Genomic DNA, 93,495 nt, shown 5'->3' on the forward strand with positions numbered 1-93,495 from the left:
CCGATGACGGCTGCGATGTGCTCGGCCTGGTCTTGGAGGATGTGCACGAAGTTGACCGAGTTCGCGTTCTGCAGGGAGCCGAGGTGGAACAGGTTCGGGAACCCGTGCGTGTAGAAGCCGTGAAGCGTCTCCGGGCCCCGCCCCCACGTATCCAGCAGGGTCGCTCCCCCGCGACCGGTGACCGGCAGCGTCCCGCTCAGSACRCCGGAGACACCGACCTCGAATCCCGTGGCGAAGACGACGCAGTCGACCTCGTACTCCGTATCTCCGACGATGACTCCGGTCTCGGTCATGCGCGTGATGCCTCCGTGATCTGCGGTGTCGACCAGTGTCACGTTCGGGCGGTTGAACGTCTGCAGGTACTCGTCGCTGAACCCGGGGCGCTTGCACATGTAGCGGTACCAGGGCTTCAGCGCCTCCGCGGTGGCTGCATCGTCGACGAGCTCGTCGACCCGCGCGCGGATCGCTGTCATCTTCCGGGCGTCGAGCAGCTCATCGGCGAGCTCGCGCTCCTCCGGGCTCAGGTCGGGGTCGACGCGACCGGTGATCATGGCGCGCTGCAGCTGCGGGACGCTGGTCCAGCCGTCGCCGACGAGATCGACGTCATGATCCTCACCGGAGATCACCGCGAGGAAGTTGTCCTGCCGCTCCCGCTGCCACCCCGGGCGGAGCGACGCCGCCCACTCGGGATCCGTCGGCCGGTTGTCGCGGACGTCGACGGTCGAGGGCGTGCGCTGGAACACGACGAGGCTCTCGGCGTCCCGACCCAGGTGAGGGATGACCTGCAGACCCGTGGCGCCCGTGCCGACCACGGCGACCCGCTTGTCGGCGAGTCCCTCCAAGCCCCCTGCGGCGTCGCCGCCCGTGTAGGCGTAGTCCCAGCGACTGGTGTGGAAGGTGTGACCCCGGAACGTCTCGATGCCCGGGATGCCCGGCAGCTTCGGTGTCGTCAGCGTGCCCGAGGACGTCACGACGAATCGGGAGCGCATCCGGTCCCCCCGGTCGGTCTCGACGACCCACTCGGCCGCGTCCTCGTCCCAGGTCAGCCCGGTGACACGGGTCTGGAAGGCCGTGTCGCGGTAGAGATCGAACCGTTCGGCGATCGCCACGGCGTGCCTCCGGATCTCCTCTCCGGGGGCGTACCGCCATCCGGGGATGGTCCCGACCTCCTCGAGGAGGGGCATGTAGACGTACGACTCGATGTCGCAGCGCACACCCGGGTAGCGGTTCCAATACCAGGTGCCACCGAAGTCGCCTGCCTCGTCCATCATGCGGATCGACTCGACACCGGCCTGCCGGAGGCGCGCCCCGGTCACGAGGCCACCGAACCCTCCGCCGATCACCAGGACCTCCACCCGGTCGGTGAGCGGCTGACGCTCKACCCGGGGGGTGTAGGGGTCCTTGGCGTAGTAGCCGAACTCACCGGCGRCTCTGCGGTACTGACCCGATCCCTCGGGGCGGATCCGCCGCTCACGCTCGGCCGCGTACCTGTCGCGCAGCGCCTCGAGATCGATCTCGTCCGTTCCGATGGTGTGCATGTCGGGCTGCTTCGTGGTCATGGTCGTCCCTCATCTCGTCGAGCGGGTGGGCCGGCACGTCGTCGTCTGGCATCGACAAAGGTTAGCTTTGCACTAAGCACTTCGGCTGGGCGCTGACTGCGAGACGCCCTACTGTGGCCTGATGATGGAGGAGGGCGTTGGGCGGAGCGCGATCCTCCAGCGACTCCGCGAGGCCACCACGAGCATGGAGTCCGTAGTCCTGCCGTCGTCCCTGTGGCCTGATGATGGAGGAGGGCGTTGGGCGGAGCGCGATCCTCCAGCGACTCCGCGAGGCCACCACGAGCATGGAGTCCGTAGTCCTGCCGTCGTCGGTCACCCCCTTGCTCTCACTGGAACTCACCGCGCGACAACTCAAGGTCCTGACGGTGCTCGTCACCACCGACGGCGGCACGACCGCCAGCCGRCTGGCTCAGACCTTCGACGTGTCGCTGGCCACGATGTCGGGCGTGCTCGACCGACTGGTCGGGCAGGAAGTCGCCGCCCGGACGAACGACCCCGACGACNCTGGCTCAGACCTTCGACGTGTCGCTGGCCACGATGTCGGGCGTGCTCGACCGACTGGTCGGGCAGGAAGTCGCCGCCCGGACGAACGACCCCGACGACCACCGCGTCAGACAGGTCCGGGCGACGCCCCTCGGCCGCACCGTCGTGCGGGGGCTCGTGGCGCGACGCCCCGAGTTCGACGACGAGGTGCTCGCCGCACTCACCGACGACGAGCTGGCGGGGCTCGAGCGAGGCATGTCGGCCATCGCACGGCACCTGGGAGCCGCGGNACGGCGGCATCGCACCGCTCCGCGAGGCCCTCGTCGCCAAGCTCGCCGACGCCCCGAGTTCGACGACGAGGTGCTCGCCGCACTCACCGACGACGAGCTGGCGGGGCTCGAGCGAGGCATGTCGGCCATCGCACGGCACCTGGGAGCCGCGGGCACCTCAGCATGAGGCCGTCACCATCGATGTCGTCAGGATCGGATTCCGGCTTGGCGCATTGGTGTCTCGTGGCCGGGGCGAGACGCCCGCGCAATGAAGACACGTCAGTCTCGAAGTCGTCGTTGCGTGGCCGTGAGGATATGAGACGACCAAACTGTCCGGACGCCGATCGGCTATCGGGACGCTGTATCTATCTGCTCGTCGCCTCGTCCGTGGCGGCATGGGAGAGGGGATAGGCGCGGTCCAGGCGAGGGCTGAGGACGACGAGGAACAAGAACATCGACAGCAACCACCCGGCTACCCAGTAGGCGGGGATCGAGAAGATCGCGACGTTCGGCACGACGTCGATGGCGACTGCGACGACCACGGCGATCGTGAAGAGCACGCCCACCCCGTAGTACAAGGCTCGGAAGCCCTCCTCCACACGGCCCCGCCGTTCCTGCTGGCAAGTCGTTCGTTCGTCGAGGGCGGTGACCGAGCGGCCATAGTCGTCCTCGGCCATAGTGACGAAGAGATCCCGCACCGGGACACCGAATGCCTTCGCCACTCGGGACAGCGTGTCGAGGCTCCCGTCGTTGCCCGCCTCGAGCCTCTGGACGGTGCGCACGGTCACGCCGCTCTCGTCAGCGAGGCGTTCCTGGGTCCAACCCATCTGGGTCCGGAGATCGACGATCCGTGTTTCGTTCATGGACCTCACACTAGGAACGCCCAGCCCCGAGGTCCACGACACCGACCCGACAAGCACGCGACACCTTCGCGACAGAACACCTCGGAGTATTCCGTCCCGACCATCATCTCCACCGCAGCCGCAGTCACCGGTCTCAGATCGGGTCCGATTAGCGATCCCCTATCGGGCCCCGCCCTTCGGCCTCGACCACGCTGTCGAAGTTCGCTAACTTCAGACATCACTACTTCTCGGAGGCGCTGTGCTCTCGATCGTCATCGCCCCAGTGGCTCTCATCATCGTGCTGGCCCTGCTCGGGATGGCCATCCTCGGGACTGCCAGAACGAGTCCTACCCAGAAGCGCCAGGATGCTGAGGCGAGAGAGCGTCGGCAGGCCCGTGCAGATCGAGGGAGGACAGGTGATGCGACCGCGAACACCGCTACGACCTTGGGCTCTCCAGGCGACGAGGCGGTCCGCTAGCCGATCCCCTATCGGGCGCTCCAAGCACGCGCTTCTACAGGGCTGAACGTCGGCGCATGCTCGTGGTTGCATCAGGTTCGCGACCGCTTCGTGCAGCCGCATCAGTCGGCGGCCGCCGACTCCCTTTTCCGTTTCGACGAACGAGTGAGCAGGAGAAAGCATCATGAGCAACACCGTCATCCATGACTTGGTTTCCGAGATGCTGAGTCAGCTTCCGTCCGGTGGAGGCATCGTGGCTGTGGATGGCGATGCTGGCGAGCATCTCTCGGACATGGGCAGTCAGTTAGCTCGGGAGATCAGCGCGAGAGGCCTCACGTCGTCGGTCCGATCATTCACGGGCGCAGACTTCGAGTCTTCACCCGCCGGCACGGACGTGCTGTTGGTCGTCGGCGAAGGCGCGTTGCAGCCTGGCGTCCGGACGCGGTGGAACTGGACTCTGTGGGTCGAAGCCTCCGGGGTGCGTGATCCGGCGAGCAACGACCGCAGTGCGGTGGCGTTCGAGAGCTACCGGTCGCGTGACGAGCCCAAGGGCGCCGCCTCGGCCATCGTCGACGTCAGTGACCCCGAGGCCTATCGCCGTGACTGGAACGACGCCTGTTCGATCTGAGCCACTCCCCCACGCACCCTCGTCGTCCGCGGTCAGGGCAGGGGACGGGGAGGCGCGAGGAGCGTTCCGCGTATGACGCTGCCGTGGAAGGTGCGCACGGCGACCGTGACCCAGGCCCCGACGAGCCCGATGTAGAACACGACCGCCAGTACCTGCAGCGCGACGAGTCCCGTGTGCAGGGCCAGACCGTTCAGGCCTGTCACGCAGGTGCCGACGGGGAAGGTGAACGACCACCAGGTGAGTGAGAACGGGAGCCCCTGGCGGATGGTGCGGCGGGTGATGGCCGATGCCAGTGCCGCCCACATCAGGGCGAATCCCAGAGTGGGCACACCGTAGACGAGCCCGAAGACGAACAGGGCGTGCGAGGTTCCCTGGTCGACGGCGAGGTGGGCGTTGCCACCGAGCAGGTTGGCCGCGGTGATCGACTGCCCCAGGGGGCCGAGGACGATCCAGAGGGTCGGGACCATGCCGGCCGGGCCGATCTTGTGCTGGGCCAGGCGTGACCAGATCAGCGTGATGATCACGATCGACGCCAGCAACGACAACCCGAACATCGCGTAGCACCCCCAGAGCATGTTCTGCCTGGCCTGCCCCGCGGGCAGGAAGGGCAGCAGCAGCGCACCGGTCGAGGCAGACACCATTGGGGGAACCACGGGCATGAGCCAGCCGCCGAACGCACTGTCGGGGGCCGTGTCGTGCCGGGTGAACGTCAGGTACGGGACCGCGATCGCGCTGACGAGGCCGAGCACCGTGCCGATGGTCCACAACACCCAGTCGATGCCGACCGCCAGGGGCGTACCGAGGACGTCTTTGCCCAAGAGCAGGGTGCCCGCGCCGACGGTCAGCAGCGCCATGGGCGGTGCCCCGTAGAAGTGCGCCATCACCGGATTGAGTCGATGCCCCCGCGCGGTGGCTCGGTAACGCACCCAGTGCATGACGGTCGCCGTGCTGAGAGCGACCAACAACACGCTGGCCAGTGCCCAGACGATGGTCGCGGCGGGGCGCAGCCCCGGGAACTGCAACGGCAGGGTCGCCGCGGCGTTGGCGACGATGCCGGTCCCCATGATCGACGCGAACCAGTTCGGGGTCAGGTTCGACACGATCTGCCCGCGGTGCTCGAGCTGGCGGAACAGACCGTGCGTGCGGGGAGGGGCGACAGTCGGTGTGATCGCGGCAGGCATGCCTCGATCTTCGTACGTGCGTCCGGCTGCCGATACGGGCGGATGCTTGTGGTGTCACAATCGATCCTTGTGACCGGACTCCCTGTTGATCTCGAGACGCTCCGACTGCTGGAGGCGATCTCGAGATCGGGCAGTCTGGGCCGGGCCGCGACATCGGTGGGCATCAGCCAGCAGGCGGCGTCGTCTCGCATCACGGGCGCCGAGCGGCGGCTGGGTCGTACGTTGCTCGTCCGCTCTCGGGCGGGCTCGGCGCTGACCGAGCACGGACTCCTGGTGTGCGAGTGGGGCCGACCCCTGCTCGAGGCGGCGACCACCTTCGAACGATCGCTGGACACCCTGATGACCGGCGCCTCCGACGCTCTCCTCGTCGCGGCGAGTCAGACGGTGTCAGAGGCGCTGATGCCACGCTGGATGACAGCGGCAGCGGATCGTGTCCGGGTGCGCCTGGAATCGGGCAACAGCGACTGGGTCGTCGACGAGGTCCGTTCGGGGCGCGCGCACCTCGGGTTCACGGAGACCCCTGATGAGGCCGACGGGCTCGCCACGACCGTCCTGGGTGTCGACGAACTGCTCGTCGTCGTCTCGCCGAGGCACGCATGGGCATCGAAGTCCGAACCCGTGACGGCAGCGGATCTCGCATCCACACCGCTCGTGTCTCGGGAGTCGGGCTCGGGCACCCGCCGGACCCTCGAGCTCGCCCTGGGGATCGACCCTGCCCTGATGGCAGAACCCGCTGCGCAGTTGTCGTCGACGGGCGCCATCCGGGCGGCCATCGCCGGCGGTGTGGGTCCGGGAGTCATCAGCTCGTTGCTGGTCGAGGACGACCTCCGCGCCGGGCGCCTCGTCACCGTCCCGGCAGCCGTCGACCTGAGACGACCGTTTCGCGCTGTGTGGTCGGCCGGTCTGAGCGCCGGGGCGCAGGAGCTCCTGGCCGTGATCGCCGCGTTGCAGCACAGCCCCCACTCCTCGCGGAGATGATCAGAGGAGCGAAGCGTGCCGTAGGGCCGTGACGGCCCGCAGGTGCTTCTCGCCGGCGCGGGTGGCGTTCGCCGGCGACAGATGGGGTGCTGCGAGCACGGGCACGACCCTCGCACGCGGTTCCAGGGTGAAGTACCTCATCACGCCCGTCAGGGCCGGAGTTCCGAAGGTCACGATCGCCCGCAGCTGCGGCAGAGAAACGAGCAGCTGAGCCAGGGCAGGGCGTGCCTCGTCGAGATCGGTGACGGTCGGCGCCCGACCAAGGGCCCACGGGACGATGTTCCATCGCAGGTAGACGTGCCTGCCCAGCCCCGACTCGATCCGTGCTCGCCTGAACGCAGACGCCGTCGGCCCCGGGTTGTCCTCACTGCTGATCGCGTCCTCGCCCTGCCTGATCGTGGCAGGACCGGGTGATTCCATCAGCACGAGGACTTTCGCCGCTGCTCCTCCACCTGATGGGTCGAAGCCCGGCACGAAGCGCGCACGTCCTGGTCCGGAGCTCCGCCATTCCGACACGAGCTGATCGAGGCCCCTCGGCTGCTGCATCCCTAGACGCTACGACGTCGAGGACCATTTCCGCCCACGCTCACCGACGACGCGGAACGACCAAGACGGCGTCCGCTCCGAGTGCACTCGCCCCACAGCAAGTGATCCAGTGGGCGATCCTCTATCGGGCACCGTCCACGCGTGCGTTCAAGCGATCAACCAGTTGCGCCATTCGGGGCGGTCCGAGTCGAAGGACGAGCGACTCCGAGAACCAGCGCATCCACACCGCCTCGACATCAAGGATCGTGACGGCATCGGCCCTGAGGAGAATGCGAACCAGGTCGACCGCCTCCATCTCGCACTCATCTGACGGAGCACCGTCCGGCTGACCAGGCTCGAGACCATACGGATCGACATCGCTGAGAACAGCCAAGACACCAGCGAGGGTCTTCCCGTAAGTCACTGTCCCCGCTCTCATGCCCCTCATGATGCCTGGGGCTGCCTCAACCGGTGACCGATTGCTAGGCGGACGTTTTCAGCACGGGTCACATCCTCACCAGCAGGACTGCGGGAGCGACGTCGACCACGAGGCCGGCGACCGGTATCGCTGCCACCCCAGGTGGCGACCAAAATTCCGCTGCTTGTGGCTCCCCGAGCCATCCCGGGACTGCATTACCAAGACCGAGATTCTGGTGACCGTCTTGGGGCACGCTGGCCTGCGACGAGGACGGCTACTTGATTACCGCGAGGAGGTCTTCCATCGTGTCGATCTGGTCAGTCTGAGAGGAGACGATCGCTGTCGCCAGCTGGACCGCGTCAGGGTTCTGCCCACCCTCGATCTCGGTCTGCGCCATCTCGACAGCCCCCTCGTGGTGTGTCGTCATCTGTTCCAGGAACAGCCGCGCCGCGTCGGTTCCGTCAGCATTCTCGAGGGCGTCCATGTCGGAGTCGCTCATCATGCCGTCCATGGAGTGATCCATGGACGCCTCAGTGTCCTGCCCCCAAGCCTTGAGCCATGTCGTGAGCTGATCAATCTCCGGGGCCTGCTCGGCCTTGATCGTCTCGGCAAGGGTGATCACGTCCCCGTCGATACCGTCTTTCGCGAGGAGCATGTCGCTCATCTCGACGGCCTGGGTGTGGTGCGGGAGCATCATCTGGGCGAACATGACGTCTTGATCGTTGAAGGCAGCAGCCTGGGACGACGACGCGGACGACGTGTCGCCTGCGGACGACGACGCCTCGGCGCACCCCGCGAGGGCGAGGGCAGCAATGGTCGCAGTTGCGCTGATGAAGATGGTGGCGGTGCGGTTCATGGTCGTTCTTCCAGGATCAGAATCGAAAAAAAGATACCCCCCGGAGGTATCGTGCCGCGTACGGCTGATGAGAGCCTCTGAGCCGGCACCGGTGGTATCGGTGTAACGGTGAACGCGTCGAGGTTGCCGAGCGCAGCGCGCAGATGCGCCTCGGCCTGGTCGGCGGTCTGGGACGCCGTCAGGAGGTCTTCGGCGTCGACCTCGATGGTTGCGGAGCCGGTGAGACGGTGCCCGATCCACCGGAGATAAAGATCGTGGACGCCCCGCACGCCCAGGGCGTGTTCCAGGGCGTGTTCGGCTCGCTTGTGGAGGTCGGGGTCGATGCCGTCCATCAGCCGTCGGCCGATGGATTTCACCGTCCCCCAGGGCAGGACCATGATCGAGGCTGCGATGAGCAGGCCGATGATGGGGTCCGCGAGCGGGAACCCGGCGAGGACCCCGATGGCGCCCAGCACGACAGACAGGGACGTGAAGCCGTCCAGGCGGGCGTGGACCCCGTCAGCGACAAGGGCTGCCGATCCGATCCGTCGCCCGACGCGGATGCGGTAGATCGCGACGAGTTCGTTGTCTGCAAAGCCGATGAGCCCAGCGGCGACCAGCAGCCAGGGATTCGCGATCGGCCTGGGGTCGATGAGGCGGTTGATCGATTCCCAGCCCGCGACGGCTGCCGACGAGTGCAAGGCGCCTGGACCGGCCGGGGGCCGCCGGCATCCGTCTCGACGATCGCCCCGCGTCGAGAGGCGCACCCCGAGGAGTTGCATAGCACGCATGGACACCCTTCCCCTCTGGCTGTTAGCCGCCATCTTCGTCGCCGGCGCCGCCGTCATCTGGGTCGCCGGCATCCAGCTGTCGAAAACGACCGACGTCCTCGACTCCCGACTCCACCTCGGTAGCGCGCTCGGCGGACTCATCGTCCTCGCGGTGGCGACCAACCTGCCCGAGATCGCCATCACGGTCAGCGCCGCCCTCTCGGGCTCGCTCGAGGTGGCCGCGGGCAACATCCTCGGCGGCATCGCCCTTCAGACGGTCGTCCTCGTCGTCCTGGACGCCCTCGGGAAACGCGGCAAGGGTGTCCACCCCCTCACCTATCGCGCGGCCTCCCTAGGGCTGCTGCTCGAGGCACTGGTCGTGGTGGCGGTCCTCGCCGTCGTCATCGCTGGAACCCAGCTGCCGTCCTCGCTCACAGTGGCGCGCCTGACGCCGGACGTCGTCCTCATCGCCGTCATCTGGCTCGTGGGCCTGTTCCTCGTCCGGCGTGCCGGCAAGGGCCTGCCGTGGCACGAGGCCGGAGCGGCACCTGACACGTCGACGCCGCGACCGCGCGGACACCGGACGCGCTCGAACCCGTCGCCGACGACCATGAGCACGAAGAAGGCCGCGGTCGTCTTCGGCCTGTCGGCCCTCGCCACGCTCGTCGCCGGCGTCGTGCTCGAACGCGCGGGCGACGCGGCCGCGTCGCAGATCGGCTTGTCGGGTGTGCTGTTCGGCGCGACAGTCCTGGCCCTGGCGACGAGCCTGCCCGAGATCTCGACCGGGTTGCAGGCCGTCAAGCAGGGCGACGACAACCTGGCCATGAGCGATATCTTCGGCGGCAACGCCTTCCTGCCCGTGCTCTTCCTCGTCGCCACGGTCATCTCCGGGCAGGCGATCCTGCCCCAGTCGAACACCAGCGACGTCTACCTGACCGCCCTCGCCGCGCTCCTCACGCTCGTCTACGCCGTCGGCCTGCTCTTTCGGCCGCGACGACGCATCGCGGGCATGGGCGTGGACTCGTTCGTCGTGCTCGTGCTCTACGCGGTCGGCATCGGTGGCCTCGTCGCCATCACGCTCGGCTGACAGGACCAGCCCGGCGACACTGGCGACCGTCAAGCCCAATGAGCCGTGGAAGTTGACCAAGGCGCCCATGCTGCTGTAGCCGCGGGCGTCCTTGTACTCGACCTGGCCGACGTCTGAGATCGCCGTAATCCGGTCCCGGGGGATGTTTCGAGACCAGATCACGTCGTGAACATGGATAGTCACGTCGTCCAGCAGGGCGTGACGCCGCAGCTGCGAACAGTGGCCCAGAGTGATGATGTGTGACAGCGGTGCCCTCGGTGCAGGGTTGCCACTCGCGTTTGCCACCCGTTTCGCCGGGAGTGAGGACGGCTGCCTGCGACCGCCAATCTTTTTCGGCCACGGATGAACTTCTGGATGAGCTGCATCGTGTTCGTAGTAAGCGGGCTACCTGGGCCGGCGTACCAGCAGGAGGAATCATGCACAAGCGAATGACCATCACCCTCACGACGGCCGTTTTGGCGGCGGCCGCTCTCTCCGGGTGCACCACATCTGCCGAATCATCCACGACGACCGACTCCACCGAGCCGGCCCCCGCCGAGACCACCGCGGCAGCGGCAGTCCTCGGCACCGCAACGTCTCCCCTGGGCGAGATCATCACCGACGACGCCGGGTACACGATCTACACGTTCAAGATGGACGAGCAGGACTCGGGCACCAGCAACTGCTACGACGAATGCGCCACGACCTGGCCGGCAGTTGAAGCCTCCGACACGTCCTCCCCAGAAGGCATCACGGGCGAGATCGGTTCCCTCACCCGCACGGACGGGACAACCCAGCTGACCGTCGACGGCTGGCCGGTGTACCGGTTCGCGAAGGACACCGAACCTGGACAGGTCAACGGACAGGGCGTGAAGGATGCCTGGTACGTCCTCCAGCCGGACGGCACGATCAACATGGAAGCAGCCACTGAGGGCGCAGCGACCCCAGCCTCCTGATCGCGCGCGTGCCTGCCGGACAGAACTCTCCGGGTTGCAGGCCCTCGCAGCTCCACAACCCCACCCGAGCAAAGGAGCCACAAGGCAGTGCTCATCGACATCAAGGCAGAGACAGTGGGTGCGAATACGTCGACTGCTTCCGCTCAGACGGTGAACCCATGTCCTGGCCTGGTCGATGGCATGAGGTTCGATCACTGGTGCGCATCGGCGTTCCTCGGTGCGCTCGATACAGGCACGACAAGAGGCGGTCCTGGATCAGGCACTAGCCGGACTTCACTGGCGCGAGGCGGTGAAGGTCATGGCCCGAGCCAGTGACGAGCTTTTGTCGACATTGTTCGAGTGCCACGGCGGGGCGCTTCGCCGTTACACACACAGCCTCACTCGGAACGCGGCGCTGACCGAGGACATCGTTCAAGAGACGATGCTGAGAGCATGGCAGCGTCCTAAGGTGCTGGAGCTCGACAAGGATGCGGCTCAAGCGTGGCTGTTCACGGTCGCTCGGCGCCTCGTCATCGACGACGCACGATCTGCCCGGAGTCGACGAGAAGTGGCAGCCCTTGGCGAGGTAGAAGGCACTGCTCTCGATCGCACTGATGCCGTCCTGGACAGCATCATCGTTGCGGACGCGCTGGCGTCGCTCTCCGACCACCACCGTCAGATCGTCATCGATGCGTACTTCGCTGGTCAGAGCATTCCTGAAATTTCGAGACGGCTTGGCATCCCAGAAGGAACCGCGAAATCGCGGCTCCACTATGGGTTACGCGGGCTGAGGCTAGCCCTCCAAGAAAGGGGCGTCACACGATGACTGAGCATCCCGATCTTCAAGCTAACGAGGACCGTTACCAAGACTGGGACGCGTCCTACGTCCTCGGAGCGCTCCCCACCGATGAACGTCGCGAATACGAGCAGCACCTCAGTACCTGCGCCAACTGCCGTGAAGCGGTGACGGAACTTGCGGGTCTCCCAGGCATCCTGAGCCGAATCTCGCCGGAAGAGGCCCTTGCCATCCATTCACCTCTGGGTATGGATGAAACTCAGGCGCCATCAGAAACGTTGTCGCTGATGGCCCACCGCTTCCGCAAGAGTCAACGCCGCCGCCGAGGAGTCATGGCTCTCGCAGTTGCCGCTGCTGTTGCTGCCGCCGTCTTCGGGGGGCTCGCCGTGGGCGCAAGAAACGACGTCGGCCCAGCGACGGCCCAAATGACGTTCCAGCCCATGGACCCCGGAACTGACTCCACCACCCTTACTGCCGGTCTGCAGATCGAGGAGAAATCTTGGGGCACGAGGCTCGATTGGAACTGCGACTACGGCGCGGATGCGCCAGACAACTCCCGATACGAGCTCGTGGTCACACAAACGGACAACACCACGCTTACCGTCGCGACGTGGGACGCAGCTGGCTCGCGTGCCGCAGATCTGTCTGCGTCGACGGCTATTCCCAGCCTGAAGATCACGAGTGTAGAAATCCGCTTGCAGGGATCCACGGTCGCGTTGGCTCGGCTAGACACCTGAGCACCTCCGAACGAGACGCCCGTTAGACGGTCGGTCACCGGACGCTCGTTGGCTGCGACCACTCCCTCTTAGTTGCGGGGCCCAGATCGTCTCGATAAATCGGTCCGAAATCGCTCTCGGTGGCGGATCGGCTATCGAGACGCAAACGCGGTGACTCGTTTCTCGACGTCAGTATGGTTCGCCACATGACCACTCATCAGCCCACTGTCGTTTTCGTCTGTCAGAAGAACGCGGGCAAGTCGCAAATGGCCGCAGCTCTGATGCGCGACCTCGCTGGCGACGAGGTCACCGTGCGCTCTGCCGGCACCAAGCCCGGGGCTGCCCTCAACGCCCAATCAGTCCAGTCTCTTCAAGAGCTGGGCATCGACGTTGGCGACGAGCACCCGAAGGCCCTCACCGCAGACATGATCGCCACGGCTGACGTCCTCGTGACTCTCGGTACCGAGGCGAAAGTTGAAGGGATCCCGACAGTCCGGTTCGAGACGTGGATCACAGACGAACCTTCCGAGCGGGGCATCGAAGGCATGGAGCGGATGCGCCTTGTCCGAGACGACATTCGCTCTCGAGTCGCAGACCTACGCAACCGTCTCTGAATCGCTCCGCACGAGACGTGGGACGAGGCGGACGAAGATCACCATGCCAACGAGCTCGATGAGCGTCTGGGTGACGACGACGACCGGAGCAAGCGACAGCGACGCCGGGAGGGCGAGTGCGAGCGGCAAGACCACGAGCGAGTTCCTGGTCGCACCGCTGAACACCAGGGCCCGTGTTGCTGGCACGTCGAGCCGGAAGATGCGTCCGACGCCGATGCCGAGCGCTGCCATGACGACGAGGAACGCGGCATAGATCGGCACCAGCACGAGGAGCTGCCCCAGGGCGTCTCCGACGTCTCCGGCTTGTGAGGCCACGACGGTGAACAGGGTTGCCATCATCAGCGGCACCATCAGGCCCAGCATCGTCCGCTCGATCACGACACCGGACCGGTGTCGCCGGGCGAGGGCCTGCACGAGCGCGGCCGCGGTGAGCGGGACGACGATTAGGAGGAGGAACGCCCGTGCGAAGGGGCCGACCTCGACCACGGCGACGCCCTCGGGGCCGATGAACAGCAGCAGGTACAGCGGCAGGAGAAGGATCTGCGCCAGCATCAGAACCGGTGCCGCAGCGAGGAGCCGTTCTGACGCGCCGCCGGCAAGACCGGCGAACACGATCACGTAGTCGATGCACGGGGTCAACAGCACCAGCAGCACCCCGAACAGCAGCGCCGGCTCGTCCGCGACGAACCGGGACAGCCCGTACGCGACGAGGGGGACGACGACGAAGTTCAGCACCCCGACCGCGGCGAGGAACCGCCCGTCTCGGAGAGACCTCCTGATCGCGGCGAACGGCACCCCGAGAAACGTCGCGAACAGCAGCATCGCGAGCACGGGCTCGATCGCGGCCTCTAGGTGGTGTGCCCCCGGCACGGTGAGGCCGACCACGCCGGCAGCCAGGATAGCGACCAGGTAAAGACCGATCTGCCGGTGTTCGCGCCAGGAAACGACCGCGTTCACGGCAGGACAGGTGTGGGGGAAGAGGGCACGTCAGTGCCCGTAGAGGTTCGAGCCGCTCGAAGGTCAAGCGGCACCGGCGGCTCTAGGGTCGCGGTGTGCGAATCTCCGAAGTCAGTAAACGCAGCGGTGTCTCCGCCACGGCGCTCCGGTACTACGAGTCCATCGGGCTCTTGACCCCGGCCAGGGCCCACAACGGGTACCGCGACTACAGCCCGGACCTGCTCAGCCGCCTCGACCTGATTGAAGCCAGCAAAGAACTCGGATTGCCTCTTGATCAGATCGGCGCGCACCTCAGCACCATGGAGTCGACGTCCTGCACCGATGTCCGGGAGGCGCTGCGGCCGCTCTTGGCAGAGCAGGTGCGTCAGATCGAGAAGAAGCAGGCCCGGCTCGACCGGCTCCGGTCACGCCTCGCTCGTGCCGAACACGGCCTAGCCGCGTGCCCTGACCGGTCAGAGCGGTGCTCGACCGAGTGCGTGTTCCGAACGTTCCCCTGATCCGCCGAGCCTCGTCCACGAATCGATGGATCAGGGCGCCGCTCGCTGGATTGCGCGGTAGACCGTCGAACGCGCAACACCGAAGAGTTCGGCGATCTCGCTGGTTGTGTGGGCGCCGGTGCGGTGCAGCTGCACGAGGTGCTTCTCCTGTGAGGGGGTGAGCTTGGGCTTGCGACCGCGAAGCTTGCCAGCGGCCTTGGCGATCGCCATCCCCTCCCGCGTGCGGGCACGGATCAGGTCGGCCTCGAACTTAGCCACCATTCCGAGGACGTTGAATAGCAGGCGGCCCACTGGGTCGGTGGGGTCGTAGACCGCTCCCCCGAGGTTCAGGGCGACGCCCTTCTTCGTGAGCTCGTCGGAGATGTCGGTCGCGTCACGCAGCGAGCGGGCAAGACGGTCGAGCTTCGTCACCACCAGGACGTCGCCGGCACGGCACGCAGCGAGGGCCTCGCGCAGGCCCGGCCGGGCTCGAGTAGTGCCCGACAAGCCGTGGTCAACATGGACGTGTTGATCGTCAACACCAAGCGCTGCAAGACCGTCACGTTGTGCTGCGAGATCTTGTCCTGACGTCGAGACGCGGGCGTATCCGATGAGCATCCGACGACTGTAGCGTTCATCCCCCCGTCACCGGGCATTTTTGCGGGACAGGCATACGCGAATCCGCAGGCCAGGCGCCACTTGATGCCAGTCGGATAAAACGGGCCCAAGCAGGTGTCCCGATGAACGACCGACTAACGGACGCTCTCCTACTCGCTGCACCGCGCGACATTTCTCGCAACTTGGGCAGCTGCCCTGCGATGAGCCCGAGCGTCGTCGTGCTAACGTTTTCTTGTTAGCACCCATCGGGTGACCACAGACTTAGTAGGAGCAACCATGTCCGTCCAAAAGCCCACCTCGGCGCAGATCGCCGACCTCGCAGCCGAGATTGGTTACACCGATATCGCTGCCGCCCCCGAGGAGTACACCGCGATGATCTCCGGCATGGTCGGCGTCCTCGACGCCCTCAACGCCATCCCGGAGCCCGAAGTCCTCGTCAGCCGCGACACCGTCGACTACACCGTCCCCACCGCCGATGAGGACCCGCACCACGCATGGGAGGTGCGCACTTCGATCCCGGGCGCCGACTCAGGTCCCCTGGCCGGAGTTCGTCTAGGCGTTAAGGACAGCATCCTGGTCGCCGGTGTCCCCATGCGTAACGGTTCCAAGGAGCTCGAGTCGTTCGTGCCCAACGAGGATGCGACCATCGTGACGCGTGCTCTCGCGGCTGGCGCCGAGGTCATCGGCAAGACGACCAACGAGTACTTCTGCATGTCTGGTGCGAGCCACACCGCCGCGTCCGGTGTCGTGCACAACCCCCACCGCATGGGGTACTCCTCTGGTGGTTCCTCGAGCGGCAGCGCCGTCGCGCTCGTCACCGGCGATGCGGACATGACCTTCGGTGCCGACCAGGCTGGCTCGATCCGCATGCCCGCGTCCTGGTCCGGCGTGGTGGGTCTCAAGCCCACGTACGGCCTGGTACCCTACACCGGCATCGGCACCCTCGACGGTTACTTCGACCACGTCGGCCCGATGACTCGCACCGTCGCTGAGAACGCCCGACTCCTCACCGTCATCGCCGGCTCCGACGGCATCGACTTCCGCCAGAAGGACATCGTCGTCGGCGACTACCTGAGCCGGATCAACGATGGCGTCAAGGGCCTGAAGATCGGTGTCCTCACCGAAGGCTTCGGGACCGAGAATGCTGAAGCCGAGGTCGACAAGACGGTTCGCGACACTGTCGAGGCCCTCCGCCAGCAGGGCGCGATCGTCGAAGAGGTTTCCATCCCGCTGCACTCGCTCGGGGGCGCGCTGTGGACCGCGATTGCGATCGAGGGCATGGCCGAGACGGTCCTGCGCAACCAGGGCCTCGGCTTCGGGCGCCCCGACTACTACCCGGTCGACATGATGCAGCACCTGTTCGACCACAAGGGAGACGCCGACGCGCACCCCGCGAACGTCCGTCTGTTCACCCTCGTCGGGAAGTACGTCGACCAGCAGGCCGGTCGCCTGCACTACGCCAAAGCCGTCAACCGTGCTCGCACCCTCCGCGCCGCCTACGACGCCGAGCTCGCTCGCTTCGACGTGCTGGTCACCCCGACCACCCCGCAGACCGCACGCCCGCTTCCCGACCCGAACCACGGTGCCGGTGCCGCGATCGGCGCCTCGATCGAGATGTCGACGAACACGACCCCGTTCAACATCACCCACCACCCCGCGATCAGCGTCCCGTGCGGCACCGTCGACGGGCTCCCGGTGGGTATCCAGCTGATCGGTAAGCACTTCGACGAGGGGACCCTGTTCCAGGTCGGGCAGGCGATCGAGAACCTCTAACACTCCGGCGCAGGTGGGATCATGGTGTGCAGCCACGATCCCGCCGGCTCTGCCGTACCCCCGACACGAAAGGCACGCGTTGACTCGTTCTGAGGAGATGCGCATCCGCATCCTCGACACCGCGCACGACCTTCTGAACGCTGAGGGCCGTGACGCTGTCACCACGCGCGCGCTCACGTCGGCCCTGCACATCCAGGCACCCACGATCTATCGGATCTTCGGCGACAAGCAAGGACTCCTCGACCAGGTGGCCCTCCACGGCTTCTCCGCACACCTCGCGACCTGGACCGGGTGGACGCCCGGCGCTGACCCGATCGACTCTCTCCGTCAAGGGTGGGACATGCACATCGACTGGGGCCTGCTTCACCCGCAGGTGTACTCGATCGCGTACGGCGAGCCCCGTACAGGGACTTCGTCCCCGGCTGCGGATGCCATTGACGCGATCCTCACGACGCAGATCGAGGTCGCTGCGAAGGACGGCCTGCTGACCGTTCCTGTCCCCGACGCCGTCAACATGATCCGTGCGACCGGGGTTGGCGTGGTGTTCACGCTCCTCGCGATGCCCGATGACGCCCGCGACATGACCTTATCCACGCGAGCTCGCGAAGCGACGATGGCCGCGATCCTCGCCACGCCGGCGAAACATGAGCGTGACGAGCGCGATGGCGCCGCGATGCAGCTCAGGCACCAGCTCGAGGACACAACCGTTTTGACGGCGAACGAGCGCGCCCTCTTCGGCGACTGGCTCGACCGTCTCGCAAAATAGGCAGCAAGCGCACTAGCGCTTGCTGCCTATTGGACGTGCTCAGACCGTCCTTAGAGCGAGTTCGCTCCGCTGTCCACCCACTTTCGGATCCAGCGAATCAGTGGTTCCGTCTCGGCCCACGTTGCCCCGATCGCGTCTCGTGATGCACTCAGCGGCAGTCGTCGCAGAGCAGCGAAGGACTGCAGGCGCAGAAGCTCGATCCACGGGTGGTCCCTAGGGAACCCCTTGGGAGCTGTTCGCAGCGACGGACCCGTGATGGTGTACCCCTTGCCCTCGAGATCGTCGAAGATCTTCTCAAGAGCTGCCGCGGCATGTGGTCGCTGATCGACGACGGTGCGCGCAGCGCCCAGCTGCTCACGGGTGGGACGGTAGAGCCCCCCACCGAGCTCGAGGCCATCATCGGACACTCGGAGGTACATCAGGCCAGCGACCATGGCCGCCGAGGTTCGGTAGGGGCTCTTGTCACGAGCGAAGCGAACGTCGCGGTTCTGCCGGAGCACCTTGCCTAGCCCGTACTGCTCCTGAGCCTCTCCGAGGAGGCGTTCGATCGGGATCCGTACGACGCGTTCCCACTCGTCCCGATGCGCGTCGAACCACTCCTTGTTGTTGTGCCGTCGGAGCTCGTCGAAGAAGCCAGCGAGGTCGTCGTCGAAGTACGATCCGCTCACATCTGGACCTTCGAGCCGCGGCGCCAGACCGCGGCAATGTTCAACGTGTCCGAGATCGTCGACGTCGGGTCGCCGTCGACCAAGACCAGGTCCGCACGCAGACCCTCGGCGATCCGACCACGGTCCGTGAGGCCGAAGTGCTTCGCTGACACGGACGTCGCGGCGGCCAGCGCCTCGACGGGGCTGAGGCCGGCGCGTACGAGCATTTGCAGCTCATGGTGGACGCTGGCACCGTGCGCGAGGCCACCGAGCGAAGGGTCCGGTGCTGAGGCGTCGGTCCCGACGAGGATCGGGACACCGGCAGCGTGCAGAGCTCGAACGGTCGCCAGGACGTCGTCGACGCTGCCGGCCGGGTAGTGGTTGAAGGAGCTCTGCAGGGTCGCGAGCCAGTGGGGGGCGAGCTTGGAGCTGACGCGGGTGTCGGTGGCGAATTCGGCGCCGGTGAGGCCGATGATCGACGAGTTCAACACGATGCACGGGACGACGAAGACCCCGGCGGAGGCAATGAGATCGATGATCTCAGGCGTGGGGGCCTCGTCGACGAACAAGTGCGCGAGACCGTCGATCCCCGCCTCTATGGCCATCCGGGTCGCGCCAACGGTGAGCGTGTGGGCCACAGTCAGCATGCCGAGGCGCTGAGCTTCGGCGACACCGGCGTTCAATGTCGCCTGGTCGAGCATGGGCAGTCCGGGAGCGTTCGCGGCGGACCCGTCTTCGATCAGGAACTTGATGAAGTCAGATCCGGAGGCGATCAACTCCGGGATGAAGGCCACCGCTTCCTCTGGTGTGGTCGAGAGAGGCATCACGATCTCGCCGAAGCCAGGTTCGCCCTCACCTGGGAAGGCACCCTCCGGAATGATCTCGAACGGATGTCCACCTGGAGGGGTGAGTCCGAAGCCAGAAGACCGGACGTCGGCGATGTCGTCGTTGGTCTCGATGTCGGTGCGTTTGGGAGCGGTGAGGACCCCGCCCATCTCCAGCTCGGTCGTGACCCCGAACTGCAGTGCGAGGCGAAGCGCGTCGAGGGATGAGTGCGTGTGAGCGTCGATCAGTCCCGGCAACAGGGTCTTGCCGGTCCCGTCAATCGCCTCACCCGTCGCGGTGACCGCCCGGTCGTCCAAGTTAGAAGGGCCGACCGAGACAATGACCGTCCCCTCGATCGTCACCGTGCGGTTCTCGAGGGCGTGTTCGCCGTCAAAGACGCGAACGTTCGAGATGGTTGTGAAGGTCATGGCAGTCCAGTTCTCTGCGGAGCCGCGACCAGTTGTCGCTTGCTAACAAGAATATGTTAGCAGCATGAAACCGAGTAGGTGGCGTGGCCTTCTAATGACGACCACTTGGCCGACGGGCGCTCGAGAGTCGGGCCGCTCCCCCATGGCTGCTGGCCCCGGACCGTCTTAATGGGTCAGTCCGGAATCCAATCTCTCCGAGGAATTCCCCATCGGGCGGCCTGCCACTCGTGTCTCGCTTCCCTACGGTTGCGAGACGTCTCGCCGGTTCCGAGCAACGGGGAACCGGCGGCCCGCAATTTCGGGGCACGGCGAGTCTCGTAACCATGTATCGCAACCTTGGTCGAGAATTGGTGTCATGAAGGTTGGTTGCGAGACACACACGGTCCTGCGATGCGGCTGATCGGCTACGCGCGGGTCTCGACCCGTCAGCAGGACACCGATCGGCAAGAGCAGGATCTACTGACGGCCGGCGTCCGGCGAGATGACTTGTACGTCGACCAGGGCGTCTCTGGCGCGCGTGCATCACGACCCGCGTTCGACCGAGCTCTCAATGCTCTTCATGAGGGAGACACCCTCGTAGTGACAACCCTCGACCGCCTTGGGCGTTCCACCATCGACATGCTCGGGTTCGCAGCGCAGCTCCGAGACCGCGGCGCCGGCCTTCGCGTCTTGAATCTCGGCGGCGGCGACGTCGACACAACCACCCCTATGGGATCGATGGTGTTCTCCGTCATGGCAGCTCTCGCGCAGATGGAACTCGAGATCAAGCGTGAGCGCGTCCGTGACTCCGTCTCAAAGAGACGCCAGACGGGCAGCGACATCGGCGGACGACGTCCCATGTTCACCGACAGTCAGATCCGATCAGCAATCAGGCTTCTCGACGCCGGACATCCTCCATCGCAAGTTGCTCGCGACTTCGGCATGTCCCGTGCAACTCTTTACCGGCGCATCGCCACACTAGACGCACAAGCGAAGCACTCGTAAGCCTGCGGAAAGGTGATTGCTACCCACCGCCGCAGCACCGGAACAAAGGAACCTCATGGCGCGCAGGACAGTTATCCAGCTCACCGACGACATCGATGGCACGCCCATTGCTGATAGAGCCGGACGTACAGTCGCCTTTGCCCTCGATGGCATCGCCTACGAGATCGACCTCAGCGACGCACACCTCGCGGAACTCCACGAAACGCTCACGCCGTACACCACCGCCGGCCGCCGCACAGGACGCAAGAGCAACGCCGCTGCAGGAGCTACCAAGACGGACAAGGCCGAGCTCACGAAGATCCGCGAGTGGGCCCGCCAGAACGGCCACGAAGTTTCCGACCGCGGACGTGTCTCGAGCACCATCCGCGACGCGTTCGACGCTGCCAACTAGAACTGCACCTAGTCGCCGACGCCTCTCCCCGCAAACCGCAACTTAACCTCGCCGACGAGCGACCACAAGATCCGTTGCATTGCGTCAAGACCCGCGGTCAGATCTGTGGCGACTCCCCCATGGCAACCCAAACGCCACGCGTAGGAAGGCCACGTGACGTGCGGCGCTGAGGCATGCCCCAGATCGGCACGGCTCCGCGGCTGCTAGACGACCGCCTACCGGGCGCGATGCCTGTCAGCCTCCAGAAACCCGGATGGGTTCAAAAACCGTCTTCGAACCCGTCGCCGTTCTCGGCTAGCCGATCTGACCGTCCGGCAGTCCGGCCACTCCACCCGAAATTGATCCTGCCTAAGGGGATCGACCCGTTAGCACGGCGGGAGCCGCTCAGGATGCGTCTTGAGCGGCTCGCGTGTTCAGTAGTCCTGGCGCTAGAAACTGGGCCGCTTGTAGCCGTCGACGCACAGGTTCGCGCCCGAGACGATGGGGCGCTGCCAGTCAGCCCTGGCCTCCCTCAAGCTTCCGCCGTTCCCTCCGCAGGCGCTCAATCTGCGGCGCAGCCTTCACGGCGCCCCAAAGGAGCGCCCCGGCGCCGGCTAAGCCGCCGATCAGCAACACAACCTTCCGGCCGTCGACTTCGACTGGGTAGAGACTCTCGATGTACTCCTTCGGGTAATACTTGCCATACCAATAGATGTACCCCTTCGCTGCATAGTCCACAGCGTCGTCCCAGTCGTGGTCGTCTTCGTAGTCCCATGGTTTCGACACCCGGCAGATCCTTCCGCCGTGACCGTTGTGATCAGGCGAGTCTTATCTTCGCGGAGACCCCCGCGGAGCGCTAGGAATTACCACTAGGGCATCTTCCACTCCTGGCCGACGGTGGCACGGCGCCTACCTCCCGTGCCGGTAATGTCGATCCTCGATTGGACTTTTGCGTTGCCGCTGCGTGCGAGCGCGCGTGCACAGACAGGGGAAACAGTGTCGAGACTCACGGATCTGATTCACACCGTGAAGCAACTCGACCCCCAGCTCGGTACGGACCTCGAAGCTGAGATAGCGCCGCTGCAAGAACGGTTGCCGTTCGGTCTGAACTTCGAAAAGCACCAGCCCGAGGCGGTCGAGCTTCCCGGAGTTGCGCTGCGGGTCGGGAGTAAGGTGCGCGTGCTGCCGGCACGGGACGGCGTGGATACGGCAGATCGGCGACTGTGGGTCGTCGAGGATCTTCACCGAGACACCGTTGGAGCTCGAAGAGCTCGGATTTCCCTGGTCCGCAACCCAAAGGAGGCTGTCGACGACGTTCTGGTCGAAGATCTCGTGTTGGTCGCCGAGTTCCGAGACCCCATTTACCCCGGCCTGCGCTCCACAGGCACCGTGCTGCGGGGCGGAGATCGCCCCTTCCACTCCGTCATCAACGGAGAAAACTTCCACGTTCTAGAAGCTTTGACATTTACACACCGCGGCCGCGTCGACGCCATTTACATCGACCCTCCCTACAACACGGGTGCTCGCGACTGGAAGTACAACAACGACTACGTCGAGTCGGACGATCTCTATCGACACAGCAAATGGCTCGCCTTCATGGAGCGGCGGCTGCACGTCGCTCGAGCGTTACTAAACCCGCTCGACTCAGTCTTAATCGTGACTATCGACGAGAAAGAGTATCTCCGCCTTGGTCTCCTGCTCGAGCAGGTGTTCCCCGATGCCCGCATACAAATGATCAGCACGCAAATTAACCTTGCTAACGTTGCACGCAAGGGCGCCTTCGGTCGCAACGATGAGTATGTTTTCTTCGTCATGCTCGGCGACGCAGCTCCGCAGCGCGTCGAGCTCGGATCCGATTGGGTCTCGGCAAAGGGTCGAACGTTCACGGGGTCTGTTCGCTGGGATCTTCTCCGTCGCTCTGGAACCAACGCGAGCCGGACTGATCGACCCAACCTGTTCTACCCGATCTACATCAATCCAGAGAAGAACGCGGTCGTAAGCGCAGGAGCAGCACCAACGCCCGAGGAAGATCACACCCTAGTTGAGGTACCGGCTGGTCAAAAAGTCATCTGGCCGATCCGAAAAGACGGATCGCACGGCAATTGGCAACTAGGCCAGAACGCTCTTCTTCGACATGTAGAACAGGGCCGGGTCCGCCTGGGCGGCTCGGCGAACAAGGGCTATGTCGTCTACTACATCAAGGGTGGCGAATACGAAAAAATTGAGCGCGGCGACTACCCAATCGTTGGACGCAACCCTGATGGGTCTTTAAACCTTGGGTCGTCGGAGAATATCGTCAATCTGGCCGTTCCTGGGACTCAGTGGCGGGTCTCGGGGCATGATGCGACGCAGTACGGATCGCGCTTATTGAATTCATTTCTCCCGGGTCGAACCTTCCCCTTCCCAAAAGCTCTGTATGCGGTCGAGGATGCCCTCCGATTCTTTGTGTCCTCTAAGCCCGAAGCGGTCGTGCTCGACTTTTTTGCTGGTTCGGGCACCACCGCCCACGCAGTGATGCGACTTAACAAGCAAGATGGGGGCCGTCGACAGTCGATCTCCGTGACCAATAACGAGGTTGGCGTCGACGAGCAGCGCCGTCTACGCCTCCAGGGCCTACGAGCTGGCGACGCCGAATGGGAACGCAGGGGAATTTGCGACTACGTCACAAAGCCCCGGATCAAGGCAGCGATCACAGGTCTGACGGCCACTGGAGAGCCAATTTCCGGCACATATAAGTTCGTCGACGAATTCCCTATGAGCGACGGCTTCGAGGAAAATGCTGAATTCTTTACCTTGACGTACGAGTCGGTGTGGCGGGTAAGTCAAAATCGTGCCTTCGCCGCGATTGCTCCACTTCTCTGGTTGCGAGCTGGTGCCCGAGGTCGCCGCATCGACGACTTGAGTGCAGGCTGGGAAGTAGCAGAGGCGTACGGCATTCTCGACGACCTCGACAAAGCAGCCGAGTTCATCGAAGCCGTCGAAAAGCGCCCGGACTTGCATATCGTCTACATAATCACGGACGACGACCGCAGGTACCAAATGGTCTCTGATGGCCTGCGTCACCTTTCTACGGTGCGGTTGTACTCGTCGTATCTACAGGACTTCCAAATCAACAATGGGGTGACGATATGAGGTATACACTCAAGGATTACCAGTCTGATGCCGTCGGAGATGTCCTCACCAACCTCGCCTCAGCTCGCGAACTCTTCCACAGCGTCAACTCGCGCGTGACGAGCCTCGCGCTTGCCGCCACCACCGGCGCCGGCAAGACGGTCATGGCCGCAGCTGTCATCGAATCACTTTTCTTCGGCAGTGACGACGCCGATTTTCTCAGTGACCCATCTGCCGTTGTCCTCTGGTTCAGCGACGACCCTTCCCTGAACGCCCAAACCCGATTTCGCCTCGAAGAGGCATCTGACAAGCTCAGGAGTCGTCTCGTAACCATTGAGCACCCGTTCCGATACCGCGAGCTTCAACCGGGGTACGTTTACTTCTTGAACACGTCGAAGCTGGCCAAAAATAGTTTGCTGACCCGCACAAACAGCGAACAGAACCAGCTCGACGGAATTCGGAGTCACCCTGACGCCATTCCGTTCACAATTTGGGACACGATTCGGAACACGATCGACAACGGCTCCACGACGCTGTACATGGTCCTAGATGAAGCGCACCGAGGGATGGGACGTCGATCGTCCGCCGACAAGCCGAGCATCGTCAAGCAATTGATCAACGGGCGTGGCAGCGTGCCGCCCATGCCCGTTGTCTGGGGCATCTCGGCGACTGTGGATCGCTTCGAGCAGGCCATGGTTTCAGCCGAAGTCGCGTCGAACAGGATCCCGCTGGCCACGATCACCGTAGATCCGGTGCGAATCCAGGAGTCGGGGCTTCTTAAGGACGACATTGTCCTTGACTTCCCCGCCGAGACCGGCGACTTCAGCACGGTGCTGTTGCGTCGAGGCACGCGCAAAATAAAGGCATCTACCGCGGCTTGGGAAGAGTATTCACAGCAGCAAGGAGGCGACGATCGGGTCACCCCTTTGATGGTTCTTCAGGTACCGAACAAGCCTGACGCAACGCAAATGAAGCAGGCTCTAGACGTCATCTTCGATGAGTGGCCCGATCTAACAGGCGATGCGATTGCCAACGTCTTCGGTGACCATGCGAACGAACGCTACGGGCCCTACACCGTGCCCTACATCCCTCCGGAACGGGTGCAAGATGCCCGACACATCCGGGTCGTCCTGGCGAAGGACGCAATTTCTACAGGTTGGGACTGTCCCCGTGCGGAGGTTCTCGTCTCGTTCCGGCCGGCGAAGGATGCCACTCACATCACGCAGCTACTGGGGCGGATGGTCCGGACGCCACTGGCGCGTCGTGTCGAGGGCAATGACGTTTTGAACAGCGTGGAGTGCATCTTGCCCCGGTTTGACCGCAAGACTGCGACGCAGGTCCTCGAGCAGCTAATGGGAGGTAACGAGCTCATCAGCCAGGACGACACGCGCCGGATCCTTGTAGATCCGGCTCTAATGACGCCAAACCCTGACTTGTCAGCGAAGGTGTGGGAGCTTTTGGACGAGTTGCCCTCGCAAACTCTTCCCCGGAAGAACGCCAACCCAATGAAGCGACTCACGGCGCTCGCTCACGCCCTCTCCGCGGACAGGCTCCGGGCTGCGGCTGGCGACGAAGCTCACAGTGAGTTGCACGGTGTCCTCGACGGCCTCGCCGCGCGCTACGCACAGGACCTCCAGAAGGCGACGACTGAGATTCTGACGGTGCGGGGCGGCAGCGTCCGTGGTGCTGCGCAGTACGGCATGCGGATCGAGTCGACGTTCACGGAGGTTGCCGACGACCGAGCAATTCAAAATGCTTACGCTCAGGGCGCGCGTGTCCTCTCCCCGGACCTCGCCCGGACGTACGTGGACCGTCTGGCTCCTGAGAACGACGCCGACGACGACGAGATCCGTGAGGCATTTGTCCGCGTTGCAGCGCTCGGCACTCTCGCTCCCGTCCGCCAGGCCCTCGAAGATGAGGCTGACAAGCTCGTCAAGCAGTGGCTAACGGAGTATCGCGTGGCGATAAAATCGTTGCCTGAGGCTCGACAGACCGTGTATGCCGATATCACTTCAATGAGTTCGTCCCCACAGATCATCCCAATCGCTCGGCCCCTCAACCGACAGGAAGAAACCAAACGACGTACTCTAGATGGCGACGTTGTCCTCGAACGGCGGAGTCGGCATCTCCTTGCCGACGAAGAGCGTCTTTTCCCGATCGGGTCGCTGAACCCGATTGAGGTGGAAGTGCTCGACATTGAACTCGCTCGCACCGATACCATCGCCTGGTACCGAAACCCCAGCCGCGGTCGGGACTCCCTTGGGATTGCATACACGGATAAGTTCGGTGACTGGCGCACCCTCCGACCTGACTTTCTCTTCTTCACGGAGCAGCCCGGCGGCGTTCGGATAAATCTGGTTGATCCCCACGGGCATTGGCTCCCCGACGCGCTGCCGAAGCTGCGGGGCATGGCTCAATACGTCCACGAACACGGTGACAAGGTGCATCGAGCCGAGACGATTTCGCGCATAGAGGGCAAGCTTCGCGTGCTCGACCTCACGCTCGAAGCCGTACGGTCCGCGGCTCTGACGTCCACGGACGCGGACGAGCTGTATCGCGCCGCCGGCCACAACTACGAATAGGAACAAGCGCCCATGGGCTGAACCGGCGGTCCCGGCTTCCGATCAACGAACCTAGAGGCTTACGACAGCTTGTTTGAAATATGCCGATCGCGGCGGTAGTTATTAAGGCTGTCGCGGACAAACTAACAAGGGCTTGCTCAAGAAAATAATGCTTTGTCATTGAAGCAGTCAGTGTTGACTAAGTCAGATTCGACTTCAACTATAGGACAAGCGCGAAAGTAGTCTTTTCAGCACCCGTCTCAACTCGATAGCGGACGACCTGGTGAGAGCGGACTCGAATCAGGTGCGTATGCTTTTCCGGCATTATGTTGGGCCTCGCGTCTCTCCAGCTCAGCGACGATAGCCTTCTCGACAAAATCGGACCAGCTTCGGTCTCGAGCCGCATAGCTCGTGGCCCGGTAAGCGGCACGTGCGCGCGCGTAGTGACGTGATGCGATGTAGACGGTCATGCGCTTTGTTTCAGAATCGACAGCTGTCTCTTCAGCTGCGGGAGACGAGCTGGGCTCACGAGCTACTCCCAGCATCGGCTTCTTCGCCCCAGGGACAGTCGAGGGAATGTGTCCCTCTGTCGTATCGCCAGACACGTCATCGGCTGCAGCCGGTTCCTTCATCTCGCCCCCGCTGGCTTCCGGGCGGTTTCGACGGATTAGTCGGCTGAGGTCAGGTGCAGCAGCCCGTGGCTCGAGCCCTCCGATGCGACGCGATTTCTCATTGTCGGTCATGCGGTTGCTCCCTGCTCGGCGCGGACTATACGGGCAACTACTTCCTGTGCCACGGCTTGAAGGTCGTCTGCTACTGACGTTGCTGAACGAGGTGAGTGAGCTGGTGCTTGTGCGTCTCCTCGGCGAATTTCATACCACTTGGGGCCCTTACGAATGTCGTCGTCTAGTTCGTGGACAAGGAGCCCACGCTCGCGGGTGGCTTGCGCAGTTGCTTCGCTGTGGCGGACGGTCGCGGTTAGAACAACGTCGTGATCGGCGTTGAAGAGCTCTGCAACGTTCTGGCGGGCTTCCCGCTCTACAGCCTTGGCCGCCTTTCCAACGTCGACCAGAACTACTCCGAGCAGGTCCAGCGAAGGATTGACGCTGAGAACGGCATCTAGTCGAGCGGCCACGGCAGAGAGTCCTTTACGGCTGCTGCGGTCGCTCTTAACAGGAACGAGAGCCCAGCGTGCTGCTGCAACTGCGGCTGTCTGAAGGGTCTCATCGCCGGGAGGGCAATCAAGGAGAACCATGTCGTAACCGCCGGCAATTGGTGAGAGGAGGCTTGCCAATGCGAGTTTGGCGCCGTCGGGATCTTTGTTTCCGCGAGCGGCTAAGCCCGCTGTTGCCTGGTCGAGCGCTGATCCGCCGGCGAAGACGTCGAGGTTGGTTCGCACGTTCTTCAGGGGGGCGGCATCGCCTCCAAACATGAGGGCCTGCGCCAGTGATCTCCCCTGGTCGTCCTGGGCCGAGTCTGTGTACCCGAGGTCTTCGGCCAAATTGCCTTGAGGGTCTAGATCCACGAGGAGGACGCGGTAGCCGCTAGCTGCGAGCATGCCGCCCACGTTGGCTGTCAGGGTTGTCTTGAGGACTCCCCCTTTGCCGTTGATCACAGCAATAACTCTCTCAAGATTAGTTCTGTCGATGACTGTCATCAGCGGCCTTTCGTCTTGACAAGATTACCAGCTTCACCAGCAATGCCAGCTTCACCAGCAATGCCAGCTTCACCAGCAATGCCAGCTTCACCAGCAATGCCAGCTTCACCAGCAATGCCAGCTTCCCAGCTTCACCAGCAATGCCAGCTTCACCAGCAATGCCAGCTTCACCAGTAATGCTGCTATTTATTCCTACTACTGTCAAGCTGCGTCTCCGAGGTACTGGAACCTGCGCTGAGGATTCAGTGCGCCCTCGAGAACGAGCAGCCTCGCCGACTTGTGGTCGCCTCGACGGTCCGCTGAACGTGGGTACCGCGGCCAGGTCCGCTCACCAAATGACTGTTCGGTGAAGATCGGCCGGCTCGTGACGTGGGGTCGTCGGGGCCGTTGTTGCGGGGGAGTGGCCATGGTAATGACCTCGGCCTGCCACCAGGCCCACGTCTCGCGTTCAGCCGCATACCGACGCGCTCGCTCCGCAAGAACTCCCAATACGCCCGCAGCACGAGCGGCCGCGTCACGAAGGTCGCGACGGGACCGCATCCAACCCCCACCATCCTTGATGAGCAAACGATGCTTGCGCAATCGACTCATAACAGTGGCTGCGTGGGCCACGCTCACGCCCAGAAGTTCCACCACGTAGGCCAGAGTTACCTGCCTGCGACCTGCGATTTCCGCGTACAAACGACCTGCCAGGTGTCCCAGACCGCCGCGGGTAAACAGATCATGTCGCCCTTCGACAAGTGCCTGTTCCAAGCCAACCATGAGGAGAGCGCGCCGGTCGAAGAGGTCGTGCGCGGGGCGGGGGTTATTAAGTGGTTGTGACCGGACCATGTCTGACACTGTGGAAACTGAGCGGGTAAGCCGCCACTCGGCGGCGTTGCCGCCGTCGGCTGAGGCGTCGCGTTGGATGAGTCCGGCCTGGCTGAGCGCTTGGAGCGCGGTGGCTGCCGTCGTGCGGCCGAGGCCTGTCATGAGAGCAAGGTCGCGGATGGAGGCAGCGACGACGGATTTGCCTGTCTGCAGCGTTAGGTAGGCGAGCGCGCGGAGAATGCTGAGCTGCGACTGGCCCGCCTCCGTACGCCAGCGGCCTGGTGTGGCGCTGATGCGCCTGAGGGCGACGTCGAGGTCCTCGACGAGGATCTGGAGCTCTGTCAGGTCGCGAGGCTCGGTCTCGCGGGGTAGCGGGCGGTACAGGGCCGCGTACGCCTGAGCCCGTGACCACTGGCGCTCGAGGCGGTTGCGGGTGTCTTCGGGGGAGCGGGGTCGCCTGGTGCCGCGTCCGGTGTTCTTCGACCGGTAGTGCTCCATGCCCGGCGCGGTGCGCGCTGCACGCTCGACATCGGCGAAGTCCCAGCCGGCGACTGCAGCTGAGAGGAGGCACATGAATCCTGTCCAGCTGGGGTTTCCGCCTCCGTCGATGGTCGCCATGTGGGCTTCGCCGGCCTTGCTCAAGCGGCGATGTGCACGGTGTCGTATGTCGACGGGGCCGGATGGCTCGCTGTTCTGTGCCTGCATGGCGGGTCTGAGCCCGTCAAGGGTCCTGATGACGGCTGCGAGAGCCTCAGCGGTCGTCTGCGGCGCGATGAGTTCCTGGAGTGAGCCACGGATTACGACCGAGCGGGACCCGTTGTGGTGGGGGGACAGCGGTGGACGGGCGGATCCTTCGCTGGGGTTGCAGAGCATCCCGTAGTCGAGGGTCCGGAGTACTTGGTGGGCCACACGGCCAAGAGCGGCAATGACGGATGCGGCTGCTCCTCCTCGGATAGCGACCCAGAGGTGGCGGCCGCCACTCGATGACGACTGGCACACAACGTGGGGGATCCCGTGGTCGTGGAGGATGCGTGACAGCTGGTCGCAGTCATCGACTGCCTGTTCAACGAGCTCGGGGGAAGTTCCGGTCTTGTCTTTGCCGTCGAAGTCGAAGCAGAGGAAGCGGAAGAGGCCGTTGCTGTCGGTGAGGCGCATGGCCCAGGGGGTTGTGGGCTCGACAGGGCCTACCCGGCGCAGCAGGGGATAGGAGTTGTGCTCGAGCTGCCCGTAGGCGTCTCGCTTCATGACTCGGACCTGGTCCCGAGGGGACAGCCGACGGGTCAACTCCCAAGCCGACCCCCCAAGAAGGGACGCCGATCTCTCTGAAATTCCTGGCGCGTCGCTTGCGCGCGCAGAAATGCTGTCTACACTGATGCCATCACCTTCCTTCGGGATGGTGGTACGACAAAGGCCCGGTTGGTAGCCGGTCTTTATCGGAACTTGAAGCTCAAACCCAACAGTCTTGGCGGATCGAGGGGCTAGAGCAGCGATCTTGTGAGAGCCCGTCGCGCAAGCGGCGGGCTCTTTCGTTTAAGCAGCCGGGATAGGCAACTCCTCGAGCTTCTTGTCGCGGGGGTGCTCGACCAGGGGAAGACACCCCTGCTCGGCAACGATCTGGGCTACGAGCGCTTCCATGTAATACGCGATGGAGACACCGCTGGCAGCAGCAGCTGCACGGACCTCCAGGCGCGTCTCAGGGGACACACGGCCCTGCAGAAGGACCGTGGGGACGTTCTGGGGTCGATGTGCCAGCCCACGGATTGCGCTCATGCAGCCATCTTGGGCACTTAAGATGCATACACCCGCGTCATCTGGGCGCGTGTCGCGGTTAAAGTCACCAGAACCTCCGCACAAAGCTCCTGGGCTGCGATCTCCGACTCGTCAGGCCAGGAGGCGCTGTAAAGCCAAGGCGACCTCGTTGTCAGCCGAGAAGTTCGGTGCGGAGCTGGGTGACGAGCTGCTCGACGTAAGCGACGTCGGCCGTGTAGCGGACGGCGTAACCGCGACGGTCTTCGCCTGCAACGTCGCCGACGATGACGCCCGTGGATTCCAGCTCGGCAAGGTGTCGGCCGAGACTGCTGGTGGCCACGCCGGTGCCTTCCTGGATCTGCCCTTTGTAGCTGTTCGGGTGCTCGATCAGAAACCGGATGATCTTTCGGTACTGGGGTGAGCGCGCGAGAGCGCTCAGGGCGTCGAGCCCGGCGGCCGGGTCCTGGGGTGCTGGCACGGGGATGACTTTCTACAGCGTGGACGGACGGCTGCATGGAGGCGTTGTGACCGTTTGCTGGATCACTCTGCTGTGCCCCCACGAGAGCAAGAGCGCGGCGAGGCCAGCAGGCCCTGATGTGGTCTAGCGATCGACAGTACTGATGGACCCCCGTAGAAGGTCAAGACGGTTTTTCTCATTGGGGCATCACTCCTTCGTGAGCTTCGCAAGGTGGACAGTGAAGATCTGATCGCCGATGGCGACGCGGTCGCCGTCAGCGAGCGTGTGGGGATCTCCGGCGTGCAGCTGCACAGCCGGGCCGCCGTCGACGGGGAACACGACGGTTCCGTTACCGGAGCCACGGTCTGTGATCCAGAAGCCTGCATCGTTCCAACCCGCCATCAGGTGACTCTTGGAGACCGAGCGTTCCGGGTCGTCGATCGTGACGAGCTGGTCGACGGCTTCGCCCTCGTCGGCCGCGGGGCGTCGGCCGATCAGGGCCGTCCCGGCGATGCTCACGGATGCCCCGGTCGTGAACACGAGCTGGGCTTCGCGCCTGTCGCCGGTGTTTCGGACGATGGTGGCCTCGACGTCGTCGGGTAGCTCCGGGTTCGGGGTCCAGTCCGCCGGCTCCGGGGGAGTAGTGGCGGTGACGATCGCCACCTGCTCATCCGGGCTCGGCATCACAGGCAGGGGCGGGAGTGTCGGGTCGACGTCGATCGGTGCCGCGAGAGCAGCGGCGCTGCCGGCGGGCATGAACGCCTCGGGCGGTGCCATGGGCGCCGGCACCTGGGACGGGCCTACCGGCTCTGGTGCGCGTCGGCGGGCGCCGCCTCGGTGCACGATGACGCGCCCGTCGGGGTGGACGGCGAATCGGACGGTCGTGCCGTCGTCGTCAGCTGTCACGTCGAGGGGGAGCGCCTGGACGGCCGCGTGGCTGGTCAGGACCGCTAGGGCCTGTTCCCGGGCAGCAGCGAGTGTGTCGGCCTCGAGCGAGACGCTTTGGCCGGGGAGGCCGACGACTCCTCGGCCGGTGGGATGCAGGATGACGTGGATCATCGGTCGTCTCTTTCGTCCTCGCGGCCGAGCGCGTAGAGCAGTGTGCTGTCGACCTTCTCGGCCACAACGTAGGCGTAATCGGCCACGACGGCGGCGGGCACGGTGGTGTCGTCGGTCGAGAGCGTCGTAAACGGGGCGACCTCGAATGAGTCGCCCTCGAGGCGCGCGACGACGGGCTCGCGGTCCTGGGTGCCGTAGATCGTGTCGCCGTCGATGACGGCGGGCACGACTTCGTCGACGGCCACGATCTGCGGCTCTTCCCCGTAGTCGATGAAGATCCCGCCGAGTGTCAGCGTCGTGCCGGTCGTCGAGTGAATCGGGGCGGTGTCGTCCCGGACGGTCCCACTAGGGACTTTCGCGGCGGCGACGATGGTGTTGGTTTCGAGGTCGATGAGGTTCACCAGGTCGGTCGCGTTGTCGTCGGTGGGCCACACGGTGATCAGGTGGGTGTCGTCGGCGGCGGTGATGAGCGTGGGGTCGTAGTCGACTCCGCGCGGCCCGGGCAGATCGTTTTTGACCGGTTCGCCGGCGGTGGGGATGGTCCACCAGCTCTTCGCGTTCGCGGCGATCGCGGTGTCTTGGGTGGCGAGGATGGCCGTGGACGTCACGGGCACGTCGACGCGCTTGACGCCGTTCTCGGTGAGGAGGGCGATCGTCTGGTCACTCAGGGTGACCAGGGGTGCCGAGCCGAGGTAGCTGACCTCGCCGGTGGCTTTGATGTCCACGCTCGTTCCCGGGACACGGGCGGAGTCGTCGGTGTCGAGGGGCCAGAGGGTCAGGGCTGTGCTGCCCGCCGTGGCCAGCACGGGCCGGTTCTCGACGGTCGTGGCGTGGATGCCGGCCTGTCCTGTTGGGCCTCCGTTGCCGCGCCAGGTGACTGATCCGGTGGCGCCGTCGAGGATGGCGAGGTTCCCGTCGTTGTCGACGACGACGACTCGGCCGTCCTCGAGCAGCACGGGTGTCGATCGCGACTGCACCGGGACGGACCAGGCCGCTTTCTGGCCGTAGCCGGGCGGGGCGAGCACGGGGAGGTTCGCGAGGTAGCCGGGCGGCTCTGCGGCTGTCGGAGCGACCACGGCGGGCTCAGAACCCGTGGTGAACACGACAGCTCCGACACCGCCGGCGACGAGCACCATGGCGAGCACCGCGGCGCCGCCCACGACGACGCGTCGACGCTTCCCGCCGTCGGCTGCGGCGGTGTCTGGGGGAGTGATGTCGTACGGGGTGCCGTCCGCCTTCACGACCATCAGGTGCGTGCCGTCAGGGGAGGTGGCGCGGACGCGGATGGCCTCGAGCCCGTGGTCGCGGGCGATCTGGGCGACGGCGGCGATCCCGGCGTCCGTGGGCGGTCCGTCCATGCCGATATCGACGGGGGCCCCGTTGACGGTGATGGAGCTGTCGTCCCGGAGATCCAGGGTGACGACGGGGAACGGGGGGACGGTGGTCGGGTCGAACTCAGGCATTCGTTTTCACTCCGTAGAACTCCCAGTGCCAGGCCTCGTGCGGGCCACGGCCACCGGGCTTGGCCCAGTCGGGGTGGACCCATCCGTAGGTTCCGGCGTTGGCGACGAGCCAGTTGTAGGTGCGGTCGTAGTAGGCGATTCGTGCGTGACTCGGGGTGCCGATGTCCACAGCCAGCGCCCACCCGTGGTTCGAGAATCCGGGGGTCGCGGCGCCGCCGCCGTAGAGCCTTTTCGCCTCGACCTGGCCTTCGAAGTCGCGGTACCCGTCGTTGATCGGGATATCGCTTCCGAACTCGGCCCGGTAGGCATTGTTCATCGCCGTCAGGGCTGCGGCCGCGTCGGGGCGGAGGTACATGGTGCCGACGTAGCTCTGGTTCGTCGTCCACGGGATCGGGACGACGGCGGTGGTGTCGATGCGGCCGTTGTCGTAGCCGCCCCACTTGCCGGGCTTGGTGCCGTTGGCCTCGGCGTAGTCGCCGGAGGCACCGACGGCGCAAGCGGAGGCGCCGGGCCCGCCGGCGGAGGGGTCGAGCTGAACCCCGGAGAGGGTGGAGACGATGTTCACGGCCCCGGACCAGTACTTCTCGTAGTGGTACGGGTCGGCGTTGATCTGCACGCGGTGCGCGGCGATGCTCGGTTCGAGGCCCTGCCAGTTGTCGACCGTGATCAGCTTCTTGAAGAAGTTCGTCGCGCTGATCGTGGGGTTCATCCGATCCTCGTATGACCCCCATGTCCCGTTGGCGCGCTGTTGAAACAGGCCCCGCGAGTCGGGTCCGACGGCGTCGCCCTTGTCGATGACTGTGAGCGAGGACTCGCCCATGGCGGTCATGACGCCGATGGCCTGGCCCTTGGCGTCGAGCCCTATGGCCTGTCCGGCGTTCATGATGTACGCGGCGTTCACGAGCTGCACGCCGCTGTAGTCGCCGACGGTCTGCACCGGCAGCTCAGCGACGTCGACGCTGACTGCAGGCGTGCCCGAGCCCTGTCCTGTGCTCGCGCTGGCGGGCTGGCAGTTACCCCCTGAGAACAGCACCACGACCAGCAGCGGAACCGCGAGAACGGCAGCTGCACCGCCGGCGGCGACCCGCTTCATTCGATGCCCTCGGGCGGGGTCAGTCGTGACACCGTCCATTCGCCGCCGACCGCCTGGCGGTTCAGGAGCACTTGGTACTGCCCGACGTCAGTCGGGACAAGAACGGTGATCTGCGTTGCGTCCGGGGCGGCGCTCACGCGTGGCTCGCCGGTCACGCTCGAGGCGGGGACGAGCGCCGGGTCGGTGAACTCATACGCCACGAGGGCATCGCCGTCGAGGTAGCGGTTGAACCCGTCCCACCACTGGTCGTAGGGGAGCTCGTTCTGCACGAAGGCCTCCATGGCCCCGAGGGCGACATCGGCGGCCTCGTCGGCGCCGGCGTCGTCCATGGTGTCGGGGACCGGTGACGCGGTGTCGGTAGAACGTGCTGTACTGATTCCGGGACTGGGGGTCTCGGGGGAGTCGGGCGACGTGCACGCACTGATGCCGAGAACCAGAGCGAGAGCGACAACCAGGGCCACGCCAAAGGCAGATCGTCGAGCCATCGGTCATCTCCTAGGGTGCGCGCGGGTGAACCTCAAACGAGTGTATAAACGTACTTGTCTGTATAGCAATACTTGTCTACGGTATAGCTATCTTGCAAAGTGAGTTTTCACGACGAGGGGACCGGCATGGGGCGCCGAGCAGCAACCGGCCTGAGAACACAGGCGAATCCGTTCATCCCGGGGGAGGCCCCGCCACCGCCGGAAGAGGCCGTTGAGCCGGACCCTCTCTGGAATGGGCAGATGAGCCTCGAGGGGCCAAGCAGCCCTGAGGCCGCACCTCTTGTCGATGTCTCCGCCGAGGAGCCATGGCCAGTTGTCGAGATCACCGATCGGCCCCTCGTGACGGTCATGGGACTCCACGGCGGCTCGGGAGCAAGCCTGGTCACGGAACTCCTGGGCGCGGACGCACTGGATGTCGGCCGCGCGTGGCCGGTGTTCACCGGGTGGGATCGCCCCGCTCCGTCCCTGCCGGTCGTCGTCACGGCCCGGACCAACTACGAGGGCGTCGCCGCTGCGTCGCGCTTCGCACGCCTGTGGGCGGGGGAGACCCTGCCGGGCTCGACGCTCCTTGGCATTGTGCTGATCGACGACGGCCCGAAGCTCTCCTCGCAGCAGCGCTCGGTGGTCCGACGGATCGGCCAGATGACCCCGCACGGGTGGCACCTGCCGTGGAACGAGTCTTGGCGGCTCTCGAAGCCGTCCGCAGAGGCGTCATCCCTTCGGGTGCGCCGCATCGTCAGCAACATTCGAACGCTCGCGCAGAGCACGAACGGAGATATCTCATGAGCAACCTGCTCCTGGCCACGGCCATCAACCTCGCCGGCGTCCTGCCCGATCCGACGCCGGAGCAGCCCCCCGGCACCGAGGGCTTCACGACCCTCCTCAACTACATCAGCTGGGGTGTCATCACCCTCGGCCTCGCGGGCTTCCTCGCCTCCGCCGGCTACCTCGCGTTCGCCGCCTTCACCGGCCGCGAGATCAACGGCTTCAAGGGCCTCGTCCTGGCGATCATCGTGTGCATCCTCGCGACCAGCGCCGGCGCCATCATGCGCGTCTTCATCTAACGACCGATCTGCCGGGGAGGCACCATGAGCACCGACAACAACACCAAGACCGACTCGCCGTTCAACATGTGGTGGGTGGTGTCAGGCATCGGCGCCGTGCTGGTCGTAGTCGCATTGATCCTGGTCCTTGTCTTCGGACGAGGAGGAGGATCCGACGACGCGGCACCGGCTCAGACGTCGTCCGCGAGCGTTGCTCCTGCCCCATCGAGCAGCGCAGAAAACAGCGCCGCGGCAACGAGTTGCGATCTTGACGACTCGAACCAAGACATCCCCGTTGCTGGTCCTGAGGCCGACTGGCAGGCGCAGGGGTACCTCCTCGTTCCGATCTCATCCGAGTTCGGCCCAACGGCCCTCCCTGACTCGGAGTGGGGATGCTTCGCGCACTCGCCCACCGGCGCTCTGTTCGCTGCCGCCAACGTCATTGCGGGCGCGGGTGGTCCTGACTACGAGACCTTCATGCCCGACGCGGCAGTCGACAACTCCGCACTCGAGGCGTGGATCGCAGGAGAAGACCCTGCCGCTCACACTCAGTCGGCCGGGCAAGTCGCACAGTTCAGTGGCTTCCAGATGGTCTCTGTCGAGGATGACGCGGTGGTTGTGAACCTGGCGCTTACACAGGGCGAAGTGAGCGCTTCGGTGAACGTATCGCTGGTCTGGAACAGCGATCTCGGGACTTGGAACGTCGACATGGCCACTAGCGACTTCGACTTCGAGCCAATAGACCTTCAGGGATTCACGCCATGGGGTGCGAGCAGTGGCAGCTGACGAGCCCGGCTGCCAATTCTTCGACGCCGAGTGCGTCGTGGGCGGCACAATCGGCAACATTGCTGAGGGTCAGATCAGCGACTTCGTCAAAACGATGGCCGAAGGAGCGATCTCCGTACTGAAAGCCCTGACCACGTTTTGGATGGGCCTCCCGTCGCCGACGGTGACCTCCTCAGCGGTGACAACGATCCAGGAAAGCCTCTCCTGGTACACGTTCGCCTTTGCGCTGATCGGTATCTTCATCGCCCTCGGGCGGATGGTGTTCACCCAGCAGTTCAGCACCGGCATGATGGCCGTGAAGATGATCATCAACTTGATCATCGTGACGGCTGTCTACGCCACCGCCTTCAAGGCCCTCATCGCGGCTAGCGATGCTTTCGCCCCGTGGATCGTCGAGAAAGCGACCGGTCAAGATCTCAACCTGGCGGGGATGCTCAACGTCGAGCTGATCATGTCTGCCGGGATCGGGCCGGGGCTGCTCATGGGCGTTCTCGCGTTCCTGGGGAGTCTCGCCAACGTGATCTTCATGCTGCTTCGGGCGGTCATGATCGCGATTCTGTTCGCGTTCCTGCCGACGCTCGCGGCGGCCTCCGCCTCCGAGACGGGCAATCAGGCGTTCAAGAAAGCTCAGGGATACCTCCTGGCGTTCGTTCTCTTCAAGCCCATCGCTGGGGTGATCTACGCACTCGGGTTCCTGACGATCACCGACCCCCCAACTCTCAGCGGGCTCGACGACGTCGGCACGGCGCTATTCAGCACATCGGTCGGCGTCATGACGCTGCTGATCGCGAGCTTGGCGCTTCCGGCTCTGATCAAGTTCATCGTCCCGGTGGCAGCTAATGGCACCTCGGGCGCGTTCTCCGGTGCCGGCATGGTCGCCGCGGGTGTCGCAGCTGGCGGGGCCGTCGTGTCTCTCAGGGCTGCAGCGGCGACAGGTGGCGCGTCCGCGGCCGCGGGCGGCGGGAGCGCAGCTCTCACTGGCGGCAAGGCGGCCGCCGCCGCGGGCGGGCAGAGCGCGGCATCAAGCGGCGGTCAAGCCGCGGCGGCGAGTTCCGGCGGCGTCAGCTCCGGGGGAGTGGGCGGTGGCAAAGCGTCAGAAGCCATCAGTGGCAGTGGCGGCGGCACCGCGGGTGGCAGCGGCTCGTCGTCCGGTAATGCCACGGGTGGCCCCGGTTCTGGCGCCGGTTCATCCGGCGGGAACAGCAGCCCCTCAACGAGTGGAGGGTCCTCCACCGGGGGTACAGGTACGTCAGGCAGCGGGTCAAGCGGTGCGAGCACGGGGGGTGCTGGCACGTCGGGAAGCACCGTCCCCGCTGGGGCCGCGGGTGGTCAGGCTGCGGCGCAGTCGTCGAGCGGGTCGTCGAACGGCGGTTCAGCTGGTGACACGGCGAGGGTTCTCGGCGATCTGGCGGCGGCCGGTGGCAACCAGGCTCACGCGATCGATGACGCTGCAGAGGAGAAGTGATGACCGATACGACCCCGCCGAACGTCTACGGCAACATCGTCAAGCCCGGCCGGATGGGCATCCTCGGGCTTCCCCTCGGGATCTCGCTCGCCGGTGTCCCGCTGGTGATCGTCATCGTTCTGATGCTCACCCAGAGCTGGTTCTGGCAGGCCCTCGTGCTCGTCGTCATCGGCACAGTCCTGTTCGCCCTGGTCAACATTCGCCGGCCCTCGGACGGACGCAACTTCTACGAAAGACGAGCCCTCATGTTCGCTCACAAGCGCAGCGTCAAGCGCGGCGACAACCTCAACATCGGCGGCCCCACGGGCCGCGCGCCCGACGGCACGACTCGCCTCCCGGGGCTCCTGGCGCCCAGCGAGCTCAGCACGCACTTTGACTCGTTCGGCAACGAATTCGGCCTGATCAGGCTCAAGGCAGCACGGCACTACACGGTGGTGCTCGAGGCGTACCCGGACGGAGACAGCCTCGTCGACCAGGCACGCATCAACTCTCAGGTCGACCACTGGGGCGCATGGCTGGCTGACCTCGGCGTCGCCGAAGGGGTCATCGGTGCCAGTGTCACCGTCGAGACCTCCCCGGACTCGGGGCTGCGCCTTGCCCGCATGACGCAGAACAACCTCGACCCTCAGGGGTCTGAGTTCTCCCACGCTGTCGTCGGTGAGATCCCCGCACGCTTCAACTCCGGTTCGCCCGCGATCACGACTCGCCTCGCCATCACGTTCAGCGGTAAGGGCCTCGACAAAGACGGCACCGACCGGGGCTTGCAGGTCATGGCCGACGAGATCGGCAACCGCCTCCCAGTGCTTCTCGGGAACCTCTACGACACCGGCGCCGGCACCTCCGTTCGGGCGTGCACGGCTCAGGACATCGTCGACTTCACCCGTGCGGCCTACGACCCCACCGTTTCGGCCCAGATCGAGCAGGCGCGAGCTGAGGGCGGCACGGGCCTGACGTGGGAGGACGCCGGCCCTGTGTTCGCGGCCAAGGAGATCGACCTGTACTACCACGACCGTGCCGTATCTAAGACGTGGCAGATGTTCGAGGGCCCGCGCGGGCAGTTCGGGTCAAAGACATTGCGGCCGATGCTCGAATCGACCCCGGGGGTGCTCCGCAAGCGGGTGACGATCCTCTACCGTCCGATCCCTGCCGGGGAGGCCAGCGAGGTCGTCGAATGCGACATCAACAACGCGAACTTCTCCGGGTCGACGAAGCGCCGCCCGAGTGCTCGTGAGCAGCAGCGTCTCGCCTATGCGAAGAAAGCCGCCGCGGAGGAGGAGCAGGGCGCCGGCCTCGTGCGGTTCGGGATCGTCATCACGGCCACGTGTGCGGCGACGACGGAGTTCCCGCGGCTGGACAAGATCATCCCGTCGCTGTCGAACCGGGCCCGGTTGAAGATCCGTCCGGCTCTCGGCAACCAGGACGTCGCCTTTCAGGCGGCGCTCCCGCTCGGGGTCGTGCTCCCGGAGCACACCCTGATTCCCGATCAGGTGAGGGACTGGATCTGATGTCACTGCTGAAGAAGGACAAGCCCGCCGTCACCGACACCGACCTCACCATGACGCTGTCGCGTCGTGAGGCTAGGCGCCTGGATTCGCTCGGGAGGCGGCTGGGTCGCCGTCAGGCCCGTCGCCGACCCGACGGGACGCCGGTGATGTCGCAGCTGCAGTCGTTCTGGAATGACTCAGCCCAGGCCCGCAAGCAGTCGGGGCTTCGCCCCGGTCGGCGGGGCTGGATGACGAGGGCCGCGGGCCGGGTCAACTACATCGAATCGCCCATCGAGTACCAGGGCACCACCGTGCAGGTCGAAGGGCTGTGGCCCTTCGTCATCGGCTCCGGGTCACCCGTGGTGGGTGTGCCCCTCGGGCCGCATCTGCTGAACAGCTCGACGGTGTGCGCGGACCCGATCTTCTGGTTCCTCAACAACCTCGTGTTGAACCCGTCCGCGTTCGTCGTCGGCCGTCCGGGGCTCGGTAAGTCGACCCTCGTGCGGCGGATGATCACCGTGCTCGAGGCGTGGGGCATCGTCCCCATGGTCCTCGGTGACACCAAGCCCGACTACGTCGACCTCATCGAGGCGATGGAGGGTCAGGTCATCACCGTCGGCCGTGGCCGGGCGTCGATGAACCCGCTGGATCTCGGTCCGATGATGACGGCCCTGCTCGAGCTGCCCGAGGGCCGACTTCGCCGGCAGGCGTTCGAGGAGATGCGCGGACGCCGGCTAAACCTGTTCACGAGCATGCTCGCGCTGCTGCGCGACAAGCCCCTCGAGTCCTTCGAGGTGTCGATCGTCAGCGAGTGCCTGCGAATCCTCGACCCGGATCTCATGACACCGCCCCTGGTGGGCGACGTCCTGGCGCTCGTTCGCGATCGCCACCCCCGGATCGCCAAGGTCGCCATCGACCGCAACGACGAGGCCCACTACTACGCCCGCGTCGAAGGTCTCCTCGACCTGCTGACCGCACTCGGGGAAAACGGCCCGTTCGGGGACATGTTCTCCCGCCCGACCACCGAGCACGTCGAGCTGGGCAGGCCGATGGTGTTCGATCTGTCCTCGATCGACGACTCCGACTCGATGCTCCTCGCGGCTGCACAGTCGGTGTGCTGGAACTACGGTTCCGCGGTCGTGTCAGCTGAGAAGCACCTCGCCGAGGCAGGGCTTCGGGAGCAGCGGCACTACTTCCTCGTGATGGACGAGCTGTGGCGGATGCTCCGCGCGTCGAGCACGATGGTGTTCTTCCTCGACGCCCTGACACGGCTGAACCGTTCCCGCGGTATCGGCCAGATCATGGCCACCCACACGATGAACGACCTCAAGCTCTCCACCCAAGAGCTATCCGACATCGCCTCCGGTTTCGTCGAGCGCGCCGCCATGGTGTTCATGGGCGGCCTCGCGGAAGCCGAGATGGGGAACCTGACGAAGGTGTTCTCGATGTCCCGCGCCGAGCGGGACATGATCACCGACTGGTCCTCCGAGGGCAGCGTGAACCCCGAGACCTCCAAAGCCGCCGCGCCTCCCGGCCGAGGAAAGTTCATCCTCAAGATCGGCAAGAAGCCGGGCGTCCCCTTCAAGGTGCAGCTGACCAACACGGAGTTGTTGGTCAATGACACCAACAAGGCGTGGAAGAGCGCGAGCGATCGCGCCGCGATGAGTTCCACTCATCAGCTCGACGTCGAGCACGAGTGGGCTGACCTGTGAGCCGCGAAGCGAGCCGGAAAAGCCAGCCCGGCACCGGCGAGGCGGGGTGGATCGCACTCGGCGGGTTCCTCGTCCTCATGGTGCTGGTCGTCATGGCGATCTGGGTCGGAGCACAAACCAACCCCGGGACCGAGAAGCTGCCCGCCAGCGACCCGGTGTCGATCATGGGCGCCCTCCTCGACGGCACCCTCGTCCCCACCGGCGCACAGATCGGTGCGACGCTCGGGCTCCTGATCGTCCCCGCCGGCGTCAGCGCCCTCCTGGTCGTCGTGGCGCTACGCCAGCGGCGCACGAGGTCGCGAGTCGACTACAAAGCCCGCTCCATGGCGCAGAAGCGCGATCTGATCGACCTGTTCGAGGAAGCGGCCGACAAGGACGCTCAGCGCCTCGGCGCCCGCCAGGCGGGCCCGGGTGTACCTCTGGCTTCGACCGTCGCGCTCCCCGGCGGGAAGCTCTACGCGTCGTGGGAATGGGTGCAGATCTGGCTCATGGGCCCCCGTGCCGGCAAGACGACGTGCGTGTGCGTGCCGCAGATCATCCAGACCGAGGGCCCCGTGCTCGCGACGTCGAACAAGCGCGACATCGTCGACCTCAGCCGCGGCCCCCGCAGCGAGAAGGGCGTGATCTGGGTCCACGACGTCCAAGACATCATCGGCGAGGCCCCAGCCTGGTGGTGGAACCCGCTGACGTTCGTGACCGATATGGAGACGGCCGAGAAGATGGCGGACATCTTCATCACCTCCGCCACCGCCGCCGGGGCGAAGCAGGATGCCTACTTCGAGTCCGCCGGCAAAGAGACGCTGTCGAGGCTTCTCCTCGCGGCAGCGCTGGGGGATCTTTCGATCTCCGAGGTGTTCCGATGGGCGAACAACCCCGACCCGGACTCCACGGTCGGCGCCCTCGACCCGGCCGAGATCCTCGCCCTGCATGGTCAGTTCGACCAGGGCGAGGCACTCCGCAGCACGCAGACGTTGACCGAGAAGCAGCGCGACGGCGTCTACGGCACGATCCGGCCCTGGATCGGAGTACTCGGCAGCGACAAGGTGCTCCCCTGGATCACAGACAACGGCTCCAAGCGGCCGCACTTCGACCCCGAGGCCTTCGTCCGCTCGACCGACACGATCTACCTGATCTCCAAGGAGGGCGGCGGGTCAGCCCGGGCTATCACCGGAGCGCTCACCATGGCGATCCTGATGGCCGCAGAGAAGGTCGGGGCACGTCAGGCCGGCGGGCGCCTCTCAACGCCGCTGATGGCCGTTCTCGACGAAGCCGCGAACGTCTGCCGCTGGCGCGAGCTGCCCGATGTGTACTCGCACTACGGCTCGCGCGGCATAATCGTGTCCTCGTTCTTCCAGTCTTGGGCTCAGGGCGTCGAGGCGTTCGGGGAGAACGGCATGTCGAAGCTCTGGTCTGCCGCCAATATCCGCGTCGCCGGTGCGGGACTAGCCGAAGACAAGTTCCTCTCGTTCCTGTCGAGCCTGATCGGTGACCACGACGTCACGAAGCGCAGCTCCTCGACGCAGTCCAAGGGCCGCAGCGTGACGACGAGCATCCAGCGCGAGCGGATCTTCGACGTCGCGGATCTCACGGCCATGCCGCGCGGCCGCGCGGTGATGCTCGCCTCCGGCATGCCCGCCGCTCTCGTGAAGCTCGACCACTACTCGACGGCCCAGTACGCCGAGCAAGTCGAAGAGAGCAAGAGCTACTACGAGGGCCTGGCCGTCAAAGAGGGCCGGACAACGGTCGGAGCTGCCTCATGAGCGACGACTTCGACGACCCCACCGAGCACGACGGCGACGAGGAGACCGTGCAGCTCGAGACGGTCTACGCGAACGTCGTCGAGTGGGTCGACCAGTGGTTGCTCCCGCGGTTCGCGAGGAACCCCAAGACGCACAAGTGGGACCCGCAGTGGTTCGAGTACGTCGAGGTCGTCGACCGCCTCGAGGCGCTGTGGCGCTCATGGGAGCACTTCCGCCTGGAGGGCATGACCGGCATGGCCGTGTTCTTCCGCGACTATCTCGATCCGGCCATGGCCGTGATCACCTCGGCCGACGGCCCCTTCTGGCAACTCGGAACCCTCGGTGCTCGAACCGTCCCCGAACCGTGGCCCTCCGGGACACCAGATGCCGACTTATACACCGATCGATGACCCAGCGACAGGACACCCGTGTAGGGAAGCAGACGCCTTAGGGTCGTTTGCGGCCAGGGTCAAAGACGTCCATGGAGCCGACACCGTAGAGGGCTGCCCCCGTGAAGACTTCGATGGTTTCGCCGTCGATAAGGACTTCTACCTCTCCATCGCTGGCGGGCACGATGGTTTCGGTGTCTTGCCAGAAGCAGATGACCGAGTCGAGCTCGCGACGGATGGTGAGGGTGCCGTGCCTGTTCGACGTCGCCCATTCGTCTCCCAGGGAGATGGTGGTCCGTGCTGAGGTGGATGCTTGCATGACGGCCGGGTGCGGTGTCGCGACCAGCACGTCACCGTCCAGAGCGAGGACGTGCGGGATGCTCAGCGCGCTGGCTCGGCCGGCCTCGTCGTCTGATGCTCCGCGCATCCAGGAGATCAGGCATGGGCGGCCGTCTCGATCCCGGAAGAACGAGGGCGCGTAGTAGCTGTCGCCATAGGTCAAACGTCCCCAGCTGGTCGCGTTGAAGTGGCCCTCGGCGAAGGTGCCGACCGAGTAGGCGACGTAATGCAACTGGTCGTCCTGCCAAACAGAAGTGACCATCACGTCGCGGCCATCGATAGTGAAAATTTGGGGGCACTCCCAGAGAGCACCCGTCCATACCGGGTCGGTGTCGTTCGTGTTTCGGGATGCCGCCAGCCCCGTATACGACCACGAGACGAGGTCATCTGAGACGAATGAGCTCGCGGCCGCGTCACCTCCGACGATGGCGGTGCCCACGAGCATCCGCCACCGTTCGCCATCTCGCATCACGAAGGGGTCGCGAAAGGCAACGAGGTCAAGCGGTGGGGCCTCGGCCACGACGTCGCCCTTGGTCCACACGAGCCAGTCGTCATCGACGGGGGTCGCGGTCCGGATGCGGCCCACGCCGAAGTCGGGCGTCGAAACCGCGGTGTAGAAGATCGTTGCCTGCCCGGTTTCGTTAACAGCAAGCGAACCAGACCAGATGCCGTCATCGCCGTCACCTGGCTCAAGGGCAATGGGATGCTCGGTCCAAGAGACCAGATCAGTGGAACTTGCATGGCCCCAGCGGCACTCGGGTGCCCACGTTGTTCGCCCGGGGACGTATTGATAGAACAAGTGATACCGGCCGTTGTGCCATGTCAGGGCGAGCGGATCGTTCATCCAACCCGAACCGGGCGTGAAGTGCCAGCGGGGACGTACGCGCGTCGAAAGCGTCATGGATGCGGCTCCTTTGCTGCCGCCGTCGGCGGCGGGACTTGGGGAAAGTATGGACTTGACAAGACGATTTGGCAAAACGTATTGTCAGTGCCGTCGCCCCCCACGACGCGTGCCTGACCCCCGGCACCTCCCTCGCAATCATGCAATGTCGCACAGAATTGGAGTCGAAGTGATGATGCTTCGTACAGACCCACGGAAGTCCCGCCGTGTCCCGGCCATCGCAGCCGGAGCTCTCGCGGTTGTCAGCGCAGTCGTCCTGTCGGGCTGTGGTGCCGGAGGAGGTTCCCCCACAGCGGGGGACGACTCCATCACTGTTCTCGTCGAAGCAGGTGGCCATGGCGAGCTGCAGCCCATCGCGGACCAGTTCAAGGAAGACACCGGCACCTCGGTGACCTTCGTGGAACTCCCGTACGACGGTCTCTACAACCGACTGAACAGCGAGTTCAGCTCAGGATCGCTCTCGTTCGATGTCGCCGCACTGGATTCGATCTGGCTGCCCACCTTCGCTGAGGCGCTGACCCCCCTCGATGACATGTTCACCGACGAGGTGCAGTCGGACCTGTTCCCTGCGCTCGTCACCGAGGCACAGGTCGACGATTCGTTCGTCGGAATGCCGGCCTGGACGAACTCCGAGATCCTCTACTACCGCACCGACCTCTTCGAAGATCCCGCACAGCAGTCAGCGTTCAAATCCGAGTACGGCTACGACCTGACTCCGCCCACGACCTGGGATCAGTACTCCGACGTCGCTGAGTTCTTCACCCAGGACACCGACAGCGACGGACAGGTCGACGTCTACGGCACTGATGTCAAGGGCGCGGTCGAGACCGAGTGGCTCGCCACGCTGTCCCAGACCGGCGAGAAAGACATGGTCGTCGGCGATGACGGCACCGTGTCCCTCGGTGATGCCGACAGCCTCGCGGCGCTGGACTTCTACACCAGCCTGCTGTCCTCGGCGCCTTCGGGTGCCGCGCAGCTGGACTGGGCTGGCTCGCAGAACCTCTTCAACCAGGGTCAGTTGGCGATGATGCGGTTCTGGGCCCACGCCTACAAGCAGATCCCCGCCGACTCGGCGGTGAGCGGCAATGTCGGCGTCACCACGATGGTGGGTGGCCCTGGCGGGGTCGCGGGTGTTCCCGGCGCCTGGTATCTGTCGGTTCCTGCGGGGACGGCCAAACAGGATAAGGCGCTGGAATTCGTGCAGTACGCCTACGACAACAACGAGCTTTCGGTGGATACCGACCTGGGACTCGCTTCCCGGATCTCAGTGCTCGAGAAGTACCAGGACGAGCCCGGCTACGAGAACTACAAGCCTCTCATCGACACCCTGAACGCGGACGCGACAATTCCCCGTCCGGCCACCCCGGAGTGGCAGGAGATCGTCGACACTGCCCTCGTCCCGATGCTCCAGAAGGCTGTTGTTCCTGGAGCTGACAACCAGCAGCTCCTCGACGACGCCAAGGCGCAAGTGGAATCAATCACCGAATGATCCCGGGCTGCGGCGTCCCGCCTATAACGGGGCGCCGCAGCTGTCCACCCGATCTTCGCCACATTCGACCGAAAGTCTCATCGTGCGCCTCAACGATCGCCGGTTCGCCCTCTACTTGATGCTGCCGGCAACTGCCTTCCTCGCCGTGTTCGTCGCATGGCCGCTCGTCCAGTTCGTCTCCAACTCCTTCTTCGAGATAAGCAAGTTCGCTGGCGGCCCCCGCACCTTCGTGGGCTTTGACAACTACATCGAAGCCTTCACCTCAGACGACTTCGGCAATGCCGCCTGGCGGACCGTGGTCTATACGATCGTCGTCGTCCTGTTCGAGTTCGTTCTCGGCCTCACCGTGGCGCTCATCTTCACGGCACTCGGCAACGCGTCTCGAGTGTTCCGCACCATCTTCCTTTACCCCCTGATGATCGCCCCCATCGTCGCTGGGCTGCTCTGGCGGTTCCTACTCATCGACAATTTCGGCATCGTCAACCAACTTCTGACCGAGGCGCACATCTTGAACGACCCGGGCCAGATCCAGTGGCTCAGCGACCCCAAGATCGCCCTGTTCTCGGTGGCAATACCCGACATCTGGCTCACGACATCGTTCATATCGCTCGTGCTTTTCGCAGGTCTGCAGAACATCCCTGGAGACGTCATCGAGGCCGCCAGGCTCGACGGTGCCAGCTACCCGACGGTCCTTTTCCGGATCATTCTGCCGCTCCTCAGGCCCGTGATAGCCGTTGCCTTGATCCTTCGTGGCATTGACGCGGCACGCGCCTTTGACGTCATCCTCATCCAAACCAACGGTGGGCCACAGCAGAGCACGGAAACCATGTCGCTGCTGGTGTATCGAACCCTGGTTCGATTCGGAGAACCCGGCCTAGCCAGCGCCATGGGAACCGTGTATCTGATTGCCATGCTCGCCGTCTCAGTCACAGCCATCCTGCTCATCTGGCGACCCGGAAATGAGAACACCCGATGAACGGCCTCGAAACCAACCGCATCAGCTCCCGAGCTATCCTCTGGGTCGCCCTCGTCTTGCTGGTCGTGCTCTACGGCTTCCCCTTCCTCTACATGCTCTTCACCTCGTTCAAAACACCACTCGAGACCATCGCAGTGCCGCCGACCGTTCTCCCGTCGACCTGGACGATCGAGAACTACGCCTCCGCCATCGGACGCGACGGTGTCGTGCCTTCCTTCATCAACAGCGTCGTCACAGCCGTGCTCAGCACCGCGATCTCACTGGTCCTCGCGCTGCCAGCCGCGTACGCAGTAACGCGCTACCGCACTCGCTTCGGCCGGTTCTTCATCGTCGCCGCCCTGGTGATGCGCATGGTGCCCCCCATCGTGATCGGGGTGCCCATGATCGGCATCTTCCGCAGCCTCGGCATCTCCGACACCTCGTTCGCGCTAGCCATCGCCCACGCAACCATTTCCCTGCCCCTGTCGATCTGGCTCATGTCGAGCTTTTTCGAGGCCGTGCCCGAAGAACTCGAGGAGGCGGCCAAGATCGACGGGGCGAGCCGGCTTGGCGCGCTGTGGCGAGTGGTGCTGCCGGTGACTGCCGGCGGTATCGCGGTCACCGCGATCTTCGCCTTCCTCGCGTCGTGGAACGAGTTCCTCTTCGCGCTTCTGCTCACGGCCACGAGGTCGCAGACCACCCCGATCGTCATCGCCAACTTCCAGACGCAGTTCGGTCTGGACTGGGGCGCGATGACCGCCCTAGCTGTGATGTATTCCGTGCCCGTGATCCTTCTCGCCCTGGTGCTGCAGCGTCACATCGTCGCCGGCCTGACAGCCGGAGCGGTGAAGGGATGACGGCCTCAGGGAGAATGGTCGTGAGCCGAACCGTCCGGCCTCGAGCACCCAGGGGGAGACCGTGGCACGCAAAGCAGTAGGCATCAAGGACGTGGCTCGCGAAGCGGGCGTCTCCGTCACGACGGTCTCGCACATACTCAACGACGTCGAGTCCGCCCGCGCTAGCGACGAAACACGCGAGAGGGTGAAATCCACGGCCAAGCGGCTTGGATATGGTGCCAACCGAATCGCCCGAAGCCTCCGCCGGCAGCAGTCCGACATGATCGGGCTCCTCAGTGAGGAAATTGCGACCACCCCCCACGCGGGTCGAATCATCCTTGGCGCCCAAGAGGCCGCCCAAAAACGTGGACTCACCCTCGTTCTGATCAACACCAGCCGCGACCAGCTCGACACCCAGCGTGACAGCGACGCCCTCCTCCGCCAACAGGTCGACGGGGTGCTCTACGCCACGATGTACCACCGCACCATCAATCTCCCCGAGTCGTTAAAATCTGTCCCGACGGTGCTGATCGACTCGGCGTCCCAAGACGGAACCGTCCCATCTGTCGTCCCCGACGAAGAAGGTGGTGCGTTCGCTGCCGTCCAAGAATTGATCGATCACGGCCATCGCCGGATCGGCTTCGTCACTAACGTGGACGACGTCCCAGCCACCAGAGGTCGCCTGGCCGGCTACCGCCGCGCTCTGGGCGAAGCCGGAATTCAGTTTGACGCTCAGCTCGTGGTCGCCGAGCAATCCGAGACCCCGGGCGGCTACAAAGCAGCTGTCGAGGTGCTTGATCGCAGTGATCGGCCCACCGGTCTGTTCTGCTACAACGACCGAATGGCCATGGGCGCCTATCACGCCGCGTCGGAACTCGGTCTGCGCATCCCAGTCGACCTCTCGATTGTCGGGTTCGACAACCAGGAGCTGATCGCCGAAGGCCTGTACCCGGCGCTTACTACGGTCGCGCTGCCGCACTACGAGATGGGGGAGTGGGCCCTCAGCGCCCTGACTGAGCTGATCCTCCCGGACACGACGAACGTGACCTCCTTGGATTCGACCAGAGGGGCCCGGATCTACGAGACCGCGGTGCTCCCCTGCCCGATCGTGCGGCGCAACTCGGTCTCCTCCCCCCGACCCCTAGGAGAACCCAACCGTGACTGAACTGTTCGTCGTCGGAGAAGCCCTGGTTGACGTGCTCTCGACTCCGACAGGGCAACGAGAACACCCGGGCGGTAGCCCGCTGAACGTCGCAATCGGGCTTGCGCGCCTCGGCGCATCTGTCACCCTCGCGACCCGCCTTGGCACGGATGCACGGGGCCGGCTGGTCACACAGCACCTCACCGACTCCGCCGTACGCCTGACACCTTCATCCATCGATCCCAGCGTCCGAACCTCCAGTGCAACGGCCACGCTCGAAGCCGACGGGTCTGCCACCTACGACTTCGATATCAACTGGGACGTCGGCAGCCTCCCTACTTCTGGGTTCGAGCTCGTGCACACGGGATCCATCGGGGCCCTCCTCGCCCCCGGCGCCGAGAAGGTAGCCACCTGTTTCGAAACAGCTGCGAACGATGTGCTTCGGTCATTCGACCCCAACATCCGACCGTCGGTGCTCGGCCAGCGCCACGATGTGCTCCCCATGGTCGAGCGGATCGCGCGTTCCAGCACCGTGGTCAAGATGAGTGACGAGGACGCACATTGGCTGCACCCCGAGCTTGACCCGCTCGAGGTAACCGCCCACTACGCCCGGTTCGGCGCACAGATCGTTGTCGTGACGGAGGGCGCAAAAGGCAGCCTGCTCCGCGTCGGAAACAACACCTGCCCGATTCCTTCACAGAGCGTCAACGTCGCCGACACAATCGGCGCCGGCGACTCATTCATGGCCGGTCTCCTCTTCGCCCTCACCCACTCCGTCGGAATCGCAGACGTCATCGGACGGACTGCAGACTTCAGCGATGTTGTGCGCGCGGCCGGTTTCGCAGCGGCCTGCGCCGCAATCACCGTCGGACGTCCCGGCGCCGATCTTCCCCGAGCACATGAGCTCGAAGTCCCGCTACAGCACCGCAAAGAAGAGGCATCCGATGAGCAGTGACAACCGCTATGACGTCACAACGTGGCCGATCGGAGATGCGACCCAAGACGTTGGCGAGGTCCTGAACAGCATCATCGCCGACATCGCCTCACGCCAACGCACCAACGAAGCTTCGGATGGTGGCAGACCTGGGGCCGTCATCGTGATACCGCCGGGCGACTACCCGCTGCGTACCCAGGTTCTCATCAACAGCAGCTTCCTCAGGATCGAGGGCTCCGGGCACGGGTTCACCTCATCGAGCATCCGTTTCAACGTCCCCGAGGACGAGTGGCCGGACCTGCACGAGCTTTGGCCCGGCGGGAGCCGCATCCTCGTCGACCTGCCGCTCGTTCCTGGCGCAGCTGAGATCGACGGTGCTGCGTTCGTCGTCGCCCGGGAAGGCAGTCCACGCATCAGTTCCGTCGAGTTCTCGGGCTTCTGCATCGATGGCCTCCACTTCACGGCCAACGACTCGGACCGGCACCCAGAGAACACTTACGTCAACGGCAAGACCGGCATCTACGTCGCCAGCGCCAACGACTCCTTCAGAGTCACAGGCATGGGGTTCGTGTACCTCGAGAACGCACTCACGGTCTGCAACGCAGACGCGCTGTCCATCCACGACAACTTCATCGCCGAGTGCGGCAGCTGCATCGAACTGCGCGGCTGGGGCCAAGCATCCAAGATCACTGACAACCTCATCGGCGCTGGCCCAGACGGTCACTCGATCTACGCCGAGAACCACGGCGGACTCTTGATCGCCACGAACAACGTCTTCCCCCGTGGCGCGAGCAGCGTGCACCTGCGCTCTGTAAGCCGATCGAGCGTCACGGCAAACCGCCTTCACTCCTTCTATCCAGGCATGGTGGTGCTCTCTGCCGGAAGCTCGGAAAACCTCATCGCTTCCAACCATCTGCTCCGCGACCACGAACCATGGACGCCATTCCTTGACATCGACAATGGCCTCGACGACCTCTTCGGCCTGATACAGATAGACGGCAACGACAACTCCATCATCGGCAACCACATCTCAGAGGTGATCGACGCGGCCAGCATCCAGCCAGCCGGCGCGCGGCCTATCGCTATTCGAGTCGCCTCAGGGACGGGCAACTACATCGCGACGAACCACGTCGTCGCTCGTGAGGCAGACGCGTCGTCGAGCGGTTCCGCCTTCGAGGCGCAAGTGGACGCCCTGCTATCCACCAAGGCGCTGAACACCATGAACGTGACGACTGTCTCCATCGACTCGGCGGCGCGGAGCAACACGGTCCTGGATACCGGAACTGACGCCGAGGTGCTCGCTGACCGGACGGTCAACGCGGTGCGGCCGATCCCTACGGTCTGAGAACGCCCTCACGGCCACCGATGTGGAGAAACGTCGCCGGCCCGAGCTGGGGGATGGCACACGACCGAGGGCTCCAACGCATCGACAAACGAGGCTGCTGACATAATATATATTATCAGCGCTTTGGAGGAGGCTAGAAGGGGTCCAGCGCTGACCAATTGCGCGGTGGCTCAGGCCCTGTCGACAAGGTCGCGGCGCACCCCTGTCCGGCACTTTATGGCACCCGTGCGCCCATGTGGCGCTACACGGGCTGCAACCCAGCGGGTTGACCACTGCGGCAACCAGCCCGCCTGCCGCATCACGCGCGACGGGCGGCTTGTCCCCGACGTCCGCCGTATGCTCAACGTTTAGGGGATTTTGGATGATTTATTAGTTTCCAATAAACCCTTCTAAACAGGCTAATATGGGTATGTGGACAGCATCGACAACCCCTACACACCGAACGCCGGCGCCTCCCCCGAGGTGCTCATCGGACGCGAGAACCAGATCGGTGACTTCCGCGTCCTCCTGCAGCGTCTCGGCAGGGGCCGTTCCGAGCAATCCATGATCGTGACCGGCTTGCGCGGCGTCGGGAAGACGGTGTTGCTGAATCAGTTCCGCGAGATCGCCGCCGACTCCAACTGGGAAGTCGTGGAGTTCGAAGCAAGCAAGTATGACGACAACCGCTTCCGGCAGGCCATGTTCTCGCAGCTGAAAGCGGCGCTGTTGCGACTGTCTCCTCGCACCCGGTGGACAGAGAGAGGCCAGCGTGCAGCGGAGGTTCTGAGCTCATTCGGGGTCGCTGTCGACGGACAAGGCACCTGGTCCCTGTCGTGGGACATTCCGCCAGCAGAAGGCCTCGCTGACCACGGCGACCTCGGTCTTGACCTCACGGATGTGCTCGTCGCGATCGGTGAGGCAGCCGCCGAACGCAAGCAGGGTCTTGTGCTCCTGATCGACGAAGTCCAGTTCCTTCGGACATCCCAGCTCGAAGCCCTCATCCAGGCAATCCACAAAACAGTCCAGCGGAAGCTGCCGGTCACATTCGTTGGTGCCGGCCTCCCGCAGATCGCCGAACTCGCCGGCGATGCCAAGTCCTACGCTGAACGCCTCTTCAAGTTCCCCAAGATCGACTCGCTTGAGGGAGACGACGCCCGGAAGGCTCTGACCGAGCCCGCAGCCGGAGAAGGGGCGGTCTACGACTCGGACGCCGTGGACCTGGCCATCGAAATCACTCGCGGGTACCCGTACTTCATTCAGGAGTTGGGCTACCAGGTGTGGACGGTCGCCACGGCAAACCGCATTCATCTGGACGACGTGCAGATGGCGCGTGAGGCGTACGACGCGAAGTTGGATAGCTCCTTCTTCAGAGTGCGACTCGATCGAGCAACACCACTGCAAACCGCCTACATGCGGGCCATGGCAGAGCTTGGACCCCGAGCGCAAAAGGCATCGGATGTGGCACGCATCATGGGCCGCGAATCAACGCAGCTCGGACCCACCCGAGCTGAACTGATCGAGATGGGCCTGCTGTACACGCCCGAGCACGGCTATGCCGCGTTCACGGTTCCTGACTTCGACCAGTTCATTCTTCGAGCGGTACCTGTCCTGGAGGTACCTCCGATGCAGACTCGACGCAGAAAACCCCCTGAAGCCAAGTGATCTAGCGCGCTAGCGCCCGAGATCCTTACCGCGTTCCTTCTGGGGCCCGGTGCCACGGTTCACGCGTGCCCGAGGCGCGGCCACTTTCCGCGACTCAGTGAGTGTTTGATTGGCGCTCTTGGGGTAGCTCGTCGACGCGATCGCTGCAGCTCGGCCAGCTGCGGAAGTTTGTGCCGCTGTGCGCTGAGCAGGCGAGGCTGAACCGTCAGCACTTACGGTCGAGACGGGCGATCCTTCGACAGCCGGACGGCTTTGCTCCTTCTCGTGGGTGTTCGCGATGCTCTCTTCTGCGGCGCCGTCTGCATGCAGCCGGTCCCGTTCAGCTTCGTGGTCGGCCGCGTCAAGCGAGACGGCTTGGGCGTCGTTGGGCGCAGCTTCCTCTGCCTCTCCTCTCGCTGGCATCTCTTCCTCACGCGTCGGCTCCGACGCCTCCTCCCCACGCTCGGCATCCTGCTCGAGCGTGGCGGCGGCGGCGCGGTCGGCCTGTGCTGCGGCGTCCTCGCGGGTGGCGGCGAGGTAGTCGTCGACGGCGTGCATGAGGTCGTCGCGTCGCTTGTCCTCGCTATCGGGGAACTGGGCCCGGAGGGAATCGACATCGATGCCGTACCGCTGGTGGGCTTGCTCGCGGACGATCTCGTAGACGTCGCGGGCGCCGGGGTCGACGTTCGAGAGCGTTGCACCGTAGGTGGCGGCGTTAGCGATCCGCTCGCCGTTGGCGGTGGCCCAGAACGCTTCACGCCCGACCTGGTCGCGGACACTTCGGGTGACCTGCGCCTGGTCGCGGACGGCGGCCTGTGCGCGCTCGGCGAGCCCGCGGTCGCGCTCCTGTCCGGCGCGCTTGACGGCCTCGGCGACTTGGCCGGCTCCCATCATCGCGGCGCGGATGGCGCGGTCGATGTCGGTGCCGACGAGATCTTCTTCTTCGCTCATGAGCGGTCCCCTATCCTCGTGTCGCTCAGGTCTAGTCGCGGCCCTGGCCGGCGCCGCTCCCGCGGCCTCTGTTCGGGTCGTAGTGCGTGGGTGCGCGAGCGGGCACCGGCGCGGTGCGTCCGGTTCGCTCGGTCGCCGCCTGTTTGGTGGCCTGCTCGAATGTCGCCACGGCGCGGCTGACAGCCGTCGCGGTCGTGGCCGCAGCGGTCAGCTCGCCGCGGGCCCGCTGCGCGCCCTCGACGGCCTTCCCGATCCGGTTCAGCTGACGGAACACAGCCGTCCACCCGGTGACGGAATCCTTACCCGTGGCACGGGCCGTGAGGCGCGCTACGTACGCGGCGTTAGCGCCCATCTGCATGCCCTGCGAGCGGCGCCTTCCGGGCTGCTCGTCGGAGAACTTCTCCCGCTGCGCGAGCCGGGCGAACACGTCGGAGGCGTCCGCGATCGGTCCGTGGTTGCCTCGCTCGAAGTAGAGCGACGCCTGCGCGAACGCACCCGACACGTGGACGGCGGCGTACCGGTCAAACCCTGCGGCACGGTCGGGGATGACGATCTGGTTGGCGACCTCGTTGAGCTGCTTGACCGTCTCCGGTGAGAGCCGTTCGAGCTTGATCCGCTCCCGCACATCGGGGTCGCTGCTACGCACCGACTGTGCGCGTTCCGTCCACGCCGGCACCGCTTCGAGCTCGTCGCCCGGCGTCGAGGACCAGCGGGCGCGCAGCTGCCCGAGTCCGAGGTTCCCGTCGAGCTTGGAGGGCGAGAACCAGACCGGGTTCTCCCGCTTGCCATCGACGACCTCGGGCACGAGAGCGACGGAGAAGCCGACGACCTTCTCCGTGTCGCCTTTCTCGAAACGGGGCCGTACGAGCACTCGCGCGTCGCGGGTCTTGGCGATGAAGTCGGCCTCGCTGGTGGCGGTCTCGGACACCGCCCGCAGTCGGCGGCGCAGCTCGTCGCGCTGCACGACGGGAACAGCGTCCCGCTCGGCGCGTGTGCGCTCGGCCGGCTTGTGGCCGCGCACCCCGTCCTGCTCCTTCTCGCGCGACTCAAGCACCTGCAAGCCGTACTTCTTCTCGAGCACGTTGGCGATCTTCTGCGACCGCGGCTGATCGTTGTGGACGGGCTGCTTCGTGCCGTCCTCGCGGACGAGATTCACGGCGATGTGGATGTGGTCGTTGCCGTTCTTCGACACCCCGTGGCGAATAGCAACCCACCGGCAGGACTTCGCACCGTCCGGGTCGACGAAGCCCATCTGATCGACGAAGTCGTTGGCAATGTTCTCCCACTGACGATCAGACAGCGGCCCCTCGCCAGGGTTCAGGCTCAGCGAGGCGTGCCACATGTGGCCCTCCTTCTCGCCGACCTTCACGTGCTTCTGCTGCTCCTCATTCCACTCACGAACAGGGACCATCACGGACGTGCCGAACACCTTCCGAGGCTGGTCGATCAGGTTCGCCAAATCGAGAGCGTCATCGGTCGTCAACGCACCCAGGGGTGCGGCCTGCAACATGACGTCATGGCCCGCGACGACGTGCGGGTTTTCGTGCTCGTTGGCGCGCCCTTCGCCGACGAGGTACGTCATCAGTCCAGCGGCCCGGCCCCCGCGAGTGATGTTCGGCATCATGACCGCACCGTCACATCGTCAAGGGCTGCATCGATGCTCGCGCACGTGTCGTTGACGGCGCGCAGCGTGTGCGTCAGCTCGTCGCCGACGGGCGCACCTGAGTTCGTCGCGCGGGCGATCTGGTTGACGTTGTTGGACACCGCCGCGAGGTACCGGCGGATGCGGAACAGCTCAACGAGCATGTCGTGACGGTCGGTCGCGGTCTCGCCCGTGCCGTCCGCCAGAGCGGCCTCCACGAGAAGCCGCGGGATGGTGACCTTCCGTGCCTGGGCGCGCTGCAACAGCAGCGCCTCCTCCTCAGGTGTCACGCCCACCTCGTGCGTGTGCCGGCGTCCGCCCTTGACGTTCGCACGGCGACGGCGAGAGGACTCCCGGACAGGTAGCGGCTGATCTGTCATCGGCTCGCCCTTCCCGCCCAGTGCAACGACCCCGCCAGCCGGGGACTCGGACACCAGTCTGACGCATCCGCGACAGCAAGTCGAGGATGCAAGCCATTTACCCCGGGTAAATGTATAGCTTGCTCCCCCAACACGGGGCGCCCCTCACTCACTGTGACATACGGCTGAGTTGAAGGCAGCCGGGATAGGATCCAGCTCGGGGCCGGCTAGTGCTCTCGAGTCGGCTTACCCATAAGGTGGGTTTATGGCACCTGAACTTGACATCGAAAAGACCGAGCAGAAGATGCGCGAGCTCCTCGACGCGCGCATGCAGTCGGTGCGGGCACTTGTGACGTCGCGGCAGTCCGTGACGGACCTGCGCGCGCAGCTCGTAGAGGCCGAAGCAGACGACACGAAGAAGTACTCGGCGGCCCTGTCGGACGGGTGGACAGAGACCGAGCTTCGCAAGCTCGGCATCGCTCCGGCCGACCAGAAGCCTCGCGCCCGGCGCACCTCGACGAGAGGACGTCAAAGCCCCTCAGCGGATGCAGACTCGGCGTCGGCTGACCCCGCCCAAGGCTGAGCCCGCTGGACGCAAACTCCCGTAGCCCGACCGCCCAAAGCTCGTCGACCGAACTAGTCGCGGTGACTTTCTAGTCGCGTTCCCGTCCGCGAACTTGTTCAGGGCGAGCAGAGCTTCGTGTTGTCATCGGTGTTCCCGGTGATCGACCGACCGCCTGCGGGAACGAGGGGTTTGTCTTCTGACGGGAGGCCGCAGCGGTGAGTGCCGCTCCGTGCACACGACGAGTCTTGTCGGTCTCAAGGGCAGGCTTCGTTCGAGGCTCTGCGGCCTGCTCGGCGGTGGTCCGGAACACCCGATACCGCAGCACCACGGGGCACTGCTCGGCGAGGTTCTGAGCGACGGCTTCCGAACGGGATTTGCCGTCCGGTCCGTCGAACACCCCTCGGGCGTACTCGCTGGGAACCCAGCGCCCGCCGAGCCCGTCTCCGCCGGTGAGGGCTGCTTCGTAGGCTTCTTTCCAGCGGCCGCGGATGCGCGCCTCGGAGACCTCGTAGGGCACTTCGACGTCGATGACCTCGACGTCGTAGCCGGCGTTCTCGAGCTGGCGCCCGAGGGCGAGAGCATCCTTCATGTCACTCAAGACGGAGTCGACGACGATGTTGTCGCCCGTGGCGATGGCGTTGGTTCGTAGGGCCCTGGCGAGGTAGGACGATTCCTCGTGCACCAGGGACGCAAGCTCCAGCGGGTAGAAGTTCTCCCCCGCCTCCTGGCGCTCCCGGATCTCGTTCGGGATGAGGAAGTCGTCGTAGCTTCCGTCGGCTTGCGCCTCGTGCAGCAGGGACCGTTTGAACTCGTCGGCATCAATAACGAGGTACTCGCCGCGGTGGTCCCCGAGGACCCCTTTCAGGACCGTGCTTTTGCCGGCGCCGGGTGGGCCCGCGAGCACGATTGCTTTCTTGTCTTGGTGCAGATCCGGTGTGGCTGATCGCACCTCGTCGATGAGGCGCGTGTGTAGCCTCCGCCGCGCCGGAGTGACGTCTCCGTCGATCCACCATCGGGGGTTGTTGACGGTGGCGGTCGGGGCCCCGGGAGCGAGGGCTTGTCCGGGTTTGGACAGCTCGCGAACAGTGTCCATGTGCCGGACAACTTCGTCCGGCGTGAGCAGTTCGGCCAAGACCTATCCGAGCCTGTGGCGGAGGTTGAAGACCTCTTCGTAGATGGCATCGTCGATCAGGCCCAATCGGGCTGCGTCATCGACCTCGGACCAGGCACCAGGCGGGTCGACGATGAGCGTGTCGTACCCGTCAGTCGTACCGCCCTTGACGTACGGGAAGCGGGTGAGCTCGTCGACCAGTTGCTCCCGCGTCAGGAACCCGGCGGCATAGCGGCGGCAGATCTCTTCTGGGGTCGCGCCGGAGAAATTCTCCATCGGCATCAACAGGTTCTGGGCAGTCTTCAGTGCGCTCGAGACTGACGGCTGGGCGATGCCGAGGAACTTCGAGATCTCGCGCTGGCTGTACCGCTTGGACAGGAGCACCAGCTCGCGCCGGTAATCCAGCTCGTCGATGTCCTTCCGCAGCCGCGCCCGAACGGCCGGCTGCGCATCAATGGGAATGTCCATGAGTGCCACGTGAACCACCTCCTATAGAACATTCTATCGCGTGTCGATCCTGGAGACCAGGGCCCGGTGATCAGGTTCCGTGCTGCTTCCAGCACTGGCAGTTGCGATGATCGAACGCTGCCCGGTAAAGCCGGTCGGCCTCGTGATTGAGATGCGCGACTTCGTTCGTGTGAGCGGTGGACTGCAGCTCATAGCCGGTGATGAAACCCGCGTCGTAGATCCGCTGTTCGGCCGGAGTCAGCTCCCACGGATGGACGTCGTCCGTCGGGTCGTCGAAGACGGGCGGCGCATCGGCGTCGGTGGGTGGGGGTACCTCTTCTTCGGCCCATCCTCCCCAGTCCATGACCTACTCCCCCGGCGTCTCATTGTCGGCACCACCGCCGGCGATGACACGGGCGATGTGGTCGGGGCGAAGCCCTGACCAGTGGTCGTGCTCTGAGACCACGACAACGGGGGCGCCGGTGTAGCCGAGGTCGTCTTTGACGTAAGCCAGGGCTCCAGGGTTCTCGGTGACATCGACGACTTTGACCTCGAGTCCTGCGGCTTCGAACTTCTCGATCGTCTTGGTGCACGCGAAGCACTGCGGCTTTTTGTAGACGGTGATCATGGCGGTACCCCCTTCGTTCATTCTGGTGCAGCGGTCAATCAGCGGGGCCGAAGGCGTCGGACCAGCACGTCGGGTGGATGCCCGTGCGGATTAGCTCACGCTCCGGGGCGGGCCGGTTCGGCATGGCGTCTTGGATGGGCTCCCCCTCGGTGAAGAGCCGGTACTCGGCGCGGGTGAGCTCGACGGTGCTCGTCTCCTGGCAGAACATGCACGCAGGGGTGACGTGCGTGACGGGTACGTCGTCGGCTGTCCACGCGAGGACGACGGCCTTGGCTGGGCCGTCGCCGAGTCCGCCGAACACGGCGCGGTGCTCGCCCTCGTGGCCGAGTGGCCGGGTGCACTGCCACCCCGAGATGCTCTCGGGTGCGGACTCGCATTCCATCTGGCTGAGGTCGAGATCGGCGTCGGGGGCCTTGGGGTCGAGACGCCGGACGCCCAGGGTGCTGGGGCGTCGGTAGGTGATGTGCACGGCGGGCCTCACTTGGTCCGGGCGGGGGTCAGGTCCCGCTTGTAGAGGGCGAGGTGCACGGCCTGGTGGACGTCCATCCAGTCGCTGTAGCCGTGCCCGGCGATCTGCACCTCGTCACCGGGGCGGATGAGGTTGCCGGCCCGCTTGATCAGGTTCCCGTCCTCGTAGCACACGCGGACGTGGGGGATGCTGCTGTCGGTCTCGATGACGCGTTGGGCTTCGAGGTGCCCCGCTGCCGTGAAGGTGCGGGCCGTGAGGATGCCGTCACACCCGTAGACGACCTCCTCGGGCATCGCGTCGCCCTGACCGGCAATCAGCACGCTGCCCTGGTGGTCGTAGCTATCGGTCATGCCGTTGAACTTCCGGCCCTCGAACCGGCCCGCGATCTCGTCGACCTGGCCGGTCGTCGGGCCGTCGGCCCAGCTGACGTTCATCCACGACGACGCGGTGCCGGTGCTGCACCGAACACTGAACTTGACGCCGGGGAACGCCGCTCGAAGCTCCGTCCGGAGCAGCTTCGCAACGTCTTTGGTGGGGATCATGGTGCTCATGGGGTCTTGTCTCCTGTCGGGGGGCCTGCTTGACTGGATGGAGCGGGACGGACCCATTTCGGTTGGGTCCATCCCGCTTCTGCGTGCCCGCTAGTGGTCGCGGGTGAGGGTGTCGACGAACGTCGTGTAGTCGGTCCCGCCGATAGCTGCCGTGTGGCTGAGGGTCCAGCCGTTGCGGGCGTGTCCGGCGAGGTCGCTGTCTCGCTCCCCCAGCTTCCGGAGCTGGCGCTGTAGGCCCTCCTCCTGAACGACGGGAACGACGGTGGTGACGGTCGTGATCTGCTGAGCCATCTGATCTCTCCTTCTCCTCCTCGTTTTTTTGCCGTGAAGGCGGTTTTCCGCCTTAGCGACCGAAGGGCGCAGTGCAACCCGAAGGGCGGCAGGGGAGAGAATTCCGGCGCGAAATAAGGGAGCGCAGCGACCGCGTGCCGGAAATCTCGGAGGAGCCGGTGGCGTAGCCACTTGAACGGAGACCCGGAGGTGGCTACGAGGAAGCGCAGCGACCGAGCCGCCGAAGGCTTCACGGCAAAACAACGGCCCGCCAGGGCCAGACAGGGTCGACGCGCAGCGGCGACTCCACACGGGAGCGAAGCGACCACGAGCGCAGCGACCTCGAGCGCAGCGAGTGGGGGTGAATCGTCGCAGCCGGCCCTGCCGGTGTGCACCGAGCTCCGTCGAGGTGCACCGGGGAGAGATGAGGGGGCGAAGCCCCTTCGTGTCTCACCGAAGGTGGGACGCCGGCGCCGGAGAACCGGAGGGGCGGGGAGGAGCCCACTTCGATTAGGCCCTCCCCTCCCCCGGTTCTAGCTCTCGTCCATGGCGGTCTCGTCGTAGTCGTCACCCTCAGCGTCGAACGGGTCGAAGTCGCCGGTGTGCTGGGTGTCGTCAGCAGCGGTCCCCCGGATGCTCTCGGCCTGGGCTGCGTGTCGGGCAGCGTCGACCTTGCCGCCGTCGACGACGATCTGCTCGACCTCGGCCAGGCCGTAACCCCAAGCGGCCAACTGCTCGAAGTAGAGACCGTCGAGGCCGGTCGGGTTCCGCCAGGTGCCCTTGCTGGTGCTGGACTCGATGCCGCCGAGGGTCACGGCGACCATGACGTGCAGCGCCTTCGCGGGGTGCGCGGCGGCGTACTCCTCGATAGCGGTTGCCTTCCAATAGGAGGCCGTGGCCTCCACCCCCAGGAACGTCGCGGCGAGGCCGTTTCCATCGGTAATGCCGTGACCGACGGTCTGGCGGTGGCGCGTGAGTGCCACGGCGACCCACTGCTGGGCGTCCTTCGGCATGGTCTTGCGCGAGAGGAACTCGGTCAGCCACTCGCGGCGGACGATCTCAGCGGAGGCCCACGCCTTGTTGTTGGCGATCAGGGTGCGGCGCTCGGCCTTCTGCTCGTCGGTCATGGGACCGGCGGCACCGGCGCCGCTGCTGCGGTCACGCCACCCGAGGGCCTTCATCTGGGCCTTCGTCACGAAGAACTCCGCCTGAGCGTCGGTCGAGCCGTAGTTCGATCCGACGAACGCGGCCCGACCCTCGACCGTGGCCAGGGTCTCCACGGTGACCTGGTTGCCGTCGGCGTCGTCCAGGTATGAGACCCGGACATGCTCGGCCTCGTAGTAGCCGGGCTGACGGTCGAGGATCGTCCAGCCCTGCTCGACCAGCTCAGCGGTGCGGGCAGCGATCGCGGCGGCGCGGGCGCGGTCGTCACGGGCGCGCTGCACCGAGTGGGGGAACTGCGCGGGGCGCTGGCGGGCTTCGGTGGAAAGCTCGGCCAACACGTCGGCGTCGTCCTCGAACTCGATCAGCACGGCGGCCTGATCGAGCGTCAGCTCGTAGAGGTCCGCCGACTCGGTGACCGCTGCGCTGTCGGCGACAGCGAGGCCCTTCTTCACTTCCGCCGCTTTGGTGCCGGTGCGGCGTCCGATGGTGGCTGCGCTCATGCCGTCGAACGACAGCTGCTTGAACGCGGCGACCCTTTCGGACTGCTTCACGCCCTGGCGCTGATCGTTCTCGACTAGCTGCTCGATGATCCGCGTTGCCGTGTCGTCGTCCCCGGTCACGATGTACGCCGGGATCGTCGCGACGCCCGCTTCTCGGGCGGCGAGGGTGCGGCGCTGCCCGGCCCGGACGTGCACGCGGCCCTGGTCGTCCCGGCGCGCGAGGATCGGTACGAGGACCCCGTTCGCCTTGATCGACGCGACGAAGTCTTTGTCGATCGTCACGTCGAGTCGCACGTTCTCCTCGACCTCGATGCTCGTGGGGTCGATGTGTTCGATGGTGCCTGCGGTAGTGGTTGTCATGTTCTTCTCTTCCTCTCGTTTTTTTGCCGTGAAGGCGGTTCCATCGCCTGAGCTACCGGCGGGGCCTGTGCAACCCGAAGGGCGGAGGAGGAGAGAAGTTCGGGGCGAAAGAAGGGAGCGCAGCGACCGCGTCCCGCACTTGTCGGGGGAACCGGTGGCGCAGCCACTTGAACAGGGCCCAGAGGTTGCTACGAGGGAGCGCAGCGACCGAGCCGCCGAAGGCTTCACGGCAAAACAACGAGCCCGTCAGGGCGACACAGCGCCGCGCAGCGGCACCCCCGGGAGCGAAGCGACCTCGAGCGCAGCGAGTGTCCTCAGCCCTTGATTTTCCGCGGAACTCGGGGCCGTGAGGCGCGTGTAATTTGTCGCGCTGCTCCCCCGGAATGAGGACCGCCCCGCGCACGTGGTGAGGGCGCACGGGGCGGTGTGGCCGCCTGGGATGAAGGCAAGGCCTCAGAGGTCTGATCCTCTGGTGCCCTGGACGGTAGCCGAACGAACGAGACCCCGACCAGGGGCCGTCGAGGCCTCAGAGACAGCCAGCGGGCAGAGAGGGGCCCCGGGTGCGGAGGGGGGTGCACACCGGGGCCAGGGGCCAAGTGGGGGAACTTGGCCTGGATCAAGCGTAACCGCAGGCCGCTGGTGAGTCCTCAAGCCGCGCCTATAGCGGCCAGGCGTCGGGCTCCGGTGTGCTGCTCGCGATCAGTGCGCGGATCTCGCGGTCGTGCTGGATTGTCCACGCGACGGCGGAGTTGAACGACTCGGCGGTGTGGAGCCAGGGGCGCCGGCCCCCGGCGTCTCGGCAGTGCGCGTAGACGTCGAAGACGAAACCACCCTGCACAGGGCGCTGCCGGACGTAGCCGAGTGGATCAGTGACGACCTGCCGGATCTGCCACAGGCCCTGCCCGCCCGGGATCGGCGGGACGGCGTAGGGGTGCTTGTAGGGGCGTCGGCGCAGCACGGCGGCCGCCTGCTCCCCTGATCCTCGAACTCCCATGAGCTGGACGGTAGAATCAGCCACCGACACGGCCCGGGGTGAGGCCTCCGCGCAGAGTCTCGATCTGGATAGTGGTCGGCCCTAGGGTGTGGCCATGTCGACAACCGCGGCACCTCCGTCGTCGCCGGGTTCCCCGACTCGACGCTCGGTGTGGACGCTGATGGGCTCCTCTCGGCCTTCGGGACTATCGAGGCGATGACACATCGGTCGACGTGCCCGTGCAGCTCCTGTAGCGGGTGGCTTCGCCAGCGTCGGCAGGCTCGGAAGCGACACGTTCGGCACGAGGTGCAAGCTCGGACTAGACGTCGCTGGAAGGGTCGACACGGCTGATGTCGAAGCGAATTTTCTTTGGCACTTTCCCTGTGACCAAGACCGCCAGGGAACCGTTGCCGGAGAGCCGGGCGGTGACGAAGTCGGCCTTGGTGCGGGCCGCGGTGATGTCTCGCTGGATGCGTTCTGGATCTTCGTCCTCGGCCAAAAGATAGAGGTTTCCATCAACAGTCATGGTGTATTGGTTCATGGCTCGTAGTGCTCTTCGAGCAAACATCGAGCGCGCCCCTGGACGTTGTTAGAGGCCCGGACCCCGCCGCGGGCCAGGCACCCGAATGCCGGCACAACGGCGGCGGGGTCTGGGCCTACCCGAATCCTGATCCAAACTCGAGTCCTCGAACCGTAATACGACACCAACCCGACGTCTACCGAATGGAACTCTGGGGCCTCGTTCATGACGAGAAGGCGAAACGCCTCATGTCCACAAATCGAACTCACTAGCGCGCAACCGCTGGCACCGGCGTAGCGTTCACCCCTGCTTCCCCGGGGCCCTAGCCCTGACCACCCATCGAGCATGTGAAGCGTGCTCGGGAGGCAGGGTGCCCTTCTGGCCCGAACCGGAAGGGCGCCACACCCTTCATTCGAGGTCGAACAAGAACCCTGCGACCAACCTCGCAACCGCGTATCTTCTCGGGCACGTCGGGAGGCCGCAGGCCCACCGACATCGGGGTACAAGGATTCGGGTCCTCGTACTTCTTGGTGGGGCCGCCGCGCAGGGGTGCGCGATGCCGGCCCCGCCTCCCCTGGAATGACACAGCCGCCGCGACGCGGATCAGGTGCGTCGCGGCAGCCGGCCGAGGCGGGACGCCGCGGGTCTCAGATAACGACTGTCCCTGCACGTAAACCATCGCGCGTGCCAAACCCCATTAAGGGGGCCTAGACGTCGCCCTGTCGAGGGTCAAGCAGATGTCTGTTCACTATTCGGCGAAGCTCGCACCTGCCCGAGCACGATGAAAGCGCCAAAACCGCCCCAAGCCTTAGGGAAACTTGGGGCGGCTGTTGCCGGCGTGTACGCCAGTTTTTCTCCAACTTCACGCGGTGCTCATGAAGGCATCGACGCGTGAGCTCGAAGCAAGTCGGGATAGGCGACCCGAATCGGTCCACCCCATCGCGTTACCAACGCGCTTGCCTAGACACAGTTCACATCAGTGACGCATCCCATGCATCCCCCATTCGAGATCTACTCGCATTTCAGCCAGCGCACACCATGAGAGGTATCGGCTAGGCGCTGTCTAGCCAAAGGTCAACCCTTGGACTCTTCGGACGTCAGTTGGCACCCTGGTCTGATGGACCAAATCACAATGAGTGTGAACGGCGCCCTCTACGTGCTGACCCCTGGGCAAGACCTCGAACAGATCAAACGCGACGTCGCTGCCGCTGCCCGTGACGGAGCGGACTTCGTCACCGTGTCGATCTTCGGTAACCGCACTCTGAGTGTTTTGGTGGCGCCCGGCGTGCAGATCACCCTGCAGTCCGAGACCGTCGACATTGACCACCGAAGCGACGAGGATCTCATCGCCCCGTTCGAGACCTCAAATTTTGATGATTACCACCCCTGGTACTGACTCGGAGAGCCAGCGAGCAGTTGACATCGACGCCGGAGTCTTCCAGGCCGTCCGTGACTGTCTCGAGGGCATCGAGAACGACGACGGAACGTCGACGTGGAGCGATCACGTGACACGCCTCCGTGAACGGCTCCACGGGCCAGGTTGCTCTCCGCCGTCCTGAGCGGGTCGGCGGGGTGAGAGCGCAGGCTGGGGAAGCGAAGGCACCCGCCTCGTGGCACGACCGAGCTGGAGGAGCACGCATGAGCGACACCAAGCGACCGGCCACACCTGCCAACCCCGACACGGTCGATCCCGACCACGGTACCGAGCCCGACGGAACACCCGTCGAGAACCCCTCGGGCTAAACAAAGGGGACGCCCTTCCCGCCGAGGAAGGGCGTCCAACTCCCGGCCCGCGACTGTCTACCCGCGGGATCGATCCTCTAGCGGGTACCCGCGCTCAGGAATTGTCAGCCTTACGGGCCTTCTTCGCTAGCCTGTCCCGCTCTCGGATGAGCGAGTCGACAGTCCCCGCGTCCAAGGCGTCGATGAACGGGTTGATCTGACCTGTGCGCTGTTCCACCACGGCGGTATACGCCGCAGTCGCCTTACGAAGCTCCACAGCAGCACGTGCCACCTTCTTCGGCGGTACCGGCTTCAAACCAGACAGCTGAGCGTGCTCCTCAACCGCCTGGATGAGATCTTTCGCGGCTGTGTCGATCTTCTTCGTCATGAGATCTTGATACCCCTTTCAGGTAAACGGGACGAGCATGCAAGCCCTAGGGCGGTGCCCTGATCGATCCGAGCGGAGCTACCGCAACAAAGCGACGGCAACGAGGCCCACGCTGATCGCACCAGTAACAGCCAGCCCCACCCATGCGACTGCGCTCGTTGTCCCCGAACTCCCCTGCACGTCATCGCGTTTACGTCGCCCACGAGGCACGGAGGCTCCACTCATCCGGATGCGGCAACAGCTTGCACACGAAAGCGGCATCGGCTGGCCGGATATGGCCACTTAGCCATCGTTCCAATGGAGACCAGGCCTGTGCTTGACGCACCTCCGGCGAGGCGCCAGCTGCCGTAACCAAATGACAGTCACGTCCTACCGAGTCGGCGGCCCGTTCGATGACCCAACAACTGCCGTTCAGGCCATCGACAGACTGCACGACATCCTCCGGCACCTGATCTACCGGCCGTTGCACTCCGGGGAACACCACGACGCCGACGGCACCCTCCGGCTCACCGCTCCCACGATGCTCTGGGGCGGCTACGTCCGCCTCGCGTTCGACGAGATCCGCCCAGCCGGCGCCGGCTCCCCGCAGGTCGCCCGCCGCCTCCGCGCAGCACTGCTCGACCTCCTCAGCATCGCCCCACCCGACCGCACAGGACCCCTTGAAGAACAACTCGCTCTCCTGACCGAGCTCTCGACCGCCCGGGCAGCGACTGTCTCCGACGCTCGAGTCGCTCAGATACCCGACCCCTCAGGCATCGGCTCAGCCGCCGACCTCGTCACCCCCGCCTCGAACGCCCGGCCCGACGAAGAAAAGACAGCAAAGTCACGAGACGAGGACTGAGCGTCACCTGTTTCGGCACACCAACTTTCACCAGGGACGAGGCCCCACCCGGTATCAGGCGCTGGGCTGGCATGCGACTAGGTTGCGAGAGCAGCCCAGACCTTGCTACCCAGGTGGGGTTTTCGGATTTGCTCAGGTTCCCCGCCAAGGATCGGCTATCAAACACCCGCGTCGAGCTGGCCGTTCATGGCACCTAGCCGAGAAGGACGACGAATTTCGAAGCGTCGTCGCGACTGATTGTCCGCCTGGCGCACTGGTCCCGTCACGGGCCCCATCCTCTGCCCGCGACGAGTACGAAGAGTCGTGGAAGGCCGCGCCAGCGGTCCGGAAAGGCAAGAACTCATGTCTGAGATCACCGCCCACCACGGGCTCTTCAAGAACACCGACCTCCACGTCGACGACACCGGTGGAACGGGACGCACCGTCGTCCTCATCCACGGCTGGCCTCTCTCGGGCGAGTCGTGGAGCAAGCAGGTGCCCGCGTTCGTCGAGGCCGGCTACCGGGTCGTGACCTACGACCGTCGGGGCTTCGGCCGGAGCGACAAGCCCAAGACCGGATACGACTACGACCACCTCACGGAGGACCTCCACACGGTCCTCACCGAGCTCGACCTGAACGACGTCACCCTCGTCGGCTTCTCGATGGGTGGCGGCGAGGTCGCCCGCTACTTCACGAAGTACGGAACGGAGCGTCTGCACAGCGTCGTCTTCGCCTCGGCCGTCCCGCCGTACCTGATGAAGACCGACGACAACCCGGACGGCCCTCTGACCAAGGAGGCGGCCGCCGACATGACCGCGGGCCTCACGAAGGACGAAGACTCGTTCTACGACGAGTTCACCACCGGCTTCTTCTCGGTCGACGGCGTGCTGAAGGTGTCGGAGGCCGACCGTCAGGACGCGCTCCGTCTCGCCAAGCAGGCCGACAAGACCGCGGCCCTCGAGGCCATGGCCTCGTTCGCGAACACCGACTTCCGCGACGACCTGACCCGGGTCACCGTGCCGACGCTGGTCATCCACGGCGACGGTGACGCGACCGTCCCCTACGAGGGCTCCGGTGCGCGGACGCACGCCGCGATCGCCGGTTCCGAGCTGCACGTCATCGCCGGCGCTCCGCACGGTGCGAACGTGAGCGACGCCGACGAGTTCAACCGCGTCGTCCTCGCGTTCCTCGCGAAGTAGGACCAGGACGCGGACTCCGAGAGCGCGGCCCCGGCTAGACAGCCAGAGCCGCGCTCTCCTGCCGTTGAACCAGCTGGCCGATCCCAGCATCAGTCCGCGGTGACAGCACGAGGAGGCGGGGATGCTGGGATCCAGGGACAGGCGGACTCTCCTTCGTGCGTGAGCATTCTCCTACGGTCGATTCAGCGGCCCCAGAAGGGACGGCACGAACCTAGGAGCACGTCACGTGGACATCGCCGGAAACACCATCCTCATTACCGGAGGCACCTCGGGCATCGGCCTCGGCCTGGCCCTGCGACTGACGGAAGCGGGCAACAAGGTCATCATCGCGGGACGGCGCACAGAACTACTGGACGCGATCACGGCCGAGCACCCCGCCATCTCCGCCATCGAGCTCGACGTCACCGACCCGGACTCCATCGCCCGGGCGCGCACGAATCTCGAGATCAGCCACCCCGACCTGAACATCCTGGTCAACAACGCCGGCACCCAACTCCGAGAGGATCCCCTCGACCCGTCCGACATCCGGCTCGCGGAGCAGCAGATCGCCACGAACCTCCTCGGACCGATCCGAACCTCGTACGCCTTCACCTCCCTACTCGCCGGCAGGAAGGGCGCGGCCATCGTCAACGTCACCTCGGCCCTCGCTTTCGTCCCGTTCCCCGCGACCCCGACCTACAGCGCGACGAAGGCGGCGCTGCATTCGTTCACGGAGAGCCAGAGGATCCGACTCGCCGACACGGGCATCCAGGTCGTCGAGATCGTGCCATCGGGCGTGCGCACGGACCTGCTGGGCCAGAAGAACAACCCTGACGCCATGCCGCTCGAGGACTTCCTCGACCAGGTCATGACCCAGTGGCGAGAGGACCCCGACGCCCACGAGCTGGTCGTCGAACCCGCCCGGGGGATCCGCAATGCGACGGCCGACGGAACCTACGACGGTCTCCTCGCCATGTTCAGCACACTCTGACGGCATCCGCCGGTCCCCGCTCCCGAACGGGAGACCGGCGGTCTCTGGCTGAGACACGCCCCGCGCCCCATGATGAGGGCATGGACAAACGCTTCCTCGCCGAATTCCTGAGATCACGGCGCGAGCTGCTGCAGCCGCGAGATGTAGGCCTCTCAGTCGGACCGCGGAGGCGTGCACCCGGCCTCCGACGGGAGGAGCTCGCTCAACTCGCCGGCATCTCCACGGACTACTACGCGCGCCTCGAACAGCAGCGAGCACCCACACCCTCGACGCAGGTCGCCACATCCCTGGCCCGCGCCCTCCGCCTGACGCTCGACGAGCGCGACCATCTCTTCGCCCTCATCGGCCACAACGCGCCCAGCCGCTTCGACCGAACCGACCACGTCAGCCCCGCGCTCATGAGCGTGCTCGACGGACTCCACGAGATCCCCTGCCTCGTCCAGAACGATCTGCACGACACGCTAGCGATGAACTCCCTCGCCGAGACCCTGCTCGGCGACGAAACCATCCACACCGGTCTCGCCCGCAGTGGGTTCTACCGCTGGTTCACCGATCCCACCGAAAGACGCCTCTACCCACCGGAAGCACACGAGATACACGGACGATTCCTCGTCGCCCGCCTCCGGATGGCGACCACGACCGGAAGCGACACCGCCCGAGCCGAACACCTCGCCGCCGAGCTCTCCCATTTGAGCGTGGAGTTCGTCCGCCTGTGGAACTTCCACGAGGTGGCGCTCCGCTACGACGACTGCAAGGTCCTGCTCCACCCCGAACTCGGCAGGATCGAGATCGACGCCCAGATGCTCTTCACCGAGAACCGCTCCCAGACCCTCCTCGTTCTCAACCCCAGCCCAGGAAGCGACAGCCGCAGCAAACTCGATCTCCTCACCGTCATCGGCCGGCAGGACCTCGGACTCCCCATCACCCCGGAATGACCACCGCCGACCGATCCCCCACCACCCACCGTCGAAGGACCCCAGCATGCACATCCCCGCGAACGCTGCTCGAGAGATACCCACCCCGGACGGGACGATCTGGAAGTACTCCGTCAACGACGCGGTCGGCATCTCGTACCAGACCCTCACCGCAGACACCCCTGAAACCGGCCGGCACCTGAACCGGGAAGTCCACGAGATCTACTTCATCATCGAAGGCAACGCCACATTCACAGTCGGTGACGAAGAGCACGAAGTCGGTGAACGGGACATCGTCGTCGTCGAACCCCTGGCCGCACATTCCATCAAGACCACGGGGCTGACCTACATGACCATCACCCGGCCGGACTGGCACTACGAGCAGTACGAACTCATCGACGACGAGTGACACCCACCGTCCCACCGGTCAGCACTCGAAGCGCGACCGGGAACCTTCGCGGTCGACGTTCGAGGGGTAGGCGCTGCGCGTCGTGGCCGCCATCTCGTCGAGGATCCGGTCACGTCTCCCCGACCGGCGCTCCTCGCTCAGCTGTCCGCCGACATCAGCCGCGGATCGAGGCCGTACTGGTCAGGCGCGCCCAGGTTCTCCCGCAGCGTGCTTCCCTCATAGTCGTCGTGGTACAGGCCGCGCGCCTGCAGGATCGGAACGACCTCGTCGACGAAGGTGTCTATGCCGTCCTCGTTGACGTCGATCGAGATCCAGAAACCGTCGCAGGCGCCTGCCTCGAACCACTCCTGCAGATGGTCAGCGATGACGGAGGCCGGCCCGACCGGGGTCGGGTGGTAGTCGATGACCCCGTGCGCGAGGACATCGCGAATCGTCCATCCTTCGCTAGCCACCTCGAGCGCACGGGCCGACCTCGGGTCGTAAGGGTTGGGACGCGCTGAGGCGAGTTGCTCCGCTGTGAGAGGAAGGTCGAGCTGTTCGAGGGTCAGGGGAACCGGCAGGCTGAGCATCGCACTGAGATACGGCACTCGGTCGGCGACGGTCAGCTCGCCCAGCGCCACCCGACGGTCAAGAGCCTCGCGTTTCGTGGGGGCGATCGCAGGCATCACACCGGCGAAGAACTTCACCTCGTCGGGGTTCCGTCCCGCCCGGCGCGCAGCCTCTCGTAGGGCCTCGCGCTGCTCTCTGGCGTCGTCAATCGTGAAGACGGCACCGACGACGCCACTGGCGTACCGCCCCGCGATCTCCGCCCCGTTCGCTCCCCCGCCGGCTGAGAAGATCACGGGCTGACCCTGCTCGGAGGGAGGAAGGGGCAGCGGCCCCCGCGAGGCGACGTACTCGCCCTGCAGGTTGATCGGCCGGATCTTCGCGTTGTCGGCGAAGCGACCGCTGGCCGTGTCTTTCAGCCATGCGCCCTGTTCCCAGCTGCCCCAGAGCGCCTGAACGATCTGGATCGTCTCATGGGCGCGTTGATACCTCTCGGGACGCGGGGCGATCGTCTTGCCGTAGTTCGCAGCGGCGGCGGGATCGCTCGTGGTGACGGCGTTCCACCCGGCTCGGCCGTGACTCATGATGTCGAGGGCTTTGAATTGCCGGGCGAGATTGAACGGCTCCATGAAGGTGGTGGAGCCGGTTGCGACGAGCCCGATACGCGACGTCTCACGGGCGATGGCGGCGAGGGTCAGCATCGGGTCGAGCGTGATCATGAGCGATTCGCGACTGAGGTCGCGCTGTTCACCGAGGAAATCGGGGAGAAACAAGAACGCGAACTTGCCCCGCTCCGCGGCCTGGGCATAGCGCACCTGGGCGTCGAAGCTCGTGTAGTTCGCCGGATCCACACCGGGGGCACGCCAGGCCGAGGTCTGCGACCCGTAACCGTTGCCCAAGTGCATTCCGAGGATCATCTGCTTACCGGTGGTCATGCGTCTCCTTCGGTTCGACGGTCGGGGTCCCCGCCGCGCTGCAGCAGGGATTCGCGCGAGCGGGCGACCACGTCCTCGTCGACGGGTGGAAGTGGCAGTTTGCCGGCGGAGGGGCGAAGACCAGCGAGGTGGATCGCCGCGTGCCGCCGCCAGGCCTCAGGCGCATGGTCTCCGGCGGTCTCGATGATGCCGCGGAGCGCCCAGAAGAGCAGGTCCAGGTCGGTCACCGAGGCGTCAGCACGGATGGTCCCCTGGGTGGCGGCGTCCTCGAGCAGGTCCGCGATCAGGACCCGATACTGCCGGCGCAGGGCGGCGGTGCTCTCATCGCTCCAGATCCTCGCCAGGCAGCCCCGGTTCGCCGACTGGACTTCGCCGAGCGCGTAGACGAACTGCTCGAGTCCGCGGCCCTCCCGAACCGTCTTCGCTGTGCTTGCGAGAGTGATGACCTGCTTCATGAACTCGTGTACGAGTTCCGCGATCAGTGCATCTTTCGTGGGGAACCGCCGGTACAGCGTGCCGACCCCCACTCCCGCCATCTGGGCGATCTCCTCGACTCCGGCGTCGAGCCCGTGGTCCGCGAAGACTTCACGTGCGGCGTCGAGGAGACGCTGGCGATTCTTCGCCGCGTCGCGGCGTAGAGCTCGGGGCTCGACGTGCTCGTGTTCGCCGCCGGCGCTGGTCTGAGTGGTCATCTCTGCTCCCTGGCGGGTGATGGTGAGGCACGCTCGGCGCCACTATTCGGACTCGTCCCCGACGACGGTACCGCCGGCGACCATCGCCATCTCCGCATGCCGCAGCGGCACCGGGTGCTCCTCGAGGTGCGAGCCGACGACGTGGCGCGTGATGCGGGGAATGAAGAAGCCCGCGACGCCGGCCAGGAGCATGGCACCGGCCAGAACGAGGAAGCCAGCGGTGTAGCCGGACTCGGCGGGGAAGCCTGCAGTCTCACCACCTGACGCGACGATGCTCGCCATGACCGCCGCGCCGAGCGAACCGCCGATCGTACGGATGTTGGCGTTCATGCCGCTCGCGACGCCGGTCTGCTCCCGGGGGACGGCGCTCACGATGATGTTCGACATCGACGAGAACGCCAACCCGAAGCCGATTCCGGTGAGCGCGGTCGCGACGACGATCTCCCATACCTCCGTGTGCGCCAGGGCCAGCATCAGGAGGCCGACGAGAGAGATGACCGTTCCGAAGACGAGGATGAGGCGTGAGCCGAACCGCTGAGCCAGGCGTCCAGCGACCAGGCCGACCAGGAACATCATCAACGCATTGGGGAGCAGCATCACGCCAGACAGGGTGACGGTCGCTCCGAACCCGTATCCGGCGCTCGACGGGGTCTGCAGGAAGGTCGGGAGGAAGCCGAGCATCGCGTACATCGCGATACCGAAGAGGAGGGCGACGAGATTGGTGGTCCACACAGAGCGGACCCCCATCATCCGCATGTCGATCAACGGATTCGTGCTGCGCTTCTCGACGACCACCCACACGACGCCGATCACGACGGCCGCCGCGAGAAGCCCGAGAACGGGAAGCGAGATCCAGCCCTGCACAGGGGCCTGGCTGACAGCGAGGAGGAGAGCAACCAGCCAGCCGGACATCAGCGTGGCGGCGCCCCAGTTGATCCTGCCCGGACTGCGCTCGGAACTCTCGGGGACGAGAAGCAGAGCCGCGACCGCTGCGACGACGACCATCATCATCGGGAACCAGAACAGCCAGTGGTAGCTGAAGGCCGACACGATCGGCCCGGCGAGGACGATACCGAATCCGGCGCCTATGGCGGAGAGTGCGGCGATCAGACCGACAGCGCCACCGACCTTCTCACCGGGGAACTCATCGCGGATGATGCCGAAGGCGAGCGGCAGCACTCCCCCACCGACCCCCTGGATCACCCGAGCGACGATCATGACCCCGAGAGACGGTGCCAAGGCCGCCAGCAGAGATCCGAGCGCCAGGGCGACCAGCGCCACCACGAAGACGCGCTTCTTGCCCGACATGTCGCCGAGACGGCCCATGATCGGGGTGAAGATCGACGCCGACAACAGGTAAGCCGTCAACACCCACGTCACGTTCGTCTGTGACGTGCCCAACGCCTCACGGATCGTCGGCAAGGCCGGAATCACGAGGGACTGCAGCAGCGCGAACGCCGCCACTCCCAATGCGAGGACGAGGAACGTCACCTGATGGTGCGTGCGCTTCGTGGACGTGGTCACGAGTCTCCTACCTGTAAAAGGAATGTTCATTCCGCTTAAGACCGTAGCACAAAGCGGAGCACAGGCTCCGCTTGTGATCGGCGCATGTGAGCGAGATCGGGGCGTCCTAGCGGGCGCGTTCGACTCCCGCGCGGCATCAGGGAGACCGCCCGTGCCGCGTGGTCGTGAGGGTCAGCGCCACATGCCGCCGTTCCGCCGGGGGCGCGCACGGGTCGGCATCCGTGAGCACGACCCCAGCCCACGAGAGGGGCTCCTCTCGGTTGCAAGCCGAGCCACACGACCTCCGCCCCCTCGCGACCCCGGCTACGTAGCGCCCTTGACAGCCGTCCTGACTGATGTACGCTCCTGAACACCTAGTGCAGCTAGGTTTTGACTCGAGGAGGCGTCATGACCGCGACCGGTCCCGCAGGTGAGACCACGCTCACCCAACCCGTCAGCACCATCCGAGTGGGGCGGGGCTATCTGGCCGCGCTCGGCTTCGCGCAGTTCGGCCTGTTCGTCGCCCTCCTGGCACCGGTGTTCGTGAGCATGCAACTCAAGGCCCAGGAACTCGCGCCAGATAGCCCAGAGACGCTCATCGGGCAGGTGCTACCGATCGGTGCCCTGGGCGCCCTGATCGCCAACCCGCTGATCGGCGCCCTGAGCGACCGGACCCGCACGCGCTGGGGCCGACGCCGCCCTTACCTTGTCGGCGGCGTCGTGCTGCTGACCGTCGCACTGGCGCTCGTGGCCTTCTCTCCGAACCAGCTGAGCCTCACGCTGTCGTGGCTGTTGGCCCAGGTCGCCGCGAACGCCGTGCTCGCCACCCTGATCGCGAGCTTCGCCGACAACGTGCCCGAGTTCCAGCGCGGTCGCGCGTCGAGCATCATCGCCCTGGCGCAGAACGTCGCCATCCTCGCCGGTCTTTACCTGGCTGTCTTCCTGGTCGGCAACCTGCCGCTGCTCTTCATCCTCCCCGGCGTCCTGGCCGTGGCACTGGTGCTCGTCTACGCGTTCATCGCCCGCGACGACCTGCCCGATTACCAGATCAAGAAGTTCACCTTCATCAACCTCGTCAGCTCGTTCTGGACCAACCCGATCAAGAACCCCGACTTCGGCCTCGCCTGGTGGTCGCGGTTCCTGATCACGCTCGGCACGTTCATGTTCACGACGTACCGACTCCTCTACATGCAGGACCACCTGGGCATCAATGACGTCGCCGAGGCCACCGCCGCGGTGGCTTTCGGCGTGCTGCTCTACACGATCGCCTTGCTCGTCAGCGCCGCCGTGTCGGGCTATCTGAGCGACCGCACCGGTCGCCGCAAGATCTTCGTCGCAGGTTCCACTGTCGTATTCGCCGTCGGCCTGGTGCTGCTCGCGCATGCCGAGACCGTCACGGGCTTCTATGTCGCCGAGATCATCATGGGCTTCGCCTTCGGCATCTACGCCGCCGTCGACACCGCCTTGATCGTGGACGTGCTGCCGAACGCAGACCGACCCGGAAAGGACCTCGGCGTCATCAACATCGCCAACGCCCTGCCCCAATCTCTCGCCCCTGCCCTGGCCCTCGCCCTGCTGGGCGTCGGCAGCGCCGACAACCAGAACTACGTGCTGATGCTCTGGGGCGCGGGGATCGTCACACTGATCGGGGCAGTCGCGATCATCCCGATAAAGCGCGTGCGCTGACCGGGCACGAGACATGACGGCGCGCACCCGTCGGGGTGCGCGCCGTCATCGTCAGGAGCCCGATCGTCGAGGCAGTTCTGCTCCATCAGGAGCCACCCCTTCGCCAGGTCCTCAACCCACGTCAGCCTTCGGCGCGCTCCGGAGCGCGAGATCCCACACGAGCCGCAGATGTGCAGCCATGTCAGTAGCCGGGTCGAGCATCCACTGCAGCTGCATACCGTCACTGACGGCCATCATCACCGCGGCGAGCTTCGCCACGTCGACGTCCTCAGGCACTTCTCCGGTCAACTGGCGCAGGCGCAGGGACTCAGTGAGATTCGCCCGAAAGCGCACGTAACGCTCGGCGAACCATGCGTGCGCGGGGTGGGACGGATCGCTGGTTGCGGCGGCGGCCATGCTCGTGAACAGCTGCACCATCCCGGGCGTCTGTGCGTTGCGCTCGATGACGGCCAGGAACTGGTCGATGATGTCGAGCCCGGCCGTGTCATCGCCGCTGTCCTCGTCGCGCGCGGTGAGGATCGCGAGGAACAACTCCTCCTTGCTGCCGAAGTGGTGCAAGAGGCCGGCCTGGGTGAGGTCGACGGCGTCGGCGAGCTCACGCACCGAGGTGCCGCGCATCCCGTTCCGGTCGACGACCTCGAGGGCCACGCGGAGGATCTCTTCCCGCTTGGCCACACCCTTCGCATACGAACCCCGACGTGCCATGCTGACCAGGCTATCCGGTGCCGACCACCCCTAAAGTTCACACCACGCTGAAAACCTAGTCGCGTTCAGTAGTGAGTGCTAGCGTCAGAACGCGGCGCCGACGAGGGCCCGCCCTGATCTTGGAGGCACCGTGGCTGAAGACACCACCACCCCGACCGACTCCCTGCACTCGAGCGACGACACTGGCTCCGCCGACAGGACGCAGATGGTCTCGCCGACCGATCCGCGCCTCCTCGGCCTCGTCGACCGCCTCTCCCTCGAGCAGAAGGTGCAGCTGCTCACCGGCCGCGACTTCTGGACCAGCTGGCCGATCGAGGACATCGGCCTGCGCAGGATGCTGTTCTCGGACGGACCCTCCGGCGTCCGAGGGGAGACCTGGGACGAACGCAGCCCGTCGCTGAACCTGCCGAGCGGCACCGCCCTCTCAGCTGCCTGGGACACCTCGATCGCACGTCGCTACGGTCATGCCTCCGCCGTCGAGGCTCGTCGCAAGGGCGTCGACGTCGTGCTCGGCCCGACCATCAACCTGCACCGCTCCCCCCTCGGTGGCCGCCACTTCGAGGGCTTCAGCGAGGACCCGCTGCTCACAGCCGACCTCGCAGCCGCATACGTCACCGGCGTGCAGGAGAACGGCGTGGGGGCCACGCCGAAGCACTACGTCGCTAACGACTTCGAGACCGAACGCTTCACCGCGGACGTCGTCGTGAGCGACCGCGCCCTGCGCGAGCTCTACCTCGCAGCGTTCGAGAAGAGCGTCGTGGAGGCGCGGGCCTGGCTGGTCATGAGCGCCTACAACTCGATCAACGGCACCACCGCCTCCGAGAACGATCTGCTCGAGACGCCGCTGAACAGCGAGTGGGGCTTCGATGGCGTCGTCATCAGCGACTGGACCGGCGTCCGCTCCGTCGACAGCGCCAAGGCATCTCAGGACATGGCCATGCCCGGGCCGGTGGGTGCCTGGGGCGACGCACTCGTCACGGCCGTCCAGTCGGGCGAGGTTCCCGAGGCGGCGATCGATCGCAAGGTGCTGCGGATCCTGACCTTGGCCGCCCGCGTCGGCGCGCTCGATGGCTTCGACGGCGTGGAGCCCGTCTTCATCGAAGACGGCGTCGCCTTCGCCCGCGAGGCCGAGTCAGCCGGTGCGGTGCTCGTCGCGAACGACGGCATCCTGCCGGTCGAGGCCAGCTCGGTACGCAGAGTCGCCGTGATCGGCGACAACGCCGACCGCGCCCGGACGCAGGGCGGCGGCAGCGCCACGGTCGTGCCCGAGTCGGTCGTCAGCCCGATCGAGGGCATCCGCGAAGCGTTCCCCGACGCCGAGGTGACCTGGTCGGTCGGCGCAGTCGTGCAGGAGGGCGTCGCCGAGATTCCCCTGTCCGAGCTGACGAACCCCGTCACGGGCGACGCCGGCGTGCACGTGTCGTTCCTCGACACTCACGGGGCCGAGATATTCACCGAAGAGCGGCGCGCGACCTCGTTCGTCTACATCGGCGGCGACGCCCCCGTGACGAGCCTCGGGGAGTTCGTCGCGACGACGACCTGGACCCCGTCGACCACAGGCCGCGTGCGGCTCGGCTTCGCCTCGATCGGCGAGGCGACTTTCGTCGTCGACGGCGACGAGCTCTTCACCGCCACGGTGGAAGCCGAGGGCGACGAGCTCGGCGCCGCGTTGCTCGCTCCCCCGAGCGAGTCGCACGCGCTCGACGTCGAGGCCGGCCGACCGGTCGACCTGACGGTCCGCTTCCGCAAAGCGAAGGCCAGCGGAGAGTCGTTCGACGGCGCGATGATGTTCACGTTCGGCCTCGACGCCGACGACTCCGACCCGCAGGCGCTCATCGACTCGGCAGCGGCCGAGGCAGCGGAAGCCGACCTCGTCGTGATGGTCGTCGGCACCAACAGCAAGGTCGAGTCCGAGGGCTTCGACCGAGCCAGCCTCGCCCTACCCGGCCGGCAGGACGACCTCGCACGCGCCGTGTTGGCCGCCAACCCGCGAACCGTCGCGGTCGTCAACGCCGGGTCGCCGGTCGAGCTACCGTGGCGCGACGACGCAGCCGCCGTGCTGCTCACCTGGTTCGGTGGGCAAGAGTACGGTCACGCTCTGGCCGACCTGCTCACCGGTGTCACCGAACCCGGCGGGCGCCTGCCCACGACCTGGCCCGCCGCGACAGACGACGTGCCCGTGATCGACGTGACACCCCGAAACGGCGTGGTCCGTTACGACGAAGGGATCCACATCGGCTACCGGGCCTGGCTGCGGGCCGGCGCCGCGCCCGCGTGGCAGTTCGGCCACGGCCTCGGCTATACGACCTGGCAGCAGTCGGACCTCGTCGTCTCCGACACCGTCAGCGAAGGAGGCGCGGTCACGGTCGCCGTCGACGTCGCCAACACCGGCGCCCGCGCCGGCAAGCACGTGGTGCAGGTCTACGCGTCGCGCGCTGTCTCCGTCGTGGACCGTCCGGCCCTCTGGCTCGTTGGCTTCGCGCCCGTGTCTCTTGAAGTCGGCACCTCGTCCACGGTCGAGGTGACGGTGCCCGCGCGCGCCTTCGCCGACTGGCGTGATGGCGCGTGGGCGCACGAGCCCGGCGAGTTCACGCTGCACGTCGGCACCTCGGTGGCCGAGTTGCCTCTCACGGCCACGACGAAGTTCGTAAGTTAGGTCCTTTTCGATTCCCCGAGGAGCCCCTTCTGACGCGAAAATCACGGTCGTCGCCAGGGGCTTCCTTGCCCGCAAAATCGTCACTGGCTAATCGCCGGCTCCCGCTCGTCAGACTCCCTACCGCCCGGACTCCATCGTTTCGGGTGCCGCACATGCGGCGAGACTGTGGCTTGGACGGGTCAGCTGCTTGACTGGAAGCACCAGGGACAGATCAGTGTTCGCTGGCAGGGGCCACGACGTGCACGGTGACTCCGGCGGCAGCGATCAGTTCCAACGCGTGAGGGTCCGCCGAAGAGTCCGTCACAAGATCGTCCACCTCGGAGATGTCCGCCATTTTGGCCAGGGTGGCTCGGCCAACCTTCGAGCCATCTGCCACGACGATGACTCGATCCGCGTTCGCCACCATGGCGTGGTTCGTCCGGGCTTCCGTCTCGTCGTGTGTGGTGACGCCTCCAGTAGCGCTGATGCCGTCTGTCCCGAGAATGCAGGTCCCGACGTTGATGCCGCGAAAGGCGCTCTCGGAGAGGGATCCGACTGCCTCGAAGGAACTCTGGCGGACGACGCCCCCGGTCATGATGACTTTGAGCCGAGGCCAGGTGGCGCATTCCATTGCGATCGTCAGAGAATTCGTGATGATCGTCAGGCCCGATCGATGCCGGAGTCCACGAGCGACTTCTGCGGTCGTCGTGCCGCCGCTGAGGGCCAGCGCGTAAGGGCCCGTCGGAATGAGATCCACGGTTCGCCGTGCGATGTACTGCTTCTCTCGCCTGTAGCTCGTGTTGCGGAGCCGGACGGGGATCTCCGGCTGAGAGTCCCTCTCTCTGGCTCCGCCGTGCGTCCGCACGAGTTGGCCCTGCTCGTCCAGTTCGGCCAGGTCTCGACGAAGTGTGGCCTCGGACACGCTGAGGTCACGCGCGAGGTCCCCAAGGCTTCGACTCGTGTGCTCGTGCAGGAGAGACAAGATGCGTCGCATCCGTTCGCTGCGCTTGCTCGAGACAGCTCTCGGCGATGACTGGTCCAGGTACTGCTTGCTCACGCCCATCACTCCACACTCGTCAACCGCTCAATAAAAGTGATCACTTCAATCGAATTATGGCCTACAGATTGATTACTTCGCTCACTTAATCGCAGTATCTGCCTATGACACTCGTCACCACTCGTGGGCTCATCGAAGGCGCGATCACTCGCCGTAGCGCGATCGCGAGCTTCAACGTCGTCACGTTGGAGCACATCGAGGCCATCACGGAAGGTGTCGAGCAGGCAGGCTCTGGAGCGATCCTGCAGGTCAGCGAGAACGCGATCGGCTTCCACAAAGGGGACATGCGACCGCTTCTTCTGGCATGCGCCAGCATCGCGTCGTCATCCTCCGCGCCGATCTCGCTGCATCTGGACCACTTTCAGGACTCGTCACTCATCTCGCAAGGTATCGATGAAGCGGCCGGTCTCGGTGTCAGTTCCATCATGATCGATGCCGCCCACCACCCGTACGTGTCGAACATCGAGCTGACCCTGGATGCGGCCCAGCGGGCGCACAGTCACGGGCTCTGGGTCGAGGGCGAGCTGGGCGAGATCGGGGGTAAGAACGGGGCTCATTCCCCCTTGGTTCGCACCGATCCTGGCGAAGCTCGCGAGTACGTCGCGGGCACCTCCATCGATGCGCTTGCCGTGGCCGTTGGCAGTTCTCACGCCATGACGTCCGCCAGCGCCTCCATCGACGTCGACCTCATCGGCCGCTTGGAAGAGGCCGTGGGTGTCCCCCTGGTCCTTCACGGGTCATCCGGTGTCTCGGACACGACCCTACGAGCAGCCGTGTCAGCAGGCATCCGAAAGATCAACGTCGGGACAGCCCTGAATGTGGCGTTCACCGACGCTGTACGCCAACGACTCTTCGATGAGTCAGACGTCCACGACCCGCGCATCTACATCGCGGACGGGCGCGACGCCATCTCCCGGACCGTTACTCGAATTTGCCGCCTCGTCGCCGAGTCGGCCGATGAACATCGACCAGCTCTGCCGGTCGTCAGCAACGCAAACCGTTTTTAGCGAATCTGCCGGCGGCGCCCCAAGGCGCCCCGCGCGATGTCAGTAAGGAGCACCGTGGTCAATCACTTGTGGAACACCATCCGCGAACACAAGGCAGGTAAAGCAGTAGGCATCTACGCGGTCTGCTCTGCCCACCCAGCAGTTCTCGAAGCGTCGATCCTGCAGGCACGCGAGGATGGCTCCTATCTTCTGATCGAAGCCACGTCCAACCAGGTCGATCAGTTCGGCGGGTACACCGGCATGCGTCCCGCTGACTTCCGCGAACTCGTGTTCGCTCTCGCTGACGATCTGGGCTTCGCTCGCGACCGTCTCGTTCTGGGCGGCGACCATCTGGGGCCCAACCGCTGGCAGAAGCTCGATGCGGAAGAAGCCATGCTCAACGCTGAGGGCCTCGTCCGCGCCTACGTCGAAGCCGGATACACCAAGATCCACCTCGACTGCAGCATGTCGTGCAAGGGAGACCCGGCACCGCTCGGTGACGACCTGGTCGCGGAACGCACCGCCCGTCTTCTCCGTGTCGCCGAGGACGCCGCCCGGGCGTCCGGGCGAGCCGACGACATCCTCTACGTCATCGGCACAGAAGTGCCCGTGCCTGGTGGGGCTCACGAAACTCTCGGAGATCTGGTCCCCACATCCCCTGCGGCTGCCCGGGCCACTCTCGAACGGCACCGTCGAGCCTTCGCCGACGTCGGGCTCGACGACATCTGGCCCCGCATCATCGCTCTCGTCGTGCAGCCCGCCGTCGAGTTCGACCACCTGCGAGTCATCGACTACCACCGTGCCGGCACAGTGGATCTTCGGAGGGTGCTGGACGATGAACCGGGACTGGTCTTCGAGGCCCACTCCACCGACTACCAAGAAACCGCCCGTCTGACCGAGCTGGTCGAGGACCACTGGGCGATCCTCAAGGTCGGACCAGGCCTCACCTTCGCGATGCGACAGGGCCTGTTCGCTCTGGCGAACATCGAAGACGAGCTCGTCCCGGCTGCAGACCGTTCGAACCTGATCGAGGTTCTTGAACGTCGGATGCTCGAAAAGCCCGGCTACTGGGAGGGCTACTACGAGGGCACGCCCGACCAGCAACGCATCGCTCGCCGCTTCAGCTACAGCGACCGCATGCGCTACTACTGGCCAGACGAAGAAGTCGAAGCCGCCGAAACGCGACTGTACGACAACCTGTCACACCTCGAGATCCCCCTGCCGCTCATCAGTCAGTACATGCCTGACCAGTACGCCCGCGTTCGCGCCGGCGAACTCCGCCCGCACCCCCGGGACCTCATCCTGGACGCCATCCGCGACTCCCTCCGCCCGTACGCCCAGGCCTGCTTCCCGGCCGAGAACAACGACGTCTCCCCCACCCTCACTGGAGCACTCCATGTCTGACACGATCACCCCTCTTCACGCCTCCGCCACAGCTCGCGAGATCTCAAGGCAGCCGGACGTCTGGCTCGAAGCAGCGCAGAAAATCACCGGCCAGCGTCAAGACATCGACGCGTTCCTCACGCCTCTTCTGGCCAACCCGCGACTGCGCATCATCCTGACCGGGGCTGGAACGTCGGCGTTCGTCGGCGATACCGCCGCGCCGGCGCTCACTCAGCTCCTCGGAAGGCGGGTCGACTCCGTCGCGACCACAGACATCGTTTCCAACCCTCGCGAGTATCTCGGCGAGGACCTTCCCACGCTCCTGGTCTCCTACGCCCGATCCGGCAACAGCCCTGAAAGCACGGCCGCGACAGTCTTAGCTGACGACGTCCTCACCGAGGTTCACCACCTCATCATCACCTGCGACCAAGAGGGCAACCTCTACAAGCAGCACCAGGACGACCCTAAGTCGAAGATCGTTCTGATGCCCACCAGGGCCAACGACGAGGGCTTCGCCATGACGTCGAGCTTCACCTCGATGCTGCTTTCCACCCTGCTGATTTTCGGCGGAGACGACGACCGCGCCGTGACCGCCCTGGGACGCACTGTCGAGAACATCGTGACCCACCGACAGGACGAGATCCGCCAGCTCGCCGGCGCCTCATACGAGCGAGTCATCTACCTCGGTAGCGGCCCCCTCACCGGTCTGGCACGCGAATCGGCCCTGAAGCTGCTCGAGCTGACAGCCGGCCGGATCGTCACCTACTACGACTCGGCTCTCGGATTCCGTCACGGCCCGAAAGCCGTCCTCAACGACAGGACTCTCGCGCTGGTCTACATGTCCTCCGACACCTACACCCGTCGATACGACCAGGACATCGTCACGGAACTTCGTTCCGCCCTCGGGGCAGATCACGTCATCGCCATCTCCTCCGAGCCAATGCCCGACGAGGACGGCCGGAACTGGGTTCTCGATGAACTGACGGGTGTGAGCGATGCGTTCCTCGCCGTCGCCTACATCGTCATCGCGCAGCTGCTCGGTCTCTCGTTCTCCGTCAAACTCGGGTTCACTCCCGACAACCCGTTCCCGAACGGGACCGTCAACCGCGTCGTCAAGGGAGTCACGATCCACCCCCTCGCTCCCTCGGACCACAAGCACACGAACGGCGGTCGGTGACGATGGCTCTGTTCCTCGGAGTCGACGGCGGCGGGTCCAAGACCAACTTCGTCCTCCTCGACGACACCGGCCGGATCGTGTCCGAGATGACGACGGCCAGCTGCTACTACTTCAACGACGGCATCGAACTCGTCAGCCGCATCCTGGCCACAGGGATCAGCGGCGTCACATCCCAAGCGGGCATCACCACCGGACAGATCAACCAAGCCTTCTTCGGACTGCCCGGATACGGCGAAGTCAGTGCCGACATCGACCGACTCGACACGATTCCAGGCGAAGTCCTCGGACACGATCGATTCACCAGCGACAACGACATGGTCTGCGGATGGGCCGGTTCACTCGGCGCCCGAGACGGCATCAACGTCATCAGCGGTACCGGGTCCATGACCTACGGCGAATACCACGGTCGCAACCACCGAGTCGGCGGCTGGAGCGAACTCTTCGGCGACGAAGGATCGGGCTACTGGATCGCCGAACAAGGCCTCAACGCATTCAGCCGCATGAGCGACGGACGCCTCCCCCGCGGACCTCTTTACAACATCATCAAGACACGCGTCGGCATCACCAACGACCTGGATCTGATCGACGTCGTCGTGAACCAGTGGAAGGGCCTCCGAGTCAACATCGGCGACCTCTCCAAAACCGTCGTCGAAGCTGCCGAACAGGGCGACACCGTCGCCATCCAGATCCTCATCAACGCCTGCGACGAACTCGTCGAGATCGTCGAGACCACCCGGCTCCAACTCGGCTTCGGCAACGACACCGTGCCTGTCTCCTACTCCGGCGGCATGTTCACGACCGCCATCATCCGTGACGGCTTCGCCGACGCCCTCACCGCCCTACCGGCCCCGTACGAGTTGCACGAACCTCTGTTCGGCCCCGGAGTCGGAGGCGCCCTCTACGCCGCGAAAAAGGCCGGCACCCCCCTCTCCGACGCTGCTCTGCAGCGCCTTCGCACGCACTAAACGACACCCCTCCCCACCCCGCAACCCGATGTCAAAGATGAGGTCATTGTGAACAGAACACGCAGCTGGATCTTCTACGCAGCACTCCTAGTGCTCTTCTGGGGAGTGTGGGGGGCTCTTTCTTCCCTTCCCATCAACCTCTACGGATACCCCGATGAGATGATCTACGTCATCTGGGCGTTCACCATGATCATCCCGGCCGTATTCGCGCTGCGAGGTCAGAAATTCGACCGCCGACCCAAAGCCGCCATGTACGGCCTGCTCATCGGCCTGACCGGCGCGGGCGGACAGCTGCTGCTGTTCAACGCCCTCTCCACCGGTCCCGCGTACCTCATCTTCCCGATCATCTCCGTATCCCCGGCGATCACCGTGCTCATGGCCGTGATCTTCCTCCGCGAACGCCTGCGGAAAGTCGCCATCATTGGCCTCTTCGCCGCCCTCGCAGCCATCGTCTTGTTCAGCGTCGCCGGCTCCTCCGGTGAGGCAACGGCTGGCCCGTGGCTGCTCATCGCAATCTTCGTCAGCATCGCCTGGGGTGTGCAGGCCTTCTTTATGCGCAAGGCCGCCACGATCGGCGTGAACGACGGCACCACCTTCGGCTGGATGGCCATCAGCGGACTCGCACTCGTCCCCTTCGCGATCCTCGCCATGGGCGGGCTCCCGCTCGATGTCCCCTGGCAGGCGCCGGCGCTCACCGCAGTAACCCAGCTGCTGAACGCAATCGGAGCGCTCTTCCTCGTCATGGCCCTCAGCCGAGGCAAGGCATCCATCGTGGCGCCCACGACCAACGCCCTCGCCCCAGTCCTCACGATCGTCGTGTCTCTGATCATCTACCAGACCCTGCCCTCGCCCTTCGGCGCAGTCGCCATCGTCCTGGCACTGGTGGGATCAACCCTCATGGTCTACAGCGACGAGAAACGCGGCGAAGCTGTCCCAGAAGCACTCCTGAACGACGAGCTCACCCGCGAAACCACGCCGTCGCCTCGGTAGCCACAACGCTTAGACGGAAAGTGAAAGGCCCGCTCAAGTCCCTCAGGGGACGTGAGCGGGCTTTTGCGGCGGCACCCAGACAACGGAAGGCATCAGCGGCGCCGCACGTGTCCCCCGTTCGATACAGTCCCCGTCCTCAGCCGACGGCTTCGGCTAGGAAAGCCACCTTCCGGCTGTTGTATCGGTCGGTTTCACGGGACGGCCCCGCCATATACCCGTGACCGAAGAGACCGTTGCTCATGGCTGGTATGTCCACGACGTTCCGAACTCCGAGGGTCGTCAGCCGGACGCCTAGATCCTTGGCCTGATCAGGGAAGGTGCCATCGTTTCCGTCCGCGATGAAGGCAGGCGGGAACGCTGTTGTGACGTGTGCGAGCATGTCTGCCTCTCTGGCCAGGGGCACCTCCGTGGTCGAGTTCTGGGGCTGACCGACGTAGGCGCGAAGACTGAGGCTGAAGAGAAAGTCGGCTTGCGGGCTGGGGAGTTCGGTGCGGCCGGTGCGGGCGAGATCGATGGCGGCGCTGTCAAGGACGACGGCGCGAAGTACCCCCTTATCCAGGACGGGGTCGATCCCAATCTGTTCGGCGTAGGCGGGGTTGGTTTCGATGTTGGCGAATTGACCAGCAAGTTGGCCGCCGGCGCTGCTGCCCGCGATGACGACTCGAGACATGTCCAAGCCGTATTGGTCCGCGTGCTCTTTGAGATACGCGACCGCTTGACTCACTTGCTGCACCTGTGTCGGGTACGGCGCACCTGGGGCGAGGGCGTAGTCGAGGGACACCACGTTGTAGCCCGCGTCGATGATCGGTCCGTTGCCGAGTGCGAACGACGAACCGGCAGCGTTGGGGTCGCCCATCGACTTGGACCCGGCAATCCAGCCGCCTCCGTGGATGAACACGTAGGTCGGGCGGGAGGCTTCGGCCTTCGGTTCCTTGCTGTAGATGTCGAGGAAGCTATTGGGGAACTGGGTGCCGTACTCGATGTTTCGAGTCAGTGTCGTTCCTGCGGGAAGCGCTGTCTCCCCGGACGGGCCGTTCGAATCGAAGGAGTTCACCTGATCTGCCGCTTTCTGCAGGGCGTAAACAGCTGGCCTGACCGATAAGTCGGTGATGACGACCGCACCGATCAGCATCACGGCAAGACCCGATGAGACCATACCTACCGTCCTCATGCCTACTACCACCATCCGTTGCGCACGCGTGCGTTTGTTCTGCGTGCGGCCTTGCCACGCCAGGACGAACGCTGCAAGTGCAAGCGCGGCAACTCCGATGTGGGCCGCGATGTAGAGCCAGTTCCAGCCGGTGCCAAACCAGACTGCTTCGGCCGCGATTGATGCTGTAGCAACACAGCGGATGAAGAGTCTCCAAGAAGCGGCTTTTATCCGAGGGGCCAGGCTGAGCACTCCGATCAACGCGAGAATCAAGATGAATCCCACGGCGTCCTGGTGGCGTACGAGGTACGCCTGAAGCAGCAGAACAAGGGTCAAGAGCCCTCCGGAGGCGGCGCAGATCGCACGGTGACGAGTGACCACCCCGGCGAGAAAACCTGACACTTTTCCGGCAGGCGATGAGAGTTGCGCAGGCATAAAGCTCCTTCAGATGACAGCAGCGCTCGGTATTGGGAGCAGGGCGGTCGCATCGGAACCTCACCCCTGAATCCGCCACAGGTCGTAGCGATGGCAGGCAGGCAGGCAACGGCTGCGTAGCTCCCCATCAAAGTTTGCCACACTGGCAATACTTGAGTTGGGGATTTCCTGGGTATTGACTCGTGAGGGCTCGTGCCGGCGCCCTGCGAGCTTGCCGGCGTCGATGACCCTCGACTTAGATGAAGTCAGCCCAGACCGGAATATGGAGCCAGACCTCACGTGACATCGAGGCGACGTTTTCTGCGCAGCTGCCGCGCGTGATGGCGAAACGCTGAATCTGGGCCTCGGGCCGGCCGTGACCACGGGGCGAGCTTTCGGGCACCCCAGAGATGGCGCCTGGGTGCGCGGAGCGTGCCCCGCGTGATGCGAGATGTTGTCGGCGAAGCAACGGCAGAGGCAATCCCGGGCTACCGGGTCGCACCCCTTACCGGCCCTGCACGCATGGGGCCGGCAGGGAAGGCTCGCTTCTCAGGCCCGTATCAGGTCGATGTAGGCGTTGATGTGCGCGTCGACGGGCAGTTCTGGGTCGTAGAGCCACTGCAGCTGCAGGCCGCGAACAAGTGCGTTCAGCTGCCGAGCCGTGACATCGAGATCGAGTCCCGCCCGAAGGCGACCTCGTTCGTGCTCCTTGACCAGCTCGCTCTTGAGGAGCGCATTCCCGTCAGTGATTCTCTGCTGTGCCCAGTCGTGGGCAAAGTGGTCCACCTGGTGTGCTTCGCCGAGCAGTGATACATCGAGGCTGATGAGCCCCGGGATCGCGTTGTTCCGACTGACGAGTTCTGCGAGAACATCGAGCAGGCCCCTCTGGTCGATGAGTGGCTGAAATAGCGGCTGCTCGCGTCGCGCCTGCTCCTCGAACACTGCTCGCAGCAGGTCTTCCTTCGATGGGAAGTAGTAGCTGAGGGCCGCGTGGCTCATGCCCAGCGTTTCGGCGATCTTCCGCAGCGATAGTCGCTGGAAGCCGTGCTCGGCGAAGAGATTGAGGGATTGAGCGACGAGTTCTTGCCTCCGCTCGAGCCCGTTGGCGTAGGGTCCGCGCCGTTTCCTGCCGGTCGAATCAGCAGTCTCCTTGGCAGATGCCATCAATGCCCTCGCTCGTCCTGGCCGACAGTTCTTGAACTCGTGCAGACCACCATCTCGATTAAGTTACCAGTTCGAAGACTTTCATGTTGGACAACATTGGGCTACGGTGAGGACACCTCGCAGCCGGCCGCACGTGCCGACGAAGGCGACGAGGATTTCAAGGGAGAAATCATGAGCAGTGCTGACCTCGATAGGCCGTCCCGGACGGTGCGACCTTGGTACGTGGCGACAGTTGCTGGGCTGGCATCGTTCGTTGACGGAGCAGCCTTGTCCGTGAATGGAATCGCCCTGGTGATCTACCAGCAGTCGATCGGACTGACCGGTGCACAGGTCGGGCTGCTCACCGCTGCGGTGACCTTCGGCCTCGCGGTGGGCGCCCTCGTCGGTGGTCGTGCCGGAGACCTCTACGGGCGGCGCAAGGTCTTCCTGGTCACGATGATCGTGATCGTCCTCGGCAGCCTCGCACCCACTTTCGGGACGTCCTTCGGGGTCCTCTTTGCAGGCCTTGCCCTTTTGGGCCTGGGCGTCGGGGCCGACCTGCCGGTGTCCCTAGCCACAGTGGCCGAAGTGGCCACTGACAAGAATCGCGGAGCCATGCTCGTGTTTTCTCAGGCCATGTGGGTGTTGGCATCGATCACCGTCATCATCGTCGCGACGACGACAGGCGACCAGGGGCGCATTTCGGGCCAGATTCTCTACGGCATGATCGCGCTTGTCGGCACGATCGGGTTCGTCATGCGTCTGACCATCCCCGAATCGGCAGCCTGGATCCGAAGCCGCGAACAGCGTCGGCTCGGAACTGAGCTTCCCGGCGACCAAGCGGCCGTCCGAGAACTCTTCAAGGCACCCTTCCGACGCCCACTCGTCGTTCTATCCACCTACTACGCCCTGATCGGTGTGGCAGGCAATGTGGCGGCCTCATTCGTCGCCTTCATCGCTGTGAACGTCGCCGGCCTCTCCGTCACCGCGTTCACCGGTTACACCCTCCTCGCAATGCCGACGACCCTTGTCGGGCTCGCCGTCATGATGAAGCTGGTCGGAACACGGGCCCGCCTGCCCCTGTTCCTCGCCGGTGGAATCGTCTTCGCAGCAGGGTTCCTCCTCCCTGTTGTCCTCGGTGTCAATCTGCTCTCACTCGTCCTCGTCGTGGTTCTCGCCAGCGCCGGCTCGGCTTTGTGTGGTGAACCGATGGCACGGGTTTGGGCTAACGAGTCGTTCCCCACGCTGCTCCGCTCAACCGGGCAGGGCTTCGTCTTCACCGTCGGACGAGTCACAGTCGCTGTCGCGTCAGCCCTGGCACCCGTGTTGATCGCTTTCTCGCCCAGCGCGTTCTTCATCGCCCTCTCCGTCGCAGCCCTGGCCGGGGTGCTCATTGGTTACCTCGGCTTCCGTCGTGGCGGCATCCGGAACGCATTCACCGGCGGGACGGAGGTTTCATCACATGACTTCAAGTCCGTCATCTCGTAACCGAGCCGCCCCACGCGGCTATGTCGCTCCCGGTTTCGGTGCCGTCGCCGATGCCTTCGCTTCCAACGTCATGGATCGAGGCGAAGGCGGTGCCGCCTGCACCGTCCTCGTGAACGGGGACGTCGTCGTCGACATCTTCGGTGGCGAAGCCCGGCCGGGCAAGAACTGGACTGCCCACACAAAATCTGTCGTCTTCTCGGTCAGCAAAGGCGTGACGACCATCCTTCTCCTGATGGCCGCGGAGTCTGGATTTCTCGACCTCGACCGCCCCGTCGCGGAATACTGGCCCGAGTTCGGAGCCCACGGCAAAGGAAGCTTGACCGTCCGGGAGCTCCTGGCCCATCGAGGCGGAATCATCGGCCTGGAGCAGCCTGTCGCCCCTCACGAACTCGGTGCATGGTTTCCCGTGGTCGACGCGCTAGCCACCCAGAAGCCATTGTGGCGGCCAGGAACAGGACACGAATACCACGCCATCACCCTCGGGTACCTCGCTGGTGAGGTCCTTCGGCGAACCACAGGATGCCTGCCCTCCGAATGGCTTGCCGCGGAGGTCGCCGCACCCCTCGGCCTCGATATGACCTACGGGGATGACATCGATGACCCTAACCGGGCCCTCATCCGACAGCCCATGGACCAAGGGGCGGGAATCCCGATGTCGCCCTTTGACGACGAGACCTCGGCTCAGATTCTCTTCTCTCACGTCTACGGCCCGGGCGACATCTTCGAGGTCAGCAACAAGCCGGTCTTCCTCGACCATGAAAGTCCCGCGGCGAACCTCGTCACACGCGCCCGCGACCTCGCCCGGCTCTACAGCGCAACCGTCGTTACAACGGATGGCGTCAGACTTCTCCAGGCCAGCACCGTGGCCGAGGCCAGCGCACCCCTGTCGATCGGCAAACCCCTCCTCGGTCCAGACGTCGGAACACGGTGGGGAACCGGCTTCATGATCCACAGCCACCGCCGCCCCATGGCCGGCCCGGGAAGCTTCGGACACGACGGGGCGGGCGGGCAACTCGCCTTCGCCCACCCGGGCCTCGAGCTCGGATTCGGTTTCCAGACTGCGTTCCCGGGCGGCGACTTCGACGACCGCGCCAACCGGCTGACCACCGCCCTCCAGACCTGCCTCTAAATTGCCCGCACCCTTCAATGAAAGCCACCCCCAATGCCTGTTGATCCTTTCCTGACCCCCCTGCTTCCGACTCCTCACCTTCCTGAGATACACGACTTCGCGGCCTGGCGAGCTACTGAGGAGGCGAACGCCGACGCCTTTGTCTCGCAACTCATCGAAGAAGCGCCGACCGACGTCAGATCGCATACCGCTGTCATCGCGGTGGCCGACGGCGGGATGATCGAACTCGGAATCTTCCGCCCTGACAATGAGGACGTACTCCCCGCGCACCTCTACCTACACGGCGGTGGGTGGATCGCCGGCTCAGCCCTCAGCCAATCCACGTCGACGATCGCCAAAGAGCGCGCCATTGGTGCAAACTGCGTCGTCATCACCGTCAACTATCGGAAAGCACCAGAGCACCCCTACCCCGCTGCGCTGCTTGACTGCCAAGCCGCTTTCGAATGGGTAATCACCCACGCGGACGAGCTTCTCGTCGATGCCACCTGCATCACGCTCGGCGGAGGGTCAGCCGGGGGCAATCTCGCCGCTGCGCTCGCTATGAAGATCCATGACGAAAACGGGCCTGCGATCGCTCTACAGCTGCTCGAAGTCCCCAGTCTTGACCTGACCCTCAGCCAACCATCACACAGTGATCGCGACCTAGGCACGAACTACGCCCTCCACGCCGAAGACACTCAGCGCATGATCGGCCTGTATCTCGGACCCGATCAGGACCCGGCCGCCCGATACGCATCACCTCTGCTCGCGGAGGACGTCTCCGGAGTTGCTCCGGCCTACATCATGACCGCGGAGTTCGACATGCTCAGAGACGACGGAGCACTGTACGCAGACAAATTGCGTCGGTCAGGTGTCCCCGCGACGCACTCACTCCAGATCGGGCACATTCATGCCTCATCGGCTTTCACCAGAGTTATGGAAGGAGCAAGACGTTGGCGGGGGGAGGCCATAAATGCCCTCAACCATGCGCACGCTGAAGAACGCCCCTGACATAAACACACTTCAGCCCGCGCCTATTGGTCCGAACCATCATACCCTTGAGGTGATAGATCGAAGATTTACAGAGTCGTCATCAGAAACCTTTTTGACCCTTTGGATACAACCGCCCTAGAGCACCTCGGCCTCTGCGTAGATTCGCAATGTCAGTTTGATCAACCCAAAGGCCCCGTAGGATTCGGACCGAGACGGCTCGATCCGCTCGACACGCTTTCAAGTAGCTAGCGGCGCGAACATGAGCCCAGGTGGAATCGTCATCCGCCGTTGGTTTGAGGGACACCCTTTCCGAGCGACTCGAAACGATATATGTAACCACCAGCCTCACCGCTCACAGTCATGTACCCGTCGGTGGTCCCTGGGCGGACCGCGAGGTTCGTGGCGGAGACCAGACCTTCGTCCTCCTCCGGCACGGTGATCCTGGCGATCAGGTCACCGCCGGAGTTGTGGACAGCGATCTCTGGCTTGCCTTCGAAGGCCTGGTATACGTTGCCGTCGGCGTCGACGGCGCTCGAATCGACTCGCCCTGCACCCGCCGACATGTACATGCCGGGATGCAGACTGGTCGCGGCGCTGCGTTCCTCATCGAGGGCGACGAGGTCGATACGGTTCGCGGCGTATTGACTTAGCCACAGCCCCGACCAGTCGGCAGTGAACGAGATTCCGTTGGGTGAAGGAAGACCGCGCGCGATGACTGACGCCTCACCCGTACGCCCGTCAATCCGGACGACCCGGCCTCCTGTGGTCGCCGCTTCAGCCGGCACACCGGGAAACGCCGTGAAGTCGCTGACGAAATGGTTCCCTTCCTCGTCGAAAGCGATGTCGTCGGGGCTGAGCCGCTGCCCTTCGACGTCACCTTCGAAGAAGACCCGGGGGTCGATTCCGTCTGCGGTGATGCTGGTGATGGTCCCCCGGGCGATGTCGGTGAGGTAAAGCCGATCGTCCAGGGGGCTGAACTGTGCTGAGGTGAATGCACTGGATCGATCCGTGTACACGGGTTCCACCTCCTCGGTCTCGAGATCGATTCCGAGGACCTTCGGCTCCCCGGAGGGCGCGGTGACATCGACGACGTAGAGACGACCGTCGGGGCCGAAGGCCGGCCCCTCGAGCAGAGTGCGACCCGTCGACTCATGCACGTCGGTGACCTTGAGGACACGCTCGGCCTCTCGCGCCATCTCGCGCTCGGGCGCACCGTCGACGCCTCCGTTGGTGCAGCCGGTCGTCAGGACCGTGATCAGTGCCACGGCCGTGCCCGCGGTGACGAGCCGGGGCCAGCTCACGTCGTCGCCTGGGAGGGGACCCCGCCGAGCACATCGCCCAGGGACATCCGACGCCATTCCTCGAGCACGTCGTGGAACGCGACCGGGCCGGGGCCGTAGGAGGAGGTGTTCGGCCTGCCGCGGCCCTCGGCGTTGTAGTAGCCCGGGGTGCACTCGGCCTGGAAGG

91 protein-coding genes are annotated in these 93,495 nt (G+C 65.1%); 47 read left to right on the top strand and 44 right to left on the bottom strand.

All coding sequences use genetic code 11. The annotated features are described in order from the left end of the window. On the bottom strand, positions 1-1,559 hold a 1,559-nt coding region (locus ASF17_RS13745), incomplete at its 3' end, for a flavin-containing monooxygenase (RefSeq protein ID WP_156357444.1). Positions 1,560-1,780: 221 nt separating this feature from the next. On the opposite strand from ASF17_RS13745, the gene ASF17_RS16050 reads away from it, so the two are divergent. Then, positions 1,781-2,062: MarR family transcriptional regulator (locus tag ASF17_RS16050; protein ID WP_162236435.1), on the top strand; the 282-nt coding region annotated here is incomplete at its 3' end. 614 nt (positions 2,063-2,676) lie between these two features. Here ASF17_RS16050 and ASF17_RS13755 read toward each other — a convergent pair. Further along, entirely contained in the window at positions 2,677-3,174 is a 498-nt protein-coding gene (locus tag ASF17_RS13755) for a helix-turn-helix transcriptional regulator (RefSeq protein ID WP_055801306.1), read from the bottom strand. Positions 3,175-3,794: 620 nt separating this feature from the next. On the opposite strand from ASF17_RS13755, the gene ASF17_RS13760 reads away from it, so the two are divergent. Beyond that, a complete protein-coding gene (locus ASF17_RS13760) occupies positions 3,795-4,238 on the top strand; it encodes a hypothetical protein (RefSeq protein ID WP_054145818.1) in 444 nt (147 codons plus the stop codon). A 32-nt stretch (positions 4,239-4,270) separates the two neighbouring features. Here ASF17_RS13760 and ASF17_RS13765 read toward each other — a convergent pair whose 3' ends face one another. Then, positions 4,271-5,419 carry a TDT family transporter gene (locus ASF17_RS13765; RefSeq protein WP_055801309.1) on the bottom strand — a complete coding sequence of 383 codons (1,149 nt, stop codon included), beginning with the start codon at positions 5,417-5,419 and terminating at the stop codon, positions 4,271-4,273. Positions 5,420-5,488: 69 nt separating this feature from the next. Between ASF17_RS13765 and ASF17_RS13770 the strand changes: the two genes are divergently transcribed. Continuing rightward, positions 5,489-6,397 carry a LysR family transcriptional regulator gene (locus ASF17_RS13770; protein ID WP_162236429.1) on the top strand — a complete coding sequence of 303 codons (909 nt, stop codon included), beginning with the start codon at positions 5,489-5,491 and terminating at the stop codon, positions 6,395-6,397. On the opposite strand, the gene ASF17_RS13775 is transcribed toward ASF17_RS13770, so the two are convergent. The 4 genes from ASF17_RS13775 to ASF17_RS13790 form a co-directional block, all read right to left on the bottom strand. Continuing rightward, on the bottom strand, positions 6,398-6,943 hold the full coding sequence (locus tag ASF17_RS13775; RefSeq protein WP_055801317.1) for a uracil-DNA glycosylase family protein: 546 nt from the start codon (positions 6,941-6,943) through the stop codon (positions 6,398-6,400). It abuts the gene before it with no gap. A 121-nt stretch (positions 6,944-7,064) separates the two neighbouring features. Continuing rightward, positions 7,065-7,346 (bottom strand): hypothetical protein, encoded by a 282-nt coding sequence (locus tag ASF17_RS15785; protein WP_162236431.1) that lies wholly within the window; start codon positions 7,344-7,346, stop codon positions 7,065-7,067. A gap of 268 nt (positions 7,347-7,614) precedes the next feature. Beyond that, positions 7,615-8,196: a DUF305 domain-containing protein gene (locus ASF17_RS13785; RefSeq protein WP_055801328.1), complete on the bottom strand. Its 582-nt coding sequence runs from the start codon at positions 8,194-8,196 to the stop codon at positions 7,615-7,617. Further along, positions 8,193-8,957 carry a cation diffusion facilitator family transporter gene (locus ASF17_RS13790; protein ID WP_326934206.1) on the bottom strand — a complete coding sequence of 255 codons (765 nt, stop codon included), beginning with the start codon at positions 8,955-8,957 and terminating at the stop codon, positions 8,193-8,195. Before ASF17_RS13790 ends, ASF17_RS13785 begins: the two co-directional genes overlap by 4 nt. A 7-nt stretch (positions 8,958-8,964) precedes the next feature. Between ASF17_RS13790 and ASF17_RS13795 the strand changes: the two genes are divergently transcribed. The 5 genes from ASF17_RS13795 (at position 8,965) to ASF17_RS13815 (ending at position 13,072) form a co-directional block, all read left to right on the top strand. Then, entirely contained in the window at positions 8,965-10,032 is a 1,068-nt protein-coding gene (locus tag ASF17_RS13795; protein ID WP_055801336.1) for a sodium:calcium antiporter, read from the top strand. Positions 10,033-10,460: 428 nt separating this feature from the next. Beyond that, a complete protein-coding gene (locus tag ASF17_RS13800) occupies positions 10,461-10,967 on the top strand; it encodes a COG4315 family predicted lipoprotein (RefSeq protein WP_158612599.1) in 507 nt (168 codons plus the stop codon). A gap of 298 nt (positions 10,968-11,265) precedes the next feature. Continuing rightward, positions 11,266-11,772, top strand: a complete 507-nt coding sequence (locus ASF17_RS13805; RefSeq protein ID WP_055801561.1) for a sigma-70 family RNA polymerase sigma factor — start codon at positions 11,266-11,268, stop codon at positions 11,770-11,772. Next, positions 11,769-12,479: a zf-HC2 domain-containing protein gene (locus tag ASF17_RS15390; RefSeq protein ID WP_082452595.1), complete on the top strand. Its 711-nt coding sequence runs from the start codon at positions 11,769-11,771 to the stop codon at positions 12,477-12,479. Before ASF17_RS13805 ends, ASF17_RS15390 begins: the two co-directional genes overlap by 4 nt. 185 nt (positions 12,480-12,664) lie before the next feature. Continuing rightward, positions 12,665-13,072, top strand: a complete 408-nt coding sequence (locus tag ASF17_RS13815) for an arsenate-mycothiol transferase ArsC (RefSeq protein ID WP_055801565.1) — start codon at positions 12,665-12,667, stop codon at positions 13,070-13,072. Here the strand turns inward: ASF17_RS13815 and ASF17_RS13820 are convergent. After that, positions 13,055-14,029: an arsenic resistance protein gene (locus ASF17_RS13820; protein WP_055801345.1), complete on the bottom strand. Its 975-nt coding sequence runs from the start codon at positions 14,027-14,029 to the stop codon at positions 13,055-13,057. The two genes, ASF17_RS13815 and ASF17_RS13820, sit on opposite strands and share 18 nt — an antisense overlap. Before the next feature lie 95 nt (positions 14,030-14,124). Here ASF17_RS13820 and ASF17_RS13825 point away from each other — a divergent pair, with 95 nt between their 5' ends. Continuing rightward, a complete protein-coding gene (locus ASF17_RS13825; RefSeq protein ID WP_055801348.1) occupies positions 14,125-14,526 on the top strand; it encodes a MerR family transcriptional regulator in 402 nt (133 codons plus the stop codon). 30 nt (positions 14,527-14,556) lie between these two features. On the opposite strand, the gene ASF17_RS13830 is transcribed toward ASF17_RS13825, so the two are convergent. After that, entirely contained in the window at positions 14,557-15,123 is a 567-nt protein-coding gene (locus tag ASF17_RS13830; RefSeq protein WP_055801350.1) for a recombinase family protein, read from the bottom strand. Between the two features lie 276 nt (positions 15,124-15,399). Here ASF17_RS13830 and ASF17_RS13835 point away from each other — a divergent pair, with 276 nt between their 5' ends. Both ASF17_RS13835 and ASF17_RS13840 read left to right on the top strand, forming a co-directional pair. After that, positions 15,400-16,896: an amidase gene (locus ASF17_RS13835; protein ID WP_082475404.1), complete on the top strand. Its 1,497-nt coding sequence runs from the start codon at positions 15,400-15,402 to the stop codon at positions 16,894-16,896. A 97-nt stretch (positions 16,897-16,993) separates the two neighbouring features. Further along, a complete protein-coding gene (locus ASF17_RS13840) occupies positions 16,994-17,662 on the top strand; it encodes a TetR/AcrR family transcriptional regulator (protein WP_055801357.1) in 669 nt (222 codons plus the stop codon). 50 nt (positions 17,663-17,712) lie between these two features. Here ASF17_RS13840 and ASF17_RS13845 read toward each other — a convergent pair whose 3' ends face one another. Together ASF17_RS13845 and ASF17_RS13850 are read right to left on the bottom strand one after the other, a co-directional pair. Continuing rightward, on the bottom strand, positions 17,713-18,330 hold the full coding sequence (locus tag ASF17_RS13845; RefSeq protein WP_055801360.1) for a DUF2461 domain-containing protein: 618 nt from the start codon (positions 18,328-18,330) through the stop codon (positions 17,713-17,715). Next, positions 18,327-19,562 carry an amidohydrolase family protein gene (locus tag ASF17_RS13850; RefSeq protein ID WP_055801364.1) on the bottom strand — a complete coding sequence of 412 codons (1,236 nt, stop codon included), beginning with the start codon at positions 19,560-19,562 and terminating at the stop codon, positions 18,327-18,329. Before ASF17_RS13850 ends, ASF17_RS13845 begins: the two co-directional genes overlap by 4 nt. 390 nt (positions 19,563-19,952) lie before the next feature. On the opposite strand from ASF17_RS13850, the gene ASF17_RS13855 reads away from it, so the two are divergent. Continuing rightward, on the top strand, positions 19,953-20,546 hold the full coding sequence (locus ASF17_RS13855) for a recombinase family protein (RefSeq protein WP_055801366.1): 594 nt from the start codon (positions 19,953-19,955) through the stop codon (positions 20,544-20,546). 55 nt (positions 20,547-20,601) lie between these two features. Beyond that, complete coding sequence (locus ASF17_RS13860; protein WP_055801369.1) at positions 20,602-20,937, top strand: histone-like nucleoid-structuring protein Lsr2; 336 nt, start codon at positions 20,602-20,604, stop codon at positions 20,935-20,937. Positions 20,938-21,432: 495 nt separating this feature from the next. On the opposite strand, the gene ASF17_RS13865 is transcribed toward ASF17_RS13860, so the two are convergent. Continuing rightward, positions 21,433-21,702, bottom strand: a complete 270-nt coding sequence (locus tag ASF17_RS13865) for a hypothetical protein (protein WP_055801371.1) — start codon at positions 21,700-21,702, stop codon at positions 21,433-21,435. A gap of 141 nt (positions 21,703-21,843) precedes the next feature. Between ASF17_RS13865 and ASF17_RS13870 the strand changes: the two genes are divergently transcribed. Then, a complete protein-coding gene (locus ASF17_RS13870) occupies positions 21,844-24,048 on the top strand; it encodes a site-specific DNA-methyltransferase (RefSeq protein WP_235476649.1) in 2,205 nt (734 codons plus the stop codon). Then, complete coding sequence (locus ASF17_RS13875; RefSeq protein WP_055801375.1) at positions 24,045-26,609, top strand: DEAD/DEAH box helicase; 2,565 nt, start codon at positions 24,045-24,047, stop codon at positions 26,607-26,609. The genes ASF17_RS13870 and ASF17_RS13875 overlap by 4 nt, the downstream gene beginning before the upstream one ends. Positions 26,610-26,848: 239 nt before the next feature. On the opposite strand, the gene ASF17_RS16160 is transcribed toward ASF17_RS13875, so the two are convergent. The 9 genes from ASF17_RS16160 to ASF17_RS13905 form a co-directional block, all read right to left on the bottom strand. Then, entirely contained in the window at positions 26,849-27,331 is a 483-nt protein-coding gene (locus ASF17_RS16160) for a ParB family protein (RefSeq protein ID WP_442855749.1), read from the bottom strand. Then, on the bottom strand, positions 27,328-28,245 hold the full coding sequence (locus ASF17_RS15400) for a ParA family protein (protein ID WP_082475407.1): 918 nt from the start codon (positions 28,243-28,245) through the stop codon (positions 27,328-27,330). Before ASF17_RS15400 ends, ASF17_RS16160 begins: the two co-directional genes overlap by 4 nt. Continuing rightward, positions 28,223-28,450, bottom strand: coding sequence for a hypothetical protein (locus tag ASF17_RS15670; protein WP_156357446.1), 228 nt, complete (start codon positions 28,448-28,450; stop codon positions 28,223-28,225). The genes ASF17_RS15400 and ASF17_RS15670 overlap by 23 nt, the downstream gene beginning before the upstream one ends. Next, positions 28,447-30,300, bottom strand: a complete 1,854-nt coding sequence (locus ASF17_RS15405; protein WP_235476650.1) for a hypothetical protein — start codon at positions 30,298-30,300, stop codon at positions 28,447-28,449. The genes ASF17_RS15670 and ASF17_RS15405 overlap by 4 nt, the downstream gene beginning before the upstream one ends. Before the next feature lie 676 nt (positions 30,301-30,976). Then, positions 30,977-31,282: an ArsR/SmtB family transcription factor gene (locus tag ASF17_RS13885; protein ID WP_055801380.1), complete on the bottom strand. Its 306-nt coding sequence runs from the start codon at positions 31,280-31,282 to the stop codon at positions 30,977-30,979. A 186-nt stretch (positions 31,283-31,468) separates the two neighbouring features. After that, positions 31,469-31,924 (bottom strand): FHA domain-containing protein, encoded by a 456-nt coding sequence (locus ASF17_RS15795; protein ID WP_162236432.1) that lies wholly within the window; start codon positions 31,922-31,924, stop codon positions 31,469-31,471. 392 nt (positions 31,925-32,316) lie between these two features. Continuing rightward, positions 32,317-33,783: a hypothetical protein gene (locus ASF17_RS13895; RefSeq protein WP_055801387.1), complete on the bottom strand. Its 1,467-nt coding sequence runs from the start codon at positions 33,781-33,783 to the stop codon at positions 32,317-32,319. Further along, a complete protein-coding gene (locus ASF17_RS13900; protein ID WP_156357447.1) occupies positions 33,776-34,876 on the bottom strand; it encodes a M15 family metallopeptidase in 1,101 nt (366 codons plus the stop codon). Before ASF17_RS13900 ends, ASF17_RS13895 begins: the two co-directional genes overlap by 8 nt. After that, positions 34,873-35,361, bottom strand: coding sequence for a hypothetical protein (locus tag ASF17_RS13905; protein ID WP_156357448.1), 489 nt, complete (start codon positions 35,359-35,361; stop codon positions 34,873-34,875). The genes ASF17_RS13900 and ASF17_RS13905 overlap by 4 nt, the downstream gene beginning before the upstream one ends. 99 nt (positions 35,362-35,460) lie before the next feature. Here ASF17_RS13905 and ASF17_RS13910 point away from each other — a divergent pair, with 99 nt between their 5' ends. The 8 genes from ASF17_RS13910 to ASF17_RS13945 are packed head-to-tail and all read left to right on the top strand — an operon-like array spanning position 35,461 to position 44,000. Further along, a complete protein-coding gene (locus ASF17_RS13910; RefSeq protein ID WP_156357449.1) occupies positions 35,461-36,147 on the top strand; it encodes a DUF6668 family protein in 687 nt (228 codons plus the stop codon). After that, a complete protein-coding gene (locus ASF17_RS13915; RefSeq protein WP_055801399.1) occupies positions 36,144-36,425 on the top strand; it encodes a hypothetical protein in 282 nt (93 codons plus the stop codon). Before ASF17_RS13910 ends, ASF17_RS13915 begins: the two co-directional genes overlap by 4 nt. 24 nt (positions 36,426-36,449) lie before the next feature. Further along, on the top strand, positions 36,450-37,190 hold the full coding sequence (locus ASF17_RS13920; protein ID WP_055801403.1) for a hypothetical protein: 741 nt from the start codon (positions 36,450-36,452) through the stop codon (positions 37,188-37,190). Continuing rightward, a complete protein-coding gene (locus ASF17_RS13925) occupies positions 37,180-38,655 on the top strand; it encodes a hypothetical protein (protein ID WP_055801406.1) in 1,476 nt (491 codons plus the stop codon). Before ASF17_RS13920 ends, ASF17_RS13925 begins: the two co-directional genes overlap by 11 nt. Beyond that, positions 38,655-40,160: an SCO6880 family protein gene (locus ASF17_RS13930; protein WP_055801409.1), complete on the top strand. Its 1,506-nt coding sequence runs from the start codon at positions 38,655-38,657 to the stop codon at positions 40,158-40,160. Before ASF17_RS13925 ends, ASF17_RS13930 begins: the two co-directional genes overlap by 1 nt. Continuing rightward, a complete protein-coding gene (locus ASF17_RS13935) occupies positions 40,160-41,851 on the top strand; it encodes a hypothetical protein (protein ID WP_055801413.1) in 1,692 nt (563 codons plus the stop codon). Before ASF17_RS13930 ends, ASF17_RS13935 begins: the two co-directional genes overlap by 1 nt. Beyond that, the gene (locus ASF17_RS13940; protein ID WP_055801417.1) at positions 41,848-43,611 is read left to right on the top strand and encodes a type IV secretory system conjugative DNA transfer family protein; all 1,764 of its coding nucleotides are present in this window, start codon (positions 41,848-41,850) and stop codon (positions 43,609-43,611) included. The genes ASF17_RS13935 and ASF17_RS13940 overlap by 4 nt, the downstream gene beginning before the upstream one ends. After that, on the top strand, positions 43,608-44,000 hold the full coding sequence (locus ASF17_RS13945; protein WP_055801423.1) for a DUF4913 domain-containing protein: 393 nt from the start codon (positions 43,608-43,610) through the stop codon (positions 43,998-44,000). Before ASF17_RS13940 ends, ASF17_RS13945 begins: the two co-directional genes overlap by 4 nt. A 37-nt stretch (positions 44,001-44,037) precedes the next feature. Here the strand turns inward: ASF17_RS13945 and ASF17_RS13950 are convergent, their stop codons facing one another. Continuing rightward, a complete protein-coding gene (locus ASF17_RS13950; protein WP_082475409.1) occupies positions 44,038-45,219 on the bottom strand; it encodes a glycoside hydrolase family 32 protein in 1,182 nt (393 codons plus the stop codon). Between the two features lie 172 nt (positions 45,220-45,391). Here ASF17_RS13950 and ASF17_RS13955 point away from each other — a divergent pair, with 172 nt between their 5' ends. From ASF17_RS13955 to ASF17_RS13985, 7 genes are all read left to right on the top strand, one after another. Continuing rightward, positions 45,392-46,708 carry an ABC transporter substrate-binding protein gene (locus ASF17_RS13955; protein WP_235476651.1) on the top strand — a complete coding sequence of 439 codons (1,317 nt, stop codon included), beginning with the start codon at positions 45,392-45,394 and terminating at the stop codon, positions 46,706-46,708. Positions 46,709-46,790: 82 nt separating this feature from the next. Beyond that, positions 46,791-47,684: a carbohydrate ABC transporter permease gene (locus ASF17_RS13960; protein WP_055801429.1), complete on the top strand. Its 894-nt coding sequence runs from the start codon at positions 46,791-46,793 to the stop codon at positions 47,682-47,684. Next, positions 47,681-48,520: a carbohydrate ABC transporter permease gene (locus ASF17_RS13965; RefSeq protein WP_055801431.1), complete on the top strand. Its 840-nt coding sequence runs from the start codon at positions 47,681-47,683 to the stop codon at positions 48,518-48,520. The genes ASF17_RS13960 and ASF17_RS13965 overlap by 4 nt, the downstream gene beginning before the upstream one ends. Positions 48,521-48,581: 61 nt before the next feature. Next, positions 48,582-49,664, top strand: coding sequence for a LacI family DNA-binding transcriptional regulator (locus ASF17_RS13970; RefSeq protein WP_055801434.1), 1,083 nt, complete (start codon positions 48,582-48,584; stop codon positions 49,662-49,664). Continuing rightward, positions 49,657-50,595 (top strand): carbohydrate kinase family protein, encoded by a 939-nt coding sequence (locus ASF17_RS13975; protein WP_055801438.1) that lies wholly within the window; start codon positions 49,657-49,659, stop codon positions 50,593-50,595. The genes ASF17_RS13970 and ASF17_RS13975 overlap by 8 nt, the downstream gene beginning before the upstream one ends. Then, complete coding sequence (locus tag ASF17_RS13980; protein ID WP_055801440.1) at positions 50,585-51,919, top strand: NosD domain-containing protein; 1,335 nt, start codon at positions 50,585-50,587, stop codon at positions 51,917-51,919. The genes ASF17_RS13975 and ASF17_RS13980 overlap by 11 nt, the downstream gene beginning before the upstream one ends. A 411-nt stretch (positions 51,920-52,330) precedes the next feature. Then, positions 52,331-53,560, top strand: a complete 1,230-nt coding sequence (locus ASF17_RS13985) for an ATP-binding protein (protein ID WP_055801443.1) — start codon at positions 52,331-52,333, stop codon at positions 53,558-53,560. 9 nt (positions 53,561-53,569) lie between these two features. On the opposite strand, the gene ASF17_RS13990 is transcribed toward ASF17_RS13985, so the two are convergent. From ASF17_RS13990 to mobC, 3 genes are read right to left on the bottom strand one after another with little or no spacing between them, the layout of a single operon-like run. Continuing rightward, entirely contained in the window at positions 53,570-54,490 is a 921-nt protein-coding gene (locus tag ASF17_RS13990; RefSeq protein WP_055801447.1) for a hypothetical protein, read from the bottom strand. A gap of 31 nt (positions 54,491-54,521) precedes the next feature. Further along, complete coding sequence (locus ASF17_RS13995; protein WP_156357450.1) at positions 54,522-56,114, bottom strand: relaxase/mobilization nuclease domain-containing protein; 1,593 nt, start codon at positions 56,112-56,114, stop codon at positions 54,522-54,524. Then, positions 56,111-56,566, bottom strand: a complete 456-nt coding sequence (mobC, locus tag ASF17_RS14000; protein WP_235476652.1) for a plasmid mobilization relaxosome protein MobC — start codon at positions 56,564-56,566, stop codon at positions 56,111-56,113. The genes ASF17_RS13995 and mobC overlap by 4 nt, the downstream gene beginning before the upstream one ends. A 190-nt stretch (positions 56,567-56,756) precedes the next feature. Here mobC and ASF17_RS14005 point away from each other — a divergent pair, with 190 nt between their 5' ends. Then, positions 56,757-57,074 (top strand): hypothetical protein, encoded by a 318-nt coding sequence (locus ASF17_RS14005; RefSeq protein WP_055801453.1) that lies wholly within the window; start codon positions 56,757-56,759, stop codon positions 57,072-57,074. Positions 57,075-57,144: 70 nt separating this feature from the next. On the opposite strand, the gene ASF17_RS14010 is transcribed toward ASF17_RS14005, so the two are convergent. The 10 genes from ASF17_RS14010 to ASF17_RS14055 all read right to left on the bottom strand — a co-directional run bounded on the left by ASF17_RS14010 (position 57,145) and on the right by ASF17_RS14055 (position 64,070). Then, entirely contained in the window at positions 57,145-58,188 is a 1,044-nt protein-coding gene (locus tag ASF17_RS14010; protein WP_162236433.1) for a zeta toxin family protein, read from the bottom strand. A 3-nt stretch (positions 58,189-58,191) separates the two neighbouring features. After that, on the bottom strand, positions 58,192-58,644 hold the full coding sequence (locus ASF17_RS14015; protein WP_442855750.1) for a hypothetical protein: 453 nt from the start codon (positions 58,642-58,644) through the stop codon (positions 58,192-58,194). Between the two features lie 61 nt (positions 58,645-58,705). Continuing rightward, positions 58,706-58,978 (bottom strand): hypothetical protein, encoded by a 273-nt coding sequence (locus ASF17_RS14020; RefSeq protein ID WP_055801464.1) that lies wholly within the window; start codon positions 58,976-58,978, stop codon positions 58,706-58,708. Positions 58,979-58,981: 3 nt separating this feature from the next. Beyond that, the gene (locus ASF17_RS14025; protein ID WP_055801466.1) at positions 58,982-59,242 is read right to left on the bottom strand and encodes a glutaredoxin family protein; all 261 of its coding nucleotides are present in this window, start codon (positions 59,240-59,242) and stop codon (positions 58,982-58,984) included. Between the two features lie 34 nt (positions 59,243-59,276). Continuing rightward, positions 59,277-59,711 carry a hypothetical protein gene (locus ASF17_RS14030; RefSeq protein ID WP_156357451.1) on the bottom strand — a complete coding sequence of 145 codons (435 nt, stop codon included), beginning with the start codon at positions 59,709-59,711 and terminating at the stop codon, positions 59,277-59,279. An 8-nt stretch (positions 59,712-59,719) separates the two neighbouring features. Further along, on the bottom strand, positions 59,720-60,262 hold the full coding sequence (locus tag ASF17_RS14035) for an LPD29 domain-containing protein (protein ID WP_055801473.1): 543 nt from the start codon (positions 60,260-60,262) through the stop codon (positions 59,720-59,722). A gap of 90 nt (positions 60,263-60,352) precedes the next feature. Then, complete coding sequence (locus tag ASF17_RS14040; RefSeq protein WP_055801476.1) at positions 60,353-60,553, bottom strand: hypothetical protein; 201 nt, start codon at positions 60,551-60,553, stop codon at positions 60,353-60,355. 512 nt (positions 60,554-61,065) lie between these two features. Beyond that, positions 61,066-62,556 (bottom strand): ParB/RepB/Spo0J family partition protein, encoded by a 1,491-nt coding sequence (locus ASF17_RS14045; protein ID WP_055801479.1) that lies wholly within the window; start codon positions 62,554-62,556, stop codon positions 61,066-61,068. Between the two features lie 658 nt (positions 62,557-63,214). Further along, positions 63,215-63,550 (bottom strand): hypothetical protein, encoded by a 336-nt coding sequence (locus ASF17_RS14050; RefSeq protein WP_156357452.1) that lies wholly within the window; start codon positions 63,548-63,550, stop codon positions 63,215-63,217. A 298-nt stretch (positions 63,551-63,848) separates the two neighbouring features. After that, the gene (locus tag ASF17_RS14055; protein WP_055801486.1) at positions 63,849-64,070 is read right to left on the bottom strand and encodes a hypothetical protein; all 222 of its coding nucleotides are present in this window, start codon (positions 64,068-64,070) and stop codon (positions 63,849-63,851) included. Between the two features lie 1,096 nt (positions 64,071-65,166). Between ASF17_RS14055 and ASF17_RS14060 the strand changes: the two genes are divergently transcribed. Beyond that, positions 65,167-65,445, top strand: coding sequence for a hypothetical protein (locus tag ASF17_RS14060; protein ID WP_055801489.1), 279 nt, complete (start codon positions 65,167-65,169; stop codon positions 65,443-65,445). Positions 65,446-65,886: 441 nt separating this feature from the next. Here the strand turns inward: ASF17_RS14060 and ASF17_RS14065 are convergent, their stop codons facing one another. Beyond that, the gene (locus ASF17_RS14065; RefSeq protein WP_055801493.1) at positions 65,887-66,159 is read right to left on the bottom strand and encodes a hypothetical protein; all 273 of its coding nucleotides are present in this window, start codon (positions 66,157-66,159) and stop codon (positions 65,887-65,889) included. Between the two features lie 355 nt (positions 66,160-66,514). Here ASF17_RS14065 and ASF17_RS14070 point away from each other — a divergent pair, with 355 nt between their 5' ends. From ASF17_RS14070 to ASF17_RS14090, 5 genes are all read left to right on the top strand, one after another. Next, the gene (locus tag ASF17_RS14070; protein WP_055801497.1) at positions 66,515-67,000 is read left to right on the top strand and encodes a DUF2254 family protein; all 486 of its coding nucleotides are present in this window, start codon (positions 66,515-66,517) and stop codon (positions 66,998-67,000) included. 342 nt (positions 67,001-67,342) lie between these two features. Then, positions 67,343-68,179, top strand: a complete 837-nt coding sequence (locus ASF17_RS14075; protein ID WP_055801500.1) for an alpha/beta fold hydrolase — start codon at positions 67,343-67,345, stop codon at positions 68,177-68,179. Positions 68,180-68,405: 226 nt separating this feature from the next. Next, complete coding sequence (locus tag ASF17_RS14080; RefSeq protein ID WP_055801504.1) at positions 68,406-69,149, top strand: SDR family oxidoreductase; 744 nt, start codon at positions 68,406-68,408, stop codon at positions 69,147-69,149. 80 nt (positions 69,150-69,229) lie between these two features. Beyond that, positions 69,230-70,084 carry a helix-turn-helix transcriptional regulator gene (locus ASF17_RS14085; RefSeq protein WP_055801507.1) on the top strand — a complete coding sequence of 285 codons (855 nt, stop codon included), beginning with the start codon at positions 69,230-69,232 and terminating at the stop codon, positions 70,082-70,084. 46 nt (positions 70,085-70,130) lie between these two features. After that, the gene (locus ASF17_RS14090) at positions 70,131-70,472 is read left to right on the top strand and encodes a cupin domain-containing protein (RefSeq protein WP_055801510.1); all 342 of its coding nucleotides are present in this window, start codon (positions 70,131-70,133) and stop codon (positions 70,470-70,472) included. Between the two features lie 137 nt (positions 70,473-70,609). On the opposite strand, the gene ASF17_RS14095 is transcribed toward ASF17_RS14090, so the two are convergent. Genes ASF17_RS14095 through ASF17_RS14105 form a run of 3 tightly spaced genes read right to left on the bottom strand, consistent with a single transcriptional unit; the run spans position 70,610 to position 74,109 of the window. Continuing rightward, on the bottom strand, positions 70,610-71,953 hold the full coding sequence (locus tag ASF17_RS14095; RefSeq protein ID WP_055801512.1) for an NtaA/DmoA family FMN-dependent monooxygenase: 1,344 nt from the start codon (positions 71,951-71,953) through the stop codon (positions 70,610-70,612). Continuing rightward, positions 71,950-72,645 (bottom strand): TetR/AcrR family transcriptional regulator, encoded by a 696-nt coding sequence (locus ASF17_RS14100; RefSeq protein WP_055801516.1) that lies wholly within the window; start codon positions 72,643-72,645, stop codon positions 71,950-71,952. The genes ASF17_RS14095 and ASF17_RS14100 overlap by 4 nt, the downstream gene beginning before the upstream one ends. Before the next feature lie 42 nt (positions 72,646-72,687). Next, the gene (locus ASF17_RS14105; RefSeq protein ID WP_200913505.1) at positions 72,688-74,109 is read right to left on the bottom strand and encodes an MFS transporter; all 1,422 of its coding nucleotides are present in this window, start codon (positions 74,107-74,109) and stop codon (positions 72,688-72,690) included. Between the two features lie 447 nt (positions 74,110-74,556). Here ASF17_RS14105 and ASF17_RS14110 point away from each other — a divergent pair, with 447 nt between their 5' ends. Next, positions 74,557-75,834, top strand: coding sequence for an MFS transporter (locus tag ASF17_RS14110; RefSeq protein WP_055801522.1), 1,278 nt, complete (start codon positions 74,557-74,559; stop codon positions 75,832-75,834). 111 nt (positions 75,835-75,945) lie between these two features. Here ASF17_RS14110 and ASF17_RS14115 read toward each other — a convergent pair whose 3' ends face one another. Then, the gene (locus ASF17_RS14115) at positions 75,946-76,539 is read right to left on the bottom strand and encodes a TetR/AcrR family transcriptional regulator (protein ID WP_055801525.1); all 594 of its coding nucleotides are present in this window, start codon (positions 76,537-76,539) and stop codon (positions 75,946-75,948) included. 205 nt (positions 76,540-76,744) lie between these two features. Between ASF17_RS14115 and ASF17_RS14120 the strand changes: the two genes are divergently transcribed. Next, entirely contained in the window at positions 76,745-79,195 is a 2,451-nt protein-coding gene (locus tag ASF17_RS14120) for a beta-glucosidase family protein (RefSeq protein ID WP_055801579.1), read from the top strand. Positions 79,196-79,406: 211 nt separating this feature from the next. Here ASF17_RS14120 and ASF17_RS14125 read toward each other — a convergent pair whose 3' ends face one another. Continuing rightward, positions 79,407-80,231 (bottom strand): DeoR/GlpR family DNA-binding transcription regulator, encoded by an 825-nt coding sequence (locus tag ASF17_RS14125; protein WP_235476653.1) that lies wholly within the window; start codon positions 80,229-80,231, stop codon positions 79,407-79,409. Positions 80,232-80,335: 104 nt separating this feature from the next. Here ASF17_RS14125 and ASF17_RS14130 point away from each other — a divergent pair, with 104 nt between their 5' ends. From ASF17_RS14130 to ASF17_RS14150, 5 genes are read left to right on the top strand one after another with little or no spacing between them, the layout of a single operon-like run. Next, positions 80,336-81,238, top strand: coding sequence for a class II fructose-bisphosphate aldolase (locus ASF17_RS14130; protein WP_055801527.1), 903 nt, complete (start codon positions 80,336-80,338; stop codon positions 81,236-81,238). A gap of 54 nt (positions 81,239-81,292) precedes the next feature. Further along, entirely contained in the window at positions 81,293-82,621 is a 1,329-nt protein-coding gene (locus ASF17_RS14135; RefSeq protein ID WP_055801531.1) for a D-tagatose-bisphosphate aldolase, class II, non-catalytic subunit, read from the top strand. Further along, positions 82,614-83,777: an SIS domain-containing protein gene (locus ASF17_RS14140; RefSeq protein WP_055801534.1), complete on the top strand. Its 1,164-nt coding sequence runs from the start codon at positions 82,614-82,616 to the stop codon at positions 83,775-83,777. Before ASF17_RS14135 ends, ASF17_RS14140 begins: the two co-directional genes overlap by 8 nt. Positions 83,778-83,779: 2 nt before the next feature. Continuing rightward, positions 83,780-84,742: an N-acetylglucosamine kinase gene (locus ASF17_RS14145; protein ID WP_156357453.1), complete on the top strand. Its 963-nt coding sequence runs from the start codon at positions 83,780-83,782 to the stop codon at positions 84,740-84,742. Between the two features lie 48 nt (positions 84,743-84,790). Continuing rightward, a complete protein-coding gene (locus ASF17_RS14150; RefSeq protein ID WP_200913506.1) occupies positions 84,791-85,732 on the top strand; it encodes a DMT family transporter in 942 nt (313 codons plus the stop codon). A 136-nt stretch (positions 85,733-85,868) separates the two neighbouring features. On the opposite strand, the gene ASF17_RS14155 is transcribed toward ASF17_RS14150, so the two are convergent. After that, positions 85,869-87,218 (bottom strand): alpha/beta hydrolase, encoded by a 1,350-nt coding sequence (locus ASF17_RS14155; protein WP_162236434.1) that lies wholly within the window; start codon positions 87,216-87,218, stop codon positions 85,869-85,871. A 627-nt stretch (positions 87,219-87,845) separates the two neighbouring features. Further along, on the bottom strand, positions 87,846-88,460 hold the full coding sequence (locus ASF17_RS14160; protein ID WP_055801543.1) for a TetR/AcrR family transcriptional regulator: 615 nt from the start codon (positions 88,458-88,460) through the stop codon (positions 87,846-87,848). Positions 88,461-88,499: 39 nt separating this feature from the next. On the opposite strand from ASF17_RS14160, the gene ASF17_RS14165 reads away from it, so the two are divergent. Genes ASF17_RS14165 through ASF17_RS14175 form a run of 3 tightly spaced genes read left to right on the top strand, consistent with a single transcriptional unit; the run spans position 88,500 to position 92,046 of the window. Continuing rightward, positions 88,500-89,927 (top strand): MFS transporter, encoded by a 1,428-nt coding sequence (locus ASF17_RS14165; RefSeq protein ID WP_156357454.1) that lies wholly within the window; start codon positions 88,500-88,502, stop codon positions 89,925-89,927. Beyond that, on the top strand, positions 89,902-91,056 hold the full coding sequence (locus ASF17_RS14170) for a serine hydrolase domain-containing protein (RefSeq protein WP_082475414.1): 1,155 nt from the start codon (positions 89,902-89,904) through the stop codon (positions 91,054-91,056). Before ASF17_RS14165 ends, ASF17_RS14170 begins: the two co-directional genes overlap by 26 nt. A gap of 33 nt (positions 91,057-91,089) precedes the next feature. Then, complete coding sequence (locus tag ASF17_RS14175; protein WP_055801548.1) at positions 91,090-92,046, top strand: alpha/beta hydrolase; 957 nt, start codon at positions 91,090-91,092, stop codon at positions 92,044-92,046. Positions 92,047-92,306: 260 nt separating this feature from the next. Here ASF17_RS14175 and ASF17_RS14180 read toward each other — a convergent pair whose 3' ends face one another. Beyond that, positions 92,307-93,293, bottom strand: a complete 987-nt coding sequence (locus ASF17_RS14180; protein ID WP_200913507.1) for an SMP-30/gluconolactonase/LRE family protein — start codon at positions 93,291-93,293, stop codon at positions 92,307-92,309. Between the last annotated feature and the right edge of the window lie 202 nt (positions 93,294-93,495).

This window comes from Frigoribacterium sp. Leaf263 (assembly GCF_001422285.1).
Classification (GTDB): Bacteria; Actinomycetota; Actinomycetes; order Actinomycetales; family Microbacteriaceae; genus Frigoribacterium.

Excerpts from the sequence above, each read along its gene's own strand:
- ASF17_RS13835 (WP_082475404.1), top strand. The coding sequence starts at position 15,400 with ATGTCCGTCCAAAAGCCCACCTCGGCGCAGATCGCCGACCTCGCAGCC.
- ASF17_RS16160 (WP_442855749.1), bottom strand. The coding sequence starts at position 27,331 with ATGACCGACAATGAGAAATCGCGTCGCATCGGAGGGCTCGAGCCACGG.
- ASF17_RS13855 (WP_055801366.1), top strand. The coding sequence starts at position 19,953 with ATGCGGCTGATCGGCTACGCGCGGGTCTCGACCCGTCAGCAGGACACC.
- ASF17_RS14070 (WP_055801497.1), top strand. The coding sequence starts at position 66,515 with ATGACAGTCACGTCCTACCGAGTCGGCGGCCCGTTCGATGACCCAACA.
- ASF17_RS14110 (WP_055801522.1), top strand. The coding sequence starts at position 74,557 with ATGACCGCGACCGGTCCCGCAGGTGAGACCACGCTCACCCAACCCGTC.
- ASF17_RS14160 (WP_055801543.1), bottom strand. The coding sequence starts at position 88,460 with ATGGCATCTGCCAAGGAGACTGCTGATTCGACCGGCAGGAAACGGCGC.
- ASF17_RS14130 (WP_055801527.1), top strand. The coding sequence starts at position 80,336 with ATGACACTCGTCACCACTCGTGGGCTCATCGAAGGCGCGATCACTCGC.
- ASF17_RS13860 (WP_055801369.1), top strand. The coding sequence starts at position 20,602 with ATGGCGCGCAGGACAGTTATCCAGCTCACCGACGACATCGATGGCACG.
- ASF17_RS13980 (WP_055801440.1), top strand. The coding sequence starts at position 50,585 with ATGAGCAGTGACAACCGCTATGACGTCACAACGTGGCCGATCGGAGAT.
- ASF17_RS13785 (WP_055801328.1), bottom strand. The coding sequence starts at position 8,196 with ATGAACCGCACCGCCACCATCTTCATCAGCGCAACTGCGACCATTGCT.
- ASF17_RS14100 (WP_055801516.1), bottom strand. The coding sequence starts at position 72,645 with ATGACCACTCAGACCAGCGCCGGCGGCGAACACGAGCACGTCGAGCCC.
- ASF17_RS13795 (WP_055801336.1), top strand. The coding sequence starts at position 8,965 with ATGGACACCCTTCCCCTCTGGCTGTTAGCCGCCATCTTCGTCGCCGGC.
- ASF17_RS13870 (WP_235476649.1), top strand. The coding sequence starts at position 21,844 with ATGTCGATCCTCGATTGGACTTTTGCGTTGCCGCTGCGTGCGAGCGCG.
- ASF17_RS14170 (WP_082475414.1), top strand. The coding sequence starts at position 89,902 with ATGACTTCAAGTCCGTCATCTCGTAACCGAGCCGCCCCACGCGGCTAT.
- ASF17_RS13840 (WP_055801357.1), top strand. The coding sequence starts at position 16,994 with ATGCGCATCCGCATCCTCGACACCGCGCACGACCTTCTGAACGCTGAG.
- ASF17_RS14085 (WP_055801507.1), top strand. The coding sequence starts at position 69,230 with ATGGACAAACGCTTCCTCGCCGAATTCCTGAGATCACGGCGCGAGCTG.
- ASF17_RS14140 (WP_055801534.1), top strand. The coding sequence starts at position 82,614 with ATGTCTGACACGATCACCCCTCTTCACGCCTCCGCCACAGCTCGCGAG.
- ASF17_RS14145 (WP_156357453.1), top strand. The coding sequence starts at position 83,780 with ATGGCTCTGTTCCTCGGAGTCGACGGCGGCGGGTCCAAGACCAACTTC.
- ASF17_RS13800 (WP_158612599.1), top strand. The coding sequence starts at position 10,461 with ATGACCATCACCCTCACGACGGCCGTTTTGGCGGCGGCCGCTCTCTCC.
- ASF17_RS14120 (WP_055801579.1), top strand. The coding sequence starts at position 76,745 with ATGGTCTCGCCGACCGATCCGCGCCTCCTCGGCCTCGTCGACCGCCTC.
- ASF17_RS14020 (WP_055801464.1), bottom strand. The coding sequence starts at position 58,978 with ATGGACTGGGGAGGATGGGCCGAAGAAGAGGTACCCCCACCCACCGAC.
- ASF17_RS14095 (WP_055801512.1), bottom strand. The coding sequence starts at position 71,953 with ATGACCACCGGTAAGCAGATGATCCTCGGAATGCACTTGGGCAACGGT.
- ASF17_RS13905 (WP_156357448.1), bottom strand. The coding sequence starts at position 35,361 with ATGGCTCGACGATCTGCCTTTGGCGTGGCCCTGGTTGTCGCTCTCGCT.
- ASF17_RS13805 (WP_055801561.1), top strand. The coding sequence starts at position 11,266 with ATGGCCCGAGCCAGTGACGAGCTTTTGTCGACATTGTTCGAGTGCCAC.
- ASF17_RS13815 (WP_055801565.1), top strand. The coding sequence starts at position 12,665 with ATGACCACTCATCAGCCCACTGTCGTTTTCGTCTGTCAGAAGAACGCG.
- ASF17_RS13955 (WP_235476651.1), top strand. The coding sequence starts at position 45,392 with ATGATGCTTCGTACAGACCCACGGAAGTCCCGCCGTGTCCCGGCCATC.
- ASF17_RS13850 (WP_055801364.1), bottom strand. The coding sequence starts at position 19,562 with ATGACCTTCACAACCATCTCGAACGTTCGCGTCTTTGACGGCGAACAC.
- ASF17_RS14175 (WP_055801548.1), top strand. The coding sequence starts at position 91,090 with ATGCCTGTTGATCCTTTCCTGACCCCCCTGCTTCCGACTCCTCACCTT.
- ASF17_RS13760 (WP_054145818.1), top strand. The coding sequence starts at position 3,795 with ATGAGCAACACCGTCATCCATGACTTGGTTTCCGAGATGCTGAGTCAG.
- ASF17_RS13915 (WP_055801399.1), top strand. The coding sequence starts at position 36,144 with ATGAGCAACCTGCTCCTGGCCACGGCCATCAACCTCGCCGGCGTCCTG.
- ASF17_RS14075 (WP_055801500.1), top strand. The coding sequence starts at position 67,343 with ATGTCTGAGATCACCGCCCACCACGGGCTCTTCAAGAACACCGACCTC.
- ASF17_RS14045 (WP_055801479.1), bottom strand. The coding sequence starts at position 62,556 with ATGACAACCACTACCGCAGGCACCATCGAACACATCGACCCCACGAGC.
- ASF17_RS13895 (WP_055801387.1), bottom strand. The coding sequence starts at position 33,783 with ATGCCTGAGTTCGACCCGACCACCGTCCCCCCGTTCCCCGTCGTCACC.
- ASF17_RS14025 (WP_055801466.1), bottom strand. The coding sequence starts at position 59,242 with ATGATCACCGTCTACAAAAAGCCGCAGTGCTTCGCGTGCACCAAGACG.
- ASF17_RS13920 (WP_055801403.1), top strand. The coding sequence starts at position 36,450 with ATGAGCACCGACAACAACACCAAGACCGACTCGCCGTTCAACATGTGG.
- ASF17_RS15405 (WP_235476650.1), bottom strand. The coding sequence starts at position 30,300 with ATGAAGCGAGACGCCTACGGGCAGCTCGAGCACAACTCCTATCCCCTG.
- ASF17_RS13990 (WP_055801447.1), bottom strand. The coding sequence starts at position 54,490 with ATGAGCGAAGAAGAAGATCTCGTCGGCACCGACATCGACCGCGCCATC.
- ASF17_RS14065 (WP_055801493.1), bottom strand. The coding sequence starts at position 66,159 with ATGACGAAGAAGATCGACACAGCCGCGAAAGATCTCATCCAGGCGGTT.
- ASF17_RS14060 (WP_055801489.1), top strand. The coding sequence starts at position 65,167 with ATGGACCAAATCACAATGAGTGTGAACGGCGCCCTCTACGTGCTGACC.
- ASF17_RS13945 (WP_055801423.1), top strand. The coding sequence starts at position 43,608 with ATGAGCGACGACTTCGACGACCCCACCGAGCACGACGGCGACGAGGAG.
- ASF17_RS14040 (WP_055801476.1), bottom strand. The coding sequence starts at position 60,553 with ATGGCTCAGCAGATCACGACCGTCACCACCGTCGTTCCCGTCGTTCAG.
- ASF17_RS13790 (WP_326934206.1), bottom strand. The coding sequence starts at position 8,957 with ATGCAACTCCTCGGGGTGCGCCTCTCGACGCGGGGCGATCGTCGAGAC.
- ASF17_RS14005 (WP_055801453.1), top strand. The coding sequence starts at position 56,757 with ATGGCACCTGAACTTGACATCGAAAAGACCGAGCAGAAGATGCGCGAG.
- ASF17_RS14115 (WP_055801525.1), bottom strand. The coding sequence starts at position 76,539 with ATGGCACGTCGGGGTTCGTATGCGAAGGGTGTGGCCAAGCGGGAAGAG.
- ASF17_RS14090 (WP_055801510.1), top strand. The coding sequence starts at position 70,131 with ATGCACATCCCCGCGAACGCTGCTCGAGAGATACCCACCCCGGACGGG.
- ASF17_RS13965 (WP_055801431.1), top strand. The coding sequence starts at position 47,681 with ATGAACGGCCTCGAAACCAACCGCATCAGCTCCCGAGCTATCCTCTGG.
- ASF17_RS13950 (WP_082475409.1), bottom strand. The coding sequence starts at position 45,219 with ATGACGCTTTCGACGCGCGTACGTCCCCGCTGGCACTTCACGCCCGGT.
- ASF17_RS13900 (WP_156357447.1), bottom strand. The coding sequence starts at position 34,876 with ATGAAGCGGGTCGCCGCCGGCGGTGCAGCTGCCGTTCTCGCGGTTCCG.
- ASF17_RS14055 (WP_055801486.1), bottom strand. The coding sequence starts at position 64,070 with ATGAACCAATACACCATGACTGTTGATGGAAACCTCTATCTTTTGGCC.
- ASF17_RS15390 (WP_082452595.1), top strand. The coding sequence starts at position 11,769 with ATGACTGAGCATCCCGATCTTCAAGCTAACGAGGACCGTTACCAAGAC.
- ASF17_RS13755 (WP_055801306.1), bottom strand. The coding sequence starts at position 3,174 with ATGAACGAAACACGGATCGTCGATCTCCGGACCCAGATGGGTTGGACC.
- ASF17_RS14050 (WP_156357452.1), bottom strand. The coding sequence starts at position 63,550 with ATGGGAGTTCGAGGATCAGGGGAGCAGGCGGCCGCCGTGCTGCGCCGA.
- ASF17_RS13830 (WP_055801350.1), bottom strand. The coding sequence starts at position 15,123 with ATGCTCATCGGATACGCCCGCGTCTCGACGTCAGGACAAGATCTCGCA.
- ASF17_RS15400 (WP_082475407.1), bottom strand. The coding sequence starts at position 28,245 with ATGACAGTCATCGACAGAACTAATCTTGAGAGAGTTATTGCTGTGATC.
- ASF17_RS13995 (WP_156357450.1), bottom strand. The coding sequence starts at position 56,114 with ATGATGCCGAACATCACTCGCGGGGGCCGGGCCGCTGGACTGATGACG.
- ASF17_RS13930 (WP_055801409.1), top strand. The coding sequence starts at position 38,655 with ATGACCGATACGACCCCGCCGAACGTCTACGGCAACATCGTCAAGCCC.
- ASF17_RS13935 (WP_055801413.1), top strand. The coding sequence starts at position 40,160 with ATGTCACTGCTGAAGAAGGACAAGCCCGCCGTCACCGACACCGACCTC.
- ASF17_RS14035 (WP_055801473.1), bottom strand. The coding sequence starts at position 60,262 with ATGAGCACCATGATCCCCACCAAAGACGTTGCGAAGCTGCTCCGGACG.
- ASF17_RS13765 (WP_055801309.1), bottom strand. The coding sequence starts at position 5,419 with ATGCCTGCCGCGATCACACCGACTGTCGCCCCTCCCCGCACGCACGGT.
- ASF17_RS13775 (WP_055801317.1), bottom strand. The coding sequence starts at position 6,943 with ATGCAGCAGCCGAGGGGCCTCGATCAGCTCGTGTCGGAATGGCGGAGC.
- ASF17_RS13875 (WP_055801375.1), top strand. The coding sequence starts at position 24,045 with ATGAGGTATACACTCAAGGATTACCAGTCTGATGCCGTCGGAGATGTC.